This is a genomic window from Lentzea sp. NPDC058436 (assembly GCF_042721515.1).
In the GTDB taxonomy this organism is placed as follows: Bacteria; Actinomycetota; Actinomycetes; order Mycobacteriales; family Pseudonocardiaceae; genus Lentzea.
In genome coordinates, this window is the sequence record NZ_JBHXLF010000007.1 from 224,592 (window position 1) to 319,528 (window position 94,937).

92 protein-coding genes, 6 tRNA genes and 3 pseudogenes (1 of these 101 only partly in view) are annotated in these 94,937 nt (G+C 69.4%); 69 read left to right on the forward strand and 32 right to left on the reverse strand.

Annotation, left to right across the window (positions count from 1 at the left end; translation table 11 throughout):
• Positions 1-874 carry the 3' portion of an alpha/beta hydrolase family protein gene (locus ACFWN2_RS26165; RefSeq protein WP_382431613.1) on the forward strand. 557 nt of this gene lie to the left of the window's left edge, so 874 of the gene's 1,431 nt are visible here — the last part of the coding sequence; its start codon lies beyond the left edge, outside the window; its stop codon occupies positions 872-874.
• 53 nt (positions 875-927) lie between these two features.
• Here the strand turns inward: ACFWN2_RS26165 and ACFWN2_RS26170 are convergent, their stop codons facing one another.
• On the reverse strand, positions 928-1,794 hold the full coding sequence (locus ACFWN2_RS26170) for a fumarylacetoacetate hydrolase family protein (protein ID WP_382431615.1): 867 nt from the start codon (positions 1,792-1,794) through the stop codon (positions 928-930).
• Positions 1,795-1,815: 21 nt separating this feature from the next.
• Positions 1,816-3,096 (reverse strand): CitMHS family transporter, encoded by a 1,281-nt coding sequence (locus ACFWN2_RS26175; RefSeq protein WP_382431617.1) that lies wholly within the window; start codon positions 3,094-3,096, stop codon positions 1,816-1,818.
• A gap of 144 nt (positions 3,097-3,240) precedes the next feature.
• Between ACFWN2_RS26175 and ACFWN2_RS26180 the strand changes: the two genes are divergently transcribed.
• The 14 genes from ACFWN2_RS26180 (at position 3,241) to ACFWN2_RS26245 (ending at position 19,204) form a co-directional block, all read left to right on the forward strand.
• Positions 3,241-4,464 (forward strand): sensor histidine kinase, encoded by a 1,224-nt coding sequence (locus tag ACFWN2_RS26180; RefSeq protein ID WP_382431619.1) that lies wholly within the window; start codon positions 3,241-3,243, stop codon positions 4,462-4,464.
• Entirely contained in the window at positions 4,464-5,147 is a 684-nt protein-coding gene (locus tag ACFWN2_RS26185) for a response regulator (protein ID WP_382431621.1), read from the forward strand. Before ACFWN2_RS26180 ends, ACFWN2_RS26185 begins: the two co-directional genes overlap by 1 nt.
• Before the next feature lie 145 nt (positions 5,148-5,292).
• Complete coding sequence (locus ACFWN2_RS26190) at positions 5,293-6,681, forward strand: FAD-binding oxidoreductase (protein ID WP_382431623.1); 1,389 nt, start codon at positions 5,293-5,295, stop codon at positions 6,679-6,681.
• Entirely contained in the window at positions 6,678-8,231 is a 1,554-nt protein-coding gene (locus ACFWN2_RS26195; protein ID WP_382431625.1) for an acetolactate synthase large subunit, read from the forward strand. Before ACFWN2_RS26190 ends, ACFWN2_RS26195 begins: the two co-directional genes overlap by 4 nt.
• Positions 8,232-8,250: 19 nt before the next feature.
• Positions 8,251-9,534 (forward strand): MFS transporter, encoded by a 1,284-nt coding sequence (locus tag ACFWN2_RS26200; RefSeq protein WP_382431627.1) that lies wholly within the window; start codon positions 8,251-8,253, stop codon positions 9,532-9,534.
• Positions 9,531-10,190 (forward strand): RraA family protein, encoded by a 660-nt coding sequence (locus tag ACFWN2_RS26205; protein ID WP_382431629.1) that lies wholly within the window; start codon positions 9,531-9,533, stop codon positions 10,188-10,190. Before ACFWN2_RS26200 ends, ACFWN2_RS26205 begins: the two co-directional genes overlap by 4 nt.
• 8 nt (positions 10,191-10,198) lie before the next feature.
• A complete protein-coding gene (locus tag ACFWN2_RS26210; RefSeq protein WP_382431631.1) occupies positions 10,199-11,143 on the forward strand; it encodes a 2-hydroxyacid dehydrogenase in 945 nt (314 codons plus the stop codon).
• Complete coding sequence (locus tag ACFWN2_RS26215; RefSeq protein WP_382431633.1) at positions 11,140-12,282, forward strand: carboxymuconolactone decarboxylase family protein; 1,143 nt, start codon at positions 11,140-11,142, stop codon at positions 12,280-12,282. The genes ACFWN2_RS26210 and ACFWN2_RS26215 overlap by 4 nt, the downstream gene beginning before the upstream one ends.
• Positions 12,275-13,993, forward strand: coding sequence for an IlvD/Edd family dehydratase (locus ACFWN2_RS26220; RefSeq protein ID WP_382431635.1), 1,719 nt, complete (start codon positions 12,275-12,277; stop codon positions 13,991-13,993). The genes ACFWN2_RS26215 and ACFWN2_RS26220 overlap by 8 nt, the downstream gene beginning before the upstream one ends.
• A gap of 23 nt (positions 13,994-14,016) precedes the next feature.
• Positions 14,017-15,417 (forward strand): acyclic terpene utilization AtuA family protein, encoded by a 1,401-nt coding sequence (locus ACFWN2_RS26225; protein WP_382431637.1) that lies wholly within the window; start codon positions 14,017-14,019, stop codon positions 15,415-15,417.
• Positions 15,401-15,706: a DUF4387 domain-containing protein gene (locus ACFWN2_RS26230; RefSeq protein ID WP_382431639.1), complete on the forward strand. Its 306-nt coding sequence runs from the start codon at positions 15,401-15,403 to the stop codon at positions 15,704-15,706. Before ACFWN2_RS26225 ends, ACFWN2_RS26230 begins: the two co-directional genes overlap by 17 nt.
• Complete coding sequence (locus tag ACFWN2_RS26235) at positions 15,703-16,842, forward strand: alpha-hydroxy-acid oxidizing protein (protein ID WP_382431641.1); 1,140 nt, start codon at positions 15,703-15,705, stop codon at positions 16,840-16,842. The genes ACFWN2_RS26230 and ACFWN2_RS26235 overlap by 4 nt, the downstream gene beginning before the upstream one ends.
• Positions 16,839-17,570, forward strand: coding sequence for an SDR family NAD(P)-dependent oxidoreductase (locus ACFWN2_RS26240; RefSeq protein WP_382431643.1), 732 nt, complete (start codon positions 16,839-16,841; stop codon positions 17,568-17,570). Before ACFWN2_RS26235 ends, ACFWN2_RS26240 begins: the two co-directional genes overlap by 4 nt.
• 359 nt (positions 17,571-17,929) lie before the next feature.
• Complete coding sequence (locus ACFWN2_RS26245) at positions 17,930-19,204, forward strand: beta-1,3-glucanase family protein (protein WP_382431645.1); 1,275 nt, start codon at positions 17,930-17,932, stop codon at positions 19,202-19,204.
• Between the two features lie 73 nt (positions 19,205-19,277).
• On the opposite strand, the gene ACFWN2_RS26250 is transcribed toward ACFWN2_RS26245, so the two are convergent.
• Entirely contained in the window at positions 19,278-20,690 is a 1,413-nt protein-coding gene (locus ACFWN2_RS26250) for an FG-GAP-like repeat-containing protein (RefSeq protein WP_382431647.1), read from the reverse strand.
• A 259-nt stretch (positions 20,691-20,949) separates the two neighbouring features.
• On the opposite strand from ACFWN2_RS26250, the gene ACFWN2_RS26255 reads away from it, so the two are divergent.
• Both ACFWN2_RS26255 and ACFWN2_RS26260 read left to right on the forward strand, forming a co-directional pair.
• On the forward strand, positions 20,950-21,582 hold the full coding sequence (locus tag ACFWN2_RS26255) for a M15 family metallopeptidase (protein ID WP_382431784.1): 633 nt from the start codon (positions 20,950-20,952) through the stop codon (positions 21,580-21,582).
• Between the two features lie 76 nt (positions 21,583-21,658).
• Positions 21,659-24,670: a BTAD domain-containing putative transcriptional regulator gene (locus ACFWN2_RS26260; protein ID WP_382431649.1), complete on the forward strand. Its 3,012-nt coding sequence runs from the start codon at positions 21,659-21,661 to the stop codon at positions 24,668-24,670.
• On the opposite strand, the gene ACFWN2_RS26265 is transcribed toward ACFWN2_RS26260, so the two are convergent.
• The gene (locus tag ACFWN2_RS26265; protein WP_382431651.1) at positions 24,671-25,912 is read right to left on the reverse strand and encodes an FAD-dependent monooxygenase; all 1,242 of its coding nucleotides are present in this window, start codon (positions 25,910-25,912) and stop codon (positions 24,671-24,673) included.
• A gap of 113 nt (positions 25,913-26,025) precedes the next feature.
• Between ACFWN2_RS26265 and ACFWN2_RS26270 the strand changes: the two genes are divergently transcribed.
• On the forward strand, positions 26,026-26,610 hold the full coding sequence (locus ACFWN2_RS26270) for a TetR/AcrR family transcriptional regulator C-terminal domain-containing protein (protein WP_382431653.1): 585 nt from the start codon (positions 26,026-26,028) through the stop codon (positions 26,608-26,610).
• Between the two features lie 21 nt (positions 26,611-26,631).
• Here ACFWN2_RS26270 and ACFWN2_RS26275 read toward each other — a convergent pair whose 3' ends face one another.
• Positions 26,632-27,555, reverse strand: a complete 924-nt coding sequence (locus ACFWN2_RS26275) for an oxidoreductase (RefSeq protein WP_382431655.1) — start codon at positions 27,553-27,555, stop codon at positions 26,632-26,634.
• Between the two features lie 167 nt (positions 27,556-27,722).
• Between ACFWN2_RS26275 and ACFWN2_RS26280 the strand changes: the two genes are divergently transcribed.
• Entirely contained in the window at positions 27,723-28,643 is a 921-nt protein-coding gene (locus ACFWN2_RS26280; RefSeq protein WP_382431657.1) for an oxidoreductase, read from the forward strand.
• Between the two features lie 51 nt (positions 28,644-28,694).
• Complete coding sequence (locus tag ACFWN2_RS26285) at positions 28,695-29,975, forward strand: lipase family protein (protein WP_382431659.1); 1,281 nt, start codon at positions 28,695-28,697, stop codon at positions 29,973-29,975.
• Between the two features lie 63 nt (positions 29,976-30,038).
• Here ACFWN2_RS26285 and ACFWN2_RS26290 read toward each other — a convergent pair whose 3' ends face one another.
• Positions 30,039-30,776: a chitinase gene (locus tag ACFWN2_RS26290; protein ID WP_382431661.1), complete on the reverse strand. Its 738-nt coding sequence runs from the start codon at positions 30,774-30,776 to the stop codon at positions 30,039-30,041.
• 375 nt (positions 30,777-31,151) lie between these two features.
• On the opposite strand from ACFWN2_RS26290, the gene ACFWN2_RS26295 reads away from it, so the two are divergent.
• From ACFWN2_RS26295 to ACFWN2_RS26320, 6 genes and pseudogenes are all read left to right on the forward strand, one after another.
• Positions 31,152-31,277: a hypothetical protein gene (locus tag ACFWN2_RS26295; protein ID WP_382431663.1), complete on the forward strand. Its 126-nt coding sequence runs from the start codon at positions 31,152-31,154 to the stop codon at positions 31,275-31,277.
• A 40-nt stretch (positions 31,278-31,317) separates the two neighbouring features.
• Complete coding sequence (locus ACFWN2_RS26300) at positions 31,318-32,424, forward strand: hypothetical protein (RefSeq protein WP_382431665.1); 1,107 nt, start codon at positions 31,318-31,320, stop codon at positions 32,422-32,424.
• A gap of 300 nt (positions 32,425-32,724) precedes the next feature.
• Positions 32,725-32,886 (forward strand): hypothetical protein, encoded by a 162-nt coding sequence (locus ACFWN2_RS26305; protein WP_382431667.1) that lies wholly within the window; start codon positions 32,725-32,727, stop codon positions 32,884-32,886.
• 24 nt (positions 32,887-32,910) lie between these two features.
• Positions 32,911-33,342, forward strand: a pseudogene (locus ACFWN2_RS26310) (family 16 glycoside hydrolase); the annotation flags it as partial.
• Positions 33,231-33,512: pseudogene (locus ACFWN2_RS26315) on the forward strand (ricin-type beta-trefoil lectin domain protein); the annotation flags it as partial. The pseudogenes ACFWN2_RS26310 and ACFWN2_RS26315, both read left to right, overlap by 112 nt.
• A gap of 49 nt (positions 33,513-33,561) precedes the next feature.
• Positions 33,562-34,275: a ricin-type beta-trefoil lectin domain protein gene (locus ACFWN2_RS26320; RefSeq protein ID WP_382431669.1), complete on the forward strand. Its 714-nt coding sequence runs from the start codon at positions 33,562-33,564 to the stop codon at positions 34,273-34,275.
• Positions 34,276-34,644: 369 nt separating this feature from the next.
• On the opposite strand, the gene ACFWN2_RS26325 is transcribed toward ACFWN2_RS26320, so the two are convergent.
• Entirely contained in the window at positions 34,645-34,977 is a 333-nt protein-coding gene (locus ACFWN2_RS26325) for a hypothetical protein (protein ID WP_382431671.1), read from the reverse strand.
• 44 nt (positions 34,978-35,021) lie between these two features.
• On the opposite strand from ACFWN2_RS26325, the gene ACFWN2_RS26330 reads away from it, so the two are divergent.
• Positions 35,022-35,720 carry a hypothetical protein gene (locus tag ACFWN2_RS26330; RefSeq protein WP_382431673.1) on the forward strand — a complete coding sequence of 233 codons (699 nt, stop codon included), beginning with the start codon at positions 35,022-35,024 and terminating at the stop codon, positions 35,718-35,720.
• Positions 35,721-36,032: 312 nt separating this feature from the next.
• On the opposite strand, the gene ACFWN2_RS26335 is transcribed toward ACFWN2_RS26330, so the two are convergent.
• From ACFWN2_RS26335 to ACFWN2_RS26350, 4 genes are all read right to left on the reverse strand, one after another.
• Positions 36,033-36,104, reverse strand: a tRNA-Val gene (locus ACFWN2_RS26335).
• A gap of 56 nt (positions 36,105-36,160) precedes the next feature.
• Complete coding sequence (locus ACFWN2_RS26340; protein WP_382431675.1) at positions 36,161-36,583, reverse strand: TIGR02611 family protein; 423 nt, start codon at positions 36,581-36,583, stop codon at positions 36,161-36,163.
• A gap of 22 nt (positions 36,584-36,605) precedes the next feature.
• Positions 36,606-37,394, reverse strand: a complete 789-nt coding sequence (locus ACFWN2_RS26345) for an anti-sigma factor domain-containing protein (protein ID WP_382431677.1) — start codon at positions 37,392-37,394, stop codon at positions 36,606-36,608.
• Positions 37,391-38,011 (reverse strand): RNA polymerase sigma factor, encoded by a 621-nt coding sequence (locus ACFWN2_RS26350; protein WP_382431679.1) that lies wholly within the window; start codon positions 38,009-38,011, stop codon positions 37,391-37,393. The genes ACFWN2_RS26345 and ACFWN2_RS26350 overlap by 4 nt, the downstream gene beginning before the upstream one ends.
• Before the next feature lie 256 nt (positions 38,012-38,267).
• Here ACFWN2_RS26350 and ACFWN2_RS26355 point away from each other — a divergent pair, with 256 nt between their 5' ends.
• The 10 genes from ACFWN2_RS26355 (at position 38,268) to ACFWN2_RS26400 (ending at position 45,496) form a co-directional block, all read left to right on the forward strand.
• Positions 38,268-38,693, forward strand: a complete 426-nt coding sequence (locus ACFWN2_RS26355) for an SsgA family sporulation/cell division regulator (RefSeq protein ID WP_030477975.1) — start codon at positions 38,268-38,270, stop codon at positions 38,691-38,693.
• Positions 38,694-38,800: 107 nt separating this feature from the next.
• Positions 38,801-38,873, forward strand: a tRNA-Gly gene (locus ACFWN2_RS26360).
• Between the two features lie 40 nt (positions 38,874-38,913).
• A tRNA-Cys gene (locus ACFWN2_RS26365) sits at positions 38,914-38,985 on the forward strand.
• A gap of 1 nt (position 38,986) precedes the next feature.
• A tRNA-Val gene (locus ACFWN2_RS26370) sits at positions 38,987-39,058 on the forward strand.
• A gap of 206 nt (positions 39,059-39,264) precedes the next feature.
• Positions 39,265-39,337 (forward strand) — tRNA-Gly (locus tag ACFWN2_RS26375).
• A 1-nt stretch (position 39,338) separates the two neighbouring features.
• Positions 39,339-39,410: transfer RNA gene (locus ACFWN2_RS26380), tRNA-Val, on the forward strand.
• A 159-nt stretch (positions 39,411-39,569) separates the two neighbouring features.
• Positions 39,570-40,157: a TIR domain-containing protein gene (locus ACFWN2_RS26385; protein ID WP_382431681.1), complete on the forward strand. Its 588-nt coding sequence runs from the start codon at positions 39,570-39,572 to the stop codon at positions 40,155-40,157.
• A 2-nt stretch (positions 40,158-40,159) separates the two neighbouring features.
• A complete protein-coding gene (locus ACFWN2_RS26390) occupies positions 40,160-41,776 on the forward strand; it encodes a tyrosine-protein kinase family protein (RefSeq protein ID WP_382431683.1) in 1,617 nt (538 codons plus the stop codon).
• 13 nt (positions 41,777-41,789) lie between these two features.
• Positions 41,790-42,395, forward strand: a complete 606-nt coding sequence (locus tag ACFWN2_RS26395) for a hypothetical protein (protein WP_382431786.1) — start codon at positions 41,790-41,792, stop codon at positions 42,393-42,395.
• Positions 42,392-45,496, forward strand: coding sequence for an ATP-binding protein (locus tag ACFWN2_RS26400; protein WP_382431685.1), 3,105 nt, complete (start codon positions 42,392-42,394; stop codon positions 45,494-45,496). Before ACFWN2_RS26395 ends, ACFWN2_RS26400 begins: the two co-directional genes overlap by 4 nt.
• 44 nt (positions 45,497-45,540) lie before the next feature.
• Here ACFWN2_RS26400 and ACFWN2_RS26405 read toward each other — a convergent pair whose 3' ends face one another.
• The gene (locus ACFWN2_RS26405; RefSeq protein WP_382431687.1) at positions 45,541-46,185 is read right to left on the reverse strand and encodes a hypothetical protein; all 645 of its coding nucleotides are present in this window, start codon (positions 46,183-46,185) and stop codon (positions 45,541-45,543) included.
• Between the two features lie 217 nt (positions 46,186-46,402).
• Between ACFWN2_RS26405 and ACFWN2_RS26410 the strand changes: the two genes are divergently transcribed.
• Both ACFWN2_RS26410 and ACFWN2_RS26415 read left to right on the forward strand, forming a co-directional pair.
• Entirely contained in the window at positions 46,403-46,579 is a 177-nt protein-coding gene (locus ACFWN2_RS26410; RefSeq protein ID WP_382431689.1) for a hypothetical protein, read from the forward strand.
• 93 nt (positions 46,580-46,672) lie between these two features.
• Entirely contained in the window at positions 46,673-47,764 is a 1,092-nt protein-coding gene (locus ACFWN2_RS26415) for an XRE family transcriptional regulator (RefSeq protein WP_382431691.1), read from the forward strand.
• Here ACFWN2_RS26415 and ACFWN2_RS26420 read toward each other — a convergent pair.
• Positions 47,755-50,643: a tetratricopeptide repeat protein gene (locus ACFWN2_RS26420; protein WP_382431693.1), complete on the reverse strand. Its 2,889-nt coding sequence runs from the start codon at positions 50,641-50,643 to the stop codon at positions 47,755-47,757. The genes ACFWN2_RS26415 and ACFWN2_RS26420 overlap by 10 nt on opposite strands.
• Positions 50,644-50,765: 122 nt before the next feature.
• Between ACFWN2_RS26420 and ACFWN2_RS26425 the strand changes: the two genes are divergently transcribed.
• Together ACFWN2_RS26425 and ACFWN2_RS26430 are read left to right on the forward strand one after the other, a co-directional pair.
• Positions 50,766-51,338 carry a hypothetical protein gene (locus tag ACFWN2_RS26425; protein WP_382431695.1) on the forward strand — a complete coding sequence of 191 codons (573 nt, stop codon included), beginning with the start codon at positions 50,766-50,768 and terminating at the stop codon, positions 51,336-51,338.
• Positions 51,339-51,425: 87 nt separating this feature from the next.
• Positions 51,426-52,361, forward strand: coding sequence for a hypothetical protein (locus tag ACFWN2_RS26430; protein WP_382431697.1), 936 nt, complete (start codon positions 51,426-51,428; stop codon positions 52,359-52,361).
• Here the strand turns inward: ACFWN2_RS26430 and ACFWN2_RS26435 are convergent.
• Complete coding sequence (locus tag ACFWN2_RS26435) at positions 52,356-52,757, reverse strand: PPOX class F420-dependent oxidoreductase (RefSeq protein ID WP_382431699.1); 402 nt, start codon at positions 52,755-52,757, stop codon at positions 52,356-52,358. The two genes, ACFWN2_RS26430 and ACFWN2_RS26435, sit on opposite strands and share 6 nt — an antisense overlap.
• Before the next feature lie 66 nt (positions 52,758-52,823).
• Here ACFWN2_RS26435 and ACFWN2_RS26440 point away from each other — a divergent pair, with 66 nt between their 5' ends.
• The 5 genes from ACFWN2_RS26440 (at position 52,824) to ACFWN2_RS26460 (ending at position 57,070) form a co-directional block, all read left to right on the forward strand.
• A complete protein-coding gene (locus tag ACFWN2_RS26440) occupies positions 52,824-53,141 on the forward strand; it encodes a hypothetical protein (RefSeq protein WP_382431701.1) in 318 nt (105 codons plus the stop codon).
• Between the two features lie 89 nt (positions 53,142-53,230).
• Positions 53,231-54,352, forward strand: a complete 1,122-nt coding sequence (locus tag ACFWN2_RS26445) for an ABC transporter substrate-binding protein (RefSeq protein WP_382431703.1) — start codon at positions 53,231-53,233, stop codon at positions 54,350-54,352.
• Positions 54,349-55,266 carry an ABC transporter permease gene (locus ACFWN2_RS26450; RefSeq protein ID WP_382431705.1) on the forward strand — a complete coding sequence of 306 codons (918 nt, stop codon included), beginning with the start codon at positions 54,349-54,351 and terminating at the stop codon, positions 55,264-55,266. Before ACFWN2_RS26445 ends, ACFWN2_RS26450 begins: the two co-directional genes overlap by 4 nt.
• The gene (locus ACFWN2_RS26455; protein WP_382431707.1) at positions 55,254-56,036 is read left to right on the forward strand and encodes an ABC transporter permease; all 783 of its coding nucleotides are present in this window, start codon (positions 55,254-55,256) and stop codon (positions 56,034-56,036) included. Before ACFWN2_RS26450 ends, ACFWN2_RS26455 begins: the two co-directional genes overlap by 13 nt.
• A 2-nt stretch (positions 56,037-56,038) precedes the next feature.
• On the forward strand, positions 56,039-57,070 hold the full coding sequence (locus tag ACFWN2_RS26460) for an ABC transporter ATP-binding protein (protein WP_382431709.1): 1,032 nt from the start codon (positions 56,039-56,041) through the stop codon (positions 57,068-57,070).
• Here the strand turns inward: ACFWN2_RS26460 and ACFWN2_RS26465 are convergent.
• A complete protein-coding gene (locus tag ACFWN2_RS26465) occupies positions 57,051-58,289 on the reverse strand; it encodes an RNA-guided endonuclease InsQ/TnpB family protein (protein ID WP_382431711.1) in 1,239 nt (412 codons plus the stop codon). The two genes, ACFWN2_RS26460 and ACFWN2_RS26465, sit on opposite strands and share 20 nt — an antisense overlap.
• Before the next feature lie 71 nt (positions 58,290-58,360).
• Here ACFWN2_RS26465 and ACFWN2_RS26470 point away from each other — a divergent pair, with 71 nt between their 5' ends.
• Genes ACFWN2_RS26470 through ACFWN2_RS26480 form a run of 3 tightly spaced genes read left to right on the forward strand, consistent with a single transcriptional unit; the run spans position 58,361 to position 61,105 of the window.
• On the forward strand, positions 58,361-59,494 hold the full coding sequence (locus ACFWN2_RS26470) for a low temperature requirement protein A (RefSeq protein WP_382431713.1): 1,134 nt from the start codon (positions 58,361-58,363) through the stop codon (positions 59,492-59,494).
• A gap of 54 nt (positions 59,495-59,548) precedes the next feature.
• Positions 59,549-59,944: a VOC family protein gene (locus tag ACFWN2_RS26475; RefSeq protein ID WP_382431715.1), complete on the forward strand. Its 396-nt coding sequence runs from the start codon at positions 59,549-59,551 to the stop codon at positions 59,942-59,944.
• Complete coding sequence (locus tag ACFWN2_RS26480; protein WP_382431717.1) at positions 59,945-61,105, forward strand: MFS transporter; 1,161 nt, start codon at positions 59,945-59,947, stop codon at positions 61,103-61,105. It abuts the gene before it with no gap.
• Positions 61,106-61,121: 16 nt separating this feature from the next.
• On the opposite strand, the gene ACFWN2_RS26485 is transcribed toward ACFWN2_RS26480, so the two are convergent.
• Positions 61,122-62,603 carry an LVIVD repeat-containing protein gene (locus ACFWN2_RS26485; RefSeq protein WP_382431719.1) on the reverse strand — a complete coding sequence of 494 codons (1,482 nt, stop codon included), beginning with the start codon at positions 62,601-62,603 and terminating at the stop codon, positions 61,122-61,124.
• Between the two features lie 212 nt (positions 62,604-62,815).
• Here ACFWN2_RS26485 and ACFWN2_RS26490 point away from each other — a divergent pair, with 212 nt between their 5' ends.
• The gene (locus ACFWN2_RS26490; RefSeq protein ID WP_382431721.1) at positions 62,816-63,418 is read left to right on the forward strand and encodes a DUF305 domain-containing protein; all 603 of its coding nucleotides are present in this window, start codon (positions 62,816-62,818) and stop codon (positions 63,416-63,418) included.
• A gap of 3 nt (positions 63,419-63,421) precedes the next feature.
• On the opposite strand, the gene ACFWN2_RS26495 is transcribed toward ACFWN2_RS26490, so the two are convergent.
• Positions 63,422-63,751 carry an antibiotic biosynthesis monooxygenase family protein gene (locus ACFWN2_RS26495; RefSeq protein ID WP_382431723.1) on the reverse strand — a complete coding sequence of 110 codons (330 nt, stop codon included), beginning with the start codon at positions 63,749-63,751 and terminating at the stop codon, positions 63,422-63,424.
• Between the two features lie 80 nt (positions 63,752-63,831).
• On the opposite strand from ACFWN2_RS26495, the gene ACFWN2_RS26500 reads away from it, so the two are divergent.
• Positions 63,832-64,422: a TetR/AcrR family transcriptional regulator gene (locus ACFWN2_RS26500; protein ID WP_382431725.1), complete on the forward strand. Its 591-nt coding sequence runs from the start codon at positions 63,832-63,834 to the stop codon at positions 64,420-64,422.
• On the opposite strand, the gene ACFWN2_RS26505 is transcribed toward ACFWN2_RS26500, so the two are convergent.
• Both ACFWN2_RS26505 and ACFWN2_RS26510 read right to left on the reverse strand, forming a co-directional pair.
• Positions 64,415-65,239 carry an SDR family NAD(P)-dependent oxidoreductase gene (locus tag ACFWN2_RS26505; protein ID WP_382431727.1) on the reverse strand — a complete coding sequence of 275 codons (825 nt, stop codon included), beginning with the start codon at positions 65,237-65,239 and terminating at the stop codon, positions 64,415-64,417. The two genes, ACFWN2_RS26500 and ACFWN2_RS26505, sit on opposite strands and share 8 nt — an antisense overlap.
• Complete coding sequence (locus tag ACFWN2_RS26510) at positions 65,236-66,138, reverse strand: SDR family NAD(P)-dependent oxidoreductase (protein ID WP_382431729.1); 903 nt, start codon at positions 66,136-66,138, stop codon at positions 65,236-65,238. Before ACFWN2_RS26510 ends, ACFWN2_RS26505 begins: the two co-directional genes overlap by 4 nt.
• A 71-nt stretch (positions 66,139-66,209) precedes the next feature.
• Here ACFWN2_RS26510 and ACFWN2_RS26515 point away from each other — a divergent pair, with 71 nt between their 5' ends.
• The 5 genes from ACFWN2_RS26515 to ACFWN2_RS26535 all read left to right on the forward strand — a co-directional run bounded on the left by ACFWN2_RS26515 (position 66,210) and on the right by ACFWN2_RS26535 (position 70,658).
• Positions 66,210-67,115 carry a LysR family transcriptional regulator gene (locus ACFWN2_RS26515; protein WP_382431731.1) on the forward strand — a complete coding sequence of 302 codons (906 nt, stop codon included), beginning with the start codon at positions 66,210-66,212 and terminating at the stop codon, positions 67,113-67,115.
• An 82-nt stretch (positions 67,116-67,197) separates the two neighbouring features.
• Positions 67,198-68,091, forward strand: a complete 894-nt coding sequence (locus ACFWN2_RS26520; RefSeq protein ID WP_382431733.1) for an ABC transporter ATP-binding protein — start codon at positions 67,198-67,200, stop codon at positions 68,089-68,091.
• Entirely contained in the window at positions 68,075-68,800 is a 726-nt protein-coding gene (locus ACFWN2_RS26525) for an ABC transporter permease (protein WP_382431735.1), read from the forward strand. Before ACFWN2_RS26520 ends, ACFWN2_RS26525 begins: the two co-directional genes overlap by 17 nt.
• Positions 68,801-68,809: 9 nt before the next feature.
• Entirely contained in the window at positions 68,810-69,961 is a 1,152-nt protein-coding gene (locus ACFWN2_RS26530) for a sensor histidine kinase (protein WP_382431788.1), read from the forward strand.
• A gap of 70 nt (positions 69,962-70,031) precedes the next feature.
• Positions 70,032-70,658: a response regulator gene (locus ACFWN2_RS26535; protein WP_382431737.1), complete on the forward strand. Its 627-nt coding sequence runs from the start codon at positions 70,032-70,034 to the stop codon at positions 70,656-70,658.
• A gap of 370 nt (positions 70,659-71,028) precedes the next feature.
• Here ACFWN2_RS26535 and ACFWN2_RS26540 read toward each other — a convergent pair.
• The 9 genes and pseudogenes from ACFWN2_RS26540 to uraH form a co-directional block, all read right to left on the reverse strand.
• Positions 71,029-71,346 (reverse strand): annotated as a pseudogene (locus ACFWN2_RS26540) (gamma-glutamylcyclotransferase); the annotation flags it as partial.
• The gene (locus ACFWN2_RS26545; protein ID WP_382431739.1) at positions 71,243-72,325 is read right to left on the reverse strand and encodes an XdhC family protein; all 1,083 of its coding nucleotides are present in this window, start codon (positions 72,323-72,325) and stop codon (positions 71,243-71,245) included. The gene ACFWN2_RS26545 and the pseudogene ACFWN2_RS26540, both read right to left, overlap by 104 nt.
• A 52-nt stretch (positions 72,326-72,377) precedes the next feature.
• Positions 72,378-73,784, reverse strand: coding sequence for an NCS2 family permease (locus tag ACFWN2_RS26550; RefSeq protein ID WP_382431741.1), 1,407 nt, complete (start codon positions 73,782-73,784; stop codon positions 72,378-72,380).
• 90 nt (positions 73,785-73,874) lie between these two features.
• Positions 73,875-74,336 carry a nucleoside deaminase gene (locus tag ACFWN2_RS26555; protein ID WP_382431743.1) on the reverse strand — a complete coding sequence of 154 codons (462 nt, stop codon included), beginning with the start codon at positions 74,334-74,336 and terminating at the stop codon, positions 73,875-73,877.
• 20 nt (positions 74,337-74,356) lie between these two features.
• Complete coding sequence (locus ACFWN2_RS26560) at positions 74,357-76,543, reverse strand: molybdopterin cofactor-binding domain-containing protein (RefSeq protein WP_382431745.1); 2,187 nt, start codon at positions 76,541-76,543, stop codon at positions 74,357-74,359.
• The gene (locus ACFWN2_RS26565) at positions 76,540-77,892 is read right to left on the reverse strand and encodes an 8-oxoguanine deaminase (RefSeq protein ID WP_382431747.1); all 1,353 of its coding nucleotides are present in this window, start codon (positions 77,890-77,892) and stop codon (positions 76,540-76,542) included. Before ACFWN2_RS26565 ends, ACFWN2_RS26560 begins: the two co-directional genes overlap by 4 nt.
• Positions 77,889-78,350 carry a (2Fe-2S)-binding protein gene (locus ACFWN2_RS26570; protein WP_382431749.1) on the reverse strand — a complete coding sequence of 154 codons (462 nt, stop codon included), beginning with the start codon at positions 78,348-78,350 and terminating at the stop codon, positions 77,889-77,891. Before ACFWN2_RS26570 ends, ACFWN2_RS26565 begins: the two co-directional genes overlap by 4 nt.
• Positions 78,341-79,201: an FAD binding domain-containing protein gene (locus ACFWN2_RS26575; protein WP_382431750.1), complete on the reverse strand. Its 861-nt coding sequence runs from the start codon at positions 79,199-79,201 to the stop codon at positions 78,341-78,343. Before ACFWN2_RS26575 ends, ACFWN2_RS26570 begins: the two co-directional genes overlap by 10 nt.
• A gap of 2 nt (positions 79,202-79,203) precedes the next feature.
• Positions 79,204-79,518, reverse strand: coding sequence for a hydroxyisourate hydrolase (uraH, locus tag ACFWN2_RS26580; RefSeq protein WP_382431751.1), 315 nt, complete (start codon positions 79,516-79,518; stop codon positions 79,204-79,206).
• Between the two features lie 128 nt (positions 79,519-79,646).
• On the opposite strand from uraH, the gene ACFWN2_RS26585 reads away from it, so the two are divergent.
• The 10 genes from ACFWN2_RS26585 to ACFWN2_RS26630 all read left to right on the forward strand — a co-directional run bounded on the left by ACFWN2_RS26585 (position 79,647) and on the right by ACFWN2_RS26630 (position 88,462).
• Positions 79,647-81,086: a PucR family transcriptional regulator gene (locus tag ACFWN2_RS26585; protein WP_382431752.1), complete on the forward strand. Its 1,440-nt coding sequence runs from the start codon at positions 79,647-79,649 to the stop codon at positions 81,084-81,086.
• A 9-nt stretch (positions 81,087-81,095) separates the two neighbouring features.
• Positions 81,096-81,350 carry a hypothetical protein gene (locus ACFWN2_RS26590; RefSeq protein ID WP_382431754.1) on the forward strand — a complete coding sequence of 85 codons (255 nt, stop codon included), beginning with the start codon at positions 81,096-81,098 and terminating at the stop codon, positions 81,348-81,350.
• A gap of 66 nt (positions 81,351-81,416) precedes the next feature.
• Positions 81,417-81,740, forward strand: a complete 324-nt coding sequence (locus ACFWN2_RS26595; RefSeq protein WP_382431756.1) for a hypothetical protein — start codon at positions 81,417-81,419, stop codon at positions 81,738-81,740.
• Between the two features lie 50 nt (positions 81,741-81,790).
• Positions 81,791-82,525 carry a hypothetical protein gene (locus ACFWN2_RS26600; RefSeq protein ID WP_382431758.1) on the forward strand — a complete coding sequence of 245 codons (735 nt, stop codon included), beginning with the start codon at positions 81,791-81,793 and terminating at the stop codon, positions 82,523-82,525.
• 111 nt (positions 82,526-82,636) lie between these two features.
• The gene (locus ACFWN2_RS26605) at positions 82,637-83,479 is read left to right on the forward strand and encodes a helix-turn-helix domain-containing protein (protein ID WP_382431760.1); all 843 of its coding nucleotides are present in this window, start codon (positions 82,637-82,639) and stop codon (positions 83,477-83,479) included.
• A 143-nt stretch (positions 83,480-83,622) separates the two neighbouring features.
• On the forward strand, positions 83,623-84,537 hold the full coding sequence (locus ACFWN2_RS26610; protein ID WP_382431762.1) for a superoxide dismutase: 915 nt from the start codon (positions 83,623-83,625) through the stop codon (positions 84,535-84,537).
• A 224-nt stretch (positions 84,538-84,761) separates the two neighbouring features.
• Positions 84,762-87,104 carry a nitrate- and nitrite sensing domain-containing protein gene (locus ACFWN2_RS26615; RefSeq protein ID WP_382431764.1) on the forward strand — a complete coding sequence of 781 codons (2,343 nt, stop codon included), beginning with the start codon at positions 84,762-84,764 and terminating at the stop codon, positions 87,102-87,104.
• Positions 87,101-87,535: a roadblock/LC7 domain-containing protein gene (locus ACFWN2_RS26620; RefSeq protein WP_089913172.1), complete on the forward strand. Its 435-nt coding sequence runs from the start codon at positions 87,101-87,103 to the stop codon at positions 87,533-87,535. The genes ACFWN2_RS26615 and ACFWN2_RS26620 overlap by 4 nt, the downstream gene beginning before the upstream one ends.
• Positions 87,535-87,900 (forward strand): DUF742 domain-containing protein, encoded by a 366-nt coding sequence (locus ACFWN2_RS26625; protein WP_089913169.1) that lies wholly within the window; start codon positions 87,535-87,537, stop codon positions 87,898-87,900. The genes ACFWN2_RS26620 and ACFWN2_RS26625 overlap by 1 nt, the downstream gene beginning before the upstream one ends.
• Complete coding sequence (locus ACFWN2_RS26630) at positions 87,881-88,462, forward strand: ATP/GTP-binding protein (RefSeq protein ID WP_382431766.1); 582 nt, start codon at positions 87,881-87,883, stop codon at positions 88,460-88,462. The genes ACFWN2_RS26625 and ACFWN2_RS26630 overlap by 20 nt, the downstream gene beginning before the upstream one ends.
• Before the next feature lie 44 nt (positions 88,463-88,506).
• Here the strand turns inward: ACFWN2_RS26630 and ACFWN2_RS26635 are convergent, their stop codons facing one another.
• The 4 genes from ACFWN2_RS26635 to eat form a co-directional block, all read right to left on the reverse strand.
• Complete coding sequence (locus ACFWN2_RS26635) at positions 88,507-89,370, reverse strand: 3-hydroxybutyryl-CoA dehydrogenase (RefSeq protein WP_382431768.1); 864 nt, start codon at positions 89,368-89,370, stop codon at positions 88,507-88,509.
• Positions 89,363-90,256 (reverse strand): NAD-dependent epimerase/dehydratase family protein, encoded by an 894-nt coding sequence (locus ACFWN2_RS26640; RefSeq protein WP_382431770.1) that lies wholly within the window; start codon positions 90,254-90,256, stop codon positions 89,363-89,365. Before ACFWN2_RS26640 ends, ACFWN2_RS26635 begins: the two co-directional genes overlap by 8 nt.
• Positions 90,257-90,269: 13 nt before the next feature.
• A complete protein-coding gene (locus ACFWN2_RS26645) occupies positions 90,270-91,013 on the reverse strand; it encodes an IniB N-terminal domain-containing protein (RefSeq protein ID WP_382431772.1) in 744 nt (247 codons plus the stop codon).
• Between the two features lie 209 nt (positions 91,014-91,222).
• Positions 91,223-92,647 carry an ethanolamine permease gene (eat, locus tag ACFWN2_RS26650; RefSeq protein ID WP_382431774.1) on the reverse strand — a complete coding sequence of 475 codons (1,425 nt, stop codon included), beginning with the start codon at positions 92,645-92,647 and terminating at the stop codon, positions 91,223-91,225.
• Between the two features lie 111 nt (positions 92,648-92,758).
• Here eat and ACFWN2_RS26655 point away from each other — a divergent pair, with 111 nt between their 5' ends.
• From ACFWN2_RS26655 to ACFWN2_RS26665, 3 genes are all read left to right on the forward strand, one after another.
• A complete protein-coding gene (locus ACFWN2_RS26655) occupies positions 92,759-94,099 on the forward strand; it encodes a glutamine synthetase family protein (protein WP_382431776.1) in 1,341 nt (446 codons plus the stop codon).
• A complete protein-coding gene (locus ACFWN2_RS26660) occupies positions 94,086-94,781 on the forward strand; it encodes a gamma-glutamyl-gamma-aminobutyrate hydrolase family protein (protein ID WP_382431778.1) in 696 nt (231 codons plus the stop codon). The genes ACFWN2_RS26655 and ACFWN2_RS26660 overlap by 14 nt, the downstream gene beginning before the upstream one ends.
• Positions 94,778-94,937 (forward strand): aldehyde dehydrogenase family protein (locus tag ACFWN2_RS26665; protein ID WP_382431790.1); only part of this gene is annotated, 160 nt, incomplete at its 3' end. The genes ACFWN2_RS26660 and ACFWN2_RS26665, both read left to right, overlap by 4 nt.

A 94,937-nucleotide genomic window follows, 5' to 3' on the forward strand; every position in this document is an offset into this window, starting at 1 on the left:
CGGGTCGCGCGGCTACGACCACCGCGTCGACCTGCGCGTGGTCTACCAGTACTACTGCGGCAACCTCCCCCGTCCCACCGAACCGCAGTACCCGCTGTGGCAGGGACTTCCCGCGGACTCGACGCTGACGCCGGAGGACGTCCTCGGCCGGTTGCAGGAGTGCACGGGCATCGACTCCGACGCAGCCGAACGGACCGAGGCGCAACAGCGGAACCTCTCCGAGATCGTCGCCGTCACGCGCATGTCGGAGGACACGCTCGCCACGAACCTGCTCTACGCGACGTTCCTGTTCCAGGACATCGTGTTCAAGCGGCTCGACGGCGGCAACCCGTTCGGCAACCGCGGTGTCCACTACGACGGTTCCCGCGACGACGCCGCGCTCAACGCGGGGGTGGCCCGGTTCTCGGCCGACCGCACCGCACGTCGTGACCTGTCGTACGACGCCGACCTCACCGGCAAGATCACCCTCCCCGTACTCACCCTGCACGCGATCCACGACCCGCAGGTCTACGTGGAGCACGAGGCGGCCTACCGGGAGACGGTGCGGCGGGCGGGCCGCGCGGACGACCTCGTGCAGACGTTCACGAACGAGTCCGACCACAGCGAACTGAGCACGGCCGAGTACGCGAACTCCATCGCGGCGCTCGACTCGTGGGTCCGTTCCGGCCGCAGGCCCACCGCCCGGTCGATCGCGGACTCGTGCGGTGCGTTCGACAAGAGCTACGGCAGCGGGTGCTTCTACGACCCGGGGTTCAGTCCCGAGTCGTACGCCTCGCAGGTCCGGCCGCGGCCCGGTGGTCAGAACTGGCCGGTCATGACCGCCGCGGAAGAGGCGGTCTGGAGCAGGGTTCCCGGCATCGGGATCGCGCCCTGACCAGTCGGCCGATCGTGCGGTGGGCGTCCAGCGGGCGCCCACCGCACCACCGGCTATGCCTGCTGGAGAACGGATGTCTCCTGCACGACCGTGTTCGTGAGCGAGCCGATTCGCTCGATCTCGATCGTGCACTCGTCGCCCGGCCTGAGCCAGACCTGCGGTGTGCGCAGGGCGCCGACGCCGCCGGGGGTGCCGGTCACGATGACGTCGCCGGGGTCGAGCGTCATCGCCTCGGAGAGGATCTCCACGAGCCGGGCCACGCCGAAGATCATGTCCGCGGTGTCGGCCTCCTGCATCGTCTGTCCGTTCAGGACGGTCCGGATGCGCAGCCCGCGGGCTCCCTCCGGCAGTTCGTCGCGGGTGACGAGCTCGGGGCCGAAAGCGCCGGTGCGGTCGAAGGTCTTGCCCATCGTCCACTGGTCCGACCTGATCTGGAAGTCGCGGACGGACCCGTCGTTGAACAGGGAGTACCCCGCGACGGCGCCGAGTGCCTCGTCCTCGCGGAGGTGCCGCCCGCCCTTCCCGATGATCACGGCGAGTTCGCACTCGTAGTCGAGGAGGTCGGAGGCGTCCGGACGGACCAGCGGCTCGCCGTGCGCGACGAGGCTGTTGGCGAACCGGGCGAAGACGGCGGGGTAGGACGGCGGTTCGAAGCCGCTCTCCGCCGAGTGGTCGCGGTAGTTGAGCCCGATGCAGAGGATCTTCCCGGGGCGCACGACCGGCGGCAGCAGCCGGACGTCGGACAGTGCGAACTCCGGTGCGCTGCCCAGGGTTTCGGCCAACTCGCCGAGCGCGTCGTCGTCGCGCAGGAAGTGCGGGAGGTCGCCGCCGAGCGCGGAGACCAGGAGGCCGCGGTAGCCGCCCTCCGACCTGATCGCGATGCCTTCTTCGGATCCGTTGGTGTAACTGATGAAACGCAACCGTGCCTCCAGCATTCGGGGTCAGACGGCGTAGATGGCACCGGTGACGGTGGCCGCCGCCAGGGCGATGGCGCTCAGGCCGAGGGTCCACGGCCAGGCGAAGCGTTGCAGGGAGCCGATGTCGGTGCGCAGCAGCGTGGCCACGAAGTAGATCGGCGCGATGAGGGGACTGAGCGAGTGCAACGGCATCCCGATCAACGCGGCCCGCGCGATCACCTCGTGCGGCAGGCCGAAGGCGTCCCCGGTCTGCGCGAGGATCGGGACCACGCCGAGGAAGAAGCTGTCCGTGGACAGGATGATCAGCAGTGGCATGGACAGCGCCGCGGTGACGAACGCGAAGGCGCCGCCCCAGCTGTGCGGGACGACCGAGAGGATGCTGCCGGACATCGCCTCGACCATGCCGCTCTCGCTGAGGACACCGGTGAACGCGCCCGCCGCCAGGATGAGCGTGACCAGCACGACGACGGTGCCGGCGTGCGGCTTCAGGCGGTCCTGCTGCACGCGGATGTTCGGGAAGTTGACCGTGGCCGCGATCGCGAACGCGCCCATCACCAGCGCGGGCAGGGGGAAGAGACCGAGGGCCAGGCTCACCATGAGCGCGATCGTGAGAACGAGGTTGAACCAGAAGTTCCTGGTCTCCATCGGCTTGCGGGGCGCGTGGACCTCGGTCGCCTCCGTCTCCTCGACCTTCTTCAGCCTGCGCCTCTCCGAGCGGCCGAGGACGTAGGCGAAGACGAGAGCGGCGGCCAGGGTGATGAAGAACGTCGGCAGCATGGGCACGACGACGTCCTTGACGTCGACCCCGAGGGAGATCGACATCCGCGCCGCGGGGCCTCCCCACGGCATCCAGTTGAGGACCGGGCAGATGATGCCGAGCAGCATCGCGATGATCAGCGGGTTGATGCCGGTCCGGCGGTAGATCGGGTACATCGACGAGACGGTGATGAGCGCGGTCGTGGAGCCGTCGCCGTCGAGGCCGATGATCATCACCAGGACGGCGGTGCCCACCACGATCCGCACAGGGTCGTCGCCCACGGTCGCGATGATCCGGCGGACGAACGGTTCGAACAGCCCGCATTCGAACATCACCAGGAAGTAGAGCAGGGCGAAGACGAGCATCACCGCGGTCGGCGCGGTCTCGACGATTCCCGAGATCATCATGTCGCCGAGGTCGGCACCGAACCCGCCGATCAGGCCGAACACCAGCGGAACGAGGACCAGGGCCGCGACCGGCGACATTCTCTTCGTCATGACCAGAACGGTGAAGAGTCCGATCGCGCCGAACCCCAGAACAGCCAGCATGACATGTCCTCCCCGCATCGACGTCGATGGTGCGACGAGGCCGAGAGTAGGAACGGAACCACCGCGGAATCGTCCTGTGGTCCGGGGAGCCCTGTCCCCTGGCTGGGGGACTCGCGAGGGCGCCTGACGAGGATAATTACCCGTGTGACCACAGTGGACGGATCCGGGACGATCGCGGACCGGGCACGCGTGGCGTCGCTCTCCCGCGTCGAGCGAGCGTTCGGGTGGCAGGCGTTCCTGATCGCGCTCGCGTGCCTGGCGGTCGACACGGTCGCGTTCACGTCGGCGGCGCCGGAGCTGCCGTTCGCCGCCTACGCCGGTGCTCTCGTCGTCATAGTGTGCGCCGACGCCGCGCTGGCCCTGCCTCCACGCTGCTCGGCCTGGGTGACCGTGGGACACGCGGTCGTCGCGGTCGGCATGGCCGTGATGTTCCGCGAGGCGCCGGAGACCGACATGGACCTGGTGGGCGGCATGATCGCCGCCTACCGCGCCGGTGCGTGGCTGTACGGAGGGGTGAGCGTCGCGGCGGTCGTCATGCTGGCGTCGGGCGCGGTGGCCGCGCAGGCGCTGGTGGACCCGTCGAACGTTCTCACGACGGTCACGGAGGTCATGAAGGACGCGTTCATCCCCTGGATGGTGGGCAGGTACACGTCGGCCCGCCGCGCCTACATCTCGGAGGTGCGCCACAACCGGGAGAACGAGGTGCGCGAGGCCACCGCGGAGGTGGACAAGGCGGTCCGCCGCGTCCGGACCACGATCGCGCGGGACCTGCACGACGTCATCTCCCACCACGTGAGCGCGATCGGCGTCCACTCGGGTGCCGCGCGCATCAAGCTCGCCACCACACCGGGCTTCGCCGACGACGGGATCATGGACTCGCTGATGGCGGTCGAGCTGTCCCGGCGGTCCGCGATGGCCGACCTGCGCCGGATGCTCGACCTGCTGCACGGCACGTCGGTCAACCAGCCCGGCCTCGGCAACCTCGACGAGCTGTTCGAAGGGGTGCGCCGCTCGGGCCTGGCCGTGCGGTTCCGGGTGAACGGAGCACCGCGATGGCTGCCCGGCCTCGTCGACATCGCGTTGTACCGGATCACCCAGGAGATGCTCACCAACGCACTCCGGTACAGCGACGGGTCCACTGTGGACGTCGAGCTCGACTTCGGGGAGACCTCCGTCGAGCTGACCGCGCGCAACGGCATCGGATCGCCCTGCGACGGTCAGTCGACCGGGCGCGGGCTGGCAGGGATCCGCGACCGGGCCGCCCAGTTCGGCGGCACCGTCTCCCACGGACCCGACACCGCCGGCCGCACCTGGGAGACCAGGGTCGGCGTGTCCTACGGCGCCTCATCGGCAGGAGAAGCACAGTGATGTTCCGCGTCCTCATCGCCGACGACCACGCCACGTTCCGGTCCGGTCTGCGCGCGATTCTGCACACCCAGCCCGACTTCGAGTGCGTCGCCGAGGTCGGGGACGGCCGCGCCGCGGTGGCGGAGACCATCCGCCTGCGCCCCGACGTCGCGATCCTCGACGTCCAGATGCCGAAGTTCGACGGCCTGTCCGCGGCCGCCGAGATCGTCGCGTCGGGACTGACCGGGGTGCGGATGATCATGCTGACCACCTACGACAGCGACGAGTACCTGCACCGCGCACTGACCGCCGGCGTGCACGGTTTCGTGCTCAAGAGCCTGCCACCGGAGGAGCTCATCGCCGCCATCAGGGCGGCGGCCAGGGGCGACGCGTACGTCGACCCGTCGGTGGTCCAGCGGCTCAAGCCGCGCATCGCCGACGCGCTGGCGCCGGCCGAGGACGAGGCGAGGGAACTGCCACCGGGCATGGCCAAGCTCACCGCGCGCGAACACGAGGTCTTCCTGTTGCTGGCACGGGGTTTCACCAACCCGGAGATCGGCCTGCGCCTCTACATCGGCGACGAGACGGTGAAGACGCACGTCTCCCGGATCCTGACGAAGCTCGAACTGCGCGACCGGGTTCACGCCGTTCGTTACGCGTACCGCCACGGTGTGATCCAGGTCGGCGACGAACAGGACCTCTGACTCGCGCTTTTCTCTTGCGGTGGAACGACTTGCCGGCATGGCGTCCCCTGACCGGGGGAGTGGTGTCCCCGGTTTCCGGGACGTTCTGCCCGAGCCGCCATCCCTAGCGTGGTGAGCAACGGAATGCTTTCGGAGGAGGCTGGCGATGGGCGTTGCCGCGGCGAGGTTCGCAGAGGTCGTCGGAGAGGCGAACCTGCTGTCCGGCGACGCCGTCCCGGAGGACTACGCGCACGACGAGGCGTTGTCGGCCACACCCTGCCGGCCCGCCCACGTGGCGAAGCCGGCGACCGCCCAGGAGGTCGCGGAACTGCTGAAGGCAGCGGGAGAACTCGGCGTGCCGGTCACCGCGCGGGGCTCGGGAACCGGGCTCTCCGGTGGCGCCAGGCCGCTCGACGGCGGACTGGTGATCTCGTTCGAGCGGATGAACGCGGTGCTGGAGATCGACACCGAGAACCACGTCGCGGTCGTGCAGCCCGGCGTCGTTCTGTCCGAACTGGACGAACGTGCCGCCGCGGTCGGGCTCGCCTACGCCGTCTACCCCGGTGAGCTCGGTGCGAGCGTCGGCGGCAACGTCGGGACGAACGCCGGCGGGATGCGCGCGATCAAGTACGGGGTCACTCGGCACCACGTCGTGGGACTGGAGGCGGTGCTGCCGACCGGTGAGATCATCCGGACCGGCGGCAAGATCTCCAAGATCTCCAGCGGGTACGACCTGACCCAGCTGATCATCGGTTCCGAGGGCACCCTCGCCGTCGTCACCGAGGTCATCGTGAAGCTCCACCCGCGGCTTCCGCACGGCGCCACGGTCCTGGCCCCGTTCCAGAGCTTCGACGAGGTGCTCGCCGCCGTCCCGAAGATCGTCGCCAGCGGTCTTGAACCGCACATCCTGGAGTACGTCGACAACCTGACGCTGGCCGCGATCAGCTACCAGGAGAAGCTCAGCCTGGGTGTGCCGCACCAGATCCGCGAGTCCGCCGAGGCGTACCTGCTGGTGGCGCTGGAGAACCGCGACAGCGACCGGTTGCACGCCGACGTCGACGAGCTCGGCGGCCTGCTGGGCGACCTCGGAGCGTTGGACGTCTACGTGCTCGAAGGCGATTCGGCGCGCAGGCTCGTGCAGGCGCGCGAGAAGTCGTTCTGGACGGCCAGGGCGGTCGGCGCGCACGACGTCATCGACGTGGTGGTCCCGAGGGCCGCGATGCCGGAGTTCCTGCGCAGGACGAGAGAACTGGCGTCGGCGCGGGACGCGGGTGTCGCCGGATGCGGGCACGCCGGTGACGGCAACGTCCACCTCGGCGTCTTCTGCGAGGACCCCGAGAAGCGCAGGGAGTTGCTGACCGGCGTCTTCGCGCTGGGCATGGAGCTCGGTGGCGCGATCTCGGGCGAGCACGGCATCGGCAAGACCAAGTCCGCGTACTTCGTCGGCCTGGAGGACCCGGCGAAGATCGCGTTGATGCGCCGGATCAAGACGAGCTTCGACCCCGCCGGGATCCTCAACCCCGGTGCGCTTTCCCCTGAGGAGGACGTGAAGTGAACGGCGCGCAGTCCCTGATCCGCACACTCGTCGACGCCGGGGTGGAGGTGTGCTTCGCCAACCCGGGCACCTCCGAGATGCACTTCGTGGCGGCGCTCGACAGCGCGCCGGGGATGCGAGGAGTGCTCGGCCTGTTCGAGGGCGTCGTCACCGGCGCGGCGGACGGGTACGCGCGGATCGCCGGCCGACCGGCCGCGACGCTGCTGCACCTCGGACCAGGGCTCGGGAACGGCCTGGCGAACCTGCACAACGCGCGCCGCGCGCACTCGCCGGTCGTCAACGTGATCGGTGATCACGCGACCTACCACAAGAGGTTCGACGCCCCGCTCGAATCGGACATCGAGGGCGTCGCCATGTCACTCGAAGGCTGGCTGCGGCGTTCCGAACGCACCGAGGACGTCGGCGTCGACGCCGCCACGGCGGTCGCGGCAGCCCTGTCCGCCCCCGGACGCATCGCGACGCTGATCCTCCCCGCCGACGCGTCGTGGGGCGAGGGCGGGAAGGTGCACGCGCCGATTCCGCCGCAGGAGCCCCAGGTCGTCGACCTGTCCACTGTGGAGGGAATCGCCGAGGTGCTGAACAGCGGCGAACCGGTGGCGTTGCTCGTCGGCGGCGCCGCGTGCCGGGAGGCAGGGCTGCGCGCGACCAGCCGGATCGCCGCGGCGACCGGGGTGAAGGCGTTCGCCGAGACGTTCCCCGCACGGCTCGAACGCGGTGAGGGGGTGCCCGCGATCGACCGGCTCGGGTACCTCGCCGAGCACGTCGCGTACCAGCTCGACGGGATCCGCCACGTGGTCGTCGCCGGGACGAGGGCGCCCGCGTCGTTCTTCGCCTACCCCGGCAAGCCGAGCGACCTGGTGCCGGACGGCGCGCGGGTGCACGTGCTGGCCGAACCGGGGCAGGACGTCACGCGCGCGTTGGAGGACCTCGCGGACCTGGTCGCGGCCGGAGCCGAACCGGTGCTGCAACGGGCCGCGCGGCCCGCGTTGCCGTCCGGGCCGCTGACACCGCAGAACTGGGCCGACGTGATCGGCGCGCTGCTGCCGGAGGGCGCGATCATCGCGGACGAGGCGAACACCTCGGGCCTGCTCCTGCCCGCGGCGACGGCGGGAGCGCCCCGCCACGACGTGCTGACGCTGACCGGTGGCGCGATCGGCTACGGCATGCCCGTCGCGACGGGCGCGGCCATCGCCGCGCCCGACCGGCCGGTGGTCAACCTGCAGTCCGACGGCAGCGCCGCGTACACGATCTCGGCGTTGTGGACGCAGGCAAGGGAGAACCTGAACGTCACGACGGTGCTGCTGAACAACCGGGCCTACGCGATCCTGCGGATGGAACTGCAGCGCGTCGGCGCGGACAGCAGTGGCCCCAAGGCGAACGAACTGCTCGACCTCTCGCGACCGGACCTCGACTTCGTCAAGATCGCCGAAGGCATGGGTGTTCCCGCGACCCGCGCGACGACCGCGGAGGAACTGGCCGAGCAGTTCCGCCGCGCCCTGGCCGAACCCGGCCCCCACCTGATCGACGCCCTGATCCCGCCGATCTTCTGACACCGCTGGGAAGACCTCGATGACCCTCACTCCCCTGCAGAAGCGCGAGGGCACGGCGAAGATCACCTTCCTGGTGACGCTCGCGGTGTTCGCGCAAGAAGTGACCTGGAACTTCTACGACGCACAAGTCCCGCCGCTGCTGCTGGCGCACCTGGGCAGCGCGGCGCTCGTCGGCCTGTGCATGGGCATGGACAACGTCCTGGGACTGTTCGTGCAGCCGTTCATGGCCAACCGCTCCGACAACACGCGGACCTCGTGGGGCCGGCGCATGCCGTACCTGATGGTCGGGATGCCGTTGGCGGCGCTGGTGTTCCTGACCGTGCCACTGGTCGCGAGCTCACTGCCGATGCTCATCACGGCGATCTTCTTCTACGGCCTGATCACGAACGGCTTCAAGTCGATCTCCGAGTCGCTGATGCCCGACTTCCTGCCGCCGGAGCGGCGCAGCAGGGGCAACGCCGCGGTCAAGATCGCCTCAGGGCTGACCAGCATCGTGGCCGCGCTGCTCAGCATCCTGGTCGTCGACGAGCACCCGACCGCGGCGTTCTTCATCCCCGCCGCGATGATGCTGGTGGCGGTGGCCGTGCTGGGACTCACCGTGCGGGACAGCCGTTCCGCCGCCTACCAGGCCGCGCTCGTCGAGGACGGGTTGCCGCAGTCCCGTTCCCGCAAGGAGATCAGGGCGACCGGGACGATGGCCGAGATCCTGCGGGACCGCGACCGCAGCCGGCTGCTGCTGGTCGCCGCGACCCTGCTCTTCAGCTGCGCGTGGGCCGCGTCGCGGTCGCTCATCACCCCGTACGGCATGGAGGCGCTGGGCCTCTCACGCGGCGACGCGGGCGGGCTGCCGCTGGTCAGCGGTCTCGTCTACATCGCGCTCGCCTACCCGATCGCCCTGCTCGCCGAACGCTTCGGCCGGCTCAGGGTGATGGTGATCGGCATGATCACCTTCGCCGTCGCACTGGTCGGCGCGACCGCGTTCCCGAGTCAGCTCGGGACGATGATCGCCCTGTCCATCGGCGCCGCGGGCGCGGCCGGGTTCATCATCAACGCCGCCGTCGTGCTGTGGAACCTCGCCCCCTCGGCCAGGGTGCTCGGCACCTACACGGCCATCTACAACATCGGCTGGGGCATGGGCGGGTTCCTCGGCCCGTTCCTGATCGGCGCGGTGGTCGACGTGACCGGCTGGCGCCTCATGCTCGTCGACATCGCGGTGGTGGCCTGCATCGCCGCGTTCGTGGTCACCCGGATCGCGGCCCGGCGACCTTCCACCCCCTCCCCGCAGACCGGAGCACTGTCATGAGCCTCTACAAAGGACTATTCGACTGGGACACGCCCGCGCTCAGCAACGCCCTGCGCCGCACCGAGACCGGCGCGGACGGCCAGTCGTACACGGACGGCACGCTCCGCCAGATCACCGGTGGGCGGTTCGTGGGAACGGTCGTCACCGCGACGATGCGGGCACGCACCCCCGGTGACGACGCGGTGCCGGTGGCCGAGCTGCACCGGGCGGTGCTCGCGGCGGAAGGGCCGGTCGTCGTCGTGGTGCAGGACCTCGACGAGGTTCCGGGCGCGGGGGCGTTCCTCGGCGAGGTCAACGGAACCCTGCTGGCGGCGCTGAACATCGCCGGGTTCGTGACCAACGGCCGGGTGCGCGACGAGCAGGACCTGCGCGGGCTCGGGTTCTCCGTGCACGCCGCCGGGCTCTGCGTCGCCCGTGCCCACATGCGGCTCACCGCGATCGGCGTGCCGGTGACGGTCGCCGGCCTGGAGGTCGCGCCCGGTGACCTGGTGCACGGGGACCAGCACGGCGTTCTCCGCATCCCGCACGACGTCGCCGGCCGTCTGCCCGGTCTGGCGGAAGAGGTCCGCGAGGAAGAGCAGTCCATCGTGACGTGGGCGCGCTCTCCCGAGTTCACGCCGGAAGGGCTGCTGGCCCTCAAGCGCGTCCGGCACTGAGGAAATCGATGAACATCTTCATCACCAGGGAGTTGCCGGGTGACGTGCTCGCACCGCTCGCCGGACTCGGCGCGGTCGCGGTCTCGCCGCACGACCGGCCGCTGACGCCCGCCGAACTGCGTGCCGGGGTGGCCGGAGCGGACGCGGTGATCACCACGCTGCACGACCGCGTCGGGCCGGACGTCCTCGCCGCGGCAGGGCCGCGGCTGCGCCTCGTGGCGAACACGGCCGCAGGCTACGACAACCTCGACGTCGCCGCGATCACCGCGCACGGCGCGATCGCGACGAACACCCCCGGCGTGCTGGTCGACGCCACAGCCGACCTGACGATGGCGCTGCTGCTCGACGTGACCCGCCGGGTGAGCGAGGGTGACCGGCTGGTCCGGTCCGGCACGCCGTGGCTGTGGGACATCGGGTTCCTGCTCGGCACGGGACTGCAGGGACGGCGGCTGGGCATCGTGGGCATGGGAGCGATCGGCAGGGCCGTGGCCGTCCGCGCCGCCGCGTTCGGCATGGAGGTGGTGCACCACTCCCGGCGCGGGACCGGCATCGGACTGGACGAGCTGCTGTCCACTTCGGACTTCGTCTCCCTGCACTGCCCGCTGACCGCGCAGACCCGGCACCTGATCGACGAGGCGGCCCTGCGCCGGATGAAACCCACCGCCTACCTGGTCAACACGGCGAGAGGCCCGGTCGTGGACGAAGCCGCCCTGGCGCGGGCTCTGCATGCTGGAGAGATCGCGGGTGCCGCGCTGGACGTCTACGAGGACGAGCCGAAGGTCCACGCCGACCTGCTCGCGCTGGACAACGTCGTGCTGACACCGCATCTCGGCTCGGCGACCTCCGAGACCCGCACGCGGATGGCCGCGGTCGCGGTGGAGAACGTCGTCGCCGTGCTCACCGGCGGCGAGCCGCTGACACCCATTTCCCCTTCTGCTTCGGAGAAGTCATGAGTTACCCGATGCGCGTCGCACCGGTCGACCTGGAGAGCCTCACCGGACGCCAGGAGGTCGTGCGCGTCAAGATGGGCCCGTACGGGGAGTCCGGGACCTCCGCGATGATGAGGACCTTCCTCAACTACCCCGAGTTCGCCCGCTCGCTCGGCCGGATCGGCACGCGGGTCACCCTGACCAGCGACCTGCCGCCGCGCCTGGCCGCGCTGGCGTCCGCGCGCACGGCCTGGTTGTGCGGCAGCGAGTACCTGTGGGCGCACGTCCACGCGCAGCACCCGGGACTCGGCGGCACCGAGCTCAGCGGCATGGACAGGCACGTCGTCGAGGCGATCGACGAACTGCACCACACGCACCACCTGTCCGACGAGAAGTGGTACCGGATCGGGCGTCTCGGCCCGAACGCGCTCATGGACCTCATCACCACCTACGGCCTCTTCGTGTCGCTGGCGGCCGCGGTCAACAGCATGGGCGTGCAGCCGGAGGACGGCCTCGCCCGCTGGGGCGACCAGGCGCCGGTCGGCACGGAACGGGACCTCTCGGCGTCACCGCGCGAACTCCCCAAGCGCGTCTTCGAGGCCGACTACGCGCACCTCAGCCCGCGTCAGATCGAGCAGGCGAACCGGATGGGCCGCCGCGGCAAGCCGAGCACCTCGAAGCTGCAGAAGGCGATGATCAACTACCCGGACTTCCTGCAGGCGCTCGCGCCGTTCGGGAAGCGCGCGATCGACGACACCAGCCTGCCGCCGCGGGTGTGGCAGCTCGCCTGCATGCGCACGGTCTGGTTGTGCGACAGCGAGTACCTGTGGTCGCAGCACCGCAAGGCCTGCCTGAAGCTGGGTGTCACCGACGAGGATCTCGCCGGCGTCGCGGAGGGCCCGGACAGCCCGCTGCTGAAGGACTTCGACCGCGTGGTCGTCAGCACCGTCGACGAGATGTTCTTCCACAACAGGATCTCCGACGACAACTGGCACCGGTTCGACCGGTTCGGCGCCGAGGGCGTAACGGACCTCGTCCTGGTCTACGGGCTCTACGTCCTGCAGTCGTGCGTCGCCCGCAACTTCGGCACCACCCTGGAGGAGGGCTCAACCGGCTACCTGCCTGAGCTGGACCGGTTCCGGGAGGCGGTCAGGAATGGCTGACGAGCTCCGGTCGCAGGACTGGTTCGGCGGCGGTGGCGCCAAGGGCTTCACCCACCGCAGCTGGGTGCGCAGCCGCGGTGTGCCGGAGGACCACTTCGACGGACGCCCGGTCATCGGCATCTGCAACACCTGGTCCGAGCTGACGTCCTGCAACTCCCACTTCCGCGAGCTGGCGCAGCACGTGCGCGAGGGCGTGCTCGAAGCCGGTGGCGTCCCGATGGAGTTCCCGGTCATCTCGACCGGCGAGACGCTCACCCGGCCCACCGCCATGCTGCTGCGCAACCTGTGCAGCATGGACGTCGAGGAGACCCTGCGCGCCAACCCGCTCGACGGCGTGGTGCTGATGATGGGCTGCGACAAGACGACGCCCGGCCTGCTGATGGGCGCCGCCAGCGTGAACCTGCCGACGATCGGGCTGTCGGCGGGACCGATGCTCAACGGCAGCTTCCGCGGGAAACCGTTCGGCATCAAGGACGCCTGGAACCTCGCGGCGGACCTGCGCGCGGGCCGGGCGACCGTCACGGACGTCGAGGAGGCCGAGTCGTGCCTCAACCGCACGGTCGGCGTCTGCAACGTGATGGGCACCGGGTCGACGATGGCGGCGATGGTCGAGGCGATGGGGATCGGCCTGCCGGACAACGCCGCGATCCCCGCCGTCGACGCGCGGCGCAAGGTGCTCGCGAGGATGGTCGGGCGGCGCATCGTCGGCATGGTCCGCGAGGGCCTCACGCTCGACAAGCTCATGACGCGCGAGGCGTTCGAGAACGCGATCAAGGTCAACGCCGCGATCGGCGGGTCGACCAACGCCGTGATCCACCTGACCGCGATGGCGCGGCGGGCGGAGGTACCGCTGTCCATCGAGGACTGGCACGACATCGGCAGGGACGTGCCGACGCTGCTGAACATCCAGCCGTCCGGCCGGTACCTCATGCAGGACTTCCACGAGGCCGGCGGGCTACCGGTGATCATCCGCGACCTGTGCGAGGCCGGTCTCCTGCACGGCGACGCGCTGACCGCCGGCGGTGGGACGCTCGCCGAGACCAACGCCGGCGCCGAGTGCCACAACCGCGACGTGATCTTCAGCGTGGCCGAGCCGTACATGTCGCACTCGGGGATCGCCGTCCTGCGCGGCAACCTGTGCCCGGAGGGCGCCGTCATCAAGCCGTCCGCGGCCGAACCGCGCCTGCTCAGGCACCGCGGCCGGGCCGTCGTGTTCGAGAACCAGGACGACCTGAACGCGCGCGTCGACGATCCCGCGCTGGTGGTCGACGCGGACTCGGTGATGGTGCTGAAGAACTGCGGCCCCAGAGGTTTTCCCGGTATGCCGGAACTGGGGATGATGCCGATCCCCGCCAAGCTGCTCGCGCAGGGCGTGCGGGACATGGTCCGCATCTCCGACGCGCGGATGAGCGGGACCTCGTTCGGCGCAGTCGTTCTCCACGTGTCGCCGGAGGCCGCCGCCGGCGGCGTGCTCGACGTGGTCCGCGACGGCGATCTGATCGAACTGGACGTGGCAGAACGCAGGCTGGACCTGCTCGTGTCCGATGTGGAGCTTCGGGAACGCCTTGAAGCGAGGCAGGTTCCGGAACCCAAGGCGAAACGCGGCTACGCCAAGCTCTACATCGACACCGTGAACCAGGCGCACGACGGCTGTGACCTGGACTTCCTGGTGGGCCGGACCGGCAGCGACGTCCCGCCCAACCAGCACTGATCCCGTTACCGGAAGAGGAAAAGATGAGCGCACCGATCAGGATCTACGTGCCCCAGGGTTCGCTGGGGGTGGGGATATTCCCGGAGGAGATCGACTACGCGCTGGCGCGCAAGCCGGACGTGATCGCGCTCGACGCGGGATCAACGGACAGCGGCGCGGCCTACCTGGCCAAGGGCGTGTCCAAGAACGACCGAGGTTCGGTCAAGCGCGACCTGGAACTGCTGATGGCCGCGCAGCACAGGGCGGGCATCCCGATCATCGTCGGCACGGCAGGCCAGGCGGGCGGTGACCTGAACGTCGACTGGACCCGGGACGTCGTGCTGGAGATCGCCGAGGAGCAGGGGTACACGCCGAAGATCGCGCTGCTGTATTCGGAGCAGACGCCGCAGCTCGTCAAGCGGAAGCTGGCCGAGGGCAGGATCACCGCGCTGGCCCCGCTGGGTGAGCTCGACGACGAGACGATCGACACCTGCCTGCACATCGTGGCCCTGATGGGCCCGGAGCCCTACTTCGCCGCGCTGGAGGCCGAGGCCGACATCATCATCGGCGGGCGGTCCTCGGACCCCGCGGTCATCGCCGCCTTCCCGCTGTGGAAGGGCGCGCCCGCCGGTCCGTGCTGGCACGCGGGCAAGATCGCCGAGTGCGGCGGCCAGGCGACGTCGGCCAACACGGGACAGCGCGGCGTGCTGCTGGAGATCCACGCGGACGGCTTCGACGTCGAACCGGTGGCTCCGGAGTTCCAGGCGACGGTCAACAGCATCTCGGGGCACCTCCTCTACGAGAACAAGAACCCGTGGAGGCTGACGGAGCCCGGCGGTGAGCTCGACGTGACCGACTGCGAGTACGTCCAGCTGACGGACTCCAAGGTCCGCGTGACCGGGTCGAGGTGGATCCCGCGTCCCTACACGATGAAGCTGGAGGGTGCCTCGGGGAACCTGTTCCAGACCATCATGATCGTCGGGATCGCCGACCCCGACGTGCTCGCCGACCCGCAGGCGTTCCACGACAAGATGCTGGGCGTCCTGACCGACCGGGCGAAGTCGGCGACCGGACTCGACGAGAGCGAGTTCCACATCTCGCTGCGCATGTACGGGTGGAACGGGGTGAGCGGGATGCCGCCGGCACCGGGCTCGGTGCCACTGGAGATCGGGCTCATGGGCGTCGTCACCGCCAAGACGCAGGCACTGGCGAGCGAGATCGCGAAGGCCTGCAACCCGTACTTCTTCCACATGCCGATCCGCGCCGGCATGGAGCTGCCGAGCTACGGCTGGGCGTTCTCGCCCGGTGACATCGACCGCGGGGCCGTCTACCGGTTCGTGCTGAACCACGTCGTCAGCGTCGAGCACCCGCTGGAACTCGTCCGCGTCGAGACCATCGACACCGCGTCACAGGGAAGGCTGGTCGGAAATGCCCAAGGTCAGTGAGGTCTGCCGGCACGTCCGGTCCAAAGTGGCCGGTCCGTTCTGGGTCACCGTCGACCTGATGTTCGACGGTCAGGAGAACTACGACCGCTACTCGGGGAGCGCGGCGCTGAACGGCGACGCGATCGCGGCGATCTACGGCGTCGACGCCACCACGGTGTCGCTGTACCCCATCCCGTCGCTGAAGGTCCTGAAGATCTCCTATCCCCGGCCGGTGCCGCAGGGCAGCGTCGAGGAGCGCGACCTGCACTCTGGGCAGCAGTACGCCTACCTGCTGGACGTCGACCTGTGACCGGTCGGTTCGCGGACTACCAGTTCGGGATCTACTTCGACGCGCTGAACGGCACCACCTCCGACTTCCCGATGGACCACTCGACGCTGGAACGCGGCGCGATGGCCGCGCTCCCACCATCGTTGCGGTCCTACGTCGCGGGCGGTGCGGGGGACGAGTCGACCCAGCGCCGCAACGTCGAGGCGTTCTCCCGGTGGGGACTGGTGCCGCGCATGCTGGTCGGCGCGGAGCAACGGGACACGTCGGTCACGTTGTGGGGCACGACCTTCCCCGGCCCGATCTTCATGGCACCGGTCGGCGTCGTCGGACTGGTCACCGACCACGGCGACATCGCGGTCGCCAGGGCGGCGGCCGAGACCGGTGTGCCCGCGATGTTCTCCACGCTCATGGAGGACCCGCTGGAGGACGTGATCGGGCACGCCGGCGCCACCCCGAGCTTCTTCCAGCTCTACACCCCCAGGGACCGCGACCTCGCGGCGAGCCTGGTCGAGCGCGCGGAGAAGGCGGGGTACCGGGCGATCGCCGTCACCCTGGACACCTGGATCCCCGGCTGGCGGCCGCGCGACCTGACCAGCGGCAGCTTTCCCCAGCTGCGCGGCCACGCCCTGGCGAACTACACCAGCGACCCCGTCTTCCACCGTCTCGCCGAGGGCCGCGACACCGTCCGCACGTGGGCGGAGATCTTCGGGAACCCGTTGTCCTGGCAGGACCTCGCGTGGCTGCGCTCGCTGACGAAGCTGCCGATCGTCCTCAAAGGAATCTCGCACCCCGACGACGCCCGCCGCGCCGTCGACGCCGGGGTGGACGGCGTCTACTGCTCGAACCACGGCGGCAGGCAGGCCAACGGCGGTCTCAGCGCGCTCGAACTCCTGCCGGACGTGGTGCAGGCCTGCGGCGACGTGCCGGTGCTGTTCGACTCCGGGGTGCGCAGCGGGTCCGACGTGGTCAAGGCGATCGGGCTCGGCGCCACCATGGTCGGCATCGGCAGGCCGTACGTCTACGGCCTCGCGCTCGGGGGAGTCCCGGGCCTGGTCCACGTGCTGCGGATGCTGCTGGCCGAGGCGGACCTGCTCATGGCCGTGAACGGCTACCCGGACTTCGCGGCGGTGCGGGCGAACACGAGGAGAGCGCGATGACCGAGATCGCCCTGGTCACGGGCGCGAACAAGGGCCTCGGCCACGAGATCGCCCGTCAGCTGGCCGAGCGGGGCATGCGGGTCTACCTCGGCGCGCGGGACGAGAGCAGAGGCAGGGAGGCGGCCGCCGCGATCACCGCCGGCGACGTGCGGTTCCTCCCGCTCGACGTGACCGACCGGGAGTCCGTCGCCGCCGCCGTCCGCCTCGTCGACGCGGAGTCCGGCCGGCTGGACGTGCTGGTCAACAACGCGGGCATCGCGGGCGAGGTCGGCACGGAGGTCCTCGACATCACCGCGGAGCAGCTGAGGGCGACCTACGAGGTCAACGTCCTCGGAGTGGTGACGGTGACCTCGGCGTTCGTCCCGCTGCTGCGGAAGTCGGCGAACGGCCGGATCGTGAACATGTCCAGCCGCCTCGGCTCGCTGACCGCGCTGAGCGAGCCGGACAGCCGTCACCGCAAGCGAGGAGCACTCGCGTACAGCTCGTCGAAGGCGGCACTGAACGTGCTCACGCTGCTGTATGCCGAGGCGTTGAGGGCCGACGGCATCCAGGTCAACGCCGCCACACCCGGCAGGGTCCCGACCGACATCAACGCGGCGACGCCGTGGCGAGGCGACCGCACCGCCGCCGACGGCGCGATCACACCGATCCACCTGGCCACGCTCCCGCCCGGCACGATGACCGGGGCGTTCCGCGGTCCCGGGATCGACGAGTCACCAGGCTGGTGACGCGGAGTGTCCACAATGGATCTGCGGCTCCGCGGACCGAGGTTCACCGCGCTCATCACTCTGCCCGCAGGGGTGTAAGAGCGGGGTCAAGTCGCTGCACGCGTCTACATCGGCCTGAAGCTGAAAATATTTCTTTGCTTTCCAAGGTTTAACCGCTGGTCCGCGCACTGTGTCCGTTGTGCGGACTGTGAGTTGTGCCGTCTGCACGACCTTGCCGGTGTTGACACAGCCCGGATCGGCGATCAACCATGGAAGCGCTCTCATAACCGGTCTGCACCAGTTCTCGGAGCGCGGGCACCGGCCTTCCCTGAAGCCGGGCCGGGGCCTGCTGACAGAAAAACCCCTGCACAAGGAGTTGCATGCGCACTCGAACAAAGTGGTTGAGCGCGCTCGCCACAGTGGCGGCGACCGCATCGGCGGTCATCGCGACCGCCCCTGCCCAGGCGATCGGTCCTGACCTGTTGCCACTGAACGTCACCAACAACAGCGGCCGGTCCGAGGCCGTGCACCTGTACGTCCTCGGCACCGACATCCGCAGCGGCAAGCTGGGCTACGTCAACCAGGCCGGCGCGTTCACGCCGTGGTCGCCGGGCGGCAACCCGCCCACGCCCGCGCCGGACGTGTCCATCGACGGCCCAGGTCAGGGCGGCACCGCCACGCTGAACGTGCCCAGGTTCATCTCGGGCCGCGTGTACATGTCGTTCGGCGAGAAGCTCAAGTTCCTCCTCACCCCCGACGGCCTGGTCCAGCCGGCGCCGTGGGCGGGCGGCGACCCGAACAGCCAGATCCTGTTCGACTGGAGCGAGTTCACCTACAACGACGCCGGCCTGTGGCTCAACAGCTCGCAGGTGGACATGTTCGCGGTACCGCACGCGGTCACCGTGACCGGCGCCGGTGGCACCACCAAGAAGACCGGTGAGCTGAAGCCCGGCGGCCGCGACGCGGTCGTCAACGGCATCCGCAACCAGTCGGGCTGGGACGGGTCGATCATGTCCCGCTCGGACGGCACGGTCCTGCGCGTCCTCGCGCCGGGCAAGGCGGCCGACGTGGGCAACTTCGACCGCAACTACCTCGACCCCTACATCACCGAGGCCTGGAACGCCTACACGGGCAAGGACCTGACCGTGCAGCCGTTCGGCGACCGTCCTGACGTGAAGTACTTCGGCCGCACCTCGGGCAACACCATGAACTTCAAGAACTCCGCCGGCGAGCAGGTGGCGTCGTTCGCGAAGCCGTCCACCTCGAGCGTCTGGGGCTGTGACGGCGAACTGCACGCCCCCAACGACCAGGTGGTCGGCCCGATCGCACGCACCCTGTGCGCCGCACTGCACCGCTCGACGCTGGGACGCATCGACGTCCAGCCCGGCGGCGGCCCCGCGGACTTCTACCAGGGCGCGATCACCAACCACTACTCCAAGCTCGTGCACCAGAACATGGTGGACGGCAAGGCGTACGGCTTCGCGTTCGACGACGTGCAGGCCCAGGAGTCCCTGGTGCACGACGGCGACCCGCGCTCGGCCGGCATCATCCTGACCCCGTTCGGTGGCGCAGCCTCGGCTTCGTCGCAGAGCGGTGCCGTCGGCGACTCGCGCGGCGAGGTCGTCGTTCCGAACCGGAACTTCGCCCTGAACTGACGCCCAGCGCGCAAAACCGGAAAGCCTCTGACCTTCGCAGGTCAGAGGCTTTCCGCGTCTTCAGGGAACCGCGTCACATGATGATGTTGAACATGTTCCAGCCCATGCCGAGCTCCTCGCCCTGGTAGTAGGGCCGGCCGTTGTCGCGCAGGATGTTGTTGGCGTACATCCACAGCGAGCCGTCGGGCTTGCGGGCGACGAGGTCGGAGAAGCCGTCACCGGTCACGTTCGCGGCGACGATCGTGTCGAACATGTTCCAGCCGAGGCCGAGCTCCTGGCCCTGGTAGTAGGGCCGGCCGTTGTCGCGGATGATGTTGTTGGCGTACATCCAGAGGGAACCGTCGGGCTTGCGTCCCAGCACCTCGGCGAAGCCGTCACCGGTCACGTCGCCCGCGGTCAGCGTGTCGAACATGTTCCAGCCGAAGCCGAGTTCCTGGCCCTGGCTGTAGGGCTTGCCGTTGTCGCGGACGATGTTGTTGGAGTACATCCACAACGAGCCGTCGGGCTTGCGGGCCAGGAGCTCGGCGAAGCCGTCACCGGTCACGTCGGCGCCGACGATGGTGTCGAACATGTTCCAGCCGAGTCCGATCTCGCGGCCGGAGCCGTAGGGCGTGCCGTCTTCCTTGCCGTCGTTGGCGTACAGCCACATCGAACCGTCCGCGGGCTTGCGCGCCACCAGGTCCGTGTAGCCGTCGCCGGTCACGTCCGCCGTCAGCACGATGTCGAAGCCGTTCCAGCCGTGGCCGATCTCCTGGCCCTGGTGGTAGGGGCGGCCGTCGTCGCGGATGATGTTGTTGGTGTACATCCAGATGGTGCCGTCGGGCTTGCGTCCCACCAGGTCCGTGAACGAGTCGCCGGTGATGCTGTGGTTGCCGTTCGGCTGCTCGCCGCCGCCACCGCCGTCACCGACGCCCACGGGGGAGATGTAGCCGTCGATGTCGCCGTTCGAGCGCTGGTAGCTGCCCCGCCGGACACGGCTCGGGTTGCCCTGGTTGCCACCGATGGTGTTGACCCTGGTGCTGGAGGCGCTCGTCACGATGGCCACGTGGTCGATCGGGTGGTCGTCGCCGGAGTCGTGGTCCCAGTCGAACACGATGGCGTCACCGGGTTGCGGCGTGTACCCGCTGGACCGCGAATGGTAGGTCCCCTTGTTCTTCCCGTAGGTCTTGAACGACTGCGCCCAGCCGTCGAGGCCCTGGAGGTCAGAGACACCGCCCTTCTTCCACACCCAGCGGGCGAACTCCGCGCACCACGCCATGCCGCAGCTGTTGTTGTAGCCGGGGGAGCAGGCGGAGCCGCCGAGCTCCTCGGTGGCGATCTGGACGATGCGGTCTCTCGACGGGGCGGCCTGTGCGGGCGGTGCCATCAGGAGGGTGCCGGCCATCACGGCCAGCGCCGCGGACAGCACGCCGCGGGCGGTCCTGCGCAGGCCGGTGCGGGCGGACTTGGACTCTGTGCCGGTTCGGCTGATTCCTGAGCGGAACACGTGGTTCTCCTCGGCTCTGGTGCGGGTTCCGGCCCGTGTCGGCCGGTGATGGACCCAACATTCGCCAGGAGGGGTTTCAAGACGGTCCACGAAACCTTTAACCGCAGCCCAGAACGCGTGCGCGCCGCGTCGTGCCGCCAGGTGCGCGCCACCGGACGCGCCGGCCGCGTCCGGACGGACGCACGGGGCGTTAAAGAAAAATTCCAGTACCCGCGTGCACCGTCGTGCGACCGCGTGTCCAGGAGGAGAGGTGTTGGAGATGGTGTGGCTGTCGGATCCCGCTGTGGCGGCGATCCCGGTTCGCGAGCGCGACGAGCCCTTGGTCGATCTGCGCACCGTTGCCGCTCTTCGGCTCGACAGCAGGCTTGCCGACGAGGAGGGGCTGTACGCGCGGCTGCGGATCGGTGTGGTGGACCGGCTGGTCACCGCGCAGACGTTGCTGCCGGCGGAGCTGAGGTTGCTCGTCGTCGAGGGGTATCGGCCGCAGGCGTTGCAGATCGCGGCGTTCGAGTCGGCCGTCGCGGAGTCCCGTGCGCGCTCACCGCGGGCAGGGGAGGCGGTGCTGCGCGAGGCGGCGAGCATGCGCAGTTCCCCTCCGGAGGTGGCGCCGCACGTCGCCGGGGCCGCGGTGGACCTGAGCCTGTGCACGGTGGACGAGATCGAGCTCGACCTGGGCACCGCGGTGCACGACACCACGACGAGGCGTTCCCACACCGAAGATTCGACAGTGGACGCAACAGCACGCCGCCACAGAGCCGTTCTCGCGCAGGCGTTGCGCGGCGCCGGGCTGGTCAACTACCCGAGCGCGTGGTGGCACTGGTCCTACGGCGACCGGTACTGGGCGTACCTGACGGGATCGCCCCAGGCCGTCTACGGTCCCATTCTTCCCTGATATATCCGCATTTCCGTGACTCAGGTCCCCCGCCGGTGTGATCTACTTCCACCGGTGGCACTGGGGAGGTCACGATTTGCTGGAGTTCCGATTGCTGGGTCCGGTCGAAGCTTTGGTGGGCGGCAGATCCGTACCGCTCGGCGGTCTGAAGCCACAGGTGCTGCTGGCCGCGCTCGTGCTGGAACGCGGCCGCGTCGTGCCGGCGAACCGCGTCGTCGAGCTGCTGTGGGGTGAGGAACCGCCCGTCAGCGCGCGGTCGCTCGTCCAGACGTACGTTTCCAAGCTGCGCAAGGCTTTCGCCGACCTCGGTGCGCCCGACGTGATCGTGTCCAGGTCGAAGGGCTACCTGGTCCGCCTCGACGACGCCCGCGTGGACGCCGACGAACTCGCCGTCCTGCTCGGCAAAGCACGGCAGCAGAGCCAGGCCCACGGTCACGAACGGGCGGCGCGGCTGCTCGGCGAGGCGGTCGCGCTGTCGCGCGGACCCGCGTTGTCCGGCCTGCGGGACACGTTGCTGGGCGGTGAGGCGCGGCGGCTCGACGAACTGGTGGTGTCCGGTCAGGAGGAGCGCTTCGCGGCGGAGCTGGGCCTCGGCCGGTTCGACCACCTCGCCGAGCTGACCACCGCGGTGGCACGGCAGCCGATGAACGAGCGGTTGCGCGGGCAGCTCATGGTGACGCTGTACCGGCTGGGGCGGCAGGCCGACGCGCTCGCCTGCTACCGGGAGGGCCGCGACGTGCTCGTCGACGAGCTCGGCGTGGAACCGGGAGCCGAGCTCGGCACGATCCACTCCGCCATCCTGCGCGGCACCCTGGAACTGGTTCCCGCGGACGTGGTGCCGGTCGCTCGCACGGCGCTCGCGACGGCACCCGCGCAGTTGCCCGCGACGCTCGCCGACTTCACCGGACGGGCGCGGGAGCTCGGCGAACTCGCCGCCGCGCTGTGCGAGGAGAGACCGGCCGTGCAGATCGTGGCGGGACAGGGAGGGTGCGGGAAGTCCGCGCTGAGCGTCCGCGCCGCGCACGAGGCGGCCAGGTCGTTCCCCGACGGCCAGCTCTACGCAGAGCTCCGCGGCACGAGCGACCTGCCCGCCACCGCGGGCGAGGTCCTGGGCCGGTTCCTGACCGCGCTCGGCATGGACCCCGGCCAGTTGCCCGAGTCGGCGCAGGAACGCCAGGAGCTCTACCGGACGTTGCTCGCCGGGCGGCGGGTGCTCGTCGTGCTCGACGACGCCGCGTCCGAGGAGCAGGTGCGGCCCCTGCTGCCGGGCGCCGCCGGCTGCGGCGTGCTCATCTCGTCGCGCGACCGCCTCGCGGGACTGGCCGGAGCGTTGTTCACCGAACTGGACCTCGTGACGCCCGGCGAGGCGTACGACATGCTCGCGCGGATCGCCGGCGAGGCGCGGCTGGCGCAGGACGTGGACTCGGCGCACCGGATCGTCGACGCGTGCGGACGCCTGCCGCTCGCGTTGCGGATCGCCGGTGCCCGCCTGGCCTCGCGGCGGCAGCTGCCGTTGCGCGTTCTCGCCGACCGCCTGACCGACGAACGCCGGCGCCTCAACGAACTCTCCGCGGGCGACCTGGCCGTGCGCAGCAGCATCGCGTTGAGCTACCGGGCGCTCGACGAGCGGGCACGCACGGCGCTGGGCCGGATGGGACACCTCGGCCTGCCCGGCTTCTCCACGTGGGTGGTGGGCTGGCTGCTCGGGACGTCCGAGGCGGACGCGGAGAAGGTGCTGGACGTGCTCGTCGACGCGCAGCTGGCGACGTTGTCCGGTGCCGACGCGGCGGGAGTCCTGAACTACCGGCTGCACGACCTGGTCCGGCTCTACGCCCGCGAACGAGCAGAGGCCGACGAGCCCGCCGAGCTGACCGCGTCGATCGCCCGCGTCCTGGACGGCTGGATCGCCCTGCTGAGCCGCACGGCGGTGAACAGCCACCCGGCGGAGTCGACCTGGCGCCCGGCCGCAGGACACCGCGAACCCGACGGCGTCACCGCCATGGCCGAACGCCTGTCCGACGACCTCGACGCCTGGCTGCTCGGCGAGGACCCGGCGTTCGCGGTGGCCGTCGAACGCGCCGCCGCCACCGGCCTGCACCGGCACGTGTGCGACTTCGTCTCGGCGCACACCGCGATCGAGCAGGTGACCAACTGCTACGACCTCCGCGACCGGATCATCGCCGTCGCGATGACGTCGGCCCAGCACGTCGGCGACCCCGGCCTCGCCGCGGACGTGCTGGCCGAGCTCGCGCGCCTGCGGTTCTCCCAGGACCGCTTCGCCGAGTCCCGCCAGCTCTTCGGCGAGGCGCTGGCCCGCTACCGCGACCTGCACGACGTGCGCGGCCAGGCCGCCTCGCTCACCGGGATGGGCCTCGCGTGCCGCGAACCGGGACACCTGGCCGAGGCCGTGCACTTCCTGAGTCAGGCGGCCACCCTGTCCCAGGCGCTCGACGACCAGGTCGGCATCGGGCACGTGCTGCGGATCAGGGGGTCGGTCCACCTGGAACTGGGCGCGTACGACGAGTCGCGGGCGGACCTGGAGCAGTCACTCGCGGCGTACCGGCGGGCCGGCAGCAGGCGAGGGGTCGCGCTGTCGTTGCGCAGCACGGGTCTTTACCACCGGGCGCGCGGCGACTACGAGGCGTCCCTGGCCGCGTGCGCCGACGCCGCCACGATCTTCGCGGAACTCGGCGACGACCTCATGCACTCCTACGCCGTGCGGGCACACGCCAAGGCGCAGATGCGGATGGGCCGCAACGCGGAGGCGTTGCCCCGGCTCGAAGCGGCGCTCGCCACCGTGCGTGCCAAGGACGACCGCTGGGGCCAGGCGATCACCCTGCGCGTCCTCGGCCAGCTGCACCTGGCGGAGGGACGGCTGGACCTCGCGCAGAGCTACCTCGACGCGGCGATGTCCATCTGGGACGCCATGGAGACACCGCTGTGGCGGGCGCGCACCGAGTACGACCTCGCGCTGCTACACCGGAGCAGGGGTGACGCGGAGGCGGCGGACGCGGCGTTCACGCACGCCCGGTCGGTGTTCCGCGCGCGAGGGGCGCGGGAGTACGCGGAGCACGCCGAGCTGCCGTGATCACTCCGAAGCCGTCGTCGGGACCCGTGCGTAGTCCGGCAACGGCCAGGCCCCGCCCCGGTCCTCCTTCGCGAGCCGGGCGGCGAGTTCCGGGAGCCGCAGGAAGCTGCCGGCCGCGGCCATGGCGCGCAGGGCGTGGGTCCCGAGCCTGCCCTGCGGGAACCCGAACCGCAGGACCTTCGGGTTGACCTCGGCCTGGGCGCTGTCGACGAACGGCCGCAACGCCGCCTCGTACCGCGCGAACGCCGCAGGGAGGTCGCCGGGGCTCCGGTTGATCTCACCCGCCAGGACGTGGGCCCCGACCAGTGCCGCGGAGGTCCCCATGCCGCTGTAGGGCGACGGGCAGTAGCCCGCGTCGCCGACGAGCGCGACCCGCCCGCCGGACCAGGCAGGGATCCGGACCTGCACGACCTCCTGCGAGTAGAAGAACCCGGCCGTCGCCATGCCCTCGATGAACCGGTCGGCCTGCCACCCCGCGTCGCGGAACCTGGTGGCCCAGAAGCGCTTCTGCTGTTCGACCGGCTGACGGTGGATCGCCGTGGCCTCCTCGGAGCTCTCCCACAACGAGAAGTAGACCTGCGTCTCGGTGGCGTTGTGGCTCCGCCGCATGATCATGCGGCGACCGGTCGCGTTGTAGGTCTCCCGCATGTCGCTGTCGACGGCCTCGCGCGGGACGAACCAGTAGGCCATGTGGATCCCCACCGGCCAGTACGGGTCGGGGCCGGGCAGGAGTGCCTGCCGGATCCGCGACCCCTGCCCGTCCGCCCCGATCAGGACGTCGAACTCACCCGAGGTCCCGTCGGAGAAACGCGCGACGACGCGATCCCCGCTCTGCTCGAAGCCGTCGACGCCGGTCCCGAAGACGAACTCCGCGTCGTTCCTCGTCGCCTCGTGCAGGAGGCGCACCAGGTCCCCGCGCATGATCTCGTACTCGGACGTCAGGGTCTGACGCCCCTTGCCCGAGGTGTTGGCCATGATCGAACCCCACCGCCTGCCCCGCGCGTCCACGAAGGCCACCCCCGGCTCGCGCACCGAACTCCGGCGGACGGCGTCGAGCAGCCCCATGCGTTCGACGGCGTCGATGCCCTGCCCGCGCAGGTCGATCTGGGCCCCGGTCGCGCGCAGCGACGGGAAGCGTTCGACCACCACGACCTGGTGACCTCCGCGCGCGAGCCAGTGGGCCACGGCCTGACCGGCGACGCCGCCACCGCACACGAGCACCTTCAACGAAAGCGCGTTCATCGACCCTCCCTATCAGTGATAGACAACTGGCCGTCAGCATTGCCTATCAGTGATAGATCGGTCAAGGCCTATCGGTGATAGGCGAGTTCGGTCACCGGCGATAGGGTGCCGGGGTGACGAAGCTGGATCGCGGGACCATCGTGAACGAGGCGCTCGCTCTGCTCGACGAGCTCGGACTCGACGCGGTGAGCACGAGGCAGTTGGCGAAACGCCTTGGCGTGGAACAACCTTCGCTCTACTACCACTTCCGCAACAAGGCCTCCCTGCTCCAGGCGATGGCGGAGGCCGCCATGGCCGGCCACGCGGCAGCACCCCTGCCGGAGCCCTCGGACGACTGGCCCGGCTGGCTCGCGGAGAACTCGCGCAGCTTCCGGCAGGCGCTGCTGGCGCATCGCGACGGCGCACGACTCCACGCCGGAACAGCCCCCCAGGGCGCCGATCTCTCACGCGCACTGCGCAAACTCGAGTTCCTGGTCTCCGCGGGGCTGCCCGAGCACGACGCGCGGATCGCCATGCTCACCACCGGTCACTTCACCGTCGGCAGCGTGCTGGAGGAACAGGCGGACGCCGCAGAGGGTCAGGTCGACGGTCCCGGCCTGGACCGGACCGAGGCGTTCGAGGCGGGACTGGCGCTGATCATCGACGGTGCCGCCCGACGCGCCGGCCACCTCGCTGACACCCGTTCGCGGGATTCGTGACACCGCAGCTTCGCTGCGGTGTCAGAGAAAGCTGATCCCGGTCAGGGCTTCGGAGGCGGTCCACAGCGCGCGGCCGAACGCGGGGTCGGCTGCCTGGCTGCTGGGCTGGACCTCGACGGCGTGCCCGTTCAGCTCGTCGGGGCTGGAGGGCCCGAAGAACTGGCCGCCGCGCACATCGGGCGCCGTGGCGGCGTAAAGCTGGGGCAGCGCGCCCTGTTCGACCGGCTGTGCGGTTCCCAGCGAGCTGTTCCGCGCCATCTCCTGCTCGCGGGTGTCGAGGTGCTGGACGGCGCGCGGGGTCAGGTTCGACTCGGTCAGCCCGGGGTGGGCCAGCACGCTGATGACCGGCGAACCGGCGGCGCGCAGGCGGCGGTCGAGTTCGAGGCCGAACGCGGTGGTGGCGAGCTTCGACCGGCGGTAGGCGGTGCTGCCGTCGTAGTCGCGTTCGGACATGAGGTCGTCGAGGTCGAGGGTGACGGTCTTGTGCACGATCGAGCTGAGGCTCACGATCCGGGGCGCGTTCCCGCGGCTGACCGCGTCCAGGAGGAGGCCGGTGAGCAGGAAGTGTCCCATCATGTTGGTGCCCATGTGCAGCTCGAACCCGTCGGCTGTGGAACCGTGCGGCCCGAGGATGACCAGCCCCGCGTTGTTGACCAGCAGGTCGATCGCGGTGTGGTCGGAGGTCAGGTCCGCCGCGAACGTCCTGACCGACTCCAGTGAGGCCAGATCCAGCCTGCGCACCTCGAGTTCGGCGCCGGGAGCGGACCGCCGGATCTTCTCGGCCGCCTTGTCACCGGCGTCGGTGTCGCGCACCGCGAGCACGACCTTCGCACCGTGCCGGGCGAGCTCGGTCGCGGTGACCAGCCCCAGACCGGAGTTGGCGCCGGTGACGACGGCGACGCGGCCGTTCTGGCGGGGGATGTCCCCAGTGTTCCAAGTGGACATCGTGAAGCTCTCCTCGTGTGTGCGACGTTCGATGGAACCAGCATCACGGCGGGTGTGAACGTCAAGGTAGGACTGGGATTCCCAGGGAAGCGAGTACCACCGAGATCCGGCAAAGTCTCCCTAGATTCAGTCTCGAACCACGAATCGACTCACCCGGGAGCGCCACCATGCACGGCTGGACCACCGACCGCATTCCTGACCAGAGCGACAGGACGGCCGTCGTGACCGGTGCGAACTCCGGTCTGGGCCTGAGCACCGCCACCGAACTCGCCCGGCACGGGGCGAAGGTCGTGCTCGCCGTGCGCAACCTGGCCGCGGGAGCGAACGCCGTCGCCGAGATCAGGAAAACGGTTCCCAGCGCCGAACTCGAAGTCCGCAGGCTGGATCTGGCGTCACTCGACTCGGTGAAAGAGTTTGCCGTCGAACTCACCGCGGACATCCCCGCGATCGACCTCCTGGTCAACAACGCGGGAGTCGTCCTGCTCGGTGAGCGTCGCACCACTGTGGACGGTTTCGAGCTCCACCTCGCCACCAACCTGCTGGGCCAGTTCGCGCTCACGGGCCTGCTGCTCGACGCGCTGAGCCGCGCAGAGGCCGCCAGGGTCGTGCACCTGAGTTCCCTGTCCCACAAGAACCAGGTCCTCGACTTCGACGACCTGATGTCCGAAGTGGACTTCAACGCCAGCCGCGCCTACGGCCGCTCGAAGCTCGGCACCACCGCGTTCGCGCTGGAGATGGACCGGCGCCTGCGTGCAGCGGGATCCCCCGTGATCAGCGTGCTGGCCCATCCCGGCCTCACCAGCACCAACCTCACCCCGCGCGCCTGGGAGGGCAGGGGCCTCGTCGGCGCCATCTCCTCCAGGCTCTTCCTGCTGCGCACCCAGCCGGTCGAGCGAGGAGTCTTGCCCCAGCTCTACGTGGCAACCGCCCCAGACGTGCGCGGCGGCCAGTTCTTCGGCCCGTCCGGCAAGGGAGAACAGCGCGGCGACGTCACCGAGGTCCGTCCCAGCGCCGAAGCCACCGATCCCACCACCGCCAAGAGGCTGTGGGACGTGGCCCAGGACCTGACCGGTGTCACCTTCCTCTGAGACGGCGACGCCGGTCCGAACAGCAAGAACCGAATGATGACAAGGAGTGCGATGCTCACCCGCCTGCGGAGGTCTTCCCGGCTGGTGCTCGTGGCGGCGATCGCCACCACGACGCTCACCACGGCGACGGTGGTTCCCGCCGTCGCCACCTCCACGACCGCGCTGTCGTACTCGGCCAAGGGCGACCCGCAGGTCGTCACGCCGGACGACGACCCCTTCTACGACGTACCGCCGAGGCTGGACCACAAGCGCGACGGCACCGTGCTGCGCGCCCGGACGCTGCCGGCCGGCGCACTGGCGACTCCGGCGCCCGCACAGGTCTGGCAGTTGCTGTACAAGACCCGTGACAACGCCGGCAAGGCCTCCGCCACCGTCGGCACACTTCTGGTTCCCACCGCGCGCTGGCGCGGCGAGGGAGACCGTCCGCTGCTGTCGTACCAGACCCCGGAGGACGGCCTGGACACCACCTGCGCGCCGTCCTACCTGCTGCGCGCGGGATCGAAGACCCTGGACCAGGCCTCCGAGGGCCAGGCCAACTTCGACCGCGGCCAGGTCGCGGACGCGGTCAAGCGCGGCTGGGCGGTGATCGTCTCCGACTACGAGGGCCCCCGCTCGCAGTTCCTCGGAGCAACGGGCACCGCCGCCGGCGTGCTCGACGGCATCCGCGCCGCGCGGAACTTCGGCCCCGCACACGTGAACCACAAGAGCCCCATCGGTCTGTGGGGCTACTCCGGCGCCGGCTACGCCACGACCGTCACCGCCCAGAAGCAGGCCGAGTACGCCCCCGAGCTCAAGATCAGCGCGATCGCCGCGGGCGGCGTCATCGCAGACCTGAACGCGGCGCTCCACAACGCGGAGGACAAGCCCTTCTCAGGCCTCATCCCCTTCGCGGTCGCCGCGATGGACCGCTCCTACCCGGACGCGAAGGTCTACCAGTACGCCAACGAGGCGGGCCGTGCCGCGGCCGACAAGGTCGCGCACGGATGCCTCGGCGGTGCCTTCGCCGCAGGCCCGCAGTTCGCGAAGATCTCGCAGTTCGAGGAGTCGCCGGGCTCGCTCACCTCGGGCACGTTCCGCGACATCATGCACAGCACCAGCCCGGTGGGCTTGAGCGGCAACCCGACCGCGCCCATGTACATGTACCACGGCACCGCGGACGAACTCCTCCCGATCTCGGCCGCCCGTGAGCTGTACGGGCAGCTCAAGGCGCGGGGCGTCGACGTGGTGATGACCGAGCACGAGGGACAGAGCCACTTCGCCGACCAGTCGTTCGGTGTCGCCGGAGCCGTGTCCTTCCTGCAGAAGCACTTCGAGAAGGCCGCCCGGCGCTGACCGGCTCCCAGGAGGCGCGGCGCGAGGGCCTTTCGCCTGAAAGGCCCTCGCGCCGCGTTCAGGTCAGCAGGACAGGTTGTTGCCGGTCGGGACCCCGAGGATCCCGGTGATCTGCGTGTACTTGTCGATCCGGCTTTGCACCTGCGCCGGGTTGCCGCCGTTGCACTCGATGGAGCCGTTGATGCTGCGGATGGTCTCACCGAAGCCGCGGCCGTTGACCATCGCGTCGTGCGGCGTCATCGTGCCGGGGCCAGTCTGCGTGTTCCAGTACCAGAGACCGGTCTTCCACGCGACGGCCGCGTCCTGCTCGACGAGGTAGGGGTTGCCGAGCAGGTCAATGCCGAGGTTGTCTCCGGCGGCCTTGTAGTTGAAGTTCCAGCTCAGCTGGATCGGCCCGCGGCCGTAGTACGCGGCCTGACCCGCGGGACAGCCGTAGGGCTGGCCGGCGTCGCAGTAGTGCGGGTAGTTCGCCTGGTTCTGCTCCACGATGTGGACGAGGCCGCCGGTCTCGTGGTTCACGTTGGCCAGGAACGCCGCGGCTTCCTGCCTCTTCACCGTGTCGTCGCCGGTGTTGGCGAAGCCGGGGTAGGCGTCGAGGGCCGCAGTCAGGCCGCTGTAGGTGTAGAAGCTGTTGCGGCCGGGGAAGATCTGGTTGAACTGATCCTCGCTCACCACGAAGGAAGCGTCCGATGTGGACGGTTGGGCGGACGAGGTCGTGGCGGGCAGCACCAGCGCGCCGGTGACGGCGACGAGTGCTGCTGCGGCCACTCCGGCGCGCTTCAAGAACCGGGGTGTCGACATTCGGAACTCCTCTTGTCATGCCGGTCGTGCGCGGTACGACCGATCCCGTTTGACTACGGCAATAGGTATGGACCAATCGTCGGGTCGTGAAACCGCTCTCACGGCAAGAGGCCGCGTCTGGCCCAGTGATCGCTCCGCTATCTGGCAGTGAGTAGGGGATGAGTGGGCCGAACGGATGACGAACGAGGGCCGGAGGGAAGTGATCTCTCTACTTTCCGTAGAGATGCTTCGGCCGATGTAACGGCCAGCCGGGTGGCCTTGTAGGCCGGTGGAGCCTCCGCGCGCCAGTGTTCTGCAGCGGCGCGAAGGTGCTTGCCGCGGCGAACGGTAAGGTCGTCGTCCTTGATCGCAATGTGCGACAAAGGGGATGGAGACTTGAGCAGCACGGACAAGCCGCTGGCAGGCCGGCCGCTCAGCTACCGCGCCGACCTCCTGCTGCCGGGCGCCGGGCGCGACCGCGTCGGCCCAGCGCCGCAAGCGTCCCCGAGGTGCTCGACCTGAACAGGCCCGGCCACGCCGAGGTCCGGGGACCGGTGCATCGGTGAGCCTGACCAGCCAATTGCACCGCGGTGAGGTCGGCCGCTGGTGCGCGGTGACGTTCCCCGGCACTTCCGAGGCCGTCCGCCAGGTCGTCGCAGCCGCCAAGTCCACCGGCAAAGGCCTGGTCCGACCTGCTGGACGGCCCGATGGGCGCCACTGGGCCGACATCGGCGGAGCGCTCGGTCAACGTCTGGCGGACCTGGTCGACCCCGCCCCGCCCTACGGTGCGCTGCTGGGCATGATCCGGGCCGGATGGCTGACGTTCGCCCAGGCGCACGCCGAGGCCGCCGCGTACCCGAGCCACCAGGAGTTCGACGCCGAACACCGTGCCCGCGCACTGTCCTTGCGCCGCACCCCGGACGGCTGGCTCGACCTGGGGCCGACCGGTGACGTCCGCCGCGCCGACCAGGCCGCCGGTGCCGCACTGCGCGACCTCCTGGCCCGCACCCGCACCTACCAGGCCACGCACACACCGGTCGGGCAGTTCGGCACGAACGGCGCTGAGGCCGGGCTGGCTCGCTCCGCGTGGGTGATCTCCGCGTGCGAAGGCATCTACCGCTCCGGCGAGGTCGACGAGCGACTCGCTCGCGTACTGCGCACCGGAGGCCGCCCCGAAGACCTGCGCGTCCTGCCCGGCGAGCAGGCGGTGACCGAGCTGGTCGAGCTGGCCTGGCGCGCCCGGGACACCGCGCTCGACGAGTTCCGGCGCCTCGCGGGCAATCCTGGACCAGGCGTTCCCCTCGGAGTCGCCGCGCCCACGTTCGTGCCGAACTGGGCCGACGGCGACCTGCTCGTGGGCACCGGCACCGAGACCTTGCTCGTCGACGTCAAGACCGTGATGTCGGTGGCCGACCCGGACAAGGTCTCGCGGTGGCTGTGGCAGATCCTGCTGTACGCATGGCTCGACACCGACGACCTCAACCACGTCCGCGCCGCAGGGCTCTACCTCGCGCGGCACGGAGCCCTGATCACGTGGGGGCTCGACGAGCTCGCCGGGCTGCTGCTCGACGACACCAGCGCCGGCCACAGGAAACAGGTTCGCCGCGAGTTCGAGGCACTCGCGGCCAAGGTCATCACCGCCGAGGGCGGACGCTTCCCCATCGCCTGAACGACGCACCCGATCACGTCCGCGGCCCGTACCGCTCGAAGTGCCACAAGTCCGATTCGTCTCCTTTTGACCATCCACATTGGACTCCGCAGTACGTGTAATGATGCCTGCTGTGCGGGTGGAGTTCGAGGTCCTGAACGAGATCAGGGTGCGCGTCGACGGTGTCGTGGTGGACCTGGGAGCGGTACGGAAACGTGCGGTGCTCGCCGCGCTCGTGCTGGAACCGGGGCGCCCGGTGACGGTGGACCAGCTCGTCGACCGGGTCTGGGGTGATCACCCGCCGGGCAGGTGCTCACGAGCGTGCGCAGTTACGCGTACGCCGCCCGCACGATGAGCATGGACTACACGGTGAAGCTCGACTGGAAGGCCACCGACACGTCGTCCGACTCCGGAGTGTTCGTGCTCTTCGACGATCCGGGCGCGGTCGCGACCGCACCGCAGGACCGCGGCGTGCAGGTGTAGATCTCGTCGACCGCCGCGGGCACGATCACGCCGGGCCGCCGGCAGGACGTCTCGGCCGCGAAACCGGTGGGGGAGTGGAACACCTACGAGATCACCGTCGCGTTCAACACGGTGACCGTGGTCCTCAACGGACAGCGGGTCAACCAGTACACCGTCACCGACACGAGCCGCTGGCACAACGACGGCTACATCGGCCTGGAGAACAGCGGCACCGCCTCGCCGGTGAAGTTCCGCAACGTCAGAGTCAAGCGCAACACCGCGGTGCGCAACGGCGAGATCGTCGGCATCAACAACCGGTGCGTGGACATCCCCGGCAACAGCACGTCCGCCGTGCAGCTGCCGATGTGGGACTGCAACAACTTCCCGAACCAGCGCTGGACGTTCCTCGGCGACGGCCGCATCACCAACCTGGGCCGCTGCCTCGGTGTGGAGAACGATGGTACCGCGGCAGGAACGGCGGTGACGTTGCAGGGTGCACCACGGAGAACCCGCAGCAGTGGGTCGTCCGCCCGGACGGTGCGATCGTCAGCATCCGAGCGGGCAAGTGTCTCACGCCCGCAAGCTCGGACCGCAGCGCGTCGCTGAAGATCCAGGACTGCTCCGGCGCCGCGACACAGGTGTGGCGAACCCCGGACCAGCACGGCCAGGGGGCGCGTTCTACAGCCCGTCAGGTCTGTGCATGGACATCAACAACAACGACGCGAACACCAAGAAGGTGCAGCCCTGGGGTTGCAACGGCGGTCCCGCCAGTGGTGGAGCATCGTCGGCGACGGCCGCATCGCGTCGTCAGGCCGATGTCTGGACGCCACGAACGGCGCGGTGACGCTGGCCGACTGCAACGGCACGCGCAACCAGAAGTGGACCGCCGCACCCGACAGCACGGTCGTGAACGAGCTGACGAACCGCTGTCTCACCGCGGCGTCCGCCACCAACGGTGCCGCCTACACCGTTCAGGACTGCACGCGCGGTCCGCTGCAAACCTGGAGGTTCAGTGCGACGACTCTGTGGACCGGAGTCCTGGAAGGGGTCGGCGGCAAGTGCGCCGACGTCAAGGGAGAGAACCCGGCCAATGGCCTCATCTGGCTCTGGCAGTGCTTCGGCCTGGTCGGTGAGACCTACCTGGGCCTGAATGACGGCACGATCCGCACCATGGGCGTGTGCACCGACAACGGCGCCGTCACCAACGGCACCGCGGTCGGCGTCGCCAACTGCCACAACGGTTTGAGCCAGCAGTGGTCGATCCGGCCCAACGGCACGGTCGTCAACATCCAGTCCAACCGGTGCATGGACGTGGAGGCGGGCAACACCGCGAACGGCACCAAGATCCAGCTGTGGGACTGCCTCGGCACTCCGCAGCAACGGTGGTCGGTGCCGCTGCGGGCGGCCTGACCGGCGACGCGGGAGGCGGGTTCCACCCCAGGCCTCGCCTCCCGCGTTCGCCCCTGAGGCGGGTCTGCGCAGCCACAGCGCTTTACGCGCGCAGGACGGCTTTCAGGTTGACCGAAACCTGGGGCCAAGAGGACTGGGTGAGCTGGTCCCATACATGAGCGCTCGCGTGTGGCGTGGTCGCAGTACGTGTCCGTTCAAGACCGCTGACCTGGGTTGGCGTTCAGCGCGAACGGGGCTTGCTCCTAAGGCTCATCGGCTCTGTCCGCCTGGGCAGGCCGTGCACGTTCGGCGGAGTCAGAACGGGTGGCGTACGGACGGTCGCGGTTCCCTCGTCGCGCCGGCACGCCACCCAGATCGCCTGAACGCCGCTCAGCAGGCCTTCACGGCCACGGTGTGCACCCGGCCGGAGATGTTGAGGATGGTCACGGTGTCCCAGCTGCCGTTCGCGGTGACGTTGTACTTGTAGCCGGAAGGCACCTTCTGGCTGCGCTTCGTGCCTGCAGGGACGTCGCTCTGCTGCACGACGAGCCGGCCCGACCTCGTCCCGCTGGCGTAGATGATCGAGTAGAGCGTGGGGCCGGAGCAGTTGTTGGTCCAGTTGATGTAGCCGTAGCTCTCGGCGGACGCCGGACCGGCCGTGACGGCTAGGCCGCCGAGGGCCAAGGCCAGGGAAGCGAGCAGGACGGGCAAGCGCTGACGCACGTGTTCTCCTTCGGGTTCGAATGGACCACCTGCAGTCAACACCCATGCTGTTGATCACCACATCGGTCGTTCGCACCACAAATCGGCTGAAATTCGATGGATTCCGGCGTTCGGTCTCGCGCGCCACTCGGCGCGCAGAACTCCAGCGCCAAGTCCGGATCGCGTGGTGCCTCGACGTAGGCGGCGTGGGCGAGGCGGGAGATCGCGGACGAGGTCGCCTGACTTATGCCGCCGCGCGGCGCGCGGTACGGCGCTACAAGGTCGGTGTCGAGGCTCTGTCGGTGCCGAGGCGGAACCACAACACGTGGACGCCGGAGCAGATGATGGTGTTCCTCGACTACGTGCAGCACCACCGCTGGTACGCCTTGTGGGTCCTTGAGGCTTCCACAGGAGTGCGCCGTTCAGAGCTGTGCGGCGTGGAACTCACGGCCTTCGATCTGGTGAGAGAACTCGTTCGTACGGCCGAGAGCACGAGGGCGATCGCTGGTGGAAAGGCGCTCAAGGGCACCGGTAAAAGTCAGAAGAGCCGTCGATCCTTGGCGCTGGACAGCTTCACCTGTGGTGCCCTGGCCGTCCACTTCCAACAAATGGAGAGGGAGAAGGAGGAGTGGGGCGGACTCCTACCAGGACCACGGCCTGGCGTTCTGCTGGGAAGACGGTCGGCCGATCTACCCGGACACCATCACCGAGGAGTTCAACCGGATCGTCGATTTCCTCGGGCTGCCGAAGATTCGATTCCATGACGTACGCCGCACCTGCGCGACGATCGCGCTCCGAACTGGCGTGCACCTGAAGATTGCCAGCCTCTGCTTGGACACGCGACCGTGGCGTTCACCCTCGACACGTACTCCGCCGACATCGAGGACCTTGATCGCGACGCCGCCGAGGCAGTGATTGGTCTGTTCCTGCCGCCCTAGCAGAAGGGACTGGCCTGACGTGCAACGACGCCGGTTTACTAGCACTTTTACTACCGAGGCCCCCAGGACAGGGTTCTCACGGTATGCAAAAAACCCGAAAGACTCTGACCTTCGCAGGTCAGAGTCTTTCGGGTTGTGTGGGCGATACTGGGATCGAACCAGTGACCTCTTCGGTGTGAACGAAGCGCTCTCCCGCTGAGCTAAACGCCCGTGTTCTGTTGTCTTGCTGTTCCGCTCTCGCGGTGTGGCCATAGCCTACAACATCATCAACGAGAACCAAAAATCGGGCTCTGCAACCAGGTCCACTCGACGCCGAACCAGCCTCCGACCAGGGCGAACACGTTGAGGAAGTAGCAGGTGACGAGGACGATGGCGCAGACGCCCGCCATCACCAGGCCGCGGACCCAGGACGGCTGGCGCTTGAGCCACTCGACCCAGCGGTCGTAGTAGCGCTTGGCGAACTTGAGGACTCGGCCCGCCCACTCGAACTCCGTGGCGAGGATGGCCAGGCCCGCGAAGACGACCAGCCAGCCCGGGCCGGGGTACGGGATCATGATGATGCCCGCGATCAGGACCACGCCGCCGATCACGCCCACGCCGATGCGGTACGCCAGGTTCAGGGCCGGGTTCCGGTGGAACCAGTGGCGCCAGCCCTTGTGCTCCTCGGGCTTCGCGTCGGGCTTCGTCATGTGTCGATCATCCTGTGTGGATTCAGGCGGGTGCAACCTGACCGCCTGCCAGCACCTCCGAGGGTTTCGGAGGGGCCTGGCGGCCTGGTTCGAGCGACACCGCGAAGGTCGTGTGCTTGTGCGCGTCGGACGACCAGGCCAGCAGTTGCGGGTCGGTCGAGCCGGCTCGTACGTCGAACACCGCCAACGGTACCGGCGCTGTGGTGCTCGCACCCCAAACTACGTAAACGTGGCCCGAGTCGTTCGGTTTCAGGTTCTTCGGCATCACGGCGGCGGAGGTCGGGTTCGAGAGGACCACGGCCACCTCGTTGCCTGTACTGGTGCGCAGGACCGCCCTGTTCGTGGACGGGTCCGCGGCCAGGGAGAGGGCCTTGTTCAGGTCGTCCGTGCGGGTTTGAGCGGCCGTCACCTCGCCCGAGAGCTGGTTGACGCGCACGCCCAGGTAGCCGCCGCCCGCGATGACGGCGAGTGCTGCCGCGGCGGCCAGCAGTACGCGGCCGGTGCGGCGGCGGTGGCGCGGGCGCAACGGGGTCGGGGCCGCGTGGCGCGGGGTGTGCGGTGCCTGCGCGGGTGGTTCCTGGGGGATGTGCTCGATCTGTTCCATCAGCCTGGCGCGCAGGCGTGGTGGTGGTTGCTCCTGGCGGACCGCGCCGCCGATGCCCGCCAGCACCTCCTGCGTCGCCTGCACCGTGCTCCTGCACGTGGCGCAGGTCGGCAGGTGGTCGCGGACCAGTGCTTCCTCGTCGGGCTCCAAGGAGTGCATCGCCCAGCCGACGGCGAGCTCCTCCTGAGCGCACAGGTCGCCGTTCACCGGTGAGCTCCTGTCGTTTCGCCGGTCTCGCCGGCCCACAAGTTCCCCAACGTGCCTCTGAGACGTCTTATCGCCGCGAAGGTTCGCGACTTCACGGTGCCGAGCGGTACGCCTGTCAGTTTCGCCACTTCGCACTGCGTGTAGCCACCGAGATAGGCGAGGGCTATCACCTGGCGTTGCTCTTCGGGCAACGTGTGGAGCGCCGCTCTGACCTCCGCGCTCACCACGCTGACCAACGCCGCGTGGTCGGAGCCCTCTACGGGAGGGGACGCGTCGTCCGTGAGGGGAACAGTTCGGCGACGCTGAGTGTTCTCCTTACGTACGGCGTCGACCGCGCGGTGGTGCACCAAAGTCATCAACCAGGTGCCGAAACTCCCGCGGGCGGGGTCGAACCTGGCGGGGTGCCGCCAGAGCGCGAGGAAGGCCTCCTGGACGACGTCCTCGGCCAGTTCGGGATCCACGCAGATGCGCCTGGCCAGCGAATATGCTGGCGTGCCGTACCTGTCGTACAGCTCAGCGAACGCCGTCCGATCGCCCTGTGCGAGTCTTTGCACGAGCTCGAAATCGGTCGGCCGACCGTCGCGTGTCGCGACGGGTGGACCGGGCGAGTCAGCCACCAGAGATGTCCTCACGTCCAACATTCGCGCAACAGCCGGTACCGGGTTCAGGTTAGACCCAGCAAGATGGGAGTCGCTGAACGCGGGCTAACGAGCGAGGAGGACACGGAGCGCGTGCAAACCGTCGCGTTACGCAGTCAAGCTGACCCGATGGGGTGATATGCGCCCGTTCTGCGAGCGTTCCTCGCCACATGCACGTCACAACTGAGGTGCTCGGTCGTTTCATTGACCGGGAAGGGAGAAGAGGGTAACGACGATGCGCAACGATCACGTGACGCTCCGCTCGACAGCGGTCTTCGACCTGCTGGCGCCGAGGACCCCTGCGGTCCCGGTTCAGGTGGAGCTGCGATACGACACGAAGGACCCGTACGCGGTCGTCGCCGCGTTCCGCACCGGCCGCGCCGGTTGGGTCGAGTGGGTCTACGCCCGCGACCTGCTCGCAGACGGTCTCATCGCCGACGCCGGCGACGGTGACGTCCGGATCCGCCCCGCCGCCGATGACCCCGAGGTCGTCGTGATCGAGCTGAGCTCGCCGTCCGGGCACGCCATGTTCGAGGCTTCCGCCCAGGAGCTCGCCGACTTCCTCGACCGCACCTATGACGTCGTGGTGCCGGGCAACGAGCACCTCTGGGTCAACGTGGACGAGGCGCTCACGCACCTCATCTCGAACGATCTGAGCTGAATAAACCGAGGTAGGGGGCCCGCGAAGGCGATGCGGGCACCCCCGGTGAAACCCGCTTGAACCCCTCGTATAAGCTTTGTTTCAACATCACGAAGTCAGTGATGTACGCGGATGTAGCGCAGTTGGTAGCGCATCACCTTGCCAAGGTGAGGGTCGCGAGTTCGAGTCTCGTCATCCGCTCTGTGGTTTCACGGCGTTCGCGTCGTGGGGTCATGCTCCTGGCGGAGTGGCCGAGTGGCTTAGGCAAGGGCCTGCAAAGCCCTGTACACGGGTTCGATTCCCGTCTCCGCCTCGGACGATTAGCTCAGCGGGAGAGCACTACCTTGACACGGTAGGGGTCACAGGTTCAATCCCTGTATCGTCCACGTAGGACTCGGGGCGGGTTGGTTCGCGGAAAGTGCGAACCAACCCGCCCCGAAGTGTTTTCCGGGGAGTGCAACGCTCCGGCGCCGTCCAGGGTTGGCCCCTGGCAGTGGTCACGCGGGGCCGGCAGGGCTCAAGATCAGCCGATTTGGAACTTCGGGGACCGTCGGATAAAGTTCCTCTCGCGCCACGGGAAACCAGGCGCAACGCGGATGTAGCGCAGTTGGTAGCGCATCACCTTGCCAAGGTGAGGGTCGCGAGTTCGAGTCTCGTCATCCGCTCGGACGATTAGCTCAGCGGGAGAGCACTACCTTGACACGGTAGGGGTCACAGGTTCAATCCCTGTATCGTCCACTCTCGCGGAAGCCCCCGATCGAACATGATCGGGGGCTTCTCGCTGTTCGGGGCGCAGTTCGGCCGCCCAGTTCCTGTCCAATTATTGGTCGGAACGACTGAAGATGCCCACTTTTTTGTCTTTTATCGAACGGGGTGGCGCACCTACCGTTGTGCGCTGTGTCCTACAAGTACGATTTCTTCATCAGTTACTGCCGATACGGCAGTGTGCAGAGATGGCTGATCAACCACTTCCTGAACAAGCTCAAGGAATGTCTGGCTGATCAGTACGCGCCGACTCCGACGGTGTACGTCGACCGCACGATGGAGCGGGCCGTGCACTGGCCGTCGAACCTGCAGGACTCCCTGCGGCGCAGCAAGATCATGATCCAGCTCCTGACGCCGCAGTACTACGAGTCGCGCTGGTGCATGGCCGAGCAGAGGAGCATGCGGGCCAGGGAGGAGATGCTCGGTTTCGCGGGCACCGAGGTCTCCCAGGGGTTGATCTACCCGATCCTCTACTCCGACTCCGAGAACTTTCCTCCGGGGGAGGCGGAAAGGGCGTGGGTCGATTTCAAGGACATCGCGCACCCGGACCCGGTCTATCAGCAGAGCAAGAAATACCTTCGATTCCACACGAGGGTGAACGATCTCGCGGCTGATCTCGTCCGGCTGGCCAAGCAGGCGCCCCCGTGGCAGCCGGACTGGCCCGACGTCGACACCCCGGAACCCCCACTCCTGCCGCCGCCCCAGATACCGAGGTTCTGACCATGGCCGGGACCGTCATCACCTTCTACTCCTACAAAGGCGGCGTCGGGCGCAGTTTCACCATGGCCAACATCGCCGTGTTGCTCGCGCGCTGGGGTTATCGCGTTCTCACGATCGACTGGGACCTGGAAGCCCCTGGACTGCACCACTACTTCGCGCCGGTGCTGCCGGAAGCGCCGAAAGGCGGTGTGATCGACCTCGCGCACGATTTCCTCGCTGGCGCTGACGAACCCGCCGCTCATGTCCTGAAGCTCGAAGTCGGAGGTAACGGCACGCTGGGGTTGCTGGCCGCGGGGAAGATGGACCGCTCCTACATGCGGCGCACGCAGGAGATCGACTGGGCGGAGCTGTACGAGAGAGGGTTCGCGAGCTTCCTCGAGAAGTGCCGCGCCCGGTGGACCGCCGACCACGACTTCGTGCTGATCGACAGCAGGACCGGCATCTCCGACATCGCGGGCATCTGCACGGCCCACCTGCCGGACCGCCTGGTCGTCGTCTTCACCGCGAACGACCAGAACCTCGACGACGTCGTGGACATCACCCGGCGCGCCGACGACGCGCGAGACCGGATGCCCTACGACCGGCCCCGGCACACCGTGCTCCCCGTCCTGTCCCGCCTGGACAACCGGGTCGAGTACGAGCGCGCGGACCAGTGGCAGCGCAAGTGCGCCAAGGTGGTCGCCCCGCTGTTCGAGAACTGGCTCGTCAAGAGCGTCCCCGAAGACCTGATGCTGCGGCACCTCACGGTCCCGTACGTCTCCTACTGGAGCTTCGGCGAGCAGCTGCCGGTGCTGGACGAGCTCGTTCCGTCCCCAGACCAGATCTCGTACGCGCTGGAGACCATCGCCGCGGTCGTCGCGCAGGGGTACGACCGGACCGACGTGCTGGAGGACAACCGCGACGCCTACGTGGCGGCGGCGCGCAACCACCACCGCGACTACGACCTCGACCTGCTGGTGTCCAGCCCCCGGACACTGCTGAAGGCCACCGAGGAGCTCATCACCGAACTGAACGCGCTCGGCGTGCGAGCGGGGCGCTCGGTGTCCGGCGACCCCGGGATCCTCGAGACGAACAGCGAGCCGGCCGAGCACCTGTGCCTCCTCGTGGACGAGGAGCCGAGCCGGTGGCAGATCACCGAGGCGGAGCGCTTCCTGCGGCACGCCATCGGGCCGGAGGGCGGCCAGCGGCAGCTGTTCTGCGTGCTGTCGGAGAACACGGACCAGGACCAGCTGCCGGGATTCCTGCGCAACCTGCGGCACCTGGAGCTCGGCCCGCGCCCGGAACTGGTCGCGCGGCAGCTCCAGGGCCTGATCCAGGGGACTGCTGCGCACGAACCGAATCATGAGGCGCTGGTGGCGGCCGCTACCGCGTTGCGCGGTCTGCCGGACGAGATGCCGTACGCCACCAGGTTCGCGCTGGTCCAGGAAACCGTCCACAGCATGACCGCGGCCCTCGACAGCGGCGCGGTGGACCTGCTGCTCGACCACTCGGCTGATCTCGCGCTGATCAGCAAGGCGCGTCGCGACGGCGCCCAGATTCCGATGCCACCGGGACTCCGAGCAGCGGTGGGAGAGCTGCTTGCCCGGATCGATCGACGACTCAACGCGTTCACCGACTGAGAGAGGCGGCGTGATGCCGGAGAAGTACGGGCCCAGCGCACGAGCGGCACTGCTGCGGTTGATGCTGGAGAACCGGGCGATACCGAACACGGAGATGGTGGCCGAGTTCAAGATCAGGCTTGAGCCCAAGGAACGGGACAGGCTCAACTCCGACGGGCTGCTGGAAACGTCGAAGGTGGCCAGGCGCTTGGTGCACGAGATCACCGTCAAGGGGCGGGACTGGTGCCGATCCGACCTGCGGACAGGTGGGGCTCCGGCGCGGTCGGGACCGCTGTCCCGGGTGCATGGCGACATCCTGCAGTTCGTGCTGCGGTTCCTCGACGAGCGAGGACTTCTGGGCGAGGTCTTCAGCGCGCGTGACCTGGAGTCGCTGATCCGGTCCGTCTACGAGGAACTGGCGGTCGAGCCGCAGGACTGGATCCGGCTCGCCCGCATCCGCCCCCGGCTGAACGGCGCGGCCAAGGGCGAGGTCGACGAGACGCTCGTGAAGATGATGAAGACCGGGACCGTCCACCTGGCGCCCGAGTCCAACACCAAGGTGCTCACCGCCGAGGACCACGCCTCGGCGTTGCGGGTCGGCAGTGAGGATCTGCACCTCGTGGCGATGGAGGAGTCGTGACCGCACAACTGCGGGAGGCGCTGGCGGCGTTGCGGTTCAACTCCGCCGAGACCCCCGACGACGTCTGGCGCACCTCACCATCCCATGTGGACGGTCTGCACACGCGGGCGGAGCACCGGATCCGAACGGCGATCGCGGATGCCAGGGACAGCACCGGGTCCAACCCCATCGGGCTGGTGCTGCAGGGGCGCAAGGGTGTTGGGAAGACGCACCTGCTCGGCACCGTGCGCAGCATGGTGCAGGAGGTCGGCGGGTACTTCTTCCTGATCGAGGTCAGCTCGGCGGCGATGTTCTGGGACGACGTCGCCGACGCCATGCGCAGTGAGCTGCTCAGGACGGACGACAGCGGTCAGCTCCAGCTCATCGTGCTGCTGCGGGAGCTGTGCCGTGGTGCGGATCTGCCGGAGAACGTCACCAAGGCCATCGTGCGCGAGGCGACGCTGATGCCCGAGCACCTGGACGCTCTCGTCGACGGGCTGCAGAAGGTCGACGCACGGATCGCCAGTGAGTGCGACGAGGTGATCCGCGCGCTGGTCCTGTACGCGTCCCGGCGGCACTCGGCGATCGGCCGGAACTACCTGGAGGGACTGGACGAGGAGAAGGGCGAGCGCGGCGAGTGGGGGTTGTCGGCCAAGACGAAGCCGGCACGCCAGGTGGTGCGGGACATCTCCAGGGTGCTTGCGATGACCGGACCGTGCGTGGTCGCGATCGACCAGTTGGACACCGTGGTCAACAAGACCCAGGACGCGATCGAGGACGAGATCGACCCGGAGGAGGCGCGGGAACTCGCGCTCATCTCGGACGGGTTGATGCAGCTGCGGGAGATCACGCGGCGGACGGTGACGATCGTCGCGTGCCTGCCCACCACATGGGTCAAGCTGCGCAAGGCGGCCAGCGACACCGTCGGGGACCGGTTCACGCTCACACCTGTGCTGGGCGCCATCAGTGATTCCGTGATCGGCAGGGCACTCGTCGAGAAGTGGCTGGGAGTGATCTACGAGGGCAAGGGGATCACTCCTCCTCACCCGACCTGGCCGGTCGCCTTGGAGGCGTTTGGCGCCGATTGGCAGATTCAGACACCGCGCACGTTGCTCAAGCGCGTTCACTCGCATGCGGAAGCGTGTTTGCACGGTGAGATCCGGGAGCTCAGGTCGTTCCAGGAGCCGGAGGAGGCTGCGCCCGCGCCGGTGGTCGTGGTCGCGCCGAAGGCAGGGCCCGTGCCGGATCACCTCGCCGAGTTCGACGCCAAGTTCGCGCGGTTGCGGGAGAAGGCCGGGCTCGCTGCCGCCGAGGTGCGGTCGCAGAACGAGGACGACGTGATGCCGGCGTTGTTGCTGGCGGGGCTGCGGTCGTGGGTCACCGAGATCGGCAACGACGACCTGGCCTGGTATCCCGAGCCCGAGGCGAAGGACAAGAGCCTGCACGCGAGTCTGCGGCACACCGTGGACGAGGAGCGGGACGTCGAGGAGCGCTGGGTCTTCCGGCTCATCGCCAGCAGTCACGGCAACAAGGTGCTGCGGAAGTTCCGCAACGCACGTGCGGCGGCCGAGGACGGGCGCGGCCGGCACCTCGTGCTGATCCGCAAGGGTTCCGACGGCTGGACCGGGGCGAAGACGAAGGGTGAGGTCGCGGAGTTCGTCAGCCGCGGCGGCAAGAGCGTTGACGTGTCGGATGACGACCTGCGCACGTTCATCGCGCTCAAGGAGATGTGGGCGTCGCAGTCGCACCAGTTGCTGGCGTGGCTGGTGGCGCGGAAACCGGCCAGCAGCAGCACGTTCCTGCGCAGGATCCTGCCTGATCCGGCGAGGGGCGGGAGTCGGCACCAGGAGACGCGTCCTCCGCCGGTGGCCGAGCAGGTGAAGCCCCAGTCCACGCCGGTCGTGCGGGACGGCGAGATCGTGCTCGGGATGGACGGGGAGATCCGGATCCAGCTGGAGTCGTTGCGCAAGCACGCGATCGTGTTCGCCGGGTCCGGTAGCGGGAAGACCGTGTTGCTGCGGCGGATCGTCGAAGAGTGTGCGCTGCAAGGGGTTTCGGCGATCGTGCTGGATCCCAACAACGACCTGGCGCGGCTCGGCGACGCGTGGCCCGAGCCGCCTGGGGACTGGTTGCCCGGTGATCGGGAGGCCGCTGCCGCGTACTTCGCCGGTACCGAGGTCGTCGTGTGGACGCCCGGGCGGGCCGGTGGGCGGCCGTTGAGCTTTCACCCGTTGCCCGACTTCGCCGAGGTTCGGGGGGACGAGGACGAGTTCGGTGCGGCCATCGAGGCTGCTGTGGCTCGGTTGTTGCCGCATGCGCGGATCGCCAACGGGACGAAGTTCGCTGTGCGTGGGCGGGCTGTGCTCAAGGAGGCGTTGAAGTACTACGCGCGCAAGGAAAGAAGGGATCTGAACGGGTTCGTGGACCTGTTGGCCGAGTTGCCGGACGGGGTGAGCGCCTTGTCCTCGGCCACTTCGACCGCCGCTGATCTGGCGGAGACGTTGAGGGCCGCGATGGTGAACGACCCGTTGCTCGCGGGGACCGGGGAGGCCACGGATCCCGGGGTGTTGTTCGAGCCCTCGCAGGGGAAGAAGGCTCGGGTGTCGGTGATCAGCTTCGTCGGGTTGCCGTCGGACGAGCAGCGGCAGGGGTTCATCAGCCAGTTGCAGCTGGAGGTGTTCGCCTGGATCAAGCGGAATCCCGCTGTGGACCGGCCGCTCGGTGGGCTGATGGTGATGGACGAGGCGCAGACGATCGCGCCTTCCGGGCAGGCGACGGCGAGTACGCAGACCACGATCCTGCTGGCGTCGCAGGCACGCAAGTACGGGCTCGGGCTGGTGCTCGCCACGCAGGCGCCCAAGGGCGTGCACAACCAGGTCACCGGCAACGCCACCACGCAGTTCTTCGGGCGGTTGAACAGTCCCGCGCAGATCGCGGCCGCCACGGAGATGGCGCGGGCCAAGGGGAGTTCGGTCGCGGACATCTCGCGGCTGGAGCGCGGGCAGTTCTACGTCACCGGTGACACGTTCGGGTTCCGGCGGATGCTGGCTCCGCTCTGCCTGAGTCACCACCCGCCCAGTCCGTTGCGGCTGGAGGAGGTCGTCGAGCGGGCCAGGCGATGAGAAAGGGCGGCGTCCCCGGAAGGGGGCGCCGCCCTTGTCGTCGTCTACGCGGTGGCGGTCAGCATGTCCTCGATCCGTTGCCACAGCGTGGAGAACAGCTCGGGGGAGTCGCCCACCACGACGAAGTTCACGATGTCGTCGTCGCGCACTTCGAGGGCGTAGACGGCGTCGTTCGCCCGTTCGACGCGCACCGCGACCGTGGTGCCGCCCAGGTGCAACGTGCCGGCGAGGCCGCGCCTGGCGAGTGCGGGCGGCGCGGCGGCGAACTGCTCTGCGAGGGTGCGCAGGGCCGACTGCTGGACGGGCGCCGGTTCGGGGGTCTCCGGTTCCGGCTGTTTGAGCGCCGCCGCCAGGTCGGCCACGGGGACGCGGTGGCGGCCCGCGGTCTCGGCCGCCTCGACGCGGGCGACGAGCGTGTCGACGAGGTGCTCGTCCGCTCGCAGGTACGCCACGTCCGACGACGTGGGCGGCTCGCCGGTCAGCACCGGCAGCACGTGCTCGTGGGCGTTCCCGATCTCGTCCACTGTGGACGCGAACGGCACGAGGAAGCGCACTTCCGCCTGGGGCAGGTCGTTGCTCTCCAACACGGTCAGGCCGCGCTGACGGCACGCCTCGACCACCTCTTCGACGACGGCGCGCTGCTCCTCGGCGAACGACACGGCGATGTCGTAGGTAGCGGATTCGGTCACTCCAACCTCCCTGATGACGACCGGCCGGCGGCCGGGTTCGCGCAGTGTCCACGGCCGGTGTCGACCAGAAGTGGATGAGGAGTGGACGTGTTGACCACCTCGGTGGGCAACGGGAAACACCTTTTTTATCGCTTTTCGAAGACGAATGCTCGAAGGGAGCCCGCAAGAAGCGGGCGAAATCCGGAAATCAATTCCGACTCCCTTCGGAGGATTCGCCATGTCCAAAATCGTGTCCACCTTCGTCGCCGGTGGCGCCACCCTGCTGACCGCTCTGGCCGTCGCCGCCTCCCTCTCCGGTGGTGTCGCGGCCAACGCGGACGACACCCCGCCGCCGCCTCCCACCACGACCACCACGGAGACCCAGGACGGCAACGGCAACCCGTGGCACGGATGACGTGACGCACCTTCGCCCCGGCCATTCGAAGAAATGGCCGGGGCGATTGCGGCGGAATGATGTTTTCGGCGGATGCAGGAGCAGGAGGAAATCGTGTCCGAGAGTGTTGGTGAGTCACTCCACCACGTCACCGCGGGAATTCCGGTCGAGTTGATCCGGTGGAACAGGAGCAGGCTGGTCGAGGTCGCCGTGCGCGGACCGTCCTCGCGCGACGTCAGGGGGCTGGGCCGGCGTCAGGTGCTGGTGGCCGGAGCGGTGCTCGGCGTCGGCGCGCTCACCGGTGGCCCGCGGCCGGTGGCGGACGAGGTGGTCGCCGGGATGCGGACTTCGTTCGAACGGTTGCGGGACAAGGGATTGCGTGCCAGTCCACAGGAGGTGCTCGAACCGCTGCGGGCGTTGCAGCGCACGGTGTACGGCCTGGCGCGGGAGACCTCCGGGCCGGTGGGCACCCGGCTCGTCCTGCTCGCCGCGCGCATCGCCGAGTACACCGGCTGGATGTGCCAGGAGGCGGGCGACGAGCAGGGCGCGCTGTGGTGGACCCGGCACGCGTCCGAACTCTCCCGTGCCGCGGGGGATCCGGACATCACCAGCCACGCGTTCGCGCGGGAGGCCGGTCTGGCGCTCTACCGCCGGGACGCGTCCGCCACGATCACCCTCGCGCGGCAGGCACAGCGGATCGGCCGGGCGGGCTCGCGCGTGCTCGCCCTGGCCGTGCGGCGCGAGGCGCAGGGCCACGCGCTCGCGGGCGACCGGGCCGCCGCGGAACGCGCGTTCGACCGCGCTGCCAACCAGATGCCGTCCGCAGTGCCGGACAGCCCGTACCCGGTGCTCGGGTCGAGCGTTCCCGATCCGCTGGAACTGGCCAGGGGCTGGGCGCTGTCCGACCTCGGGCTCCACACCGAGGCCGCGGCCGTGCTGGACGAGCAGCTCACGCTGGTGCCGGCGTCGTCGCGCCGCACCCTGGCCCGCTTCCGCACCCGGCGTTCACTCGCCCTCGCCCTGTCGGGTGAGGTCGACGAGAGCTGCCGCACGATCGCCCGAGCCCTGGACGACGTGGCGCACGTCGACTCGGCGACCGTGCGGACCGATCTGCGGCAGCTCTCCAGAACCCTCGGCCGATGGCACAACCACGGTGCCGTGCGCGAGGTCTACCCGGATCTGCGACGACAGCTCACTCACCGCTGACCGCACACGCACGTCAGCGCTGCCCGTTCCCGCCGCACCTCCTCGGCCTCCGGCTGGTCGAGCTCCAGGTACACGGCCTCCGCCGCGTCCCAGTGCGCCACGGCTTCCGCGTGCCTGTTCATGGCGTGCAACGTTCGTGCGGCACCGATCTGGCCGCGCGACTCCTGCCTGCGGTTGCCGGTGTCCTTGGCCCTGCCCAGCAACAACTGGAAGAGCCGCAGAGCCGCGCCGAGGTTGCCGCGGTCCAGTTCCGTGGCGGCCCGGTCGCGGACGAGGCTCGCCTGGAGCTCGACGTCGGCCAGCCCGCTTGCGGCTGTCTCCGCCAGGTCGTGGTGGTGCAGCGCCTCGGTGAACCTGCGTGCGAGCCGGTAACCGTCGGCGAGGTTGGTCAACGCGTAGGCGGCCACGCAGGAGTCACCGATCTCCTCCGCGATGTCGTGCGCCTCCAGGTGGTGGGGGATGGCCTCTTCGAGCATTCCGAGGTTCTGGAGGTTCGCGCCGAGGTTGTTCAGCGTGTGGGCGAGTCCCTGGCGGTGTCCGATCTGCCGCAGGGTCCTCACGGCGGCTTCGTTGTGCCCCACCGCGATGTCGTACCTGCCGTGCTGTTCGTGGATGTAACCCAGTGAGCTCAACGCGTGCGCCTGGCCGCGCAGGTCCTCGCACTGCTCGTACTTCGCCAGCGCGGCCTCGAAGTGCTTCACCGCCTCGTCGTGCCGGCCGAGCTGCATCTCGGAGACCGCGATCGCGGCCAGCGCCGCGGCCTCACCGGCCACGTCGCCGAGGCGGATCCAGTTCTCCAGTGCTTCTTCCGCGAGGAGGCGTCCCTCGTCGTGCCTGCCCAGCCGGTCGTTCGCGGTGGCGAGACGGGACAGCACGTGCGCACGGCCGTGGTCGTCCTCCGGACGCACGGAGCCGGCGGCGGCGATCCAGTCGTCGAACCGGTTCGCGGTGTTGAAGTACCGCCAGATCAACGAGGCGAGCCGCCACGCGCGGTCGGGGCCGGCCTGCGGGATCGCGGCGATCAGGTTGTCGCGCTCGGCGGTGAGCCACGTCAGCGCCTCGTCCTGGTCCTCGAACCGCAGGGCGCGCGGGCTTTCGCGGTCGACGGACGGCAGGGCGGTGCGGTCGAACGGGTACGCGACGGCCACGGCGTTCGCCAGGGTCACGAGGTAGAAGTCGAGCAGGCGCTCCAACGCCTCCGCGGAGCGAGGTTCGAGAGCGGCGAACTCCTTGACGGAGTCCAGCATCTGGTAGCGCTCCGGCGCGACCTCTTCGAGCAGGCACACCTCGTGCAGGTCGTGCAGCAGCGTGCGGGTGGCGGCGATGTCACGGCCCGCGAGCGCGGCGGCGCCGACGAGGTCGACGTCGGGTCCCGGCAGCTGCCCGAACAGCCGGAAGAGCTGCTGCTGGTGAGCGTCGAGCTGGCGGTAGGAGGCGTGGATCGCGGCACCGTCCTCCCGCCACGCCCCGCTGTCGTCGAGCTGGCCGAGCAGGTAGTCGAGCGACCACCTGTCGTGCTTGCGCAGCAACGCCGCCGCGACGGTGATCGACACGGGCATGTAGCCGCACCGCGCGACGAGTCCCGCGACGTCCGCCGCCCTCCCGCGCACGCGCGACGGGCCGGTGAGCCGCTGGAACAGCGCCGACGCGTCGTCCGCCGGCATCGGCGCCAGCCGCACGTGCTCGCTGATGTCCGGCTCGCCCATCTTGCGGCTCGTGACGATGGCGAAGCAGTCGCGGTTCTCCGGCAGCAACGGCCGGATCTGCTCGGGCGACTCCGCGTTGTCCAGCACGACCAGCGTTCTCGTGCCGTAGAGGTGGGTTTGGTAGAGCGTCGCCTTGCGGCCCACCGTGTCGGGGATCTGCTCCGCGGGCACGCCCAGGTCGGTGAGCAGCTGGTTCAACGCGTCGGAGACCGACATCGGTGCCACGTTCGGTGTGAAACCGTTGAGGCGCACCAGGAGCTGGCCGTCGGGGAACCGGTGGCGCAGGCGGTGCGCGGCTTCGACGGCCAGGCTCGACTTGCCGACGCCGGGCGGGCCGCTGATCCACACGGCGCGCCGTTCGTCCGAACCGGACGCGGTCGCGGCGATCACGTCCAGCTCGCCCGACCTGCCGGTGAACGCGCCGGGACGCGAGGGCAGCGAGCTGACCGGTTCACCGCGCCGGGCGCGTTCCACCAGGTTGCGCAGCACCGTTCCCGGTTCCATGCCGAACTCGGCGAGCGCGCTGCAGGCGGCGTCGAAGACCCGGATCGCGCCCACTCCGTCGCCGTCGGCGATCAGGGCCCGCATGAGGAGCTCGGCGTACTTCTGGTGGTCGGGGGAGGAGCGGACCGCGCGGCGCATCCGGTCGCGCGCCGAGCGGTGGTCGCCCGTGACGAGCTCCAGTTCGGCCAGGTCACCGAGCGCGTCGTGGTAGCTCTCCGCCGGGATGAACACCTCGGCGCCACCGACCCTGTCGATGTCGATGTCCTCCAGGAAGCGGCCGCGCCACAACGCCACCGCCTCGCGCAGCAGGTCGATCGCGCGGCGCTGGTCGTTCTCCTGCTGGGCCAGCGCGGCCAGGGCGCGCAGCCGGTCGAACCGGATCGAGTCGATCTGGTCCTCGTCGACGCGCAGCACGTACCCGGTGGGCGTCCGCTCGATCTCCGCGTCGGAGCCGTCGAACGACTTGCGCAGCTTGTTGATGTAGCCGCGCACGAGCGTCCGGCGTTCCGGATTGCCCGGCCACACGATCTCGGTGATGCGTTCGGGTGACACGGGTTTGTTCGCGTTGAACAGGAGTACGACGAGGATGAAGCGTTGTTGCTGGTCCCCCAACGGTACGGCGGTGTGGTCGTGCCACGCCTCCAGCGGTCCCAGCATCCGAAATTCCACGCGCCGCCTCCTGGTCTGAAGCTTCCGTCTTGGGGGGAATGTCGCGCAATAGTCCGTCTGCGTGTCACCGAATCAGCTTTTTGTCCACGTTTGATCAACGCGATCCGGTAACGGTGCACGTCATGGACCCTGATGTGTTGCCGTGCTACGTGGTGTGCGACGTGTCCTTCTCGATGGCCGGCCACATCGACGAGGTCAACGCCGGGATGCGCGAGTTCCGCGGCGTGGTGCACGCGGAACGGGGCTCAGGCGCCCAGATCCGCCTCTGCGTGGTCGTTTTCGCGGACCGGCCGCTGGTGGTGCGGCCATTGGCGCCCGCGCTCGATCCGGTCGAGGTGATTCGCCCCCGCCAGGAATCGGGCTCCGATTTCGGTTCCGCTTTCCGTCTGCTGCGCGGCGTCATCGAGCGCGACGTGCGGAGTTTGAAGGAACAGCGGATGCGGGTGCGCCGGCCGGTGCTGTTCTTCGTCTCGGACGGCAGGGCCACCGACCCGGCCTGGCCCGCCGCGCTGGAACGCCTCAACGCCACGACCTCGTGCCCGGAGATGATCGCGTTCGGGCTGGGGGCCGTCGACCAGCGCGCGCTCGACCGCATCGGCAGCTCGCGGGTCTTCCTCGGTGGCGACGGCGTCCGGCTGGGCATAGCACTCGCCTCGTCGGTGGCACGGACGGTGCTGCGACCGGACCACGTGTGACCGATCCACGGTGTGTCCACTTCTCGTCCACACTCCCGACGGAACCTGCTTCCGCCGCACGTGAACGAGCACGGTGAGGAGAGCGGGATGACGACGTCGAGCCTGGTCCAGGAGCTGAAGACCCTGCGGAAGGGACGGGGGGTGCACGCGGGACGGATCGTGGACAAGATCGGCCCCGCGCTGGCCGCGGCGTGCGGGATCACGAGCGCCGACGGCCTCGTCACCGCGAAGCAGAAGCTGGTCACCAGGCTGACCGAGCTGGTCGAGCAGCTCCCGGAGGACCTGCACCTCGCGGCGCGGGTGGCGTTCGGGCTGATCTCCGACGTCCGGCACCCGCTCTACCAGGAGCGGGTCGCCTGGCTGGCGGCGACGATCGACCGCGACGCCCGCACCGTGCGCCGCCGGGTCGACGAGGCGGTGGAGCAGCTGGCCGACCTCGCCGCGACCACCACGCGCCGCGACGCCGGCGGCTGGCACACCGCGGAGCTGGCCGTGTCGGTGACGCTCGACCAGGAGCAGCCGGAGGTGCTGGAGCGCTACCAGGTCGTCGCGAACCAGGACGGCGTGGTCTCGTTCGACTTCGCCGCCGCGTTCCCCGTGCACCGCCGCGACGTGGACGCGCACCTGCTCTACGGCGGCACGCTGCAGGACCGGGGCAACCTGGACCGGCCCGGCTTCCGGCTGGTACCGGCCGAGCCGCTGGTGCGCGGCGACACGCTCGACTTCGCGGTCCGCTACCGCATCTCGCACCGCGACGCCATGCGGCCGTGCGTGCTGCACGTGCCCGAACGGCCGTGCGAGGTGTTCGACCTGCGCGTGCGGTTCGAGCACGACCGCAAGCGGTTCGTGCGGGCGTTCGACGGGGTCATGGTGCAGCGGTCCGAGACCGAGCCGAGCGGGATGCCGCAGCCCGTGGACCGGGCGGGGGAGGTCCACCTGCGGTTCCGGCGGCTGCTGCCGGGGCTGCTGTACGGGGTGCGGTGGGGTGGCGCGGCGGCCTGCTCGGTGCGCCGGGCGTCATGAGCGGCGGGGCTCGTACCAGGTCTCGCCCACCGGTTCCCCTGCCATGTTCCACGCCCAGACCCTCGCGGGCGTGATCCGGCAGTAGACACCGGGGCCGACCAGTCCTGTGCGTTCGACCGGGTCGTCCGCCGTGCCGTAGACGCGGACGGCCCTCGCTGTGAACGGGGTGAACGAGACCAGGTCGTCGACCACGAGCGAGACCTTGCGGCGGCCGGCGGTGATGTTGCGGAACTTGCGGGTGTCCCTGACCTGGTCGCCGGCGCCGCCGACCCAGAGGTGGGTGCCGTCGAACTCGAAGGCGAGCGGTACCACGTCCGGCTGGCCGTCCTCGTTGACCGTGGCGAGGCGGCAGAGGGGCTGTTCGCGCAGGTAGGCGATCTCTTCGTCGGTGAACATGCCGTCCATACGAACAGGGGCGCGCGTTTTCGACCAGATGCGTTCGCTCGGGGAGGCGGTCACCAATTGAGACGTCCCGAGGATGGCGGCGGCAATGAGCTCGTGTGGATCATGACGTGGCTGTATCGGGCGAACACCGCGATTGAAGCGTCTCCGGCCTGCCGTCGCACAAGGCGGCCGAAGTACCCGGCCGTGGCGCGCTACGCCTACGAACGCCCCCTGGTCTGGTTCGACGACGACTTCGGGCTGCACCCCGCGCGCCGGGACGCGTTCGTCCACAAGCGACGGCACCTGACCACCGCACTGATCCACGTCGATCCCGCCACCGGGATCGGGGCGCATCACCTGGACGAAGCTCGGAAAGCATTCAGCCGCAACCCGTAGTGCGCCAAGAATTCACGGTTGGAGTCGAGAAGGTCTCAACCGGCGCGGCTGGCTTGACAACGAAAGCATCCCGAGCCAATCCTCCGCTGGTGCTGAAGCGAGGGAACGTCACCACGAAGATGATTGGTGTCGGCGCGTTGGTGCTGGCGATGGCCGCTTGTGGCGCCCCGCCCGCCAAGGAGACGCCGGCCGGTGCCGCCGGGACCGCGAAGTCCGCGAGCGAGTTCGGCGGCATGGACAAGCTGGTCGAGGCAGCCAAGAAGGAGGGCAAGCTCAACGTCATCGCGCTGCCCCCGGACTGGGCCAACTACGGCGAGATCATCAAGGCCTTCGAGGCCAAGTACGGCATCAAGGTCGACTCCGCGCAGCCCGACGCGAGCAGCCAGGAGGAGATCAACGCCGCCAAGCAGCTCAAGGGCAACGACCGCGCGCCCGACGTGTTCGACCTCGGGCTCAACGTGGCGCTCGCCAACAAGGACCTGTTCGCCCCCTACAAGGTCAGCACCTGGGACGACATCGCCGCAGAGCTCAAGGACGCGGACGGCGCGTACTACGGTGACTACGGCGGCTTCATGTCGATCGGCTACGACGCCGCGAAGGTGCCGGCGCCGACGAGCGTGAAGGACCTGCTCAAGCCCGAGTACAAGGGCAAGGTCGCGCTGAACGGCGACCCGACGCAGGCCGGTGCCGCGTTCTCCGGTGTCGTGATGGCGGCGCTGGGCAACGGTGGTTCCGCCGACGACATCGCGCCCGGTGTCGAGTTCTTCAAGCAGCTCAAGGCAGCCGGCAACTTCCAGCCGGTCGACCCGTCGCCCGCGACGATCGAGTCCGGCCAGACGCCGGTCGTCATCGACTGGGACTACACCAACGCCGCCCAGACCGACAAGCTCAAGGGCAAGCTCGACTGGAAGGTCGTCGTCCCGGCCGAGGCCCAGATCGGCGGCTACTACAACCAGGCCATCAGCAAGGACGCGCCGCACCCCGCGGCCGCGCGCCTGTGGCAGGAGTTCCTCTACTCCGACGAGGGCCAGAACCTCTACCTGAAGGGCATGTCCCGCCCGGTGCGCCTGGACAAGATGGGTGACAAGGCGGACAAGGCGGCGAAGGAGAAGCTGCCGAAGACCGACGGCAAGCAGGTGTTCCAGACGCAGGCCCAGGCCGACAAGGCCAAGGCCGTCCTGACCGCGACCTGGGCCCAGGCCATCGGATGACCGCGGTCGCTCCCGTAGCGACGACGCCCGGCGGCTCCACCCCGAAGAAGGGTGGGGCCGCCGGTCGGCCATCTGCGGCCGCCTGGCTCGTCGCGGTGCCGTTCCTGGCGTTCGTCGGCACCTTCCTCGTCTACCCCACGGTGCTCGTGCTGTTCGGTGCCTTCCAGGACTCGAACGGCGCCTTCACGCTCGACAACCTCACGACGTTGTTCACGGGTGTCGTCTTCGACGCGTTCGTGCGCAGCATCGAGCTCTCCGCGCTCACGGCCGTCATCGGCGCGATCTTCGGCGCGCTGCTCACGTGGGCGATCGCGGTCGGCAACCCCGACGGGATGCTGCGCCGGGTCGTCGTCGCGGGCAGCGGTGTGCTCGCCCAGTTCGGTGGCGTGCCGCTGGCGTTCGCGTTCCTCGCCACGGTCGGCTTCGAAGGTCTTGTCACCAAGTTCCTGCGTGACAACGTTGGCATCGACCTGTTCGCCGGCAGCGCGTGGCTGTTCGACCTGCCCGGCCTGACGCTCGTCTACACGTTCTTCCAGATCCCGCTGATGGTCATCGTGTTCCTGCCCGCACTGGACGGTCTGCGTCCGCAGTGGCGTGAGGCGAACGCGTCGCTGGGCGGCACGAGCTGGACCTACTGGCGCCACGTCGGCGGCCCGATCCTGACACCGCCGTTCCTCGGCGCGCTGCTCCTGTTGTTCGCCAACGCCTTCAGCGCGTACGCCACGGCCGCCGCCCTCGTCTCGCAGGGCAGCCCGATCGTGCCGCTGCAGATCCGCGGGTTCCTCACCGGCGAGGTCGTGCTGGGCCAGGAGAACCTCGGCAAGGCGCTCGGCCTCGGCATGGTGATCGTGGTCAGCATCGCGATGGGCGTGAACGTGCTGCTGCAGAAGAGGGTGGCCAAGTGGGTTCGCTAGTGAAGCAGCGCGTCCTGCGCACGATCATCCTGCTGGTCCTGGGCGTCTACTTCGTCCTGCCGCTGATCGCGATGGCGGAGTTCTCCACGCGGGGCAGGGAAGGCACGCGCAGCCTGGAGTCGTGGACGTCCATCGTCGACGACGACGGCCTGATGGAAGCCCTCGTCAACTCGCTGCTGCTGTCGGTCACGTCCGCGGTGCTGATGCTGGTGCTGCTCGTGCCGACGATGGCGTGGATCCGGCTCAGGCTTCCCCAGCTGCAACGGCTCGTCGAGTTCCTGTGCCTGCTGCCGCTCGCGATCCCCGCGATCGTGCTCGTGGTCGGCATGGCGCCGTTGTACGCGTGGGTCAACTACTTCTTCGGCAACTCGGCGCTGACGCTGACGTTCGCGTACACGATCCTCGTGCTGCCGTTCGCCTACCGCGCGATCGACGCCGGCCTCACCGCCATCGACCTGAAGACGCTGGCCGAAGCGGCACGCAGCCTCGGCGCCTCGTGGGTCGCGGTGCTGTGGAAGATCGTCGTGCCGAACATCCGCGTGGCGCTGATCGGCGCTTCGCTGTTGAGCGTGGCCTTGGTGCTCGGCGAGTTCACCATCGCGTCGCTGCTCAACTTCGACACGCTCCAGGTGCAGGTCAACCTCCTCGGCAAGCGCAACGCGGGTGTGTCCATCGCGGTGTCGTTGCTGTGCCTGCTCTTCGCGTTCGTCCTTCTGTTCGCACTTTCTTATGTCGGCCAGCGGCGCCGTCAGACCGTGGTCGAGGAGTGAAGATGGGTCACCTGGAACTCAAGGGCCTGCGCAAGACGTTCGGCGACAACACCGCGCTGGACGGTCTTGACCTGGAACTGGCCGAGGGCGAACTGGTGTCGCTGCTCGGCCCGTCGGGCTGCGGCAAGACGACGGCGCTGCGCATCGTCGCGGGCTTCGAGACGTCCGACTCGGGCACGGTCACCGTGGGCGGCAAGGACATCACTCGCGTTCCCGCGAACAAGCGGGACATGGGCATGGTCTTCCAGGCCTACAGCCTCTTCCCGAACATGACCGCGGCGCAGAACGTCGCGTTCGGCCTGAAGATGCGCAAGGCCGACTCCAAGAAGGCCGGCGAACTGCTGGAGCTGGTCGGCCTCGCGCACCTGGGCGGCCGGTACCCGCACCAGATGTCGGGCGGGCAGCAGCAACGCATCGCGCTGGCACGGGCGTTGGCGATCCAGCCGCGCGTGCTGCTGCTGGACGAGCCGCTGTCCGCGCTGGACGCCAAGGTGCGCGTGAACCTGCGCGACGAGATCCGGCGCATCCAGACGGAGCTCGGCATGACGACGCTGTTCGTCACGCACGACCAGGAGGAGGCGCTCGCCGTCTCCGACCGCGTCGGCGTGATGTCGCACGGCCGTCTGGAGCAGCTCGACACCCCGTCCGTCGTCTACCGCGAGCCGAAGACGGCGTTCGTGGCGCAGTTCGTCGGCGTCACGAACTCGGTCGAGGCCAAGGCCGAGGGCCAGACGGTGGTGGTGAACGGCGTGACCCTGCCGGTGGGGCACGACCAGCCGTCCGGCAGCGACGTCCGCCTGATCGTGCGTCCGGAGGACATCGGTGTCTCCGCGCACGACGGCGAGTCCGGTGGCAAGATCGTGGGCGACGTGCTGACCCAGTCGTTCCTCGGGCCGGTCACGCGGATCTCGGTGAGGGTGGGGGAACAGGTGCTGCGGATCGACCAGCCCTCCAACACCGCCTCCGCGTACCAGCCGGGCACGCGGGTTGCGCTCGACCTCAGCGAGTCACGAATCATGGTGGTGCCGGGTTGACCTCTCCCACGTCGACGAGGGATTCCCGCGGCTCGCGCTGCGGGATTTCCTGTTTCGTCGCCGACCGCCCGCCCGGAGTGCACCGTTGAGGTCTCACGTCGGCTCCACAGGCCGTTACCGCCAGCCCGGCGGCCAGGATGTTGCGCGCCGCGTTCACGTCACGGTCGTGAACTGCCCCGCAGGAACATGTCCACGTGCGGACGTTCAACGGCATTTCCGCAGCGAGTGCGCCGCAGGCCGAACACAGCTTGGACGACGGGAACCAGCGATCGATCACGATCACGGTTCTGCCGTACCAGGCTGCTTTGTACTCCAGCATCTGCCGGAACTGCCGCCAGCCCGCATCGCTGATGGAGCGGGCGAGGCTGCGGTTACCGATCATGTTGGACACGGACAGGTCTTCGATCACGAGCGTTTGGTTCTCACGCACGAGCCGAGTCGTGATCTTGTGCAGATGATCGGTGCGACGGTCGGCGATCCGAGCGCACACGCGTCCCACCCTGATGCGTGCCTTCGCTCGGTTGGCACTGCCTTTCTGCTTACGGCACAGGGATCTCTGAGCCTTGGCTTGTGCGGATCGGTCCCGCCGTTCATGCCGCGGGTTGGCGAACTTCTCCCCGGTCGAGAGAACGAGCAGATGATCGAGTCCGATATCGATGCCGACCGCGGAATCGAGAAGGGGCAACGGCCCCACGCTCGAGTCGTCACACAGGAGAGACACGAACCAGCGTCCGGCCGAGTCCCGGGACACCGTCACGGTCGAGGGCATGGCTTCGGCCGGCAACGGCCGGGACCAGCGAACGTCCAGTGGCTCTGGCATCTTTGCGAGCGTCAGTACCCCGTTGCGCCAGCGAAATGCCGAACGCGTGTACTCCGCGCTGGCGTGGGACTTCTTGCGCGACTTGAAGCGGGGGTAGCGCGCACGCTTGGCGAAGAAACCGGAAAACGCCGCCTGCAGATGACGAAGCGACTGCTGCAGGGGCACCGACGACACCTCGTTGAGGAACGCCAGTTCGTCGGTCTGCTTCCAGGCGGTGAGCATCGCCGACGTGGCGTCGTAGCCAATCCGTTCCCGGCGTTCGTCCCACGCTTCCGTCCGAGCTCGCAAAGCGAGGTTGTAGACCTTGCGAACGCACCCGAACGTACGTGTCAGCTCTTCGGCCTGGGCATCGGTCGGGTAGAAGCGGTACTTGAACGCCCGCTTGACCACCCCGCTCATCTTCCAGAAACTAGCAACCCGCGTTTGCACCCATTCAGCAGGGTGGAGAACGACCGTTCGGAGGATGCCAGATGATCAGGAAGCTCCTCGCGCGCGACACGGCGGAGACCCACCGGGTCGCGACGCCGTTGGAGCTGTTGTTCGACCTGAGCTTCGTGGTGGCGGTCGCCCAGGCCGCCGCCTCGTTGCACCACGCCGTCTCCGAGAACCACGCCGGTTCCGGGCTGATGGCGTTCTGCATGGCGTTCTTCGCGTTGTGGCTGCCGTGGCTGAACTTCACGTGGTTCGCCAGCGCGTTCGACAACGACGACACGCTGTACCGCGTCATCACGATGGTCCAGATCGCCGGTGTGCTCGTGGTCGCGGCGGGCATCCCTGCCGTCTTCGAGCACCAGGACTACCGGATCGTCGTCGGCGGGTACGTCGTCATCCGGCTCGGCATGGTCGCGCACTGGCTGCGGGCCGCGCGGGACAACCCGTCGCACAGGGCCTGCACGCGCCGCTACGCCGGTGGGATCGCGTTCATGCAGGTGCTCTGGGTGTTGTGGGTGCTGGTCGCGCCGCCCGCGGTGCAGATCCCGCTGTGGGTGCTGTTCATGATCGGTGAGCTGCTGGTGCCGGCGTGGGCGGAGCGTTCCGGCGCCACCACGTGGCACCCGCACCACATCGCCGAGCGGCACGGCCTGTTCACGCTGATCGTGCTCGGCGAGTCGATCCTCGCGGCGACGCTCGCGTTCCAGAAGGGCTTCGACAGCGGCGTCAACCTGATCTCGCTCGCCGCCGCGTCGCTGGTGATCGTGTTCTCGGTGTGGTGGATCTACTTCGAGGCGCCCACCCACCTGCACAACCTGAAGAAGGCGTTCCTCTGGGGTTACGCGCACCTGTTCATCCTCGGCTCGATCGCGGCGCTCGGTGCCGGTCTGGCGGCGTCGGTGGACTACGACCTGCACATCTCGCACGCGCCGGGCACGACGGTCGCCGCGTTCACGACGGTGCCGCTGGCCGTGTTCCTGCTGTTCGTCTGGTACGTGCAGGACTGCCCCGGGCAGGACGGGATCCGCAAGTACCTGCTGCCCGCCGGGGCGGTGGCGGTGCTGGCGGCGACGTTCGGGCCGGCGCCGATCCACGTGACGGCGGGGATCGCGCTGGTGCTCTGCGTCGCGACGAGGCTGGTCCAGACGCAGGAGCAGCGCGTCGAGGCGTGAGGCACTTTCGCGTCTTCTCCTCGTTCTGACACGAGGAGTGAAATGATCGTCGCCATGACCGGTGTCCGTGAACTCCGCCTGGTCGTCACCGCCGACGACTACGACGAAGCCCTGCGTTTCTACCGAGACGTGCTGGGGCTCGAGCAACGGGCGGCGTTCGCGTCCGACGGCGGGCGGGTCACGATCCTGGAGGCCGGGCGGGCGACGCTGGAACTCACCGATCCGCCGCACGCCGAGTTCATCGACGACGTCGAGGTCGGCAGGCGCGTCGCCGGGCACATCAGGGTGGCGTTCGAGGTGACGGACGCCGAGGGCACCACCCGCGTGCTCGAAGCCGCCGGGGCAGAGGTGGTCGCGGAGCCGACGCGCACGCCGTGGAACTCGCTGAACGCACGGTTGAAAGCGCCTGCCGGGTTGCAGCTGACGTTGTTCCAGGAGCTGGGCGAGTAGATGACGATCTCCGCTGCCGGGTACCGCGACCTCGCGAACCGGGACGTGCTGGCGTGCGCCGTGGTGACGGTCGCCGCGAAGCTGCCCATGTCGATGACGCCGCTGATGATGGTGTTCCTGACCCGCGGGCTGCCCGGCGGGTACGTGCTGGCCGCGTCGCTGGTCGCCGTCTACGTGCTGGGCGAGGTCCTCGGTGCCGCGCTGCTCGGGCTCTTCCTCGACCCGTCGCGGATGCGCGGGCAGCTGTCGATCGGGCTCGTCGTCGGCGCGGCGGCGTTCACGACGCTGGCGCTGACGCAGAACGTGACGGTGCTGGCGATCGCCGCGTTCGTCGCGGGCGCTGGGCCGTCGACGACACCGGGCGGGCTGCGGGCGATGCTGCTCGGGCTGGTACCGGACGCGTTGGTGCCCAAGGCGATGGGCTTCGACGCCATGATCACGCAGGTGGTGTGGGCGGTGGCGCCCGCGCTCGTCACGGTGCTGGCGCTGAGCGTCGACCACCGGGCGCCCGTCGTGGTGTCGGTCAGCCTGGTCGTCGTGGCGGCGTGGCTGGTGTTCATCCTGCCGCGCGGGCACGTGACGTCCCGGTCGGGCACGGCGAAACCTCGTGTCGTCGCGTCGGCGTGGCCGATCTACCTCGTGAGCGCGGCGGCGCTGGCGCAGCTGGCGGTCGCGGAACTGGTGCTGCCCGCGTTGCTGGAGCACCGGGGGATCGGGATCGGCTGGATCGGGCCGCTGCTCATGGGTTTCGCGGCCTGCAGCGCGCTGGGCGCGGTGCTGTACGGGCTGAGGCCGTGGCCGGGGACGTTCCGCGCTCAGGGCCTGGTGCTGCTCGTGATCACCTCTACCTGCGTGGGCGCGCTGGCGTTGTTCCCGAACCTGCCGGGCATCGCGGGCGCGTTGCTCGCCGCCGGGTTGTTCCAGTCCGGGGTGCTGGTGACGCGCAGCCTGGCGTTGCGCGAACGGCTTCCGGTCGGTGCGCACGCCGCCGGGTTCTCGATGATGTACGCCGTGACGGGCGCCGGCTACGGGCTCACGGCCGTCGTCGCCGCGTGGGCGATGGACGCCGGCAACCCGGTGTGGGCGGTCTTCGGCGGTGTGGCGGTCACCCTGGTCCTGACAGCAGTCAGCGCGGCTGCCGAACGCCGGCAGCCGCGCTGATCTGGGTGGGAAACCTCTACCCGCGGTAGAAGTTGCCCTGGGTCTGCACGTTCAGCTCGTTCGTGCGGAACAGCTTCGCGACGAACGTGCGCGGGTCGCGCATGTCGATGACGTCGAAGCCGCGGCCCATCTCCGAGGAGTAGATGTAGCCGTTGTACCAGTAGGTCGACCAGGTGCCGCCACTGCCGAGGTTCGGCATCGGGCCGCGCTCGAAGAAGCCGATCTCACGCGGCTTGGCCGAGTTCGTGAAGTCCCACACCGAGATGCCGCCCTGGTACCAGGACTGCACCATGATGTCCTTGCCGGGCACCGGGATCAGCGACCCGTTGTGCGCGACGCAGTTCTCCGAGTCGGTCTGCATGCGCGGGATCTTGTAGTAGGACTTGAAGACCAGCTTGCGCTTGTCGCCGCGACCCACGATGTCGTAGATGCCGTTGGCGCCGCGGTTCGGGCCGATCTTCTCGTTGCACGTCGCCGCGCCGCCGCCACCGAGCTCGTCGGTGAAGACGACCTTGGTGCCGCTGTTGTTGAAGGTCGCGGAGTGCCAGAACGCGAAGTGCGCGTCGTCCTGGACCCGGTGGATCTCCTTCAGGTTCTCCCTGTTGGAGATGTCCCACAGCACGCCGTCACCCATGCACGCGCCGGCCGCGAGGTCGAGCTGCGGGTAGACGGTGATGTCGTGGCAGCCGGACGTGGCCGAGGTGTAGCCGGTCTCGATGGTGCCGGGCGTACCGGCGTTGCCGCCGTCCGGGAACAGGACCGGGGCCTTGAGCAGCGAGGCCGCGGCCGGGTTCTTCACCGGCACCTTGACGATGGAGATCTTGTCGTGCGGCGGCTGGCAGTCCGGGAACGTGGCGTTGGGCGAGTAGGAAGAGACGTAGAGGTACACGTCCTTCTTGTTCTTGCTCGGCACCATCGTGTGGGTGTGCGAACCGCAGGCGGTCTCGACGGCGGCGACGTAGCGGGGCGCGCTCTTGTCGCTGATGTCGAAGACCTTGATGCCCTCCCACGACTCCTTGATCGTCGCGGCCTGGGACACGCTGGAGCAGGAGTTGTCGCTGCGCGACGAGTCGGTCGACAGGAACAGCAGGTTCCCGTACACCGAGATGTCGTTCTGCGAGCCGGGGCACAGGACCTGGCTCTTGATCGTCGGCTTCTTCGGGTTGCGGATGTCGTAGATGACGAAGCCGTCGTAGTTGCCGACGAACGCGTAGTTGTCCTGGAACGCGATGTCGGTCTGCGTCGAGTTGAGCGGAGCCTGCTTGTCCAGGTGGGCGACCGGGACCATGTTGCGGCTGCGGCTGATCTCGTCGACGCCGGGGAGACCGGTGGCCCCGTCCGCGCGCGACTCGAGCTGAGCTTCGCTCAGACCCTTGCCGTCGGCGGGGAGATCGGGCTCGGCGTACGCGGGCGCGGTCACCGTCGACAGCGTCAGCGCGAGCGCCCCCAGCACCGCGAACGACGCTCTGCGCCGTCGGGCCGTTGCGCGTGAAGTCACAGCTTTACCCCCTCGGTACGGGTTGGTGCAGGGGAGTATGACCCTTTCGCCTTGCTAAGGGCCAGCGTCTTTCGGAGGGTTCCTCACTCTTTGTCCACAGTTGAAAGGCTGGACAGACGACATGGAGTGATTGTCCGGTTTCGCGGCGTCACCCGCGGTGTGCCGGGTCGCGCGGCCTGGATCATCGGGTGGCGGACTGTATTGTCCGAAGCATGCGTTCTGGGGTCCTGGCCATCGTCGCGGTGGCCGCGTTGCTCGCCGGGTGCACGTCGGAGCCTCCCGCCGCGCCGATCATCGCGCCGGACACTCCCGGCGGCTCCGCGCCGACGGTCGCGCTCTCCGACGTGACCGGGGTGACCCAGTCGCCGCCGAACGACGCCGACCGCGAGTACGTGGCGATGATGATCGCCCACCACGAGCAGGCGCTCGCGATGACGCGGTTCGTCCCGGAGCGCGCGGAGAACGAGACGGTGAAGGGCCTGGCCGACCGCATCCGGTACAGCCAGGAGCCCGAGATCGGCGCCATGAAGCAGTGGCAGCGGACGTTCAACGCCATCGGCACGCACGGCGACCACTCGTCGATGCCGGGCATGGCGACGCAGGACCAGCTGAACGCACTGGGTGCCGCGCGCGGCAAGGACTTCGACCGGATGTTCCTGGAGCTGATGATCAAGCACCACGAGGGTGCGATCAAGATGGCGACCGACGTGCGGGGTGCCGGGGTCAACGTCCAGGTCGAGGAGATGGCCGACGACGTGGTCGCCACCCAGGACGACGAGATCAACCGGATGAAGAAGCTCCAGACGGAGCTCTGAGCCCTACTGCTCGACGCGCTGCCGGGGCAGCACCAGGTCCTCGGCGTGCGTGAACCGCTCGGGCTCGTTGCCCGTGACGAGGCGTGCGATCGTGCGGTGGCCCTTGTGCGCCTCGCGGAACGCGTCGGAGGCGACCCACGCGCGGAAGGCGTCCTCGGACTCGAACTCGTTGACCGAGACGTACGGCTGGTCGTCCTGCGTCGGCTTGAGCAGCGTGCTGCGCAGCAGGCCGGGGACTCCGGGCAGGTGGGTGCGCATGTTGCCGCGGAAGTACCGCTCGAACTCCTCGGACATGTCCGGGTTCACGAACATCCGGTTGGTCGCGATGAACATGCTGGCCTCCCTGATCCCGACGCTCTGTCGGGAACTATTCCAACTCCCCGTCGGGAAATCAAGCGCGATACGATCCCGATGTGCCGAGGATCAGCGCAGACACCGTCGCGGAGCACCGCGCCAACCGCTTGCGCGCCCTGCTGGACGCCGGGCGGGACATCGTGGCGACCGAGGGAGCGGAGGCGCTGACGCTCGCGTCGCTCGCGAGACGCGTCGGGTTGTCGCGGCCGAGCCTCTACGAGTACTTCCGCTCGCGTGAGGAACTGGTCGCCGCGATCGTGTCGGACGCGCTGCCGGAGTGGGCGGACAAGCTGGAGGACGCGGTCAACAACGCCTCGTCCGTGCCGGAGAAGATCGAGGCGTACCTGCGCACCGAGCTCGCGATCATCACCGACGGCAGTCACGGCGCGGTGGTCGCCTTGTCCGCGCACACGTTGCCGGACTCGTCGCGCGAGCAGATCCGGGCCGAGCACGAACGCCTGCTGGCGCCGTTGGTCGGGGTGTTCCGGACGGCGGGGGTGGAGCGCGCGGCGTTGCGGGCGATGCTGGTGCACGCGATGGTCGAGGCTACGTCGCGGATGATCACGCCGGGGCGCACCGAGCACAACGAGGCGGTCATCGCGACGCTGCTCGACCAGGTGGTGCACGGGCTGGACAAGCCCATCAGCTGAACGGCACGACCTCGCCGTGGCGGACGAGTTCGCCGTGGTGCGCGGGGTCGCGCGGGCCGAGGGCCAGGTCCAGCAACGCCGTCGCGGCCTGCGCGGGTGCCGGCGCGGTGCTGACGTCCCACCACAGCGCGGACGTCGGCGTGTTGATCATTCCGGGGCAGCTCGCGGCGATCAGGATCCCTCGCGCCAGGTCGTTCTCGCGGCGTTCGTTCGCGAGGATCCGCACGGCGGCGACCTGACCGATCTTCGACGGGATGTTCACGAAACCCGGCCACGCACCGGATCTCGCGCTGCCGTCCCGCACCGCGTCGCGCCAGCGGACGATCTGCGCGTCCAGCTCGTCCAGAGTGGACGGTTCGGTGAACCGCCTGTGCAGCGCCGGCGCGAGGTGGCGGAGGGTGCCGGGCGAGCTCGCGACCACGATCAGGCTGCCGTTGTCGTTGAGCAGCGGCGCGAACGCCCTGAGCAGCCTGGTGGTGCCGAAGTTGTTGACCTCGGTGTAGGCGCCGATGATCGTGCGCGGGTCGTCGTCCGGGCCGACGCGCATGACGGCGTTGCCGAAGACCACGTCGATTCCGCCGTGCCGTTCGCGGATCTTCCCGGCCAGCGCGGCGGAGGAACCGGGGTCCGCGACGTCCAGCAGTTCGCCGCGGACCTCCGCGCCGCCGCCGGGGACGGCCCGCACGGCGGCGGTGATCCTGTCGGCGTTCCTACCCGTGAGGTAGACGGTGCCGGTGGGCCCGAGGCGCTGTGCGAGTCCTTCGACCAGGGCCAGACCTAGGCCCTGCGTGGCGCCGGTGACCAGAGCGACCGTCATGCCTTCGCCAGGAGGGTCTCGGAGTACGTCCACAGGCGGGCGGCGTTGTCCGGGTCGACGGCGTAGCGGGCGACGCCGTGCAGGGGTGGTGCCTCGGCGCGGCCGTCGACGGTCGGAGTTTCGTTGCAGTCGTCGAAGTAGCGGCCGCCGACGCCTTCCAGCAGCGGTGACGTCGCCAGCAGGACCGACGTCGCCGCGCCCTGCTCCGGGGTCTTGATCGTGCTGAGGTCGACGTTGCTGGTGTCGAGGTGCGCCGACAGGTTCGTGAAGATGGCGCCGGGCATGGCCGCGTTCGCGGTGATGCCGTCCTCGGCCCACCGGCGGGTGGCCTCGACGGCGAACAGGACGTTCGCGGTTTTGCTTTGGCCGTAAGCGGTCCACGGGTCGTACGTGCGGAACGCGTAGTTGACGTCGTCGAAGACGACCGGCGAGAGCATGTGGCCGGTGGAGGTCAGCACGACGACGCGCGCGTTGCCGGCGGCCCTGAGCGCCGGGTGCAGGCCCGTGGCCAGGGCGAAGTGACCGAGGTGGTTGGTGGCGAACTGCCACTCCCAGCCCTGCTCGGTGTACTTCTCCGGCACGGCCATCACACCGGCGTTGGCGACCAGGACGTGCAGCGGTCCTTCCCATGCCTGTGTGAAGGCGTTGATGGAGGCGAGGTCGGTCAGGTCCAGTTCCGCGACGCGGACGTCACCGCCGATGTCCTTCGCGGTCTTCTCGCCCGCGGCGGTGTTGCGGACGGCCAGGGTCACCTCGGCGCCCGCGCCGGCCAGCGCCCTTGCGGTCTCGACGCCGATCCCGGAGGACGCGCCGGTGACGACCACGCGCTTGCCCGTCAGGTCGATGCCCTCGACGACCTGGGCGGCGGTGCTGCTGAACCCGTACTTCGTTTTGATCACGTCCTCCACGCTAGGCCGCCCGGAGGTATGCGGGTAGCGAGAATCTGTCAACTCAGGTATGCGTTGACGTCATGGCCTTCACCGATGCGTCCCTGGTCGCCCTGCGGGTGTTCCGCGAGGTGGCGGAGCGCGGCACGTTGTCCGCGGCGGCGACCGCGCTCGGCTACACGCAGTCCGCCGTGTCGCGGCAGATCGCTGCCCTGGAACGGGCTGCGGGCGCGGAGCTGCTGGAGCGGCGCCACGACGGTGTGCGGCTCACGTCCGCCGGGCGGCTCGTGCTGCGGCGCGCGGCCGTCGTGGTGGACGAGATCGACGCGGGCACCCGTGAGCTCGCGGGACTGCCGGACGACGTGAGCACCGTGCGGCTCGGCTGGTTCGCGACGGCCGGGGCGTGGCTGATCCCCCGTGCGTTGACGGCGCTGGGACGCACGCATCCGTCGATCACCGTCGTCACGCGTGAGGGGAGCACACCGGCACTCGTGCGCGCGCTGCGCGCGGGCACGTTGGACGTCGCGTTGATCTCGTCGGAACCCCCGTACCGCGCGCCCGACGACGAGACGCCTCCTCTCGACGTGGACACGCTCGTGGAACGCAGTCTGCGCGTGGCTGTCCCGGCAACGCACCCGTTGGCGCGCAACGACTACATCGACGTGGCCGACCTCAGGGGCCAGCGGTGGATCTCCGGGCCGGGCGACCCGTGGGTGATGGGAGTGTGGCCGGGGCTCGGCGAACGACCCGTCGTCGCGCACACCGCGCGCGACTGGCTGGCGAAGCTGCGGCTGGTCGAGGCGGGGTTCGGCATCACGACGATTCCCACGTCGCTGCAGGAGGTCCTGCCGCCCGGCGTGAAGATCCTCCCCGTGCGCGGAGGACCGGCCGAGCAGCGGCGCGTCCTGCTCGCACGGCTGCCCGGACCGGTGCCGGAACCCGTGGCACGTCTGGCCGCCGCGCTGCGTGCCGCCGTGCTGGAGGTCTGACCAGCGGCATCAACCGATCGGTTGATCCTGGTCGCACCCGTTGTTCGATGATCCGCGCGCGTCCGCCCCCGACGCTGGAGGCATGGCAATCATCGAAGTGCGCGACCTCGGGAAGAGGTACGGGCCCCGCGTGGCGGTGGACTCCGTGTCGTTCGAGGTCGCCGAGGGGGAGATCTTCGGCGTGCTGGGGCCGAACGGGGCCGGCAAGACGACGACGGTCGAGTGCGTGTCGGGGCTGCGCAAGCCGGACGCCGGGAGCGTGTCGGTGCTGGGGAGGCCGCCTGCCGACGTGCGGGCGTCGATCGGGGTGCAGCTGCAGGCCTCGGAACTGCCGGAGCGGATGCGGGTCAGCGAGGCGCTCGCGTTGTTCTCGTCGTTCTACCCGTCGCCCGCCGACTGGTCAGCGCGACTGGGGCTGTCGTCGCACCTGAAGGCGGAGTTCGCGCAGCTGTCGGGCGGGCTGAAGCAGCGGTTGTCGATCGCGCTCGCGCTGGTCGGGTCACCGAAGATCGCGATCCTCGACGAACTGACGACGGGACTCGACCCGCAGGCGCGGCGCGACACGTGGTCGGTGATCGAGGAGGTGCGGGCGGCCGGCGTGACGATCCTGCTGGTCACGCACTTCATGGAGGAGGCGGAGCGGCTCTGCGACCGGGTCGCGGTGTTCCGCGAGGGGCGGATCGTCGCGCTGGACACGCCTTCCGCTCTCGTGTCGCGTGTGGACGGTGCCACGCGCGTGCGGTTCGTGCCGTCCGAGCCGCTGGACGTGTCGTTGCTGGAGGCGCTGCCCGAGGTCACGTCCGTGTCGTCAGTGGGGGAGCAGCTCGTGGTCAGCGGGTCGGAGAACCTGCTGCACGCGGTGACCTCCCTGCTCGCGCGGCGGCAGGTCGTGGCGCGCCAACTCCGCGTCGACCAGGTCTCGCTGGACGACGCCTACGTCGAGCTGACCGGGGGTCGTGATGTTGCGGATCATTGAGGTCGAGGCGCGGCTGTTCGTCCGCGACCGGCTGAACTCGTTGTTCGCGGTGCTGTTCCCGTCGTTGTTGTTGCTGGTGCTGGGGGCGATTCCGGCGTTGCGGGAGCCCTCCGCGGAGTTCGGCGGGCTGCGGTTCATCGACAGCTACATGTCGGCGCTGGTCGTGTTCACGCTGGCGTTCATCGGACTGCAGCGCGTGCCGACCGTGGTGGCGTCCTACCGGGAGAAGGGCGTGCTGCGGCGGCTGTCGACGACGCCCATGCACCCGGCGCGACTGCTGGCCGGGCAGATGGTGGTCAACTTCGCCGCGGTGATCTTGTCGGTGCTGCTCCTTATGCTCGTGGGGTACGTCGTTTTCGGCGTCGACCTGCCTCACCACCCCCTCGGCCTGGCGTGTGCCGTGGTGCTGGGAGGCGCGGGCACGTTCGCGTTGGGCCTGGTGATCGCCGCCCTGGCCCCGAACGCGCGGGCGGCCGGCGGCTGGGCGACGGTGGTGTTCATGCTGCTGATGTTCTTCGGCGGCGTGTACCTGCCGCGGTTCATGCTGCCCACGGCGATCCAGACGATCGGTTCGTACTCGCCTCCCGGAGTGGAGGCGCTGCAACAGGCGTGGCTCGGCACCGCGCCGGACTGGAGGCATCTGGCGATCATGGGACTGGTGGGCCTCGTGGCGGGTACCGTCGCGGCCAGGACGTTCCGCTGGGAGTGACTCGTGGACATGGCCGCGTTGGACAGGTGGGAGCGCAGGCTCGTCTCGATCGCCCGCGTGATCCCGTACTTCGTGCTGACCGTGACGACGGTGCTGTACTCGATCTTCACGACCCAGTCGGCTCCGGAGCGCTGGTTCACCTACGGCGTCGTGGCGTTCGGCTTCGTGTGGATGACGTGGTGGTTCACGCTGCACCCCGCGTGGCACGGCCGCCCGGAGCTCATGGCCGTGTTCATCGCCGGCATGGTGGTGTTCTACGGCGTGCTCGGCATGCGCGAGCACTGGTTCGGCGCGGTGTCGTACGCGGTCTACATCTACGCGAGCGAGGTGCTGCGCGGGCGCTGGATGTTCTTCGTGGTCGCGCTGACCGCGGGGCTCGCGACGCTGTCGTTGTTCGGCGGCTACCCGTCCGACGCGCCGGCGGCGTTCTGGTTGCTGCTGCTGGTGTTCGTGGTGGTGGCGTGCACCTTCACGTACGTCGGGCACGTGACGACCGAGCAGTCCCGCATGCGCAAGGACCTGCTGGAGGAGAACGAGGGCCTCCACGCCCAGTTGCTCGTGCAGGCGCACGAGGCAGGCGTGCACGACGAACGCCACCGCATGGCGGGCGAGATCCACGACACCCTGGCCCAGGGCCTGGCGGGCATCATCACGCAGCTGTCCGCGGCGTCCGCTTCGGACTGGGAACGCCGCGTGGCCGTGGCCACCGACCTGGCGCGCGAGAACCTGGCAGAGGCCCGCCGCTCCGTGCACGCCCTGCGCCCACCGGCCCTGGACTCGGCGGCGCTGCACGAGGCGCTCGACGACGTGGCCTCGGGCTGGTCGAGGCACAACGGCGTTCCGGTGTCGGTCACGCTGACCGGTGCCGTGCGCGAGATGCACCCGGAGGTCGAGGTCGCGTTGCTGCGCACCGCCCAGGAAGCCCTGGCGAACGTGGCGAAGCACGCCTCGGCGTCGCGGGTGGGCCTCACGCTGTCCTACATGGAGGACGTGGTGACGCTGGACGTGCGCGACGACGGCGTGGGCTTCGACCTGGCTCGGTCGTCGGACGGGTTCGGGCTGCCCGCGATGCGGCACAGGGTGAACCGGTTGTCGGGCGCGCTGTTCGTGGAGTCGGAACCTGGTGCGGGAACGGCGATCTCGGCGCGGGTGCCCGCGTGAGCGGAGAGGCGGCGGTGGTGCTGAGAAGTGATCGCATGAGTGGTGGGTTCGGCGCGTGCGAGGTGAGGGCGTGATCCGCCTCGTGATCGTCGACGACCACCCGGTCGTCCGCGACGGCCTGCGCGGCATGCTGTCCACCGCCGGCGACTTCGAGGTCGTGGGCGAGGCCGCGTCGGGCGACGAGGCGGTCGCCGTGGTGACGGCCGTGTCGCCGGACGTGGTCCTGATGGACCTGCGGATGCCCGGCTCGGACGGCGTGTCCGCGATCGAACGGCTGCGCGACCACCCGTGCCGCGTCCTGGTGCTCACCACGTACGACACGGATCGCGACGTGTTGCCGGCCATCAAGGCGGGCGCCACCGGCTACCTGCTGAAGGACACGCCGCGCGACCAGCTCCAGCGCGCGATCCGGGCGGCGCACGCGGGGGAGGCCGTGTTGTCGCCCGCCGTGGCGACCCGGTTGCTGGGCCAGGTGCGGGAACCCGCGCTGGAACCGTTGTCGGCGCGGGAGCTCGACGTGCTCGCGCTGGTGGCGAAGGGGACGACGAACCGGGCGGTCGCGGCGGCGCTGTTCATCAGCGAGGCGACGGTGAAGACGCACCTGCTGCACGTCTACGCGAAGCTCGGGGTGTCGGACCGGGCGGCGGCCGTCGCGGTGGCGTACGAGCGCGGCCTGCTCAAGGGCACCGGGCGGTGATCCGGGTGGGCTGGGGCGGCTGGACGCGGACGGAACGGGTGGGACGGGTGGAACGGCGCGGTGGTGGCGGGAGTGGAGTGCCGTGGTGCCGGCTCGTGGCCGCTGGCTGCTTGCCGCTGGCTGGTGTGCGTTGACGAGCGTCGGCTGTCGAGCCTGCGCGCGGCCGCTGGCTCGTGGCCGCTGACCGGAGCCAGTCGGCGAGCGCGCACCGGCCCTGCCGAGGCCGGCCCACCGCGACCAGCTGGCGGAGGCGGCCACTCGCATCGCCTCGACGGGCGGTGAGGATCCCCCGCGGCGAGCCCGGCGTGAACCGGGCCCGCCGCCTGCGGCAACTCCCCCTTGCCTGTGGCACCCCCCGATGCCACTTCCCTCACCCCTCGCGATGAAGGAACTCCCGCCAGTCGCCCAGATACGAGATGTCCTGGATGTCACCCGATTGGAGCAACGGGTCCACCATCGCGTCGCGCAGGACGGTGGCCAGGGCGGCGCTGCCGTCCTCCAGTTCGATGACGCCGATCTCCAGCTCGGCGGGTTCCGCGGGGACCAGGTGGTCGCGCAGGACCTTCAACGGCAGGTCGTAGAGCTCACCGGCCACCGAGGCCGAGCCCGACTCGTGCATCGCGGGGAACGTCCCCCGCACCGAGAAGTAGCGGTACCTGGCCGCACTGCGGGCCCGGCACACCATCGGCGTGCCCTGGAGCTGCGAGTGCAGCGGTCCGCCCCGCATGCCGCCGCCGTTGAGGAAGATCAGAGCCATGACTCTCCAGGGTTCGGTGGATGGGGGAGGACAGCGTGGACAGGGGCAGGCCGGACCCGTCGTGGCGCACGGCCACGAGTTCGGCGGCGATCGACACCGCGGTCTCGGCGGCGCCGCGGCCGCCCAGGTCGAGGCCGATGGGCGAACGCAGGCGGGCAAGGGATGCTTCCGGGACGCCCTCCGCGCGCAGCAGGGAGAGCCGTTCGGCGTGGGTGCGGCGGGAGCCCAGCGCGCCGACGAACGCCAGCGGGCGGGAGAGGGCCTCGACTAAGACCGGGACGTCGAACTTCGGGTCGTGCGTGAGCACCACGACGGCGGTGGACGGGTCGGTCGGAGTGGACGCGAGGTAGCGGTGCGGCCAGTCGACGACGACGGAGTGTGCCGCCGGAAACCTTGCAGCAGTCGCGAAAACGGGGCGTGCGTCGCACACGGTCACGTGGTAGCCGAGGAAACGTCCGATCTCGGCCACGGCGGCGGCGTGGTCGATGGCGCCGAACACCAGCAGGCGTGGCGGTGGCAGCCACGAGTCGGTGAAGACGCGGCCTTCGGCCTCGAAGCGCACCGAGAGCGGAAGCCCTTCAAGAGAAGCCGAGAGAGCCGCGCGCAACGGCGGGGAGTCGCGCTGCACCAGCACGTCCAGCGAGCCGCCGCAGGTGAGGCCGACGGCGAACGCCGTGTCGTCGGAGTAGCCGAAGGACGCCAGCGCGGGAACCGACGTCGACAGCACCTGGCACGCCAGGTCGTACACCTCGGCCTCCACGCAGCCGCCGGACACGCTGCCGATCACCTCGCCGGAGGGTCCGACGGCCATCGCGGCGCCGACCGGGCGGGGCGCACTGCCGCGCACGGCCACCACCGAGGCGACCGCGAACCGGTCCCACGACAGCAAAGTCGAAGCGAGGTCACGCATCGAGTCCTCCTCAAAGGGCTCGGCCGGGTGGCCGCCCGGCCGAGCCCACGCGTCACTTGCCGGTGATCAGGTCAACGCCGAAGTACACGGCGAACATCAGCGCGAGGCCGGTCATCAGCCAGCCGGGCCAGCTGCCCTTGCAGAGGCGCAGCACGACGTAGGACACGAGGCCCGCGCCGATGCCGTTGGTGATCGAGTAGGTGAACGGGATGACGGCGATGGTCAGGAAGACGGGGATCGTGTAGTCCGTTTCCTGCCAAGGGATCCGGCGGATCTGGGTCATCATCAGGCCGCCGATCACCACCAGCGCCGGAGCCGCCGCCTGGGCGGGCACGACGGTCGCGAGCGGCGTGAAGAGCAGTGCCACCAGGAACAGTCCACCGGTCACCACCGAGGCCAGGCCGGTCCGGGCGCCTTCGCCAACGCCCGCGGCCGACTCCAGGAACACGGTGTTCGGGGCGGACCCCGTGACGCCACCGGCGATCGCGCCGGCGCCGTCCACCATGAGGATCTTGCCCATGCCCTCGACCTTGCCGTCCTTCTTCAGACCGGCCTCGTCGGCGACCGACGTGATCGTGCCCATGGCGTCGAAGAAACCGGACAGCACCAGGGTGAACAGGAAGATCGTCGCCGCGATCACGCCCGCCGACACGAAGCCGCCGAACAGGTCCACGCGCCCGAACAACCCGAAGTCCGGCGAGGCGACCACGGACGAGGGCAGCGACGGGGTCACGAGCCCCCAGCCCTGCACGTCGAACGCCGCGTTCACGCCGATCGCGACGAGCGTGGCCACCACGATGCTGATCAGCACCGCACCGGGCACGCCGCGTGCCATCAGCACGATCATCAGCAGCAGGCCGAGGCAGAAGATCGCGATCGGCCAGCCGCTCAGGTGGCCGTCGATCCCCATCCGCACCGGCACCGTCGAGTGGGCGGCGTCGGGGGTGCGGGTCACGAAACCGGCGGAGACCAGTCCCACCAGGGCGATGTAGAGCCCGATGCCCACGGTGATCGCGATCTTCAACGGCTCCGGGATCGCGTTGATGATCCGCTCGCGGACCCCGGACACGGCCATGATCACGATGCAGATGCCTTCCAGCACCACGAGACCGAAGGCCTGCGCCCACGTCATCTCCGGTGCCATCTGGAAGGCCACCACGCCGTTGACGCCGAGTCCGGCGGCGATGGCGAGAGGTGCGTTGCCGACCAGTCCCATGAGGACGGTCATCACGCCGGCGGCCAGCGCCGTCGCGGTGGTGATCTCGGCGATGGTGAGCTTGGCGCCGGTGATGTCCGCGGACGCGCCGAGGATCAACGGGTTCAGCAGCACGATGTACGACATCGCGACGAAAGTTGTGATGCCACCGCGCACTTCACGGCCTAACGAGCTGCCGCGTTCGGTGATGCGGAAGAACTGATCGAGGGCCGACGTCGATTGTCGGCTCCGCAACTGGGTCATGGAGGACGGCCTTTCCCATGCCGGTGGGCGCGTTCCAACGCCGGAACGCGTTTAAGCGATGCGAGCTCCGGTCAGCAAAAGGCTTGTGGCCTAGTAGTCGATACGAGTTGCGAGGGACATCCACGCTGTGAACGGGGCGTTGTCCTCGCCTGTGGAGATCTGGTGCACCGGGAGGTCCCACTCGCTGCGGGACTTGCTGAAGAGTTCGTAGAACTCCCGGTCGTCGAAACCGGCGGCCGCCGCGTCGTCACGGTCGGCCGCGTAGATCACCTTGTCCACGCGCGCCCAGAGCGCGGCGGACAGGCACAGGGGACACGGCTCGCACGACGAGATGAGCGTGCAGCCGGTCAGGCGGAAGTCACCGAGGGCCTGGCAGGCCGCGCGGATCGCGACGACCTCGGCGTGGGCGGTGGGGTCGAGCGTCGGCGTCACCTGGTTCACGCCGGTGGCGATCACCTCGCCGTCGCGGACGACCATCGCGCCGAACGGGCCCCCACCGGAGGCCACGTTCCGCGTGGCGAGGTCGATGGTGGCGAGCAGATGTGCGTTCACGGCAACAAACTCCAGGGATTCTAAGTACCGGTGAGGTGTTCCGGGCGGACCGGGACGCGGGTGAGCGCCAGGCCGGTCGCCGCGCGGATCGCCGCCACGATCGCCGGGGTCGACGAGATGGTGGGCGGTTCGCCGACGCCGCGGATCCCGTACGGGGCGTGGGGGTCGGCGAGTTCGAGCACGTCGATGCTCATCGGTGGCATGTCGAGCACGGTGGGGATCAGGTAGTCGGTGAAGGACGGGTTGCGCACCTTGCCGCCGGAGGTCTGGATCTCCTCCATCACCGCGAGGCCGAGGCCCTGGGCGGAACCGCCCTGGATCTGGCCCACCACGGCCTGCGGGTTCAGCGCCTTGCCCACGTCCTGCGCGCAGTCCAGTGACACCACGCGCACCAGGCCGAGGTCGACGTCCACGTCCACGACGGCGCGGTGGGCGGCGAAACCGTACTGGACGTGCGCGTTGCCCTGGCCCGTCTCGGGATCGAGGGCCTCGGTCGCGCGGTGCCGCCACTCGGTGGTCTCGTCGATGACCTCGTCGCCGATGTCGGTGCGACCGTCCAAACGCGACAGCACCAGCGCGCACGCGGCCTTCACCGCGCCGCCGGTGACGTAGGTCTGGCGCGAGGCCGAGGTCGAGCCGCCGTTGCCGATCGTGGTGTCCATCGGCAGCACGGTCACGCGCTCGATGCCGAGCTCCGTGCGCACGATCTGCTGCATGATCGTCACCAGGCCCTGGCCGACCTCGCACGCGGCCGTGTGCACCGCCGCGGCCAGCGAACCGTTGACCATCGAGACCCGGACACGGGCGGTCGAGTAGTCGTCGTAGCCCTCGGAGAAGCAGATGTTCTTGATGCCGACCGCGTAACCGACGCCGCGGATGACGCCTTCGCCGTGCGTGGTGTTCGAGACGCCACCGGGAAGTTCGCGGATGTCCGACGAGGTTCCCGCGGGCAACGGCTTGTCCTGCACCAGCTTCAGCAGCTGCGCGACGGGCGCGGCCGAGTCGACGACCTGACCGGTCGGCATCACGGAACCTTCGGTCATCGCGTTGCGCACCCGCACGTCCACCGGGGACATGCCCAGCGCCTCGGCGAGCTTGTCCATCTGGGACTCGTAGGCGAAACCCGCCTGCACGGCACCGAATCCGCGCATCGCGCCGCACGGCGGGTTGTTCGTGTAGAGGCCGTACGCGTCGATCGTGACGTTGTCGACCTCGTACGGACCGACGCCCAGCGTCGCCGCGTTGGCCACGACGGCGGGAGTGGAGGAGGCGTACGCGCCGCCGTCCAGGTACATGCGAGTCCGTACGTAGACGAGCTTGCCCGTGTGGTCGGCGCCGTGCTCGTAGTACAGCACGGCCGGGTGCCGATGCACGTGCCCGTAGAACGACTCCTCGCGGTTGTAGACCATCTTCACGGGCTTGCCGGTGTGCAACGCCAGCAGACAGGCGTGCACCTGCATCGACAGGTCCTCGCGGCCACCGAACGCGCCACCGACACCGGACAGCGTCAGCCGCACCTGCTCCTGCGGCAGCCCGAGAGCGGCCGCGATCTGGTCGCGGTCGACGTGCAGCCACTGCGTCGCGATGTACAGGTCCACCGAACCGTCGGTGGCCGGCACCGCGAGCCCGGACTCCGGCCCGAGGAACGCCTGGTCCTGCATGCCGACCTCGTACCGCCCGGTCACCACGACCTCAGCCTCGACGTCCTGCGAGCCGCGCCGGATCGGCACGTGCCGCACCAGGTTCCCGCCGGGGTGCAACGGGGTGTCCTGCGCCGCGGTCTCCATGTCCACCACGGGTTCCAGCACGTCGTAGGTCACGACGATCTTCTTCATCGCCCGCTGCGCGGTCTCCGGGTGGTCCGCGCCGACCAGCGCGATCGGCTCGCCCTGGTAGCGCACGACGTCCACGGCCAGCACCGGCTGGTCCTTGTGCTCCAGCCCGTACAGGTTGCGGCCCGGTACGTCCTGGTGCGTCAGCACCGCGTACACGCCCGGCACCTTCAACGCCTCCGTCAGGTCCACCGACGTGATGCGGGCGTACGGGTGCGGCGAGCGCAGGGTCGCGCCCCAGATCATGTCCTCGTGCCACAGGTCGGACGCGTAGGCGAACTCGCCGCGCACCTTGAGGTTGCCGTCCGGGCGCTGCGGTGACGTCCCGATGCCACCCGACACCGCGGAGGTGAGTTCGGCGGGAGTGAGGGTCATCGCGCTGCCTCCTGGAGCTTCAGACTGGCCGCGGAGAGGTCACGCGCCAGCTCGTCGGTCGACGCCGTCAGCAGGACCCCGTCCCGCACCACGACCTCACCGCCCACGACCAACAGTTTCAACGGCGGGGGAGTGCCCAGCACGAGTGCCGCCACCGGGTCCGCGATCCCCGCGTAGTCCATTCCGGACAGGTCCCACACGGCGAGGTCCGCGACCTTGCCGGGCTCGATCGAGCCCAGCGAGTCCGCGCGGCCCAGCACCTGCGCGCCGCCCATCGTGCCCATCCGCAACGCCTCGCGGGCGTTCATCGCGGCAGGTCCGCCGCGCTGACGTGCCTGGTACAGCGCCGAACGCAGCTCGACGACCAGTCCACCGTCCTCGTTGGACGCGGCGCCGTCGACGCCGAGCCCGACCGGCGCGCCGGCGTCCAGCAGGTCTCGGACCGGCGCGATCCCCGTGCCCAGGCGCCCGTTGGACGTCGGGCAGTGCGCGGAGCCGGTGCGCGTCGCCCCGAGCCGCTTCACCGCGTCACCGTTGAGGTGCACGGTGTGCGCGAGCCACACGTCCGGGCCCAGCCAGCCGAGCTGCTCGGCGTACTCGGTCGGCGTGCAGCCGTTCTCCGCCAGGCACTGCTCTTCCTCGTCCAGCGTCTCGGCGAGGTGCGTGTGCAGCCGGACGCCGTGGCGCCGCGCCAGAGCGGCCGCCCCGGTCATGAGCTCGCGCGACACCGAGAACGGCGAGCAGGGCCCGACGGCGACCCGGACCAGAGCGTCGTCGGCGGTCGAGTGGTAGTCGCCGATCGCCTGCTCGGTCGCGATCAGCGCGGCCTCGGTCTCCTCGACCAGGTTGTCCGGCGGCAGCCCGCCGTGCGACTGGCCGCGGTCCATCGACCCGCGGATCGCCTCCAGCCGGATGCCGATCCGCCGCCCCGCCGACACCAGCGCGTCGAACACGTCACCGCCACCGGACGGGAAGACGTAGTGGTGGTCGGCGGCCAGCGTGCAGCCCGTCAACGCGAGCCGCGCCAGACCGGCCGACGCCGCCGCGTGCGTCACGGTGTCGTCCAGCCCGCGCCACACCGGGTAGAGCGCGGTCAGCCACTCGAACAGGGTGGCGTCCGTCGCGAGCCCGCGCGTCGCCCACTGGTAGAGGTGGTGGTGGGTGTTGATCAGCCCCGGCGTGACCAGGCACGACGACGCGTCGACGTAGGTGTGCGACTCGTAGGGCCTGGGCGCGGGGCCCGAGCCGACGGAGGAGATCCGGCCGTTCTCGATCACGACGTGCCCGGAAGCGTGCTCGGTCCCGGCCTCGTCCACAGTGGACACCGCGCAGCGGTCGAGGACGATCATCGGCGTGACGCAGCCAGTCGCACGGCGTCCAGGATCTTCTCGTACCCGGTGCAGCGGCACAGGTTCCCGGCCAGCGCCTCGCGGATCTCCGGGTCGGACGGGTTCGGCACGCGGTCCAGCAGGTCGTGCGCCTGCACCACCAGTCCGGGCGTGCAGAAGCCGCACTGCACCGCGCCCGCCTCGACGAACGCCTCCTGCACGGGGTCGAGCTGATCGCCGTCGGCCAACCCCTCGACCGTGCGCACCTCGCGGTCCTGCGCCTGCCCGGCCGCGACCAGGCACGCGCACACCGGCACGCTGTCCAGGTACACCGTGCAGGAACCGCACTCGCCCTGCTCGCAGGCGTTCTTCGAACCGGGCAGCCCGAGCCGCTCGCGCAGCATGAAGAGCAGCGACTCGCCCTCCCACACGTCGTCGGCCTGGCGCCGCTCGCCGTTGACCGTCACGTTCACGCGCATGCCCGCTCCCCGTCCAAGAGTTCCTGCCAGGCCCAGCCCAGCGTCCTGCGTGCCATCACTGCCAAGGCGTGCTTGCGGTAGGCGGCCGACCCGCGCACGTCGTCGATCGGCGACGCGGCCCGCGAGACCAGCTCGCCGAACTCGCGCTTCACCGAGTCGAGCAACGGCGCCGGGTTGGCGAAGTCCAGTGCCGACGCCAGGAACTCCTCGGCCTCGGGAGCCCTGCGCGGTGTGGGCGCCGCCGACCCGACCGCCGCGCCGACCCGGTTCTCCTCGGGGAACAGCGAGATCGCGAACGAGCACACCGCGATCACCATGGCGTTGCGCGTGCCGACCTTCGAGAACTGCTGCGGCCCCTGGGCCGGGGTGAGGTGCACGGCCACGATCAGCTCGTCGGGCTCCAGCGCGTTCCGCTTCACCCCCAGGTAGAACTCGGTGGCGGGGATCATCCGCGTGCCGCGCACCGAGGCCACCTCGATCACCGCGTCGGACGCCAGCAGCACGGGGTGCGTGTCCCCGGCGGGAGAGGCCGCGCCGAGGTTGCCGCCGACCGTGCCGCGGTTGCGGATCTGCGGCGAGCCGACCGTGCGCGACGCCATCGCGAGGCCGGGCAGCTCCGCGCCCAGCTCGTCGATGATCCGCACGTACGGCACACCGGCGCCGACCCGCAGGCCCGGCTCCCACCGCTGCAACTCGGCGATCCGCGTCAGGTCCAGCAGCGCGGAGGGCCTGCGGTGGTCGTAGTTCATCTCCACCATGACGTCCGTGCCGCCGGCGATCGGCACGGCGTCCGGCCTCGAAGCCTTCAGCTCCAACGCCTCGGCGAGCGTTTCCGGTCGAAGGAAGTCCATCGTCAGCTACCTCGGTAGGTGGAGTAGGCGAACGGCGACAGCAGCAGCGGCACGTGGTAGTGCTGGGCCGGATCGGAGTAGTCGAACGTGAGCACGACCTCGGGGAAGAACGGCGCCGCCTCGGCCGTGTCGAACACCAGCCGGTACACGCCGGCCTCCAGGCCCTCACCCCATCCGGTGATCCGGCCGTCGGTGTTCGTCTCGGCGCTCGCCACCTCGGTCCCGTCGCGGCGCTGCAGCGACACCGCGATGCCCGCGAACGGCCTGCCGCGCGCCGCGTCCAGCACGTGCGTGGAGATCGTCACTCGCCCTCCCATCTGGTTGTGAGCCAGTACACATACCGAATGTGTCCCTGAGCTACGGCCGGATTACATGAATCGCCAGGCTCCTACAGGCGGTCGATTTGTGCTTTCCTACAAACACGAATGGACGAAAGTGACCTGTCATGTTGTTGCTGCGGACGTTGCTGCAGATGCCGGAGCTGCGCCTGGCCCTGCACACCGGTGAGGACCAGCTCGACCGCACGGTCACGCGCGTGTACGGAACGGAGCTGCCCGACCCCAGCCGGTACCTGTCCGGCGGGGAGCTCGTGCTGTCCGGCCTGCTCTGGCACCACGGCCCGCAGGACTCCGAGACGTTCGTCCGCTCGCTCGCCTCGGCCCGCGTCGCCGGGCTGGCCGCGTCCGAGACCGGCAACCGCGAGCTGCCCGACGACCTCGTCGACGCCTGTCTCCGCCACCACGTGCCCCTGCTCGAAGTCCCCGTCGACCTCTCGTTCGCGACCATCACCGAACGCGTCTCGATGGAGCTCGTCGGGCTCTCCCGCCAGCGTCGGCTCCTGAACGTCGTCGCGGAGGGCTCCGGCCTGCCCGCGCTGCTGCTCGCCGGCAGCCACGAGCTGGGCGCGTCGTGCTGGGTGCTGTCGACGGCCGGACGGGTCGTCGCGGGCGGTGAACTGCCGGAGCGCCTCGTGCTGGTGAAGGAGTTCCTGCAGGCGGACCGGCTGCCGAAGACGGTCAGGGGCGTCACCCTCGTGCCCGTGTCCGAACGCGGCGGCAACCGGCTCACCAGCTGGATCCTGGTGGTCGGCGGCTCCGTGCAGCAGGAGGCCGCCGCCGAACTCGCGTCACTGGTGGGCCTGGAACGGCTGCGCGAGGCCCAGGGCCGTCAGATCGAGAACCGCACCGCCGCGCCCCTGGTCTCCGCCGTGCTGAACGGCTCGGCCGACCTGGAGTCGCGGCTCGCGGCCGCCGGTCTGGAGCGCGCCCGGCTGCGGGTGATCAGCGCGGCCACGTCCGACCAGCGCACCGACCTGGCCGCCGCCGTGCTGGAGGAGGCCCTGCCGCAGGCCCTCGTGACCCCGGTCGGCGACACCGTCTACGCGGTCGCGAAGGCCGGCGACTCGATGCCCGACGACCTCCGCGAGGCGATGCGCGTGATGGAACCGGGCCTCGGCTCGTCCCGCGTGCTCGTCGGCATCAGCTCACCGGTCACGTCCCGGGGCCTGCGCGGCGCGGCGGAGGAAGCCACGCACGCGCGTCAGCTGGGTGAGCGCCGTGGCGGCCGCACGTGTGTGGTGGCGGGCGAGGAGATCGCACTGCACCAACTGCTGCTCGCGGGCGTGCCGGAGGAGTTGCGCACGTCGTTGCGCCGGCGCCTACTCGGGCCCGTGCTCGACTACGACGCCGAACACGGCTCGGACCTCGTGGGCACCCTGAAGGTGTTCCTGGACTGCTCCGGCTCGTGGACGGCGGCGGCCGCCCGGCTGCACGTCCACGTCAACACGTTGCGGTACCGGGTCGGGCGCGTGGAGGAACTGCTCGGCGCCGACCTCGCGGAGTTCGAGGCGCGCGTGGACCTCTTCCTCGCGTTGCAGGCGGGGTAGCGTGAAATCGTGTCCGGACATCGGCCGATCGAACAAATCGCGGCCGACCTTCGTCGCGTGCGCCGGGTGAGGGCGTGTTTCGAGCCCGGTGTGTCCGCGGCCAAGAAGATCGGTGCTCGTCAGGCCTACGACGCGCTGCTCGTGCAGGCCTGCACGGCCTTGGGCGTCGAGCACCGGTTGCGCGCGTTGCCCGAGGGGATGGACCGCGAGATCGAGCGGTTCCGGGTCGAGGAATGTCTTCGGCATCAGGGGATGTCACTCTGATGGCTGATACCGCTTGAGCCTTCAGGCTGATGCCGGAGCACGGCCGGAGTTCCTACCGTTCGGGTCATGAAGACCGCCGCCTTACTCGTGGGCCTGCTGCTCGCCGGAACGACCGGTTGCGCGGCAGCGCCCAACATCCGCGTGGTGGTCGAGGGAACGGGCACGACCGACCGGCTCACCTACACGTTTCCCGGCGAGGAGGAACGCACCCTGCGCAACCCCGACCTGCCGTTCGAACGCATGGGCAAGCGCAAGGGCAGGGTCGTCGTCCGGCTGGAGGGCGTGCACGGCGAGCTCACGTGCAAGATCATCGTCAACGGGCGGCAGGTGCGGTCCTCGACGTCGAGAACCGGGGCCGCGCTCTCGTGCGATCACTCTATGGCCGTCTGATGAAAGACGAGGAAAGCCCGTAGCTTCAACGTATCGGGGAGGTGCGGGTGATGAGAGACGTTCTGGCTGTTGGTGCCACCGGGGTCGTCAGGGGGCGTGACGACGTACCGCCGAGGTTCTGCCCGCCCGCGCCGCCGCGGCACTTCGTGGGCAGGAACGCCGAGCTGGCAGGCATCCGGGCCGGGGTGACGGTGCTGCACGGCCCTGGTGGGGTGGGCAAGACCGCGTTGGCGCTGAAGTGGTTGCGGGACAGGGGGTCCGGCGCCCAGCTGTACGTCGACCTGGCCGCGCACGACCTCGGCCGGGTGCTGCGGGCGTTCGGGCTCAACGCCGACCCCGCCGACGAACCGGCGGTCTTCCGCAGCCTCGTCACGCGACGGCAGTTCACCCTGTTGCTGGACAACGCGGACTCGGCCGAGCAGGTGACGCCGCTGCTGCCAGCCTCGGGAACCGTGATCGTCACGAGTCGTTCCGGGCTTGATCTCCCGCAGGCGCGGGAGATTCCTGTGGGAGCGCTCCCCGACGACGGACGGCTCGGGCCGTTGCTCGATCTGTCCTATGTGGACCTCGGTGAACGGCAGGCGCGGCTCTACCGGCTGTGCGCGTGGGAGCCGGGGGCGTTCGGCGTGCCGGTGGCGGCGGCGATCGCGGGCGAACCCGAGTGCGACGTCGAGGACGCGCTGGACGACCTGGTGGAAAGGTCGTTGCTGACGGAAGTCGGCGACGACGCGTTCCGCTTCCATGACCTCGTGCGTGCGCATGCGCGCGCGAAGCGCTATCAATAGCGCACGGCGTTTAACGCAGCGCGCTCCGCTGAACGAAGTTCCTTGCCAGTAAAGGGTTGTCCACACCGCCCGTCCCTTTCGGGGATCCGAATTGGTCATATCCTTCGCGTCATGCCGAAGGATTTCCGGGCCACGACGCTCGAACGCGCCATCGGGCGTCAGCTGGCCGGGTGGCGCGCCGAGCGCGAGCTGAGTCTCACCGAGGCCGGCCAGCGCGTGGGGTTCAGCAGCGCCAAGCTGTCCATGATGGAGAACGCCGTGCAGCCGTCGGCGCCGGTCGACGTCATGGCGCTCGGTCACGTCTACAAGGTGCCCGTCGTGGAGTGGCAGGCCGTTGTCCTGCGGGCGCAGCACGCGGAACGGGTGCGCACGCGCGGTCCCGGTGCGGCGGTGAACTTCGACGCGGCGGCGGACTTCGCGAACCTGGTGTTCGAGGCGACGGTGCTGCGGGCGTTCACGCTCGATCTCGTGCCGGCGGTCTTCCAGCTCCCCGGTTACACCGACGCGGTGATGCTGACCGACGACCCGGTGCGCACGGCGCGGCTGGCGATGGTGCGGGAGGCGTGGGCGACGCGCCTGCGGGACAAGGATCCGCTGACGGTGCAGGTGGTGTTCCCGGAGGCGGTGCTGCGGCAGGTGGTCGGTGGTCCGCGGGTGATGAAGGCGCAGTTGCTGCACCTGATGGAGGTCAGCGAGCACGAGACGGTGAGCCTGCGGGTGGTGCCGCGCGGAGCGGGCGCGTACCCGGCGATGGGGTCGCCGTTCACGTTGCTCGGGTTCCCGCACCGGCAGCACAACGACGTCGCGTACCTGGAGACGTTCGTGAAGGGGGAGTACGTCGAGGAGGCAGGGCTGACGGAGCAGTGCGCGCAGCGGTTCGCCGGGCTGCGGGAGGTGGCGCTGGAGGAGGGGGAGTCGCTGGAGCTGGTCGCCGAGGCGGCGGCCGAGCTGTAGCAGCCTCGCCGAGGCGGCGGCCCGCGCTGTAGGGGTTCGCGGGCGCCGCTGACCTGTGGAGATGTCGGAATCCTGAGAAATCTCCTGTTCGGCCGCCACCTGGAGAAGGATCGGGGGCGCACCCGATCCGATTAGGAGGCGGCATGTACCGCAGATTCGGTGTCCTGCTCGTGGCTGTCCTGGGCGTCTCGCTCACGGCCGCGGCGCCGGCCACCGCAGGCGCGTCAGAGCAGTCCCGCGGCAAGCAGTTCCCCACGGAGTTCTCCCTGCCCAACGGGTGGCAGCCGGAGGGCATCGCGATCGGCGGCACCACGGCCTACTTCGGGTCGCGGGCCGACGGGTCGATCTACGCGGCGGACCTGCGCACCGGCACCGGCAAGGTGCTCGCGACGGGGCCGGGGACGCCGTCGCTCGGTCTCAAGGTCGACGACCGCAAGCGGCTGTGGGTCGCCGGCGGCACGGGCGGTGACGCGCGGGTCTACGACACGCGGTCCGGGAAGCTGCTCGCGAAGTTCCAGTTCGCGACCGCGGACACGTTCGTCAACGACGTGGTGCTGACCGAGCGGTCGGCGTGGTTCACGGACTCGCGCAAGGCGGTGCTCTACGAGGTGCCGTTGAGCCTCAAGCCGCACCGCACGCTCGCGTTGACGGGCGATCTCGTCGTCACCCCCGGCGCGACGAACCTCAACGGGATCGTCACCGGGATCGACGGCGGTCTGATCGTCGTGCAGAGCAACACCGGAAAGTTGTTCAGGATCGATCCTCGGAGCGGAAAAACGACCGAGATCGATTTGAACGGTCAAACACTCACCAATGGTGACGGTCTGTTGCGTGAGGGGCGTCAGTTGTACGTGGTGCAAAACAGGCTGAACAAAGTCGCGCGCTACACGTTGAGCCGTGATGGCGCGACGCTCGCGGCGGAACGCACGGACGCCCGGTTCGACGTTCCCACGACGGTCGCCGCGTTCGGCAAGCGCCTCTACCTGCCGAATGCCCGGTTCAGCACGCCTCCGACGCCGGAGACGACCTACACCGTCGTCGCGGTGGAGCGCCCGTAGGACGGCGGTCGGACGCAACGACGGAACTAGCCCGTACGGGGGTTCTCACAAGGCAAGAACCCCCGTACCGGGTGTTGCTCCGCTCACCTGACTGGGTAGCCTTCCGCGTGTGACCGCTGTCATTGGGTAACGATGATCTTTCGCCGTAACCTAAATACAGCCGAAGGAGTTACTCAGGTAACCCGCAGCGCTAGCCGTGGGCCACAGGAGACCGTGAGAGCGCTGTGAACGAGAAGAGCGGTTACACGCCGACCAACTACCGGACCATTCGGTCGCGGCTGGCCGGTGTCGTGGTCGTTCCCAGCGTGGTGCTGCTGGTCATGTGGGCCGTTTTCTCCTCGTACACCCTTTTTGACGGTTTCTACATGCGGTCGGTCGCGGCCGGGGTGAAGGGCGCGGCGATCCCGGCCGTCGAGGCGCTCGCCGGTCTGCAGAAGGAACGCCAGCAGAGCCTTGAGGTCCTCGGCAACGTCCAGGGCGTCGACAAGGCGGGCCTCAAACGCCAGTACAGCGTCACCGACGAGGCCGTCCGCAAGATGAGGGCCGCGTTCACCGAGCTCTCCGAGAGCGCGCCGCAGGACATCAACGACCGGATCAACGCCCTCAACACCGGGCTGGACGAGCTGCCGCAGCAGCGCACCCGCGTCGAGTCGGGGTCCGCGAACGCGCAGGCCGTCTACGACTACTACAACGGCGTCCTCGACTCGGGCGTCGCGCTGCTCGCCCGGCAGGCGCGTCTCGTGCCCGACGCGGAGGCGAGCCAGGCGAACGTCCAGGCCGTCACGATCTTCCAGGCCGCCGACTGGCTCTCCCGCGGCGCCACGATCGGGTCGCGCGGGCTGCTCAACGGCTCGTTCGCCGCACCGGAACGCGTCGAGTTCGCCCGGCTGGTCGGCGCCTACCACTCCAGCCTCGACTCCACGATCCCGTTCGCGCTGGAGCAGCCGCGCGCGCAGTACGACGGGCTGCGCGGCAGCACCGAGTACCGGACGCTGCTCGAACTCGAAGGCCGGATCATCAACGCCGACGCGGGCGTCACCGACGTGCAGTGGCGCGGCGTGGCCAGTCCCGTGCACGACAACCTCGTCGGGCTCGCGGTCACGCAGGCCCGCAACGCCGCCGACCTGGGCGTCGACAAGGCCGACAGCCGGGTCGCCGCGGTGCTGATCGGCAGCCTGATCGCGTTGCTCGCGGTCGTCGTCGGCATCGTGCTGGCGTTGCGCATCTCGAACCGGCTCGTGTCGAGGGCGCTGGTCACGCGGCTGACGTCGTTGCGGGAGGACACGCTGCGGCTCGCCCAGGAACGGCTGCCGCACATCGTGGCGCGGCTGCGCGGCGGTGAGCAGGTCGACGTCCACCGCGACATGCCGCCGCTCGACTACGGCAACGACGAGATCGGCCAGGTCGCGGACGCGTTCAACGCCGCCCAGTACACGGCGGTCGCGGCGGCGGTGAAGGAGACGCAGGCGCGCGAGGGCGTGAACCGGGTCTTCCTCGACATCGCGCACCGCAACCAGGGGCTCGTGCACCGGCAGCTCAAGATCCTCGACAAGCTCGAACGCGAGGAGGAGCACCCCGAGCAGCTCGACTCGCTCTTCCAGCTCGACCACCTCGCGACCCGCGCCCGCCGCAACGCGGAGAACCTGATCATCCTCGCCGGCGAGCAGCCGGGCAGGCAGTGGCGCAAGCCGGTGCGCCTGAGCGACGTCATCCGCTCCGCCGTCGCCGAGACCGAGCAGTACGTCCGCGTCAGGGTGAACCCGGTGCCGGACCGCGCGCTGGTGGGCGTGGCCGTCGCCGACACCATCCACCTGCTCGCCGAGCTCGTCGACAACGCCACGGCGTTCTCGTCGCCGCGTTCGGAGGTGATCGTGCACTCCAGCGCCGCGCAGCACGGGCTCGTCATCGAGATCGAGGACCACGGCCTCGGCCTGACGCAGGAGGAACGCCTCCAGGCCAACGCGAAGCTCTCCAACCCGCCGGACTTCGAGACGATGGCGTTCCGGGGCGAGTCCCGGCTCGGGCTGTTCGTCGTCGCGAGGCTCGCCGCACGGCGGGGCATCAAGGTGGAGCTGCGCGACTCGCCCTACGGCGGGACGGTGGCGCTGTGCGTCCTGCCGCCGAACATCGTCGCCCCGCACAACACGGCGGGCGACATCACCGAGACCACTCAGATGCCGCTGCGGTCGTTCCACGACGCGTACCACGGGCACACCGAGGACCACCCGAGCTTTCCCGTGAAGGTGAATCCCGAAGTGCAGGAGGCACTGAACGCGGGGCTGAACGCGCTCGTAGAACCTGATATGAGCGCTGTTGCCCCTGTGGACGAACCAACCCCCGCGGCACCTCCGGTGAAGGACGGGAAGGCACCCCTTCCCCGCAGGAAGAAGCGGCAGAACCTCGCGCCGCAGCTCATGCAGTCCTCGGAGGAGCCGACGCACGCCGAGCCGGTGACCGGCGAACGGGCGGCCGAGCGGACCCGTGACGGACTCGCCGCGTTCCAGCGCGGCACCCGTGACGCCCGGCTGACCGACGACTGGAGATCAGAAGGAGCCCCCTCGTCATGAAGGACAACACCAGCCAGCACGGCGAACTGAACTGGTTGCTGGAGGACCTGATCCAGCGCGTGGTCGGCGCACGCCACGCGGTCGTGCTGTCGGCGGACGGACTCCTGCTCGGCCGCTCGGCCGGGCTGTCCCGCGACGACTCGGAGCACCTGTCCGCGATGGCGTCGGCGTTCCAGTCACTCGCACGGGGGACCGGCCGCCATTTCGGTGGTGGCGCCGTTCGGCAGACCATCGTGGAGATGGAGCATGCTTATCTGTTCGTGACGGCTGCGGGACACGGCGCGTGCCTGGCCGTGCTCGGTGAGGAGGACGCGGACATGGGCATGATCGCCTACGAGATGAACATGCTGGTGAAGCGAGTGGGCACGTACCTCTCGTCGGCTCCTCGGGCGGAGACCGCGACGGTACCTTCGGCGCGCGAGTCGCGCTGATGACCGGGCGCGACGACTGGTGGTACGACGAGGCCGCGGGGCCGCTGGTGCGGCCCTACGCCATGGTGCGCGGCCGCACCCGCCCGAACGCGCCCGATCTGCACCTCGTGACGCAGGTCCGCGCGTCCTCGTTTGCGTCCGACCAGACGTCGCTGACGGTCGAACATCGCGAGATCATGGCCCTGTGCGCACGCCCCCTCTCGGTCGCCGAGGTCGCCGCCTACCTCGACGTCCCGCTAGTCGTGGTGAAGGTCCTGCTGTCGGACCTCATCGAGCGCGGTGACGTGCTCGTGCAGACCTCCACTCCCAAGATTCCTGACAGGGACCTCCTGCAGGCCGTACTGGATGGTGTTCGTGGGATCTGACGCCCAGCTGACCGTGCCGACCGCGGTCAAGATCGTCATCGCGGGCGGGTTCGGCACCGGCAAGACCACCATGGTCGCGTCGGTGTCCGAGATCCCGCCGCTGCGGACCGAGGAACTGCTCACCGAGGCCGGTGTGCACGTCGACGACCTCGCCGGCATCGAGGGCAAGGACACCACCACCGTCGCCCTCGACTTCGGCCGCATCACCATCAACACCAAGGTGGTGCTGTACCTGTTCGGCACGCCGGGCCAGAACCGGTTCTGGTTTATGTGGGACGAACTGGCCACCGGTGCCATCGGGGCCGTGGTCCTGGTGGACACCCGCCGGCTCGACTCGTCGTTCCCGTCGATCGACTTCTTCGAGCACCGCGGGATCCCGTTCATCGTCGCCGTGAACTGCTTCGACGGGTCGCAGATGTACACGGTGGACGAGGTGCGGCACGCGCTGGACATCGACGAGGCGATCCCGGTGATGCTGTGCGACGCGCGGGACCGCGAGTCGTCGAAGTCGGTGCTGGTCGGGCTGATCCAGCACTCGATGAACCGGTTGGCCGCCGTCTAGCCAACGCAGAAGGCCCGCTCCGGGGAGCGGGCCTTCTCGACGAGCTACTTGGCGTAGTTGTGGAAACCGCGGCCCGACTTCTTGCCCAGCAGGCCCGCGTCCACCATGCGCAGCAGCAGCGGCGGCGGCGAGAAGAGCGGCTCCTTGAACTCGTCGTACATCGACTCGGCGATGGCCTTGGTGGTGTCGAGGCCGATCAGGTCGGTGAGGCGCAGCGGACCCATCGGGTGCGCGCAGCCGAGCACCATGCCGTTGTCGATGTCGTCGGCCGAGGCGAAGCCGGACTCCAGCATGCGGATCGAGGAGAGCAGGTAGGGGATCAGCAGCGCGTTGACCACGAAGCCTGCGCGGTCCTGCGAGCGGATGACCTCCTTGTGGAGGGTCCCGGTCACGAACGCCTCGGCGCGGTCCTGCGTGGTGGCGCCGGTCAGCAGGGACGGCACGATCTCGACCAGCTTCAGCACCGGCACCGGGTTGAAGAAGTGCACGCCGATGACCTGCTCGGGCCGGTTGGTGGCCATGCCGAGCTTCATGATCGGGATGGACGACGTGTTGGACGCGAAGATGGCGTCCTCGTCCTTCACGACCTTGTCGAGCGACGCGAAGATCTCGGTCTTGACCTGCTCGTTCTCGGCGACCGCCTCGACCACGAACTGCCGGTCGGCGAACTCGCCGATGTCTGTGGTGAACCGGATGCGCTGCAGCGCGCCGTCGCGGTCCTCCTCGCTGAGCTTGCCCGACTTGACGCCCCTGGCGAGCGAGGTGGCGATCCGCCCCTGCGCCGCCTCGGACGCGCCCGCGTTGACCTCGACGACGATGACGTCGAGACCGGCGCGTGCGCTCACCTCGGCGATTCCGGAGCCCATGAGACCGGAACCGACGACTCCCACACGTTGAATGTCACTCACGTGCCCGATCCTGCCACGAGTGCCTCGAAACCAGGTCGCGGAGCGTCTCCTGCACCGTGAACGCGTAGTCGCCGACGGGGCGGTAGCCGAGTGCGAGAGACGCGGAGGTGTCCAGGACGAAGCCGCGGTGCCACGGGTGCAGGCCCGCCTCGGAGTGGTCCAGCAGGATCTCCCGCCACTCGTGGCCGAGCGAGCCCGCGATGATCCGCGAGATCTCCAGGCCGTTCGGGGCGTCCGGGTCGGCGGCGTTCAGCACGCGTGCGCCGGGGTGCTCGCCTGCCGTCTCGATCAACGCCGCCAGGTTCGCGGTGGAGGTCGGGTGGTCGACGCCCTCGCCGCGGGACGCGAGCACGACGATCTTGTTGCCCGCGAGGATCCGTTCGACGAAGTACTGCTCCAGCGGGCGCTTGTTGCCGGGACCGTGCACTTTGGACGGTCGCAGCACGGTGACCGGCAGGCCGCTGTCGAGCAGCGTGCGTTCCGCCGCGACCTTGTTCGGGCCGTATCCCTCGCGGGTGAACGGGTCCGAGTCGATCGGCGCGAGGGTCGGCTGGTCCTCGGTGACCGGGGCGTCGAAGTGCGGCGGCTCCGGGGAGTTCGCGTGGCGCCCGCGGGAGTCCGCGTACACGGCCTTGGCGGAGATCATCACGGTCGAGACGGCCTTGCGCGCCAACGGGAGCAACGTCCGCGCGTCCGCCGCCGAGTAGCAGAGGGTGTCGACGAGGAGGTCGGCGCCGTCGCCCATCGCGGCGGCCAGAGCCTCGGGGTCGCCGCGATCGACCTCACGGCCGGGGGCGTCGACCGTCCAGCCCGCTTCCCTCAGACGCCGAGCGGCGGCACGGCCGATGAGGCCCGTGCCGCCGAGGATCAACGCTCGCTTGCTCACACGAGCTATCAGATCAGAGACCGAGGCCGAGGCCTTCGGTCAGGCCGCCGACGCCGTCGAGCACGTCGAGGTCGGTGACGTTGCCGAGCACGTCGCCGCCGAGCACGTTGCCGCCGAGCACGTTGCCGACCGTGCCGTCGACGACGCCGTGGACGGTGTCGTGCACGTCGCTGACCGGCGCGACGTCCGGGACGACCTCGTGGACGACCTCGGTCACGCCGCCGACGGTGCCGAGGACGCCGTCGACGTCCGCCACACCGGCCACGCCGGTCACCGTGCCGAGCACGTCGCCGGTGCCGGCGAGGCCCGTGACACCGGACAGGTCGGTGACGCCGCCGAGGTCAGCGACACCGCCGAGGTCGGTGACGCCGCCCAGGTCGGTGACACCGCCCAGATCGGGGACGACACCGGCGACACCGGTGACGCCGTCGAGGGTGCTCGACACGTCGCCCAGGCCGGACAGGTCGCCGACGAGGCCGTTGACGTCCGCGATCGAGGCGGCGTCGAGCACCAGCGGGAGGATCTCGTGGACGTCACCGGGGGTGATGTCGCCCAGGCCGCAGGCGCCCAGAGCGCCCTCGGGGTCGAGGTCGAACGCCGACAGGGCCGCCGGGTCGTTCAGGAGGTTCAGGGCGAACTCCTGCAGCGTGGCCGGCTGGGCCTCCTGCGGCACGGCCACCGGGGCGGCGGGCGCGACAGGCGCGGCGGGCTGAACGGGCTGCTGCGTGGCGGCCGGCTGAATGTCCTGCTGCATCATGGGAGTTGAGCTCCTACGGCGGGTCGGGGGATGTCGCCGGGAACCGTACTGAGATCAACATCCCCCTCACATCGGGTCCGATCCCCACACTTCGGGCGGCCGAACTCCCTAGGGGCCGTGGTTCACCCGTTAGGGGGACGCCGCACCTCGTTAGGGGCACGGAACGGCGGCACGGCCGACGAGGCCCGTGCCGCCGACGATCACCGCGCTCAGTCGAGCTCGGCCTCCGCCTTCGCGATCGCCGCGAACTCCTCCTCCGGAGCGCTCGCGACCAGGTGGTGCCGGCTGTAGAACCAGTAGTAGGCCACAGCCACGAGCACGATGCCCGCTGTCACAGCCGCAGCGACCTCGTCCACGAAGAACGTCGCGATCACAGCAGCAACGGCCAGCACCAGCGCCACGCTCGTGGTCACCACACCGCCAGGAGTCCGGTACGGGCGAGGCAGATCCGGCGCCGTCTTACGCAACACGATGTGCGACACCATCATCAGCACGTAGGACAGGGCAGCGCCGAACACCGCGATGTTGATGAGCCGAGCGCCACCCGTCACCGGGTCGATCGTCTTCATCGTCGTCGCGAGGATGAAACCGATGGTGCCGGGCACGATCAACGCCAGGTACGGGGTCTTGCGCTTGCCGGTCTTCGACAGCCACCGAGGCAGATAACCCGCGCGGGACAACGCGAACAGCTGCCGCGAGTACGCGTAGATGATCGAGAAGAACGACGCCACCAGACCCGCGAGGCCGACGTAGTTCACCAGCTGCGCCAGGAAGGTGTCGCCGCCGTAGGCCGCGCGCACCGCCTCGGGCAACGGGTTTCCGGACGCCTCCAGCACCTTCGAGCCCGCACCGCCGGGAGCCACGAGGAGGATCGCCGCCGCGAACACCAGCAGCACCACCATCGCGCCGATGATGCCGCGAGGCATGTCCCGCTTGGGATCCCGTGCTTCCTCGGCGGCCAAAGGCACGCCCTCCACCGCGAGGAAGAACCAGATCGCGAACACGACCGCGCCCCACGCGCCCGTCACGCCCATCGGCAGGAACGAGCCGTCGCCGATGTCGAACAGCTTGGAGGAGTCGAACTTCGGGATCATGCCCGCCACGAACGCCACCAGGGCGACGACCGCGACACCGGTGATCACGAACATCACCCGCAGCGCCTCGCCGACGCCGTAGAGGTGGATGCCCACGAAGACGATGTAGCACGCGAGGTACACCGGCCACGTGGCGTCGAGCAGGCCCAGCGCCTTGATGTAGTCGCCGATGAACACCGAGATCGCCGCGGGAGCGATGGCGTACTCGATGAGGATCGCGATACCCGTCGCGTACCCGCCCAACGGGCCGAGCGCGCGCCTCGCGAAGCCGTAGCCGGCGCCTGCCACGGGCAGTGCAGAGGCCAGTTCGGCGAGACCGAACACCATGCACGTGTACATCGTCGCCATCAGGATCGTGGCGATCAGCATCCCGCCCCAACCGCCTTGGGCGAGGCCGAAGTTCCACCCGGCGAAGTCGCCGGAGATCACGTACGAGACTCCCAGCCCGGCCAGCAGGACCCACCCCGCCGCGCCACGTTTGAGCTGTCGGTGCTCCAGGTAGTCGCTGCTCACCTTCTCGTACTCGACGTGCTTGGCCATATGGACTCCTAATAGTCCTTTAAGCGGTGGTTGAGGGTGGCGCTCGTCACCCGGCGGTGTCAAGATGGTGCCGTCAATGGCTCGCAGACATACCTTTGGAGGAACGCGGAGATGCTGACCGTCGAGGAGTTGCGCGAGGCCGTGGACGCCGGTGAGATCGACACCGTCCTGGTCGCGATCGTGGACATGCAGGGCCGCCTGCAGGGCAAGCGCTGTGCCGCGCAGTACTTCCTCGACGAGGTCCTCGGCCACTCCGCCGAAGGCTGCAACTACCTGATGGCCGTCGACGTCGAGATGAACCCGGTCAGCGGCTTCGAGATGTCGAGCTGGGAGCGCGGGTACGGCGACTTCGTGATGAAGCCGGACGTCGAGACCCTGCGCCGCGTGCCGTGGCAGGAGGGCACCGCGCTGGTCATGTGCGACGTCGTCTGGGAGAACGGAGACCCGGTCGTCGCCTCGCCACGCCAGGTCCTGCGCAAGCAGCTCGACCGGCTCTCGGCGCTCGGGCTCGACGCGTACGTCGGCACCGAGCTGGAGTTCATCCTCTTCGACGACAGCTACGAGCAGGCCTGGAACGCGGGCTACCGCAACCTCACGCCGTCCAACCAGTACAACGTCGACTACTCGTTGCTGGGCACCGCGCGCGTGGAACCGTTGCTGCGCGCCATCCGCAACGGCATGACGGGCGCCGGCATGGTCGTCGAGTCGGCCAAGGGCGAGTGCAACCCCGGCCAGCACGAGATCGCGTTCAAGTACACGACGGCACTGCGCACGTGCGACCAGCACGCGATCTACAAGAACGGTTCCAAGGAGATCGCGTCGCAGCAGGGCAAAGCGCTCACGTTCATGGCGAAGTACAACGAACGCGAGGGCAACTCCTGCCACATCCACCTCTCCCTGCGCTCCAAGGAGGGCGAGGCGGTCTTCGCCGAGGGCCACGGCATGTCCGAGCTGATGAAGCACTTCCTCGCGGGCCAGCTCGCCGCGCTGCGGGAGCTCACCTACTTCCTCGCGCCGAACATCAACTCCTACAAGCGCTACGTGCAGGGCTCGTTCGCGCCGACCGCCGTCGCGTGGGGCCGGGACAACCGCACGTGCGCGCTGCGGGTCGTCGGCCACGGCCACGGGTTGCGGTTCGAGAACCGGGTACCCGGCGGGGACGTGAACCCGTACCTCGCGGTGGCGGCGCTGATCGCGGCCGGTCTGCACGGCGTCGAGCAGAAGCTGGAACTGGAGGACGAGTTCGTCGGCAACGCCTACGCGTCCGACCGCCCGACGGTGCCGACGACGCTGCGCGAGGCGGCGGACCTGCTGGCGGGCAGCAAGATCGCGCACGAGGCGTTCGGCAAGGACGTCGTCGACCACTACCTGAACGCGGCCAAGGTCGAGCTCGCCGCGTTCGACGCGGCGGTCACGGACTGGGAGAAGGTACGCGGGTTTGAGCGCCTCTAAGCCACTCATCGGCATCAGCACGTACCTGGAGCGCACGCGCTTCGGGCACTGGGACGTGGAGGCCGCGGTGCTCTACCGCGGCTACCTCGACTGCGTGGTCCGCGCGGGCGGCAACCCCGTCATGCTGCCGCCGGTCGGCACGTGGAACGCCGAGTCCATCGCGTTCCTCGACGGACTGGTGATCGCGGGCGGCGCGGACATCGACCCCGCGACGTACGGCGCCGAGAAGCACGAGAAGACCGGCGAGCCGCGCCGCGACCGCGACGAGAGCGAGTTCGCACTGGTCGAGGCCGCGCTGAAGCTCGACCTGCCGGTGCTCGGCGTGTGCAGGGGCATGCAGGTCCTCAACGTGGCGCTCGGCGGCACGCTGCACCAGCACGTCGAGGGCCACAACCCGGCGCCCGCCGTGTTCGAGCACACCGAGATCGCCGTCGCGGAAGGCACCGCGCTGCACCGGATCCTCGGCGGTCGAACGACCGTTCAATGTCACCACCACCAGTCGCTGGACCGGATCGCGGACGGTCTCCGCGTCACCGCCCAGGCTCCCGACGGCACGGTCGAGGCCGTCGAACTGGACGGCGCGCGGTTCGTCGTCGGCGTGCAGTCGCACCCGGAGCAGGACATCGAGGACCTGAGGCTGTTCGAAGCACTCGTAGACGTGGCAAGGAGCGAAGCGCTGTGACCTTTGATGTCGTCAACCCCGCCACCGAGAAGGTCGTGCGGTCCGTCCCGCACACCACCCTCGGCGACACGGACGCGGCGATCGGCCGGGCGCAGAAGGCGTTCGAGAGCTGGCGGAACGTCGCCCCCGGCGATCGCGCCCGGCTGCTGCGGAAGT

Coding starts and splice junctions, on each gene's coding strand:
- ACFWN2_RS26520 (WP_382431733.1), top strand. CDS start 67,198: ATGGCAATCATCGAAGTGCGCGACCTCGGGAAGAGGTACGGGCCCCGC.
- ACFWN2_RS26450 (WP_382431705.1), top strand. CDS start 54,349: ATGACCGCGGTCGCTCCCGTAGCGACGACGCCCGGCGGCTCCACCCCG.
- ACFWN2_RS26175 (WP_382431617.1), bottom strand. CDS start 3,096: ATGCTGGCTGTTCTGGGGTTCGGCGCGATCGGACTCTTCACCGTTCTG.
- ACFWN2_RS26550 (WP_382431741.1), bottom strand. CDS start 73,784: ATGACCCAGTTGCGGAGCCGACAATCGACGTCGGCCCTCGATCAGTTC.
- ACFWN2_RS26225 (WP_382431637.1), top strand. CDS start 14,017: ATGAGCGCACCGATCAGGATCTACGTGCCCCAGGGTTCGCTGGGGGTG.
- ACFWN2_RS26425 (WP_382431695.1), top strand. CDS start 50,766: ATGGACCCTGATGTGTTGCCGTGCTACGTGGTGTGCGACGTGTCCTTC.
- ACFWN2_RS26330 (WP_382431673.1), top strand. CDS start 35,022: ATGCTGTTGATCACCACATCGGTCGTTCGCACCACAAATCGGCTGAAA.
- ACFWN2_RS26545 (WP_382431739.1), bottom strand. CDS start 72,325: ATGCGTGACCTCGCTTCGACTTTGCTGTCGTGGGACCGGTTCGCGGTC.
- uraH (WP_382431751.1), bottom strand. CDS start 79,518: ATGGGAGGGCGAGTGACGATCTCCACGCACGTGCTGGACGCGGCGCGC.
- ACFWN2_RS26460 (WP_382431709.1), top strand. CDS start 56,039: ATGGGTCACCTGGAACTCAAGGGCCTGCGCAAGACGTTCGGCGACAAC.
- ACFWN2_RS26595 (WP_382431756.1), top strand. CDS start 81,417: ATGAAGACCGCCGCCTTACTCGTGGGCCTGCTGCTCGCCGGAACGACC.
- ACFWN2_RS26185 (WP_382431621.1), top strand. CDS start 4,464: ATGTTCCGCGTCCTCATCGCCGACGACCACGCCACGTTCCGGTCCGGT.
- ACFWN2_RS26285 (WP_382431659.1), top strand. CDS start 28,695: ATGCTCACCCGCCTGCGGAGGTCTTCCCGGCTGGTGCTCGTGGCGGCG.
- ACFWN2_RS26430 (WP_382431697.1), top strand. CDS start 51,426: ATGACGACGTCGAGCCTGGTCCAGGAGCTGAAGACCCTGCGGAAGGGA.
- ACFWN2_RS26605 (WP_382431760.1), top strand. CDS start 82,637: ATGCCGAAGGATTTCCGGGCCACGACGCTCGAACGCGCCATCGGGCGT.
- ACFWN2_RS26625 (WP_089913169.1), top strand. CDS start 87,535: ATGACCGGGCGCGACGACTGGTGGTACGACGAGGCCGCGGGGCCGCTG.
- ACFWN2_RS26495 (WP_382431723.1), bottom strand. CDS start 63,751: ATGTTCATCGCGACCAACCGGATGTTCGTGAACCCGGACATGTCCGAG.
- ACFWN2_RS26630 (WP_382431766.1), top strand. CDS start 87,881: ATGGTGTTCGTGGGATCTGACGCCCAGCTGACCGTGCCGACCGCGGTC.
- ACFWN2_RS26245 (WP_382431645.1), top strand. CDS start 17,930: ATGCGCACTCGAACAAAGTGGTTGAGCGCGCTCGCCACAGTGGCGGCG.
- eat (WP_382431774.1), bottom strand. CDS start 92,647: ATGGCCAAGCACGTCGAGTACGAGAAGGTGAGCAGCGACTACCTGGAG.
- ACFWN2_RS26210 (WP_382431631.1), top strand. CDS start 10,199: ATGAACATCTTCATCACCAGGGAGTTGCCGGGTGACGTGCTCGCACCG.
- ACFWN2_RS26290 (WP_382431661.1), bottom strand. CDS start 30,776: ATGTCGACACCCCGGTTCTTGAAGCGCGCCGGAGTGGCCGCAGCAGCA.
- ACFWN2_RS26265 (WP_382431651.1), bottom strand. CDS start 25,912: ATGAACGCGCTTTCGTTGAAGGTGCTCGTGTGCGGTGGCGGCGTCGCC.
- ACFWN2_RS26570 (WP_382431749.1), bottom strand. CDS start 78,350: ATGCGCGTGAACGTGACGGTCAACGGCGAGCGGCGCCAGGCCGACGAC.
- ACFWN2_RS26230 (WP_382431639.1), top strand. CDS start 15,401: ATGCCCAAGGTCAGTGAGGTCTGCCGGCACGTCCGGTCCAAAGTGGCC.
- ACFWN2_RS26190 (WP_382431623.1), top strand. CDS start 5,293: ATGGGCGTTGCCGCGGCGAGGTTCGCAGAGGTCGTCGGAGAGGCGAAC.
- ACFWN2_RS26505 (WP_382431727.1), bottom strand. CDS start 65,239: ATGACGGTCGCTCTGGTCACCGGCGCCACGCAGGGCCTAGGTCTGGCC.
- ACFWN2_RS26465 (WP_382431711.1), bottom strand. CDS start 58,289: ATGAGCGGGGTGGTCAAGCGGGCGTTCAAGTACCGCTTCTACCCGACC.
- ACFWN2_RS26475 (WP_382431715.1), top strand. CDS start 59,549: ATGACCGGTGTCCGTGAACTCCGCCTGGTCGTCACCGCCGACGACTAC.
- ACFWN2_RS26655 (WP_382431776.1), top strand. CDS start 92,759: ATGCTGACCGTCGAGGAGTTGCGCGAGGCCGTGGACGCCGGTGAGATC.
- ACFWN2_RS26215 (WP_382431633.1), top strand. CDS start 11,140: ATGAGTTACCCGATGCGCGTCGCACCGGTCGACCTGGAGAGCCTCACC.
- ACFWN2_RS26435 (WP_382431699.1), bottom strand. CDS start 52,757: ATGTTCACCGACGAAGAGATCGCCTACCTGCGCGAACAGCCCCTCTGC.
- ACFWN2_RS26275 (WP_382431655.1), bottom strand. CDS start 27,555: ATGTCCACTTGGAACACTGGGGACATCCCCCGCCAGAACGGCCGCGTC.
- ACFWN2_RS26205 (WP_382431629.1), top strand. CDS start 9,531: ATGAGCCTCTACAAAGGACTATTCGACTGGGACACGCCCGCGCTCAGC.
- ACFWN2_RS26200 (WP_382431627.1), top strand. CDS start 8,251: ATGACCCTCACTCCCCTGCAGAAGCGCGAGGGCACGGCGAAGATCACC.
- ACFWN2_RS26470 (WP_382431713.1), top strand. CDS start 58,361: ATGATCAGGAAGCTCCTCGCGCGCGACACGGCGGAGACCCACCGGGTC.
- ACFWN2_RS26410 (WP_382431689.1), top strand. CDS start 46,403: ATGTCCAAAATCGTGTCCACCTTCGTCGCCGGTGGCGCCACCCTGCTG.
- ACFWN2_RS26585 (WP_382431752.1), top strand. CDS start 79,647: ATGTTGTTGCTGCGGACGTTGCTGCAGATGCCGGAGCTGCGCCTGGCC.
- ACFWN2_RS26480 (WP_382431717.1), top strand. CDS start 59,945: ATGACGATCTCCGCTGCCGGGTACCGCGACCTCGCGAACCGGGACGTG.
- ACFWN2_RS26575 (WP_382431750.1), bottom strand. CDS start 79,201: ATGGACTTCCTTCGACCGGAAACGCTCGCCGAGGCGTTGGAGCTGAAG.
- ACFWN2_RS26600 (WP_382431758.1), top strand. CDS start 81,791: ATGAGAGACGTTCTGGCTGTTGGTGCCACCGGGGTCGTCAGGGGGCGT.
- ACFWN2_RS26355 (WP_030477975.1), top strand. CDS start 38,268: ATGCGCAACGATCACGTGACGCTCCGCTCGACAGCGGTCTTCGACCTG.
- ACFWN2_RS26515 (WP_382431731.1), top strand. CDS start 66,210: ATGGCCTTCACCGATGCGTCCCTGGTCGCCCTGCGGGTGTTCCGCGAG.
- ACFWN2_RS26560 (WP_382431745.1), bottom strand. CDS start 76,543: ATGACCCTCACTCCCGCCGAACTCACCTCCGCGGTGTCGGGTGGCATC.
- ACFWN2_RS26530 (WP_382431788.1), top strand. CDS start 68,810: ATGGCCGCGTTGGACAGGTGGGAGCGCAGGCTCGTCTCGATCGCCCGC.
- ACFWN2_RS26645 (WP_382431772.1), bottom strand. CDS start 91,013: ATGATGCAGCAGGACATTCAGCCGGCCGCCACGCAGCAGCCCGTTCAG.
- ACFWN2_RS26240 (WP_382431643.1), top strand. CDS start 16,839: ATGACCGAGATCGCCCTGGTCACGGGCGCGAACAAGGGCCTCGGCCAC.
- ACFWN2_RS26220 (WP_382431635.1), top strand. CDS start 12,275: ATGGCTGACGAGCTCCGGTCGCAGGACTGGTTCGGCGGCGGTGGCGCC.
- ACFWN2_RS26620 (WP_089913172.1), top strand. CDS start 87,101: ATGAAGGACAACACCAGCCAGCACGGCGAACTGAACTGGTTGCTGGAG.
- ACFWN2_RS26395 (WP_382431786.1), top strand. CDS start 41,790: ATGCCGGAGAAGTACGGGCCCAGCGCACGAGCGGCACTGCTGCGGTTG.
- ACFWN2_RS26525 (WP_382431735.1), top strand. CDS start 68,075: ATGTTGCGGATCATTGAGGTCGAGGCGCGGCTGTTCGTCCGCGACCGG.
- ACFWN2_RS26280 (WP_382431657.1), top strand. CDS start 27,723: ATGCACGGCTGGACCACCGACCGCATTCCTGACCAGAGCGACAGGACG.
- ACFWN2_RS26490 (WP_382431721.1), top strand. CDS start 62,816: ATGCGTTCTGGGGTCCTGGCCATCGTCGCGGTGGCCGCGTTGCTCGCC.
- ACFWN2_RS26610 (WP_382431762.1), top strand. CDS start 83,623: ATGTACCGCAGATTCGGTGTCCTGCTCGTGGCTGTCCTGGGCGTCTCG.
- ACFWN2_RS26255 (WP_382431784.1), top strand. CDS start 20,950: ATGGTGTGGCTGTCGGATCCCGCTGTGGCGGCGATCCCGGTTCGCGAG.
- ACFWN2_RS26565 (WP_382431747.1), bottom strand. CDS start 77,892: ATGATCGTCCTCGACCGCTGCGCGGTGTCCACTGTGGACGAGGCCGGG.
- ACFWN2_RS26390 (WP_382431683.1), top strand. CDS start 40,160: ATGGCCGGGACCGTCATCACCTTCTACTCCTACAAAGGCGGCGTCGGG.
- ACFWN2_RS26340 (WP_382431675.1), bottom strand. CDS start 36,583: ATGACGAAGCCCGACGCGAAGCCCGAGGAGCACAAGGGCTGGCGCCAC.